This is a genomic window from Luteimonas abyssi (assembly GCF_001482195.1).
Classification (GTDB): Bacteria; Pseudomonadota; Gammaproteobacteria; order Xanthomonadales; family Xanthomonadaceae; genus Luteimonas; species Luteimonas abyssi.
In genome coordinates, this window is sequence record NZ_KQ759763.1 from 616,776 (window position 1) to 706,209 (window position 89,434).

78 protein-coding genes and 1 riboswitch (1 of these 79 running past the window's edge) are annotated in these 89,434 nt (G+C 69.3%); of the genes, 41 read left to right on the forward strand and 37 right to left on the reverse strand.

Going from position 1 to position 89,434, the window contains the following annotated elements; genetic code table 11:
- From RG19_RS02430 to RG19_RS02450, 5 genes are all read right to left on the reverse strand, one after another.
- Positions 1-353, reverse strand: partial view of a glycosyltransferase family 2 protein gene (locus RG19_RS02430; protein WP_058833874.1) — the start only. It extends 628 nt beyond the left edge of the window; 353 of the gene's 981 nt are visible here — the first part of the coding sequence; it begins with the start codon at positions 351-353; its stop codon lies beyond the left edge, outside the window.
- 105 nt (positions 354-458) lie between these two features.
- Positions 459-1,865: a mannose-1-phosphate guanylyltransferase/mannose-6-phosphate isomerase gene (locus tag RG19_RS02435; protein ID WP_058833875.1), complete on the reverse strand. Its 1,407-nt coding sequence runs from the start codon at positions 1,863-1,865 to the stop codon at positions 459-461.
- 17 nt (positions 1,866-1,882) lie between these two features.
- Positions 1,883-3,244, reverse strand: a complete 1,362-nt coding sequence (locus RG19_RS02440; RefSeq protein ID WP_058833876.1) for a phosphohexomutase domain-containing protein — start codon at positions 3,242-3,244, stop codon at positions 1,883-1,885.
- Positions 3,245-3,274: 30 nt separating this feature from the next.
- Positions 3,275-4,216 carry an electron transfer flavoprotein subunit alpha/FixB family protein gene (locus tag RG19_RS02445; RefSeq protein WP_058833877.1) on the reverse strand — a complete coding sequence of 314 codons (942 nt, stop codon included), beginning with the start codon at positions 4,214-4,216 and terminating at the stop codon, positions 3,275-3,277.
- A gap of 105 nt (positions 4,217-4,321) precedes the next feature.
- Entirely contained in the window at positions 4,322-5,068 is a 747-nt protein-coding gene (locus RG19_RS02450; protein WP_058833878.1) for an electron transfer flavoprotein subunit beta/FixA family protein, read from the reverse strand.
- Between the two features lie 185 nt (positions 5,069-5,253).
- Here RG19_RS02450 and rfbB point away from each other — a divergent pair, with 185 nt between their 5' ends.
- The 7 genes from rfbB to galE all read left to right on the forward strand — a co-directional run bounded on the left by rfbB (position 5,254) and on the right by galE (position 11,459).
- On the forward strand, positions 5,254-6,309 hold the full coding sequence (gene rfbB / locus RG19_RS02455; protein ID WP_058836367.1) for a dTDP-glucose 4,6-dehydratase: 1,056 nt from the start codon (positions 5,254-5,256) through the stop codon (positions 6,307-6,309).
- A gap of 34 nt (positions 6,310-6,343) precedes the next feature.
- Entirely contained in the window at positions 6,344-7,231 is an 888-nt protein-coding gene (gene rfbA, locus RG19_RS02460) for a glucose-1-phosphate thymidylyltransferase RfbA (RefSeq protein ID WP_058833879.1), read from the forward strand.
- Positions 7,228-7,785, forward strand: a complete 558-nt coding sequence (gene rfbC, locus RG19_RS02465; RefSeq protein WP_058833880.1) for a dTDP-4-dehydrorhamnose 3,5-epimerase — start codon at positions 7,228-7,230, stop codon at positions 7,783-7,785. Before rfbA ends, rfbC begins: the two co-directional genes overlap by 4 nt.
- Positions 7,782-8,687 (forward strand): dTDP-4-dehydrorhamnose reductase, encoded by a 906-nt coding sequence (rfbD, locus tag RG19_RS02470; protein WP_058833881.1) that lies wholly within the window; start codon positions 7,782-7,784, stop codon positions 8,685-8,687. The genes rfbC and rfbD overlap by 4 nt, the downstream gene beginning before the upstream one ends.
- Positions 8,688-8,797: 110 nt before the next feature.
- Complete coding sequence (locus tag RG19_RS02475; protein WP_058833882.1) at positions 8,798-9,535, forward strand: CoA transferase subunit A; 738 nt, start codon at positions 8,798-8,800, stop codon at positions 9,533-9,535.
- Between the two features lie 72 nt (positions 9,536-9,607).
- Entirely contained in the window at positions 9,608-10,243 is a 636-nt protein-coding gene (locus RG19_RS02480) for a CoA transferase subunit B (protein WP_058833883.1), read from the forward strand.
- A 241-nt stretch (positions 10,244-10,484) separates the two neighbouring features.
- Positions 10,485-11,459 (forward strand): UDP-glucose 4-epimerase GalE, encoded by a 975-nt coding sequence (galE, locus tag RG19_RS02485; protein WP_058833884.1) that lies wholly within the window; start codon positions 10,485-10,487, stop codon positions 11,457-11,459.
- On the opposite strand, the gene RG19_RS02490 is transcribed toward galE, so the two are convergent.
- Complete coding sequence (locus RG19_RS02490; protein ID WP_058833885.1) at positions 11,453-14,311, reverse strand: rhamnan synthesis F family protein; 2,859 nt, start codon at positions 14,309-14,311, stop codon at positions 11,453-11,455. The genes galE and RG19_RS02490 overlap by 7 nt on opposite strands.
- Before the next feature lie 5 nt (positions 14,312-14,316).
- Positions 14,317-15,948: an electron transfer flavoprotein-ubiquinone oxidoreductase gene (locus RG19_RS02495; protein WP_058833886.1), complete on the reverse strand. Its 1,632-nt coding sequence runs from the start codon at positions 15,946-15,948 to the stop codon at positions 14,317-14,319.
- A 93-nt stretch (positions 15,949-16,041) separates the two neighbouring features.
- On the opposite strand from RG19_RS02495, the gene RG19_RS02500 reads away from it, so the two are divergent.
- The gene (locus RG19_RS02500) at positions 16,042-16,629 is read left to right on the forward strand and encodes an alpha-ketoglutarate-dependent dioxygenase AlkB family protein (RefSeq protein ID WP_058833887.1); all 588 of its coding nucleotides are present in this window, start codon (positions 16,042-16,044) and stop codon (positions 16,627-16,629) included.
- A 326-nt stretch (positions 16,630-16,955) separates the two neighbouring features.
- Here the strand turns inward: RG19_RS02500 and RG19_RS02505 are convergent, their stop codons facing one another.
- The 4 genes from RG19_RS02505 to metF form a co-directional block, all read right to left on the reverse strand.
- Positions 16,956-17,873, reverse strand: coding sequence for a branched-chain amino acid transaminase (locus tag RG19_RS02505; protein ID WP_082672431.1), 918 nt, complete (start codon positions 17,871-17,873; stop codon positions 16,956-16,958).
- Positions 17,874-18,000: 127 nt separating this feature from the next.
- Positions 18,001-19,263 carry a M12 family metallo-peptidase gene (locus RG19_RS02510; RefSeq protein ID WP_058833888.1) on the reverse strand — a complete coding sequence of 421 codons (1,263 nt, stop codon included), beginning with the start codon at positions 19,261-19,263 and terminating at the stop codon, positions 18,001-18,003.
- A gap of 254 nt (positions 19,264-19,517) precedes the next feature.
- Positions 19,518-20,120, reverse strand: a complete 603-nt coding sequence (locus tag RG19_RS02515) for a hypothetical protein (RefSeq protein ID WP_058833889.1) — start codon at positions 20,118-20,120, stop codon at positions 19,518-19,520.
- Positions 20,121-20,170: 50 nt separating this feature from the next.
- Positions 20,171-20,995 carry a methylenetetrahydrofolate reductase [NAD(P)H] gene (metF, locus tag RG19_RS02520; RefSeq protein WP_058833890.1) on the reverse strand — a complete coding sequence of 275 codons (825 nt, stop codon included), beginning with the start codon at positions 20,993-20,995 and terminating at the stop codon, positions 20,171-20,173.
- Positions 20,996-21,161: 166 nt separating this feature from the next.
- On the opposite strand from metF, the gene RG19_RS02525 reads away from it, so the two are divergent.
- The 6 genes from RG19_RS02525 to mqo all read left to right on the forward strand — a co-directional run bounded on the left by RG19_RS02525 (position 21,162) and on the right by mqo (position 27,962).
- On the forward strand, positions 21,162-21,716 hold the full coding sequence (locus RG19_RS02525) for a DUF3228 family protein (protein WP_058833891.1): 555 nt from the start codon (positions 21,162-21,164) through the stop codon (positions 21,714-21,716).
- A 153-nt stretch (positions 21,717-21,869) separates the two neighbouring features.
- On the forward strand, positions 21,870-22,547 hold the full coding sequence (locus RG19_RS02530; protein WP_058833892.1) for a DUF3348 family protein: 678 nt from the start codon (positions 21,870-21,872) through the stop codon (positions 22,545-22,547).
- Positions 22,548-22,551: 4 nt separating this feature from the next.
- Positions 22,552-24,648 (forward strand): DUF802 domain-containing protein, encoded by a 2,097-nt coding sequence (locus tag RG19_RS02535; protein ID WP_058833893.1) that lies wholly within the window; start codon positions 22,552-22,554, stop codon positions 24,646-24,648.
- A complete protein-coding gene (locus RG19_RS02540) occupies positions 24,645-25,355 on the forward strand; it encodes an OmpA family protein (RefSeq protein WP_058833894.1) in 711 nt (236 codons plus the stop codon). The genes RG19_RS02535 and RG19_RS02540 overlap by 4 nt, the downstream gene beginning before the upstream one ends.
- Positions 25,345-26,064: a DUF2894 domain-containing protein gene (locus RG19_RS02545; RefSeq protein ID WP_058833895.1), complete on the forward strand. Its 720-nt coding sequence runs from the start codon at positions 25,345-25,347 to the stop codon at positions 26,062-26,064. Before RG19_RS02540 ends, RG19_RS02545 begins: the two co-directional genes overlap by 11 nt.
- A 200-nt stretch (positions 26,065-26,264) precedes the next feature.
- A complete protein-coding gene (gene mqo, locus RG19_RS02550) occupies positions 26,265-27,962 on the forward strand; it encodes a malate dehydrogenase (quinone) (protein WP_058833896.1) in 1,698 nt (565 codons plus the stop codon).
- A gap of 60 nt (positions 27,963-28,022) precedes the next feature.
- Here mqo and RG19_RS02555 read toward each other — a convergent pair whose 3' ends face one another.
- The 6 genes from RG19_RS02555 to RG19_RS02580 form a co-directional block, all read right to left on the reverse strand.
- Positions 28,023-28,919, reverse strand: a complete 897-nt coding sequence (locus RG19_RS02555; RefSeq protein WP_162267043.1) for an alpha/beta hydrolase — start codon at positions 28,917-28,919, stop codon at positions 28,023-28,025.
- A gap of 126 nt (positions 28,920-29,045) precedes the next feature.
- Positions 29,046-30,008: an N-acetylglucosamine kinase gene (locus RG19_RS02560; RefSeq protein WP_058833898.1), complete on the reverse strand. Its 963-nt coding sequence runs from the start codon at positions 30,006-30,008 to the stop codon at positions 29,046-29,048.
- Positions 30,005-31,165 carry an SIS domain-containing protein gene (locus RG19_RS02565; protein WP_058833899.1) on the reverse strand — a complete coding sequence of 387 codons (1,161 nt, stop codon included), beginning with the start codon at positions 31,163-31,165 and terminating at the stop codon, positions 30,005-30,007. The genes RG19_RS02560 and RG19_RS02565 overlap by 4 nt, the downstream gene beginning before the upstream one ends.
- Entirely contained in the window at positions 31,152-32,441 is a 1,290-nt protein-coding gene (locus tag RG19_RS02570) for a D-tagatose-bisphosphate aldolase, class II, non-catalytic subunit (RefSeq protein ID WP_058833900.1), read from the reverse strand. Before RG19_RS02570 ends, RG19_RS02565 begins: the two co-directional genes overlap by 14 nt.
- Positions 32,442-32,470: 29 nt before the next feature.
- Complete coding sequence (locus RG19_RS02575; RefSeq protein WP_058833901.1) at positions 32,471-33,391, reverse strand: EamA family transporter; 921 nt, start codon at positions 33,389-33,391, stop codon at positions 32,471-32,473.
- Positions 33,388-35,475: a glycoside hydrolase family 36 protein gene (locus RG19_RS02580; RefSeq protein WP_058833902.1), complete on the reverse strand. Its 2,088-nt coding sequence runs from the start codon at positions 35,473-35,475 to the stop codon at positions 33,388-33,390. Before RG19_RS02580 ends, RG19_RS02575 begins: the two co-directional genes overlap by 4 nt.
- Before the next feature lie 124 nt (positions 35,476-35,599).
- Between RG19_RS02580 and RG19_RS02585 the strand changes: the two genes are divergently transcribed.
- A complete protein-coding gene (locus RG19_RS02585) occupies positions 35,600-36,715 on the forward strand; it encodes an amidohydrolase family protein (protein ID WP_058833903.1) in 1,116 nt (371 codons plus the stop codon).
- Between the two features lie 11 nt (positions 36,716-36,726).
- Here the strand turns inward: RG19_RS02585 and RG19_RS02590 are convergent, their stop codons facing one another.
- Positions 36,727-37,506, reverse strand: coding sequence for a DeoR/GlpR family DNA-binding transcription regulator (locus tag RG19_RS02590; protein WP_058833904.1), 780 nt, complete (start codon positions 37,504-37,506; stop codon positions 36,727-36,729).
- A gap of 133 nt (positions 37,507-37,639) precedes the next feature.
- On the opposite strand from RG19_RS02590, the gene RG19_RS02595 reads away from it, so the two are divergent.
- Both RG19_RS02595 and RG19_RS02600 read left to right on the forward strand, forming a co-directional pair.
- A complete protein-coding gene (locus RG19_RS02595; RefSeq protein ID WP_238376575.1) occupies positions 37,640-40,495 on the forward strand; it encodes a TonB-dependent receptor in 2,856 nt (951 codons plus the stop codon).
- Positions 40,496-40,563: 68 nt separating this feature from the next.
- The gene (locus RG19_RS02600) at positions 40,564-41,871 is read left to right on the forward strand and encodes a hypothetical protein (protein WP_058833906.1); all 1,308 of its coding nucleotides are present in this window, start codon (positions 40,564-40,566) and stop codon (positions 41,869-41,871) included.
- A 183-nt stretch (positions 41,872-42,054) separates the two neighbouring features.
- On the opposite strand, the gene RG19_RS02605 is transcribed toward RG19_RS02600, so the two are convergent.
- The 3 genes from RG19_RS02605 to ahcY all read right to left on the reverse strand — a co-directional run bounded on the left by RG19_RS02605 (position 42,055) and on the right by ahcY (position 45,318).
- Positions 42,055-42,801: a hypothetical protein gene (locus RG19_RS02605; protein WP_162267044.1), complete on the reverse strand. Its 747-nt coding sequence runs from the start codon at positions 42,799-42,801 to the stop codon at positions 42,055-42,057.
- A 349-nt stretch (positions 42,802-43,150) separates the two neighbouring features.
- Positions 43,151-43,813, reverse strand: a complete 663-nt coding sequence (locus tag RG19_RS02610; protein WP_058833908.1) for a polymer-forming cytoskeletal protein — start codon at positions 43,811-43,813, stop codon at positions 43,151-43,153.
- A 56-nt stretch (positions 43,814-43,869) separates the two neighbouring features.
- Positions 43,870-45,318, reverse strand: coding sequence for an adenosylhomocysteinase (gene ahcY, locus RG19_RS02615; RefSeq protein ID WP_058833909.1), 1,449 nt, complete (start codon positions 45,316-45,318; stop codon positions 43,870-43,872).
- Positions 45,319-45,359: 41 nt separating this feature from the next.
- Positions 45,360-45,452, reverse strand: a riboswitch (S-adenosyl-L-homocysteine riboswitch).
- Positions 45,453-45,763: 311 nt separating this feature from the next.
- Between ahcY and RG19_RS02620 the strand changes: the two genes are divergently transcribed.
- On the forward strand, positions 45,764-48,280 hold the full coding sequence (locus tag RG19_RS02620) for an alpha/beta hydrolase family protein (RefSeq protein ID WP_425599717.1): 2,517 nt from the start codon (positions 45,764-45,766) through the stop codon (positions 48,278-48,280).
- Between the two features lie 208 nt (positions 48,281-48,488).
- Positions 48,489-50,177: a LysM peptidoglycan-binding domain-containing protein gene (locus RG19_RS02625; protein ID WP_058833911.1), complete on the forward strand. Its 1,689-nt coding sequence runs from the start codon at positions 48,489-48,491 to the stop codon at positions 50,175-50,177.
- A gap of 64 nt (positions 50,178-50,241) precedes the next feature.
- Here RG19_RS02625 and RG19_RS02630 read toward each other — a convergent pair whose 3' ends face one another.
- The 4 genes from RG19_RS02630 to metK form a co-directional block, all read right to left on the reverse strand.
- Positions 50,242-50,985 carry a proteasome-type protease gene (locus RG19_RS02630; RefSeq protein WP_058833912.1) on the reverse strand — a complete coding sequence of 248 codons (744 nt, stop codon included), beginning with the start codon at positions 50,983-50,985 and terminating at the stop codon, positions 50,242-50,244.
- A gap of 71 nt (positions 50,986-51,056) precedes the next feature.
- The gene (locus RG19_RS02635; protein ID WP_058833913.1) at positions 51,057-52,061 is read right to left on the reverse strand and encodes an alpha-E domain-containing protein; all 1,005 of its coding nucleotides are present in this window, start codon (positions 52,059-52,061) and stop codon (positions 51,057-51,059) included.
- On the reverse strand, positions 52,061-53,476 hold the full coding sequence (locus RG19_RS02640) for a circularly permuted type 2 ATP-grasp protein (RefSeq protein WP_058833914.1): 1,416 nt from the start codon (positions 53,474-53,476) through the stop codon (positions 52,061-52,063). Before RG19_RS02640 ends, RG19_RS02635 begins: the two co-directional genes overlap by 1 nt.
- Positions 53,477-53,716: 240 nt before the next feature.
- Positions 53,717-54,943: a methionine adenosyltransferase gene (gene metK / locus RG19_RS02645; RefSeq protein WP_058833915.1), complete on the reverse strand. Its 1,227-nt coding sequence runs from the start codon at positions 54,941-54,943 to the stop codon at positions 53,717-53,719.
- A gap of 404 nt (positions 54,944-55,347) precedes the next feature.
- Between metK and RG19_RS02655 the strand changes: the two genes are divergently transcribed.
- From RG19_RS02655 to RG19_RS02665, 3 genes are all read left to right on the forward strand, one after another.
- On the forward strand, positions 55,348-56,172 hold the full coding sequence (locus RG19_RS02655; protein WP_157515140.1) for a UDP-2,3-diacylglucosamine diphosphatase: 825 nt from the start codon (positions 55,348-55,350) through the stop codon (positions 56,170-56,172).
- 126 nt (positions 56,173-56,298) lie between these two features.
- The gene (locus RG19_RS02660; protein ID WP_058833918.1) at positions 56,299-57,072 is read left to right on the forward strand and encodes a UPF0149 family protein; all 774 of its coding nucleotides are present in this window, start codon (positions 56,299-56,301) and stop codon (positions 57,070-57,072) included.
- A gap of 112 nt (positions 57,073-57,184) precedes the next feature.
- The gene (locus RG19_RS02665; protein WP_058833919.1) at positions 57,185-58,234 is read left to right on the forward strand and encodes a metal-dependent hydrolase; all 1,050 of its coding nucleotides are present in this window, start codon (positions 57,185-57,187) and stop codon (positions 58,232-58,234) included.
- A 168-nt stretch (positions 58,235-58,402) separates the two neighbouring features.
- Here RG19_RS02665 and dusB read toward each other — a convergent pair whose 3' ends face one another.
- The 4 genes from dusB to RG19_RS02685 all read right to left on the reverse strand — a co-directional run bounded on the left by dusB (position 58,403) and on the right by RG19_RS02685 (position 62,614).
- Positions 58,403-59,416 carry a tRNA dihydrouridine synthase DusB gene (gene dusB / locus RG19_RS02670; protein ID WP_058833920.1) on the reverse strand — a complete coding sequence of 338 codons (1,014 nt, stop codon included), beginning with the start codon at positions 59,414-59,416 and terminating at the stop codon, positions 58,403-58,405.
- 71 nt (positions 59,417-59,487) lie between these two features.
- Positions 59,488-60,279: a DUF4893 domain-containing protein gene (locus tag RG19_RS02675; protein ID WP_058833921.1), complete on the reverse strand. Its 792-nt coding sequence runs from the start codon at positions 60,277-60,279 to the stop codon at positions 59,488-59,490.
- Between the two features lie 72 nt (positions 60,280-60,351).
- Entirely contained in the window at positions 60,352-61,311 is a 960-nt protein-coding gene (locus RG19_RS02680) for a ribokinase (protein WP_058833922.1), read from the reverse strand.
- A gap of 7 nt (positions 61,312-61,318) precedes the next feature.
- Positions 61,319-62,614: a NupC/NupG family nucleoside CNT transporter gene (locus RG19_RS02685; RefSeq protein ID WP_058833923.1), complete on the reverse strand. Its 1,296-nt coding sequence runs from the start codon at positions 62,612-62,614 to the stop codon at positions 61,319-61,321.
- Between the two features lie 174 nt (positions 62,615-62,788).
- Between RG19_RS02685 and RG19_RS02690 the strand changes: the two genes are divergently transcribed.
- From RG19_RS02690 to RG19_RS02710, 5 genes are all read left to right on the forward strand, one after another.
- Complete coding sequence (locus tag RG19_RS02690; protein ID WP_058833924.1) at positions 62,789-63,760, forward strand: aldo/keto reductase; 972 nt, start codon at positions 62,789-62,791, stop codon at positions 63,758-63,760.
- Positions 63,761-63,849: 89 nt separating this feature from the next.
- Positions 63,850-64,044, forward strand: a complete 195-nt coding sequence (locus tag RG19_RS02695; RefSeq protein WP_058833925.1) for a hemin uptake protein HemP — start codon at positions 63,850-63,852, stop codon at positions 64,042-64,044.
- A 208-nt stretch (positions 64,045-64,252) separates the two neighbouring features.
- Entirely contained in the window at positions 64,253-66,475 is a 2,223-nt protein-coding gene (locus RG19_RS02700; protein WP_082672779.1) for a TonB-dependent hemoglobin/transferrin/lactoferrin family receptor, read from the forward strand.
- Positions 66,476-66,495: 20 nt separating this feature from the next.
- Complete coding sequence (locus tag RG19_RS02705) at positions 66,496-67,092, forward strand: Hemin transport protein (protein WP_202905310.1); 597 nt, start codon at positions 66,496-66,498, stop codon at positions 67,090-67,092.
- Positions 67,089-68,084 carry a DUF6607 family protein gene (locus tag RG19_RS02710; RefSeq protein ID WP_058833926.1) on the forward strand — a complete coding sequence of 332 codons (996 nt, stop codon included), beginning with the start codon at positions 67,089-67,091 and terminating at the stop codon, positions 68,082-68,084. The genes RG19_RS02705 and RG19_RS02710 overlap by 4 nt, the downstream gene beginning before the upstream one ends.
- Before the next feature lie 211 nt (positions 68,085-68,295).
- On the opposite strand, the gene RG19_RS02715 is transcribed toward RG19_RS02710, so the two are convergent.
- From RG19_RS02715 to RG19_RS02725, 3 genes are read right to left on the reverse strand one after another with little or no spacing between them, the layout of a single operon-like run.
- Positions 68,296-69,342, reverse strand: coding sequence for a PDZ domain-containing protein (locus tag RG19_RS02715; protein WP_058833927.1), 1,047 nt, complete (start codon positions 69,340-69,342; stop codon positions 68,296-68,298).
- 24 nt (positions 69,343-69,366) lie between these two features.
- Positions 69,367-69,963, reverse strand: coding sequence for a hypothetical protein (locus tag RG19_RS02720; protein ID WP_058833928.1), 597 nt, complete (start codon positions 69,961-69,963; stop codon positions 69,367-69,369).
- Positions 69,960-70,583: an RNA polymerase sigma factor gene (locus tag RG19_RS02725; RefSeq protein ID WP_058836370.1), complete on the reverse strand. Its 624-nt coding sequence runs from the start codon at positions 70,581-70,583 to the stop codon at positions 69,960-69,962. Before RG19_RS02725 ends, RG19_RS02720 begins: the two co-directional genes overlap by 4 nt.
- 167 nt (positions 70,584-70,750) lie before the next feature.
- Here RG19_RS02725 and RG19_RS02730 point away from each other — a divergent pair, with 167 nt between their 5' ends.
- From RG19_RS02730 to RG19_RS17095, 5 genes are all read left to right on the forward strand, one after another.
- Positions 70,751-71,713, forward strand: coding sequence for an SPFH domain-containing protein (locus RG19_RS02730; protein WP_058833929.1), 963 nt, complete (start codon positions 70,751-70,753; stop codon positions 71,711-71,713).
- 3 nt (positions 71,714-71,716) lie between these two features.
- The gene (locus tag RG19_RS02735; RefSeq protein ID WP_058833930.1) at positions 71,717-72,154 is read left to right on the forward strand and encodes an NfeD family protein; all 438 of its coding nucleotides are present in this window, start codon (positions 71,717-71,719) and stop codon (positions 72,152-72,154) included.
- A 94-nt stretch (positions 72,155-72,248) separates the two neighbouring features.
- The gene (gcvT, locus tag RG19_RS02740) at positions 72,249-73,370 is read left to right on the forward strand and encodes a glycine cleavage system aminomethyltransferase GcvT (RefSeq protein ID WP_058833931.1); all 1,122 of its coding nucleotides are present in this window, start codon (positions 72,249-72,251) and stop codon (positions 73,368-73,370) included.
- A 106-nt stretch (positions 73,371-73,476) separates the two neighbouring features.
- Positions 73,477-73,869, forward strand: a complete 393-nt coding sequence (gene gcvH / locus RG19_RS02745; protein WP_058833932.1) for a glycine cleavage system protein GcvH — start codon at positions 73,477-73,479, stop codon at positions 73,867-73,869.
- A gap of 711 nt (positions 73,870-74,580) precedes the next feature.
- The gene (locus RG19_RS17095) at positions 74,581-75,240 is read left to right on the forward strand and encodes a hypothetical protein (protein ID WP_202905311.1); all 660 of its coding nucleotides are present in this window, start codon (positions 74,581-74,583) and stop codon (positions 75,238-75,240) included.
- Positions 75,241-75,516: 276 nt separating this feature from the next.
- On the opposite strand, the gene RG19_RS02755 is transcribed toward RG19_RS17095, so the two are convergent.
- Positions 75,517-76,899 (reverse strand): serine hydrolase, encoded by a 1,383-nt coding sequence (locus RG19_RS02755; RefSeq protein ID WP_058836371.1) that lies wholly within the window; start codon positions 76,897-76,899, stop codon positions 75,517-75,519.
- An 82-nt stretch (positions 76,900-76,981) separates the two neighbouring features.
- Between RG19_RS02755 and RG19_RS02760 the strand changes: the two genes are divergently transcribed.
- The gene (locus tag RG19_RS02760; RefSeq protein WP_058833933.1) at positions 76,982-77,587 is read left to right on the forward strand and encodes a LemA family protein; all 606 of its coding nucleotides are present in this window, start codon (positions 76,982-76,984) and stop codon (positions 77,585-77,587) included.
- Between the two features lie 87 nt (positions 77,588-77,674).
- Positions 77,675-79,573, forward strand: a complete 1,899-nt coding sequence (locus RG19_RS02765; RefSeq protein ID WP_058833934.1) for a M48 family metallopeptidase — start codon at positions 77,675-77,677, stop codon at positions 79,571-79,573.
- A gap of 90 nt (positions 79,574-79,663) precedes the next feature.
- On the opposite strand, the gene RG19_RS02770 is transcribed toward RG19_RS02765, so the two are convergent.
- Positions 79,664-80,917, reverse strand: a complete 1,254-nt coding sequence (locus RG19_RS02770; protein WP_058833935.1) for a 6-phosphofructokinase — start codon at positions 80,915-80,917, stop codon at positions 79,664-79,666.
- Between the two features lie 168 nt (positions 80,918-81,085).
- Here RG19_RS02770 and RG19_RS02775 point away from each other — a divergent pair, with 168 nt between their 5' ends.
- From RG19_RS02775 to RG19_RS02790, 4 genes are all read left to right on the forward strand, one after another.
- On the forward strand, positions 81,086-81,664 hold the full coding sequence (locus RG19_RS02775) for an adenylate kinase (RefSeq protein WP_058833936.1): 579 nt from the start codon (positions 81,086-81,088) through the stop codon (positions 81,662-81,664).
- Between the two features lie 10 nt (positions 81,665-81,674).
- The gene (locus tag RG19_RS02780; RefSeq protein ID WP_058833937.1) at positions 81,675-82,193 is read left to right on the forward strand and encodes a hypothetical protein; all 519 of its coding nucleotides are present in this window, start codon (positions 81,675-81,677) and stop codon (positions 82,191-82,193) included.
- A gap of 75 nt (positions 82,194-82,268) precedes the next feature.
- Complete coding sequence (mpl, locus tag RG19_RS02785) at positions 82,269-83,639, forward strand: UDP-N-acetylmuramate:L-alanyl-gamma-D-glutamyl-meso-diaminopimelate ligase (RefSeq protein WP_274377896.1); 1,371 nt, start codon at positions 82,269-82,271, stop codon at positions 83,637-83,639.
- Between the two features lie 46 nt (positions 83,640-83,685).
- Complete coding sequence (locus RG19_RS02790; RefSeq protein ID WP_058833938.1) at positions 83,686-84,276, forward strand: LON peptidase substrate-binding domain-containing protein; 591 nt, start codon at positions 83,686-83,688, stop codon at positions 84,274-84,276.
- A gap of 54 nt (positions 84,277-84,330) precedes the next feature.
- Here the strand turns inward: RG19_RS02790 and RG19_RS02795 are convergent, their stop codons facing one another.
- The gene (locus RG19_RS02795; protein WP_058833939.1) at positions 84,331-86,346 is read right to left on the reverse strand and encodes a bifunctional DedA family/phosphatase PAP2 family protein; all 2,016 of its coding nucleotides are present in this window, start codon (positions 86,344-86,346) and stop codon (positions 84,331-84,333) included.
- 131 nt (positions 86,347-86,477) lie between these two features.
- Between RG19_RS02795 and RG19_RS02800 the strand changes: the two genes are divergently transcribed.
- Positions 86,478-87,140, forward strand: coding sequence for a protein kinase family protein (locus tag RG19_RS02800; RefSeq protein ID WP_058833940.1), 663 nt, complete (start codon positions 86,478-86,480; stop codon positions 87,138-87,140).
- A gap of 16 nt (positions 87,141-87,156) precedes the next feature.
- Here the strand turns inward: RG19_RS02800 and RG19_RS02805 are convergent, their stop codons facing one another.
- Complete coding sequence (locus RG19_RS02805) at positions 87,157-87,888, reverse strand: hypothetical protein (RefSeq protein ID WP_058833941.1); 732 nt, start codon at positions 87,886-87,888, stop codon at positions 87,157-87,159.
- A gap of 87 nt (positions 87,889-87,975) precedes the next feature.
- Between RG19_RS02805 and RG19_RS02810 the strand changes: the two genes are divergently transcribed.
- Together RG19_RS02810 and RG19_RS02815 are read left to right on the forward strand one after the other, a co-directional pair.
- Positions 87,976-88,794 (forward strand): SDR family oxidoreductase, encoded by an 819-nt coding sequence (locus tag RG19_RS02810; protein ID WP_058833942.1) that lies wholly within the window; start codon positions 87,976-87,978, stop codon positions 88,792-88,794.
- Positions 88,791-89,228, forward strand: coding sequence for an HIT family protein (locus RG19_RS02815; RefSeq protein WP_058833943.1), 438 nt, complete (start codon positions 88,791-88,793; stop codon positions 89,226-89,228). The genes RG19_RS02810 and RG19_RS02815 overlap by 4 nt, the downstream gene beginning before the upstream one ends.
- Here RG19_RS02815 and RG19_RS18120 read toward each other — a convergent pair.
- The coding region (locus RG19_RS18120) for a PLP-dependent transferase (protein ID WP_238376576.1) at positions 89,222-89,434 on the reverse strand (213 nt) is incomplete at its 5' end. The two genes, RG19_RS02815 and RG19_RS18120, sit on opposite strands and share 7 nt — an antisense overlap.

Sequence of the window (89,434 nt, forward strand, 5' to 3'; positions counted from 1 at the left end):
GCACCGATCGTCATGTCGGCACGCCCCGCGAGAATCGGGGACGTCAGCAGGGGAATGTCGTCCGCCTCGTACTGGTTGTCGGCATCGGTGTTGACGACGACGTCGGCGCCCAGCTTGAGGCATGCGTCCAGCCCCGTCATGAAGGCGGCCGCTAGGCCCCGGTTGACCGGATGCCGCACGACATGGTGCACGCCGAGCTGCTTGGCCAGCTTCGCGGTGTCGTCGTCCGAGCCGTCGTCGATGACCAGCCATTCCACGCAGTCGAAGCCAGGCACGGACCGGGGCAGCGCGTTCACAGCGACGGCGAGCGTGCCTGACTCGTTGAAGCATGGGATTTGGATGATCAATTTCATGCGGTCGAAACTCTCGTCCTCTCTAGCGGGTCGGCGTGCGCCGAATGTCGTACCGGATGCGATTCGGGCGGATGGGCGCCTTCGCCGCCCGCGAATCCCGAAGCGTCAGCTGGTTCGTCCATAGGCGTCCTCGAACCGGACGATGTCGTCTTCTCCGAGATAGCTTCCCGACTGGACCTCGATCAGCTCCAGCGGCAGCTTGCCCGGGTTGCGCAACCGATGGGTCACGCCCAGCGGAATGTAGGTGCTCTGGTTCTCGGTGAGCAGGATCACCTCGTCGCTGCGGGTGACCTCGGCGGTGCCGCTGACCACGATCCAGTGCTCGGCGCGGTGGTGGTGCATCTGCAGGCTGAGCGTGGCGCCCGGCTTGACGGTGATGCGTTTGACCTGGAAGCGGGCGCCGTTGTCGATTGAGTCGTACGCGCCCCAGGGGCGGTAGACCTTGCGATGGGCGGCGGCCTCGCTGCGGCCGTCACGCTTGATCCGCGCCACCACGTCCTTGACCTCCTGCACGCGGTCGCGGTGCCCGACCATGACCGCGTCGTCGGTCTCCACGACCACCACGTTGTCCAGGCCGACCATGGCGATCAGCCGCGAACCGTAGGCGTACGTGTCCTTGCAGTCCACCGCGATCACGTCGCCGTGGTGCGCGTTGCCGGCGGCGTCCTTGTCCGAAACCTCCCACAGCGCCGACCAGGACCCCACGTCGCTCCAGCCCGCGTCCAGCGGCACCACGGCCGCGTCGCGGGTCTTCTCCATCACCGCGTAGTCGATGGAGTCGCTGGGCGAGGCAGCGAAGGCCTTGGCATCGAGACGGATGAAGTCGGCGTCGCGGGCGGCGCCTTCGAGCGCCTTCTCGCAGGCGGCGAGCATCGCGGGGTTCAGCGTGCGCAGCTCCTCGAGGTAGCGCGAGGCCTTGAACAGGAACATGCCGCTGTTCCAGTAGTAGTCGCCGGATGCGACGTAGCCCTGCGCCGTGGCGAGGTCGGGCTTCTCGACGAATTGCTCCACCGCGCGCACGCCTTCGCCGCCGGCCGCCTTGATGTAGCCGTAGCCCGTCTCGGGCGCGGCGGGGACGATGCCGAACGTCACCAGCTTGTCGGCCCCCGCCGCGGCGGCGGCCTCGTGAACGGCCGCGTGGAATGCCGCCTCGTCACGCACCACGTGGTCCGACGGCAGCACCAGCAGCAGCGCATCGTCGTGCAGGGCCTGCGCCTGCAGGGCGGCGATGGCGATGGCCGGCGCGGTGTTGCGCCCCACCGGTTCCAAGATCAGCGCCGCGGGGGTCGCGTCGCACTCGCGCAGCTGTTCGGCGGCCATGAAGCGGTGCTCGGCGTTGGCGACCACGATCGGCGCAGCGCCGGCGATCGGGGCGACTCGACGCCAGGTGGCCTGCAGCATGGTCTGCTCGCCGACCAGTGGCAGGAATTGCTTCGGGTAGGCCTCGCGCGAGAGCGGCCAGAGGCGCGTGCCGGAGCCGCCGGACAAGATGACGGGAAGAATGGGGAGCATGGGTGATGTCCGAGGGGTCAATGGGATGCGGGCTCTGCGCCGATGAGGGCTGCGAGGTCGTCGGTACGTTGTTTCAGCAGCGCAGTATCCGCCCGTGTTTCGACGTTGAGGCGAAGCAGGGGTTCGGTGTTGGAGCTGCGCAGGTTGAAGCGCCAGTCGCCGAAGTCGGCGCTGATGCCGTCTGTGCGGTCGATTGTCGGCGCGAGGTCGGCGTAGTGGGCCAGCACACGCTCAACAGTCGCCGAGGCATCGGCGACGCGATAGTTGATCTCGCCGCTGCACGGATACGCGCGCATGCGGTCGCCTACCAGTTCAGCCAGCGTCTGGCCGCTGCCCGACACCAGGCCGGCGATCAGCAGCCACGGGATCATGCCGGAATCACAGTAAGCGAAGTCGCGGAAGTAGTGGTGCGCGCTCATCTCGCCGCCGTAGATGGCATCTTCGGCGCGCATGCGTTCCTTGATGAAGGCGTGTCCGGTCTTGCTCATCACCGGCTGCCCGCCCGCAGCGCGCACCATGTCCACGGTGTTCCAAGTCAGGCGCGGGTCGTGGATGACACGGCCGCCGGGCTCGCGCTCGAGCAACGCGGTCGCGAGCAGGCCGACCAAGTAGTAGCCCTCGATGAAGTCGCCGTCGGCATCGAAGAAGAAGCAGCGGTCGAAGTCGCCGTCCCAGGCCACCCCGAAGTCGGCACCGTGTGCGCGCACTGCCTCGGCGGTGGCGGCGCGGTTCTCGGGGAGCAGCGGATTCGGAATGCCGTTGGGGAAGCGCCCGTCGGGTTCGTGCTGGATACGAATGAACTCGAACGGCAGGTGCGGCGCGAGTTGGTCGATCACCTGGCCTGCACCGCCGTTCCCGCTGTTGACCACGATTTTGAGCGGACGAAGCGCCCCAGCGTCAACATAAGACAGCAGATGGTGGATGTAGGCGGACTTGTCAGGCGCTTCGCTGCGGATGCCGCCGCCCACGGCCTTCGGTTCGTCAGCCGCCGCGGCGGCATCGCGGATCGCGAACAGGCCGCTGTCGCCGCTGATCGGGCGGGCACCTTCTCGGACAAGCTTCATCCCGTTGTAGTCCATCGGGTTGTGGCTGGCGGTGACCATTACGCCGCCGGCCGCATTCAGATGATCGGTCTGGAAGTAGACCTCCTCCGTGCCGCACAGCCCGATGTCGACGACGTCGCGGCCGGCGTGCAGGAAGCCCGCCTCGAGCGCTCGCTGCAGGCCCGGGCTGCTCAGGCGCACGTCGCGCCCCAGCACGACCGGCCCCGGGCCGAGTACGCCGGCCATGGCGATGCCGATCCTGCGCGCGAGGTCGGTATCGAGTTCATCCGGGACTCGGCCGCGGATGTCGTATGCCTTGAAACAGGAAAGCGTCATGAGAGTTCCGTGCCTGTGGTCGCCGGTCGGTCAGTCGAGTGCCGCCTCGAGTTCGGGCAGTACCTTGAACAAATCCCCGACCAAGCCGATGTCCGCGATCTCGAAGATCGCCGCATCGGCGTCCTTGTTGATCGCCACGATGGTGCCGGCGTCCTTGATGCCGGTCAGGTGCTGGATCGCGCCACTGATGCCGATCGCGACGTAGAGTTCCGGGGCGATGATCTTGCCGGTCTGACCGACCTGCAGCTCGTTGGGCACGTAGCCGGCATCCACCGCGGCGCGCGAGGCGCCGACCGCGGCGCCGAGCTTGTCGGCGAAGTCGAAGACGATCTTGAAGTTCTCCTCCGAGCCCACGCCGCGGCCGCCGGAGACCACGCGCTTGGCGCTCTGCAGGTCCGGGCGGTCGGTGCTGCCGGCGGCGAGGTCGACGAAGCGGGTGTGGGTGGGCAGCTCTGCGTCGACGGACACGGTCTCCCCCGTCGCCGAGCCGCCGCGTCCGGCTTCCTTCCAGGACGCACTGCGGATCGTCGCCACGACCGGCCGGTCGGCGGGTGCCTCGACGGTCACGATCGCGTTGCCGGCGTAGATCGGGCGCTTGAACACGTGGCTGCCCTCGACCGTCATCACGTCCGAGACCTGGGCGGTGCCGAGCAGGGCGGCGACCACGGGCATCAAGTCCTTGCCGAACGTGGTCGACGGGCCGAAGACGTGGCTGTAACCGTCGGCCAACCTGGCGACCTGCGGACCGAGCACTTGGGCGACGGCATGTGCGTTCGCGGCGTCGGCGACGGCCAGGACCTTGCGCACGCCGTCGATCTTCGCGGCCTCGGCGGCGACGCCGGCGGGGTCGGCGGCCAGCACGACGATGTCGATGGCATCGGCCCCCAGGGCCTGGGCGGCGGCCACGCACTTGGCCGTGGAGCCGTTGAGCCGGCCTTCGAGATGTTCGGCGACGATCAGGACGTTGGACATGAGGATTCTCCGTGTCGTTTCGGAAGGGTGGGTCGCGACGGCAGACGCGTCTCGCGCCCCCACCCCAGCCCTCTCCCAAGAGCGGGAGAGGGAGTTAAAAGCGGATCAGAGCAGGCCCTTGTCCCTCAGGGCGGCGACCAGTTCGGCGGCATCCTTGACCATCACGCCCTTGCTGCGCTTGGCCGGCGCGGCATGGTGGGTGGTCTTGAGGAAATCGCCGCTCTCCACGCCGAGTTCGGCGAACGGTATCGTCTCCAGCGGCTTGCTCTTGGCCTTCATGATGTCGGGCAACTTGATGAAGCGCGGCTCGTTCAGGCGCAGATCGGTGGTGACCACGGCCGGCAGGTCGACCTCGAGCGTCTCCAGTCCGGCGTCGACCTCGCGGGTCACGGTGGCCTTGCCGTCGTCGAGCACCAGCTTGCTGGCGAAGGTGGCCTGCGGTCGGCCCCACAGCGTGGCCAGCATCTGGCCGGTCTGGTTGGCGTCGTCGTCGATCGCCTGCTTGCCCAGGATCACCAGGTCCGGTTGCTCTTTCTCGATCAGCTTGAGCAGGGTGCGCGCGGCGGTCAGCGGCTGGATCGGCTGGTCGGAGACCACATGGATCGCCCGGTTGGCACCCATGGCCAGGCCGTTGCGCAGGTGGGCCTGGGCATCGGCGGGGGCGATCGTGGCGACCACGACCTCGGTGGCCTTGCCGCTGTCGCGCAGGCGCAGGGCCTCTTCCAAGGCGATGTCGTCGAACGGGTTCGGCGAGAGTTTCACGCCGTCGGTGACGACGCCGGAGCCGTCGGGCTTCACCTGAATGCGGACGTTGTAGTCCACCACGCGCTTGTAGGCGACGAGGATCTTCATCGGGCTTGGGTCCTTCTCGAACGGAGGAAGCGCTCTGCCGCGCGGCCGAGCGAGCAAACCTCGGATTCTACCGGTGCCGCCTGTTCGCCGCGAGTCGGACCCAGGGGCGCGGTGTGGTTCAGGTCCCGGGTATCCTGTGCGACCAGCCAATTGGGACCCGTTCGGGTCCGAGCAGGAGAATGCAAGTGCCGACCTGGCTCGTGACAGGAGGTGCCGGTTTCATCGGCGGAAATTTCGTGATCGAGGCCGTACGCCTCGGCGTACGGGTGATCAACCTTGATGCCCTGACCTACGCGGGCAACTTGCGGACGCTCACCCCGATCGACGAGGAGCCGGGGTACGTCTTCGTTCACGGTGACATCGGCGACCGCGCGCTCGTGGCCCGCCTGTTGACGGAGCACCGGCCCAACGCCGTGGTCAACTTCGCCGCGGAGAGTCACGTTGACCGTTCCATCGACGGCCCTGCGCCGTTCATCAGGACCAATGTGGTCGGCACGCTGGGCTTGCTTGAATCGACGCGTGATCATTGGAGGGCGCTTTCGGAAGAGGAGCGCGCCGCATTCCGGTTTCTGCACATTTCCACCGACGAGGTATACGGCTCGTTGGGCGAGATCGGCAAGTTTTCGGAGGCCACGCCCTATGCGCCGAATTCCCCGTACGCGGCCTCTAAGGCCGCCTCGGATCACCTGGTGCGCGCGTTCCACCACACCTACGGCCTGCCGACGCTGACGACGAACTGTTCCAACAACTACGGTCCTTACCATTTTCCGGAGAAGCTCATCCCGCTGGTCATCGCCAAGGCGTTGGCGGGCGAGCCGCTGCCGGTCTACGGGGACGGGCAACACGTGCGCGACTGGCTGTTCGTCACCGATCATTGCGAGGCGATCCGTACCGTGCTCGAGAAGGGCCGGGTCGGCGAGACCTACAACGTGGGTGGCGATTCAGAGCGGCGCAACTTGGAGGTCGTGGAGGCGATCTGCGATCTGCTCGATGCGCGACGCCCGCGCGATGACGGGCGATCTCATCGTAGCCAGATCACGTTCGTCGCAGACCGTCCCGGACATGATCGGCGCTACGCGATCGATGCCTCGAAGCTGCAGGGGGAGCTCGGTTGGCGTCCGCGGCATACCTTCGAACAGGGCATCGCCGAAACCGTCGACTGGTATCTCGACAACCAGGACTGGGTGCAACGCATCCTGGACGGGAGTTATCGGCTGGAACGTATCGGCACCGCGGCCTGAGCGCCGTTTTACTACCGAATCAGGCGAGACACCCATGACCCAGCGCAAGGGCATCATTCTTGCCGGCGGCTCCGGCACCCGGTTGTATCCGATTACCCAAGGCGTCAGCAAGCAGTTGCTGCCTGTCTACGACAAGCCGATGATCTACTACCCGCTCAGCGTGTTGATGCTGGCGGGCGTCCGCGAGGTGATGATCATCAACACGCCTCGCGAGCAGGCATTGTTTCGACATCTTCTCGGTGATGGCTCGCAGTGGGGCATGGACATCCGCTATGCCGTGCAGCCCAGCCCTGATGGCTTGGCCCAGGCGTACCTGATCGGCCGCGACTTCGTCGCCGGGAAGCCCAGCTGCCTCGTGCTGGGTGACAATATTTTCCATGGGCATGGCTTGACCGGAACACTCAAGCGCGCCGACGCCCGCGCTGACGGCGCCACGGTGTTCGGCTACTGGGTCAACGACCCCGAACGCTACGGGGTGGCCGAGTTCGATGCGGCGGGCAAGGTGGTCGATATCGCCGAGAAGCCGGAGCATCCACGCTCGAACTACGCGGTCACCGGCCTTTACTTCTACGACGGTCGTGCGGCCGACTACGCGGCGGAACTGAAGCCGTCGCCGCGCGGCGAACTGGAGATCACCGATCTTAATCGTCGCTACCTGGACGACGATGCGCTCTATCTCGAGCAGCTCGGTCGTGGGTATGCCTGGCTCGATACCGGAACCCACCAGTCATTGCACGAAGCGTCCAACTTCATCCAGACCATCCAGGACCGGCAGGGCCTTCAGGTGTGTTGTCCGGAAGAAATCGCCTGGGGGAACGGCTGGATCGATGCCGGGCAATTGGAAGCATTGGCGGCGCCGCTGGCCAAGAATGGTTACGGCAAGTATCTGCAGTCCCTCGTCCAGCGTGGAGTCGTGCGTTGAGGATCATCGAGACCAAGCTGCCCGGTTGCGTCGTCATCGAGCCGGCCGTGTTCGGCGACGCTCGCGGCTTCTTCTTCGAAGCCTGGAACGCCGAGCGCTTCGGTCAGCACGGCCTGCCGACGCGATTCGTCCAGAGCAATGTGTCCTCGTCGGCGAAGTGCGTGTTGCGTGGTCTGCATTACCAGTGGCCGCGGCCGCAGGGGAAGCTGGTGAGTGTGCTCGTGGGCGACGTGTTCGACGTGGCGGTGGACATCCGCCGCGGCTCCCCCACCTTCGGGCAATGGGAGGGCGTGATGCTGAGCGCGGAAAACAAGCGCCAGTTCTGGATTCCGGAAGGTTTCGCGCACGGCTTCGCGGTGCTGTCGGACACCGCGGTGTTCAGTTACCTGTGCACCGACGTGTACGTGAAGGAGGCCGACGCCGGCGTCCGCTGGGACGATCCCGCGGTCGGGGTCGAGTGGCCTGTCGACGCGCCGCTGCTGTCCGAGAAGGACACCGCGGCGCCGCTGCTGGCCGACATCGACGAAGCGCGCCTGCCGGTGTTCGCCGCATGACCGTGCTGGTCTTCGGTGCCAATGGGCAAGTCGGGCAGGAGTTGCTGCGTGCACTCGCGCCCGGCGACGGGGTCCGCGGCGTGACCCGCAGCGGCACGCTGGCGGATGGTAGCGCCTGCCTGCAGGCCGACTTCGGCGATTCCGGGGCTGTCGTCGATCTGCTGGAGCGGGTGCGGCCGCAGGTGGTGGTGAATGCGGCCGCGTACACCGCCGTCGACAGGGCCGAGCAAGAGGCCGATGCCGCCTTCGCCGCCAACGCGACCACGCCAGGCGCGATCGCGACGTGGTGCGCGGCGCAGCGAGTGCCGCTCGTTCATTACTCCACCGACTACGTCTTCGACGGCACCGGCACGCGCCCGTACCGGCCCGACGATGCGACCGCACCGCTCGGCGTCTACGGCGCCAGCAAGCTCGCCGGGGAGGCCGCGGTCCGCGCTGCCGGCGGCCGGCACCTGATCTTCCGCACCGCGTGGGTCTACGCGGCGCACGGCCAGAACTTCCTGCGTACGATGTTGCGGGTGGGGGCCGAGCGCGACGTGTTGCGGGTGGTGGCCGACCAGATCGGCACGCCCACGCCTGCGGCGTTGATCGCCGATGTCACCGCGCAGGTGTTGAGGCGCGATGATGTGCCGTCCGGCACCTGGCATCTGACCGCCGAGGGCGAGACGAGCTGGCACGGATTCGCCGAGGCGATCTTCGCCGGCGCGGTGGCGCGTGGGCTGCTGGCCCGGGCGCCACAGGTGGACGCGATCACGACGGCGGACTATCCGACACCGGCGCGCCGGCCCGCGTATTCGCGTCTGGATACGGACAGCCTGCAGCGGGATCTCAGGGTCGTGTTGCCGACCTGGCAGCAAGGGCTCGACCAGGTGCTCGACACGCTCGCGCCAGGCACGGGGTGACCTTCGCCGCGGGATCGTCGCGGCGGTCATGGTGGACTGGCCGATGGTCCAACGCATCCCCGGCACGCGGCCGGTAGAATCGGCATTTCCCATCCGCGTGAGTCCGCCCGATGAGCGAAGCGATTTCCACCGAGCGTCCGGCCGCGCGCGCCGGCAAGCTCTATCCCGACGCCGCCAGTGCGCTGGACGGCATCGTGGCCGATGACCAGACCCTCGCCGTCGGTGGGTTCGGTCTGTGCGGTATTCCCGAAGCCCTGATCGCGGCGTTGCGCGACGCCGGGGTCAAGGGCCTGACCGCGATCTCCAACAACGCCGGCGTGGACGGTTTCGGCCTGGGCCTGCTGCTGGAGACCCGGCAGATCCGCAAGATGATTTCGTCCTATGTGGGCGAGAACAAGGAGTTCGAGCGGCAGTTCCTGTCCGGTGAGCTCGAACTGGAATTCAATCCTCAAGGCACGCTGGCCGAGCGCCTGCGCGCGGGCGGCGCGGGCATCCCCGCATTCTTCACCGCCACGGGCTACGGAACCGTCGTGGCCGAGGGCAAGGAAACCCGGGAGTTCGACGGCAAGCACTACGTGCTGGAGACCGCGCTCACCGCGGACGTGGCCCTGGTCAAGGCCTGGAAGGCCGACAAGGCGGGCAACCTCGTGTTCCGCAAGACCGCACGCAACTTCAATCCGGCCTGCGCGATGGCGGGCAAGGTGTGCGTCGTTGAAGTCGAGGAGGTCGTCGAGATCGGTGCCATCGATCCCGATCACGTGCATCTGCCGGGCATCTACGTCGATCGCATCGTGCACAACCCGACGCCCGAGAAGCGCATCGAACAGCGGACCGTCCGCGCGGGCTGAGCCGCCGCGACGTCGACGCCCTTCCGCGCACCCTCAACCTGTGCGCATACCCCCGCTCCTGGAGAATCCGATATGGCCTGGACCCGCGACGAGATGGCGCAGCGCGCCGCCCGCGAACTCACCGATGGCGCCTACGTGAACCTCGGCATCGGCCTGCCGACCCTGGTCGCCAACCACATCCCCGAAGGCGTCGACGTCTGGTTGCAGTCCGAGAACGGCCTGCTCGGCATAGGTCCGTTCCCGACCGAGGACGAGGTGGACGCCGACCTGATCAACGCCGGCAAGCAGACCGTCACCGCACGCCAGGGTGCGAGCTATTTCGGCAGCCACGATTCCTTCGCGATGATCCGCGGCGGGCATATCGATCTCGCCATTCTCGGTGCGATGCAGGTCACCGCCGGCGGCGACCTCGCCAACTGGATGGTGCCCGGCAAGATGGTCAAGGGCATGGGCGGGGCGATGGATCTGGTGGCCGGGGTCAAGCGCGTGGTCGTGCTGATGGAGCACGTGGCGAAGGACGGTAGCCACAAGATCCTGCCCGAATGCACGCTGCCGTTGACCGGTGTCGCTGTGGTCGACCGGATCATCACCGATTTGGCGGTGTTCGACGTGACCGCCGACGGCCTGGTGCTGGTGGAGGCCGCCGAGGGCGTCGACATCGATACCCTGCGCGAGCGCACCGGCGTGCCGTTCGCTCAGGCGGCCTGACGCCTCACGCCTGACGCCCGTGTGCTGCGGTTTCGGCCGCACCGTCGCCGTGCGGAGGCCGCGCCCCGGCGATGCGTCCATGTAGTCGACGGGGTCATCCGGTGGCCGACTACGCGACGCTACGGGCGCGCCCATCCGCGTGCCGCGCGGGCCAGGAATCGCGCGAGTCGTATCCCCGCGCCCCGCGGCCATCCGTCCCCGTTGGCCTAGACTAGGCGCCTCTGGACAAGGAGCCGCGCGGATGAGGGTGCTGGTGTGTGGGGGCGCGGGTTACATCGGCTCGCATATGGTGCGGCGTCTGCGTGCCGCCGGCCATGTCGCGACGGTGTTCGACAATCTGTCCACCGGCCATCGCGCCGCGGTGGGCGACGCGCAGCTCGTGGTCGGCGACCTTCGCCGCCAGGCGGATCTCGAGGCGGTGTTGGCGGGCGACCGGTTCGACGCGGTCATGCATTTCTGCGCGCGCTCGCTCGTCGGCGAATCCGTGATGCAGCCGTACGACTACTACGACAACAATGTCGTCGGTACCCTCAACCTGCTGCAGGCGATGCGTACGGCCGGGGTGGACCGGCTCGTGTTTTCGTCCACCGCGGCGGTGTTCGGCCTGCCGCAGGCCGATCGCATCGACGAAACGCATCCGATCGCGCCGATCAATCCCTATGGGGCCAGCAAGGCGATGGCCGAGCGGATCCTCGCCGATGCTGCGGTTGCGTACGGCTTGCGATCGGTGGCGCTACGGTACTTCAACGCCGCGGGCGCGACGCCGTCCGGCGAGATCGGCGAATCGCACGACCCGGAGACGCATCTGATCCCTAATGTGCTCCGCGCCGCCCTCGGGCAGGGCGCCGGGTTGAAGGTGTTCGGTAACGACTATCCGACCCACGACGGCACCTGCATTCGCGACTACGTCCACGTGGACGATCTCGCATCGGCGCACCTGGCGGCGCTGGAGTACCTGCAGACGCAGCCGGGCGCGCACAGTTTCAACCTCGGCAACGGCAACGGTTTCAGTGTCCTCGAGGTGATCGAAGCGGCCGTGCGCGTGGCAGGACATTCGATTCCCTACACAATCGAGGAGCGGCGCTCCGGAGACCCGGACGTGCTCGTCGCGTCCAGTGAGCGGGCGCGCAGCGTGCTGGGCTGGCATCCAAGATCCGCCGACATCGAGGCCATCATCGCCAGTGCATGGCGATGGCACCGCTCCCCTCGCTACTGACCACCTTTCCAGGCGGCCGGGGGCGCTGTGCCCGCCAGAGCGGGGACCGCGCCCCGGCCGGTGTAGGTGTCGGCGATGCCGAGGGCCTGCAGCCACGGGGCGGACCACGAGCCGTCGCCGACGCAGGCCAGAGGCTTCTGAATCGCCGTCGCGTCGAAGACCAGCTCGTCGGCGAGGGGGCCGGCCGCAGAGCAGATGTCCTCGATGAAGCGGATCGCGCCGTCATGGACCTGCGTGATCAGCGACCACTGCGGAGCCGAGACATCGGCGTCCGCATAACGCGGGACAGGCTGGCCGTTCTCCGATCCGAATCCGGCGAATTGCGGGTCCGGTGCGGTCAGCAGGCTCTCCAGCAGCAGATCGTGGCGCAGAACCTGGGCGCTCTCCGCCCCGTCCGTGCGCCCGTCGTGGAAACGTGCCGTCATCCATCCCGCGTCCCCGTATGCAAGGGCACCGGCGTTCAACGCGAAGTAAGCGCCGTCCAGAGGGCGCCCCAGCATGCGGGCGAGGTGGCGCTGGATGGTGCCGGAATAGCCGATGTCGGCGAGCAGCACCGGATCGTCGCCGGCGAGCGACTGCCAGTACAGCCGATAGGCGGCGCGTGCCGATGCGGCGAGTTGCAGAACACGGTCGTGCGCCGGTTCGAGCATGTCGACGATGGCGTCGCCCATCTCAGGAAGGAAGACCTGGCGAGACAGCGTCGCGTGTTCGACGAGCGGGGTGATGGCAGCGGTGGCGGCGGAGCCCAGGCGCGCGCGCAGCAGCCCGTCGAGGGTGCCGTTGTACGTGCCCGAAAACAGCGAGCGCAGATCTTCGACGTGATGGGGGGCCGCCAGCCCCGCTGCCTGTCGGGATGCCAGGAAGTAATGGCCGGTGATCCGATCGGACCCGACCGCGTCCGACAGACGGTCGAATCCGCGCTTGAGCAGGTGGCCCTCCCGGCTCAGAAACAGGATCCGGCGTGCGCCGCGTGCCCGTGCGGTCCCCAGCAGCCAGACGAGGTAGTCCAGAACGAGAGGTCCGAGCATGCAGTAGCCCAGCGAATGCGGCGAAAGCACGACCCGGGGGGCGAGCTGGGACGGATCCCGATCCGCGAGATCCGCGAAATGATTGGCGACCAGGCCGAGCCACAGCGCGTTCTGCCAATCGGTCGGGTCGGTGACCGCACCTCGCAGCGCTCGCAGGCCGGGCACCACGTCCAGCATCGCCGCAGGGCGCAGGACATGCGCGGGCGTGAGCAGGCCGTGCCACTGCGGGACCTGGATGTCCGCCTGCTCGTTGTCGCCGATATGGAGCCAGTGTCCTGCGGGGACCCGTTCGACCTCCGGGACGGCAGCCCACGCGCTCCCCGTGTCCTTGCGCCAACCGGTTTCGCAGGAGACGTACCAGGCCGACGGCAGCCCGGCGACCGCAGGCGGCAGGATCCGTTTCAGGGTCGCGGTATCCAGGTACATGTCCGACAGCGCGACCAGACGCCGGCCGCGCGCGGCGAGCTGCACGGCCGCCAGCACGCCTTCGCGCGGGCGCAACCACTTGGCTTCGCTCGATTCCTCGAGTGCGCGGAGCGCGTCGATGGAGGGCGCGTTTCGAGGCAGGAGCTCCGCCATCGAGCGATAGATGGCCTGTAGGCACGGATCGTGCCCGTCGCCCGCGACGCGCGCCCTTTCCTCTGCCCGTTCGCGCAGCGAGACGAAATCGGCCAGGTCGAACGTCTTCTCCACGAGGCGCCCCAGGCAGGCGCGTGCAGCCTCGGGCGACAGAAACGGACGCACCACCAGCGTATCGAACACATCGCTGGAGATCAGTTGCGCATCCAGTGCGGCAATGGGCAGGCGATCGCGCAGTGGCAGGGCGAAGTACTCGGACCAGTTGCGGTCGCCTTCCGATGTCAGGGCCAGCGTGCCGTCTCTGGGGAGAATGCCGACGAGGTGTCCGCTCGCACGGGCCGAGGGGACCAGCAGGCGCTCGATCGCATGTTGCAGGGTGCCATCCACCTGCCCGCGCTCCTCGGGAAAATCGTCCGTCGCCAGCCGTAAGTCGAGCAGGGGGCGGATCGCGTCCACGCGTGCCCAGAACATCGATCCGGCCGGGAAGTCCAGATAGGCGCCGGCGTGAACGCCGATCCCGAGGCGCGCGCCCAGTGCCCGGGCGGCGTCGAGGTTGCTCAGCCAGGTGTGCGCCCACAGGGGGACACTTTCGTAGCTGTCCGGATAGACCAGGCCCAGGCGGGGCTCGGATACGAACATGCCGAGCTGCCAGGCGATACGTTCGCGGGTGCCCAGCAGTGCGTGGGTCAGGTATCGCCGCCAGGCATTTTGCGAACTCCCGGTGTACAGGGATTTTTTGGTATGCAGGTGGGCGACGATATCGAGCTGGATGATGTCGTCGCGAAACGTCGAGACGAACGGCGCGATGTCGCGTCCTCGGTTGGCGACCACCTCGATAAGCAGTCGCTCGATACCCGAGGTGGCGCCGAAGCGGGATTCAACCTCGGCGACCGTGTCCGGATCCGTCACCGAAACCAGCAGGGTGAACGGCACCGGCATCGCCGCGAGCAGATCCGCGAACTCATCGAGAAGGTCGGGATAAAACGCGTGCAGCATGACGCCGACCTTGAGCCGGACCTGCTCGAGCGGTGCCGGCGCGGCGAAACGATGGGCGACGACGAGGGGTGGAGGCGATGGAGGCGGGTGCGCCGCTTGACGCAGACGGGCCATGAAGCCGCGCACACCGATGGCCCCGGCCATCTGCAGGGCGCGGCGCGTCACCGCGTACGTTCCGGCCAGTCCTCCGCCGTGGCGTTCGATGGAACGCCCGATGCTGAGCACGAGGCGACGGAACAGCGGAATCACAGGCGTTACAGATTCTGGTAATTCGGCCCCGAGCCGCCTTCCGGCGTGACCCAGGTGATGATCTCGTACGGGTCCTTGATGTCGCAGGTCTTGCAGTGCACGCAGTTGGCGGCGTTGATCTGCAGGCGCTTGCCGTGCTCGGCCTGCGCATCCTCGACGATCTCGTAGACCGCGGCGGGGCAGAAGCGGGTGCAGGGGTTGTTGTACTCCTCGACGCAGCGGGTCACGCAGATCGAGGTGTCGTGCACGTGCAGGTGCACGGGCTGGTCTTCGTCGTGCTCGGTGGCGGCGAAGTAGACGCCGGCCAGGCGGTCGCGCGGCGGCAGGTCACGGGCGATGTAGTCGCGCTTGGGCTGCTCATGGCTGCCGACCTTGTCGAGCGCGGACCAGTCCGCCTTCACCTTCAGCGTCCACGGCGACAGGCCGGCGGTGGCGGTCTCCCAGGCGCCGTTGAGCAGGCCGAACCACAGGCCCTTCTTGAAACCGGGCTTGATGTTGCGCACCTTGCGCAGCTCGGCCATCGCATCGGAGGCGCGCAGCTTGGCGTCGAAGCCCGCCGGGGCCAGCGCGCCGGCGGCCAGATGTTCGGCGGCCAGCATGCCGCTGCGGATCGCCTGGTGGGTGCCCTTGATCTTGGGCACGTTGAGCAGGCCGGCGGTGTCGCCGATCAGCAGGGCGCCCGGCATCTCCACCTTCGGCAGCGACTGCCAGCCTCCGGTGACGATCGCGCGCGCACCGGCCGACAGGATGTTCCCGCCCTCCAGCAGCGGCTTGACCATCGGGTGGTGCTTCCACTGCTGGAAGGCCTCGTAGGGCGCGTAGTTCGGGTCATGGTAGTCGAGGCCGCTGACGTAGCCGATCGCGAGCTGATCGTTGTCCAGGTGGTAGATGAAGCTGCCGCCATAGGTGTGGTTGTCGGCCGGCCACCCGAGGGTGTGCACGATCTTGCCGGGCGTGACCCGGCCGGCCGGCACCTGCCACAGTTCCTTGATGCCGATCGAGTACGCCTGCGGGTCGCTGTCGGCGTCCAGATCGAAGCGCCGTACCAGACGCTTGGTCAGGTGCCCGCGCGCGCCTTCGGCCAGCACGGTGACCTTGGCGCGGATGTCGATGCCGGCGGTGTAGCCGGGCTTGTGGGTGCCGTCCTTGGCGACGCCCATGTCGCCGATGCGCACGCCGGTCACGGTGCCGTCTTCGGCGTGCAGGGTCTCGGCGGCGGCGAAGCCCGGGTAGATCTCCACGCCCAGCGCTTCGGCCTGCGGCGCGAGCCAGGCGCACATGGCCCCCAGGCTGACGATGTAGTTGCCGTGGTTGCGCATGCCCGGCGGCACGATCGGCGCCTTGCGACCGCCGTCCTTGCCGAGCAGCCAGAACTCGTCCTCGGTGGCCGGCACGCACACCGGCGGCGGGTTGTCGTGCCAGCCGGGCAGCAGAGCGTCGAGCGGACCGGGCTCGATCACCGCGCCGGACAGGATGTGCGCGCCGATGGTGCTCGATTTCTCGATCACGCAGACCGAGATGTCGGGATTGATCTGTTTCAGGCGGATCGCGAACGACAGACCCGCCGGGCCGGCGCCCACGGTGACGACGTCGTATTCCATCACGTCGCGTTCGACGGCGTCGGCTGGCTGGTTCATGCTGGCTCGGGCTCCGGTTGCAGAACGCAATTGTCGCGTTTCCGGCGTGAACGCGGCAAATTGAGAGTCGTTCCCGTCTTGTTGCCACACCCGATGCTGCGCTCGCTCGAACTTCCCGGTGCCGATCTGCGTTTCGACTCCGCCTGGCTGCCGCGGCCGGAGGCCGATGCCGTGTTCGAGGCCCTGCACGCGGGGCTGGCGTGGGAAACCCATCGCATCCACTTGTTCGGCCGCCAAGTCGACAGCCCGCGGCGCAGCGTATGGGTCGGCGATCCCGACGCGCACTACCGCTACTCGGGCGCCGGCTTCGCGCCCCGGCCGTGGACGCCGGTGCTGCGCGCGCTGGGCGACAGGCTGGAGACCGCCATCGGCACGCGCTTCAACAGCGTGCTGGCGAACCTGTATCGCGACGGGCGCGACGGCATGGGTTGGCACAGCGACGATGAGCCGGAACTGGGCACGCAGCCGGTGATCGCTTCGGTGAGTCTCGGCGCGCCGCGGCGGTTCGTGCTGAAGGCGCGGGTGGGCGATGAGCGGCTCGCACTCGAACTGCCGCCGGGGAGCCTGCTGGTGATGGGGGGCGACACGCAGCGTCACTATCGGCATGCGTTGCCCAAGACCGCGCGACCGGTGGGGCCGCGGATCAACCTGACGTACCGGTGGGTGGCGGGGCGTGGGTGAGAGGGCGTGCTGTTCGGAGAACCTTCCTGGCTGAAGACGCCCTCATCCGCCTCCTCGGGGCACCTTCTCCCGCAGGCGGAAGAAGGGGCTGGCGTCCTGTCGGGACATCTTCTCCGGCAGGAATCTGCCCGGGTAGAGAAAAAGATGCAGGGGGCAGCTTTGGAACCCCTTTCCCGCGTGCGGGAGAGGGGCAGGGGTGAGGGCGGTAGGGCGCGGCATCGTCTGAAGCGCTCGTGTCTTTCAAGACACCCTCATCCGCCTGTTCGGGCCTCTCTCCCGCAGAAAAGGAGGGAATCGCTGATGGCGTGCCTGAAGGAGGGCGCGCCCTAGAACCGGTCGAGCCAGCCGTAGGTGTCGGGCGTGGTGCCTTCGAACAGGCCGAAGAACGCCTGCTGGAGCTGGCGGGTCACCGGACCGACCTTGCCGGTGCCGACCGCGCGGCCGTCGACCGAGCGGATCGGGGTGATTTCCGCCGCAGTGCCGCACATGAACAACTCGTCGCACAGGTACAGATACTCGCGCGGCAGGTCCCGCTCCACCACGTGTAGGCCGGCGTCGCGGGCCAAGGTGATCAGGGTGTGGCGGGTGATGCCGTTGAGCAGCGCGGCGCTGACCGGCGGGGTGTGCAGCACGCCGTCGAACACCAGGAACAGGTTCTCGCCAGCGCCTTCCGACAGCAATCCGGTCGAGGCCAGCGCGATGCCCTCGCCGAAGCCGAGCCGCCGGGCTTCGCGCGCGACCAACTGGCCGGAGAGGTAGTTGCCGCCGGCCTTGGCGCCGGCCGGGATGGTGTTGGGTGCGAAACGCTGCCAGCTCGACACGCAGGCGTCGATACCGGTTTCCAGCACGCCCTCGCCCAGATAGGTGCCGAACGACCACGCGCCGATCGAGACGTCGATCGGGGTCTCGGCCGTCAGGCCGAAGCCGCCCAGGCCGCGGAAGGCCACCGGGCGGATGTAGGCCGCGTCGAGGTTGTTCCGGCGCAGGACCTCGCGGGTGGCGTCGTTGAGCTCGTCGAGCGTGTACGGGATCTCGAAGTCGTGGATCTTGGCCGAGGCGTACAGCCGGCGGTTGTGGTCGCTCAGGCGGAAGATCGCCGGGCCGTCGGGGGTGCGGTAGGCGCGGATGCCCTCGAACACCGAGGAGCCGTAATGGATGGCGTGCGCCATCACATGGGTGGTCGCTTCGGCCCAGGGCTTGATGGTGCCGTTGTGCCAGATCCATTCGGGGTATTGCATGCGCATATGTCCGTCGGCCGGGAAGGCGGCATTCTGCCATTCCCCGGCCGTGCGGACACGGTCGCGCAGCGGACCGCGGGGTCGGAGCGGGCTTCGCCGGATCCGACCACCGCGGCCGCCGTGACCGGGTGGCTCAGCGGAACCCGGCCACCGTGGCGCGTCGATTGTTGATGACGCGCGCGTTGTCGTGGGTGGCGGCGGTACCCATGGGCGCGCCGTTGTAGGTCCGACTGCGGTTGGACCAGTAGTTGACCCGGGTGCAGCCCGGGCTGCAGTTGTAGGCCATGATCGTGCGGAAGGCACTGCCGGGATGCCGGTAGCCGTGCCCGTAGGGATACGCGTTGTTGGTGGCGATCTCCGGGTTGTGGTGCGCGCCGAAGTTGTGGCCGATCTCGTGGGCGAAGGTGTAGTAGCCGGTCGCGCAGCCGTAATGCACCACGCTGAAGGCATAGGCGGCGCTCGCGTTGAGGTAGCCGATGCCGCACGACGCGCTGTTGTTGATCACCAGCACGCTGAGATCGGCGGCGGTGCTGTTGCGGGTGGCGTGCCAGCCGTCCATGAAGCCGTCGCTGGTGCCGCGGAAGTGGTCGAGGGCGGTACTGAAATTGGTGCCGGTGTAGGTGGTGGTGCCCACGTGCGCCAGTTGCAGGGTGACTTGCGCCCCGCTGTTGGCGAAGCCCTGGTTGCTCTCGGCGACGGCGAGGTTGGCGAAGCCGGTGATGTCGCCGATCGCGCTGGCCGCCGCGTTGGAGATGAGCACGCCGACGCGGACGACGGTGTTGTTCTTGTTCTCGGGGATTTCCAGATGGTCGAAGACCAGGGGCTGGATCGGCGTATGGCGATGGCCGGCGGGATGGTCGGGCGGCATCGACGCGGTGTCCATGCGGGTGAGCACATGGCCGCCGTCGGCCAGCGGCCGCAGTTGATAGATCTCGCCACCACTGCGGATGGTGCCGGTCAGGCGGTCGCCGTTGCGGACCACCAGCACCGACGCATCGGGATCTTCCAGCGCTTCCTTTTCGCCGAACCGCTGCAGGCGTGCGCGCGTGTCGTCGGCATTCAAGGTGCCGGACCACACGATGGTGCCGTCGGGGTTCGTGTAGGCGTACTGCTGTTCGGCCTGCACGCGCACGCCGGGTGCGATTTCCATGTCCAGATGTTGCACGGCCTCGTCCAGGAGGGTGGCCTCGACCGCCAGGGCGACGAGATCGCGGCTGGCGGGCTCGGCCTGGATCGCCTGGAGCACCCGGTCGTCGCTCGCGGCCACCGACGCCTTGGCCTGGGGCGCGATCGAAAACAGCGTGTCGGCACTTCCGGCCGCGGCGGCGGTGGAGGCGAACAGGGTCAGCATCGAGGCGGCCAGCAGGCGCCTGCGGAAAGTACGGCGGACGGTCATGGCAAAACTCCTTTTTCGGCGGTGTCCGCGTCGGCGGAAGATGCGACGCCTCGCCAGCCTAGAAGTTCTCTGGCACGCATCGGGCCGTCGGGGCGCCTCGGGTGCCGTGGGCTGCAAGGACTGCGAGCGGCATCCTTTCGGAGGTGTGACCACGATGGTGAAAGCCCGCCCGGCGCGCTGCGCTGCGGCACAGCCGGCCGCGTGCCGCGCCGTCGTGGGTCGGTCGTCCGGAGCTGGCGACGATGTTCGGCGGTCTACAGGCTGACCCACCAGCAGCCCATGTGCCGGCGCAGGTTCAGCACCGTGCTGCGGGGGGTGATGCGGTCGCCGACGGTCTGTTCCAGACGCAAGGCGGTCGGGGCGCTGCGGCGCGGCGCGGGCGCTGCGGCCGCGGGGGGCTGGGGAAAGGTCGATGCGGCGAAGCTGTTGCTGCGGGCGGTGGCAGCGACCGCCGCGGCCTCGGGCCGGACGGCGGCGATATCGACGAGCGGGCGTTGCACGATCGCATCCAGGCGATCCATCACGCCGTATCCGCCGCGATGCGACATCCCGGCGAAGTGATAGACGCCGGCCAGACGGTTGACGTCCCGGTTGTCGACCGCCGCGCTGATTTCGTGGACGAGGTCGCGCAGCGTGCGCGCGCAGCCGAGTGCGATCCGACGCTGGGCGCCGGCGCTCTCGCCCGGTACCGGGCGGGCAAGCGCCCCGATGTCGCCGCAGCGGCGATCGGTATAGATCGCGGAGCCATCCGGACCGATGCACCGGTTGATCTGCGTCTGTGCCGCTGCGGGCCCGGAGGCGGCCGGGCCGAGGCCGGCGAGGGCGAGCAGGACGGCGAGAGTGCACAGGCGGCGCATGGCGGAAGCGTACCCCGGCACGGACCGGGCCGCTGAATGCACGGCGACGCTCAGTCGAGCCGGGCGAGCACCGCTTGGCTGGGACGGGCGAGATTCAGCGCGTAGAAGTGCAGCGCGGGAGCGCCGCCGTCGATCAAGCGCCGACACAGCCGTGCGACCAGGTCCGCGGCGAACTCGCGGATCGCCCCGCTGTCGTCGCCGTAGCCCTGCATGCGCTTGACGACCCAGCGCGGGATTTCGGCGCCGCAGGCTTCGGAGAACCGTCGCAGCTGGGAGAAGTTGGAGATCGGCATGACGCCGGGGACGATCGGCACCTCGACGCCTGCCGCGCGCGCATCGTCGACGAACTGGAAGTACGCATCGGCGTTGTAGAAGTACTGGGTGATCGCGCTGTCGGCGCCGGCGTCGATCTTGGCCTTGAAGTGGCGCAGGTCGGTCAGCGCGTCGTCGGCCTGGGGATGGGTTTCCGGGTAACAGGCCACTTCGATGTGGAAGTGGCTGCCGGTTTCGGCACGGATGAAGGCCACCAGGTCGGCGGCGTAGCGGAGATCGCCCGGGCGGCCCATGCCCGAGGGCAGGTCGCCGCGCAGCGCCACCAGGCGGCGGCAGCCGATTCCGCGATACAGCGCCAGCAACTTGCGGATTTCCTCGCGCGTCCCACCCACGCACGACAGGTGTGGGGCCGCGTCGAACCCGTGGCGCTGATGCAGGCGGCGCACGGTCTCGGGCGTGTAGCTGAGCGTCGAGCCGCCGGCGCCGAACGTGCACGAAACGTATTCCGGCGCATGCACCTTCAGACGCTCGGCGGACCGGTCCAGTTGCGTGCGCTGCTCGTCGGTCTTGGGCGGGTAGAACTCGAAACTGAGCGGGATCATCGGATGGCGGATCGAGGATGGCCGAAGCAGTGTATCTCTTTATCGCGATGGATGTTTAGAGGTCGTAAGAGGCCATGGGTGTCGAGAGATCGCGGGGCGGCGCGAACTCGGTCCTGACGGTACCCTGCGCGCCGGCCCCTTCCCGATCGCGCCCCGATCCAGCCCGATGTCCATCGTCCTGACCGATTTCGCACGCACCCGCCTGTTCCCGTCCACGCCGCGCCCGAACACCATCCAGGACCTCACCGCCGAGGCCTTCGAGCGCTGGCTCAACGACGACGTGCCGGAGCGCGTGCTCGAAGGCTATGCGCCGTTCTGCCGCCTGCACGCGCACCGCAATGTCACGTCCACGCGCTGTCTCACCGCGCCGATCACCGAAGACAACCGCCACCTGCTGCGGTCGGCCTACGAAGCGCGCTCGCGCGAGGAGTTGCCGGTGCTGGTGCGCTGGTTCGAGGGCGTCGAGCCACCGGTCGCGCGGTATCTGCTGCCGATCCTCTACAGCCGGGAGCAGCTGGCCGTGGAGGGGGTGCCGATCGAGGCCGACTGGGGCGTGGTCGGCTGCCTGTACACGATGGCCCCGGAGGAAATCCCGATGGCGCCGATCACCATGCTGCGCAACGCGCTGGGCGTGGAGGAGGGTGGGTCGGGCGTGCCGCTGGACCGCGACGCCTACCGCCGGAGCGTGGCGTTCTGGGAGCGCAATGCGAACTGGCGCTGAGGTGCCGCCCGCGGACGCGTCGAAGCGCGTCGGAAGAGCCTCGAGGCGGGGCGGAAAGCGCTTCGTCGTCCGGTTTCGTCGCCCAGGGGGGGCGAGCGGACGCCGGCGGACCCGGATCGGCTGTAAAATGGTCGTTTTTTCGCCAGCCAGAAGATGCAACCTCTCCCACAGGCGCCGACGGGTGGCCCGACCTTCGTGCGCCTGCTGGCCCGCCTGGCCGATGCCGGTCCGGTTGCCGTCGGGCCACCCCTGGCGGAGCCGCTGAGCCGATGGATCGACTGGAATCGCGCGGTGGCGCTGTCGACCGCGCTGGATGGCCGCCCGCCGCCTCCCGATTCCGATGTCCCGTTGTTCGACGACGCGGAAGATGCGGCCTGTGCGGCCGCCCGCGACGCGCTGCGCCGTGCGGCCGTGGATGAGCGTGCCGCGCCGGTACCGGCGGACGCCCCCCCTGAGTTCCCGGTGTTCCGCAAGCGGTACGTGAAGCTGCAGCAGGCGATGCAGGCCACTACCGGCCGCCTGCGCGGGGAGTTGCGCGACCGCCTGCCCCGGGTCTCTCCGGACCTCGCTCGATTGGCCGAGGTGGACGCGGCGATGGAGCGGGTGCTCGGTCCACGCGAATACACGCTGCTGGCGAAGGTGCCCGACGTGCTCGAAATTCACTACGCGCGATTGCGCGACGCCGCCCCCGCGGCAACGGATCCGGCGCGGCCGGGTCCCTGGCTGGACGCCTTCCGCCGCGACATGCACGACGCGGCGCTGGCCGAACTCGATGTCCGTTTTCTCCCCATCGACGCCCTGCTCGCGGCGTTGCGGGCCGACCCAAGGTAACGCCATGCGCAAGTTGCTCCTCCCCCTGTTCGTGTTCTCCGCCGGCCTGGCGATCATCGGCTGGATCGCCGCCGGTTACGTCGGCACCCACCTGCTGGCGCTGACCGTCACCGCACTGATCGGTGCGCTGTATCTGGCGGGTGTGCGCGAACTGGTGCGCGACCGCCAGGTCACCGCGACCCTGGACGCCGCGGTGGACGCGTTGTCCGAGCCGCCACAGGCGTTGGAGGCCTGGCTCGAGCGGATGGATCCGGCGCTGCGCGCGCCGGTGCGGCTGCGTGTGGAGGGCGAGCGGGTTCCGTTGCCGGGGCCGGCGCTGACGCCGTATCTGGTCGGCCTGTTGGTGCTGCTGGGCATGCTGGGCACGCTGCTGGGCATGACGATCATGCTCCGGGGCACCGGTCTGGCGCTTGAAAGCGCCGTGGACCTGCAGGCCATGCGCGATTCCCTCGCTGCGCCCGTGCGTGGCCTGGGCGTGGCCTTCGGGACCTCGATCGCGGGCGTTGCGGCGTCCGCGGCGCTGGGCTGGCTGTCGGCATGGGTGCGCCGCGAGCGCGTGCGCGCTGTGCAGCGGCTCGACGCCGCCGCTGCGAGCCATCTGCGCGGTTTCTCCCGGGCGCAGCAGCGCGAAGCGGCATTCGCGTTGCTGCAGCGCCAGACCGAGCAGATGCCGGCGCTCGTCGAACGCCTCCAGGCCATGATGGATGGCCTGGAGCGCCAGCAGCGCGCCGCCAACGACGCATTGACGAGCCGGCAGGACGATTTCCATGCCCGCACCGAGGCCGTGTACGCACAGCTGGCGGGCGCGGTCGAGCGCTCGCTGCGCGAGAGCGTCGCCGAAAGCGCGCGCGCGGCCAGCGATGCGTTGCAGCCGACCGTGGAGGCCACGATGGCCGCGATCGCGCGCGAGACAGCGCAGTTGCATGCGGGCATCGGTCAGGCAGTGGACCGCCAGGTGGCCGGCGTGTCGGCGAGCCTGGAAGCCGCGGCCGCCCACGTGGATGCCGGCTGGCGCAGCGTTCACGACGATCAGCAGCAGACCCACGCGGCCCTGGTCCAGGCATTGCGCGAGGCGTTGAGCGAGGCCGGTGTCGGCTTCGGGCGACGCGCGGACGCCCTGATCGATGGTGTGTCCGCACATCTCCACGACGCGGGCGAGCGCCTCGCGACGGGTTGGCGCGAGGCACTGGCGCAGCAGGAGGCGGCTCATGCCGCACAGGCCGCGCGCCAGGCCGAGGCCATGGCCGAGGCGGCGACGGCGCTGGAGCGCCAGAACAGTGCTTCGCTGGCGGCGATCGAGCAGGTCCAGGCCCGGCAACAGGCGGCCCTGGCCGAACAGGACACCCAGCGGCTGTCGGCATGGACGACGGCGCTGACCGGAATGGGCGCGACCCTGCGCGACGACTGGACGCGTGCGGGTGCGGACATGGCGGCGCAGCACCAGGCGGTGTGCGACACGCTGGTCAGTACCGCGGAGGAGATCACCGCGCAGACGCGCACGCATGCCGGCGAGACGCTCGCCGAGATTTCGCGGCTGGTCGACGCCGCGTCGGAGGCGCCGCGCGTGGCCGCCGACGTCGTGGCCGAGTTGCGCGAGAAGCTGTCCGACAGCATGGTGCGCGACACCGCGATGGTCGAGGAGCGCAATCGCCTGCTGGCGACGCTGGAAACCCTGCTCGGCGCCGTGACCCATGCGTCCACCGAGCAGCGCGCGGCGGTCGATGCGCTGGTCGAGACATCCGCCGGCCTGCTCGAGCGCGTCGGCAGCGGCTTCGCGGCACGCGTGGACGCCGAGGCCGGGCGCCTCGACGCCGCCGCCGAGCGGGTGGCGATCGGCGCGGCCGATGTCGCCAGCCTCGGCGAGGCGTTCGCGGCGGCCGTGCGGACGTTCGGCGAGACCGGCCTGCAGCTGTCCACGCGGTTGGAAGGCGTCGAGTCCGCGCTGGAGAAATCCATCGCCCGCAGCGACGAACAGCTGGCCTACTACGTCGCGCAGGCACGTGAGGTGGTCGATCTCAGCCTGCTGGCGCAGAAGCAGATCGTCGACGACCTGCAGCGCCTGGGCGCACGCGACGCCGCCGCCGGAGCCACCCCGGCATGAGCGTGGAATTCGAGGGCGAGGCGGGCGATACCTCGCCCGTCTGGGCCGCATTCGGCGATCTGATGTCGGTGCTGCTGGGCGCCTTCGTGCTGATCCTGGTCGGCGTGATCGGCGTGCAGTTGCAGCTGGAAACGCGGCTGCAGGAAGAGGTGCGCCAGCGTGCCGCCGAAGCGCAGCGCCTGCAGACACTGGAGCAGGCGTTGGCCGCGCCGTTGGCGTCCGGGCGGATCACCCTGGTCGACGGGCGGATCGGCATCAGCGGCAATGTGTTGTTCGCGCTGAATTCGGATCGCCTGCAGCCGGAGGGCGAGGATCTGCTGGCGAGCCTGGCGGGCCCACTGGCGGACTATCTGCAGTCGCGCGACGAGATCCTGATGGTCAGCGGGTTCACCGACGACCGTCCCATCCACGGCGGCAACCGGCGTTTCGCCGACAACTGGGAGCTGTCCGCGCAGCGCGCGCTGACCGTGACCCGCGCGCTGGTAGCCGCCGGGGTGCCGCGCGCGTCGGTGTTCGCAGCGGCGTTCGGCGCCGAGCAGCCGGTGAGCTCCAACGCCGACGAGGCCGGGCGTGCGCGCAACCGCCGGGTGGAGATGGCACCGGTGCCGCGGCAGGCGGCTGCGGTACCCGGGGCCGGCCACGGACCTGAAGCCGATCGCGCACCCGGAGCGGGCGGGTCGCAAGCGCAGGCGCCCGATGCGCGCTGACCCCGGCGATGCGTCGCCGCTCGCGGATGCGACGGACATGACGTCGGAGATCGACGCCATGGGCGATGCGGACAGGGACGCGCTGCTCGCGCGTTGGCTGGCGCAGGGCGGTTCGTGCCGGGACCCCGTGCGCGTCCACTACATCGCGGCGCTGCGGCGTCGTGCCGCGCAGGCGCAGGGCCCGCTTCGGGACGCGCTCGACGCGCGGGTCGTCGCCTTGCTGCGCACCTGCGCGCAGGAACTGGCGCAGCCCGACATGCCGAGGCGGGCGTCGTCGGCCGGCCGCGATCGCGCCGTCGATCCGCCGCATCCGCTCGCATCGGTGGTCGACGCGCTGGCGCAGCATGCCCGGATGCGTGCGGGCGCGGCGCAGGATGCCGGGCCGATGTCGTCGTTTCCGACGGCGCTGCCCGCGCTGGAGCCCGCGCGCAGGCAATGGGCGGACGTGCGCAGCCACAGCCGGCTGCAGGCGGCGATGGCGCCCCCCCCGGAGGATGCGGGACCGCTCAACTCCACCCACCTGGTGCATCGGGCGTTCGCGACGATGCGCGCCGCGGCACCGGGCTATCTGCTGCACTTCCTGGATTACGTCGATGCCCTGTCGGGCCTGGAGCGGCTGCCGGGGCTGGGCGACGGTTCGACCGACGCCGGCCGCGTGGCCGAAGGGCGCAAGCGCGGCCGCGCCGCGCCACGCAAACGCCGCGGCTGAAGCGACGGTCGTCCGCCGGGTGCCCCGCGCGGCGGACGCGTGCCGAGGGGAACGGCTTCATGCGCAACGACCCTGCCTGCACGGCGCCTGCACCCGATGGATCTATACTCGGAACAGCCCTCCGGCCCCCGGCCGGACCGCCAGACCTTCCGGGTCAAGCCCGTCGCCGACCCTTCCCTCCCCCAAGGATTGCGGACGTCATGAAGAGATTGCTCAAGGCCCTGGTTGGCCTGCTCGTGCTGTTGGCGATTGTCGGCGGCGTGTTCCTGTACTGGCCGCTGTTCCAGCGTTCGCCGCCGCCTGCCGACAACGACCAGCCCGTCGACGCGGTGCTGATCGGCGCCGGCGTGATGAGCGTGACGCTCGCCACGTACCTGCAGGAGCTGGAGCCCGACTGGCGCATCGAGCTCTACGAGCGCCTCGACGGTGTCGCCCTGGAAAGCTCCGACGGCTGGAACAACGCCGGCACCGGCCACTCCGGCTTCGCCGAACTCAACTACACCCCCGAACGCGACGACGGCAGCATCGAGACCGCCCGCGCGGTGGACATCGCCGAACAGTTCGAGGTCGCGCGCCAGTTCTGGGCCCACCAGGTCGAGCAGGGGCGGCTCGGTACGCCCTCCGACTTCATCAACGCCACCCCGCACATGAGCTTCGTGTGGGGCGACGACAACATCGACTACCTGCGCCGGCGCCACGCCGCGCTGTCGACCAACCCGTTGTTCCACGGCATGGAGTACTCCGAGGACCCGGCGCAGATCGCGGCGTGGGCGCCGTTGATGATGGAGGGGCGCGACCCGGCCCAGCGCATCGCCGCGACCTGGATGCCGCTGGGTACCGACGTCAACTTCGGCGTGATCACCCGCCAGCTCACCGAGGGTCTGCAACGCAGTCCGAACTTCGCGCTGCACCTGCAACACGAGGTGCGCCAGCTCGAACGCAACGACGACGGCACCTGGACCGTCGGTGTGCACGACCTGGCGACCGACAGCACGCGCTCGGTCAGGACGCGCTTCGTGTTCGTCGGGGCCGGCGGCGCGGCGCTGACGCTGCTGCAGCACTCGGGCATTCCCGAAGCGAAGGGCTACGGCGGTTTCCCGGTCGGCGGCCAGTTCCTGGCGACCGACAATCCCGCGATCACCGCCCGGCACGAGGTCAAGGCCTACGGCAAGGCGGAGGACGGATCGCCGCCGATGTCGGTACCGCACCTGGACGCGCGCATGCTCGACGGCAAGCCGGTGCTGCTGTTCGGCCCGTTCGCGCTGCAGAGCACGCGTTTCCTCAAGCACGGGTCGTGGTTCGACCTGTTCTCGTCGGTCAACAACCACAACGTGCTCGGCATGCTGCGCGTCGGTGCGGAGAACCGCGACCTGGTGGGCTATCTGATCGAGCAGGCGCGCCTGTCCGACGCGGATCGGCAGGCCGAGCTCGCCAAATACTATCCGGACGCCGATCCCGCCGACTGGCGTCTGGTGACCGCCGGCCAGCGCGTGCAGATCATCAAGCGGGATCCGGAGCGGGGCGCGGTGCTGGAGTTCGGGACCGAAATCGTCAGCGATGCCGACGGCAGCATCGCCGCCCTGCTGGGCGCTTCGCCGGGCGCCTCCACGTCGCCCAAGATCATGCTCGACGTGCTGCAGCGCGCCTGGCCCGAGCGCATGCAGGGCGCTTGGCGCGAACGTATTCTCGACATCGTGCCGTCGTACGGACAGTCGCTGAATCCTGACGTGGCATTGACCAATCGCATCCGCGGCATGACCAGCCGCGCGCTGCAACTGCCGCATCTGGAGGTGCCGGGCGCGCCGGTCGGTGACGGTCAGCCCGATGCCGCCAACGACGATGCGGCGCCCGATGCCGCGGCGACGCGCGAACTCGATCGCCGGATGCAGGCGCTCTGATCCGGGCGGTGGGCGCGTCGGCGCCTGCCGACCACGCGGGGCCCGTCGGCCCCGCGCGATTCACTCGGCAGCCGCGGTGGCGGCCTGCGCGATGTCCTCGCGAAACAGCCAGCGCATCGCGCGCCCGTAGGCTTCACCGATGCTGGCCGCGTGTGTGCCGTCCGGAAGGACATCGAGTTGCAGGGCCCACGGGCGATCCGGGTGGGCGTGCCAGTGCGCGTACCACGCCTGCGCGCCCACCACACGGAATCCCGCGTCGCGTGCGCCGCTCGCCAGCACCACGCGGGGCTCTTCCGTGGCCGGCGGTCGCGGCGTGGCCGGTGGGAGGAACAGCGCTTCGCGATCGCGGCTGAGGGCCGGGTTGCTCGCGATCCGCCCCCAGAACAGGTCAGGCGCCTGCAGCGCCGACCAGAGCACGAAGTAGCCCGAGCGCGATTGGCCCAACAGGACCCGCCGGGTCGTCTCGATGCGATAGCGGGCCTCGGTGGCCGGGAGCAGCTCCTCGCGCAGGAAGTCCAGGAACGCCGGGGCGCCGCCTTCGTCCGCCGGCGTGTCGGCGCCCGGCGCCGAGAAATCGACGTGACGCTTGTTCACCGCTGGATCGAAGCTGCCGTACGCGATGCCCACGACAATGGCGTCCGGCAGACGGACGTCGTAGTGCAGGAACAGGTGCGTGGGCGCCAGCAACGGAAACAGGCTGTCGCCGTCGAGGACGTAGACGACCGGCCAACGTCGGTCCGGCTGGGCCTCGTAGGCTTCGGGCAGCCTGACATGGATGTGATACGTGCGGTCGGTGTACCGCGACGGCTGCTCGAAGTGATCGCCGGCCAGGGCCGGCAGATGCGCCGTCGGATGTGGCGATGCCGGTGCCGGCTGCGCGATCGATACCATCGACAGCATGACGAGCGCGCTCCAGGCGACCGGGATGCTGCGGGCGGAACGAGACGTGCGTGCCATCGGAAGATCCTTCTCGCGCGGGGTCGCCGCATGGTGCGGTACCCGTCCGCCTCGCGCCAGCATGGTCGGCGACTGCTGCAGCGAAGTGTGGCGTGACGGTGGACGCGGCGTGGCGTGCCCGGTGTCCTATGGATCGGGTGCCGACACAGGCAGCGGATCACCGGCCAGTTTCATCGCATACAACGCGGCACCGTAGTGCGGCTCGAAGCGGGGCGGCTGCAGGACGAACACGGGTCCGTGCGTGCGCAGCGCGTCCGAGAGGGGCGCGAGCAGCAGGTCGCCGGCGCTGAAGGCGCCGCCGGAGTAGGACACGGGAATCGTCTCGTCGTCCTCGAAATGCAGGGCCTGCCGCACCGCCTGCACGATCAGCGCGAGTTCCTCGCCTGCGCGCCGGTAGATCCCGGCCGCGACCGTATCGCCCTCGCGTGCGGCCTGGGCCACCAGCAGCGACAGCCGTGCGACCTGGTCTCGGGCGAGGGCGTCGGGGCCGTGGATGCGCGCGCAGAGGTCGAGCTCTTGCGCCAGTCCGAGGTGCGCTGCGAACGCGTCCAGCAAGGGACTGCGCGGCAGGCGCCCGTCGCTCATCCGGGAGCAGGCGTTCAGGCCCTGCACCGCGATCCAGTACGCCGACCCCTCGTCGGACAGCACTTCGCCCCAGCCGCCGGCGCGGGCGGCCGCGCCCTGCCGCTGGCCGTAGCCGATCGAGCCGGTCCCGGCGACGATGTTGACGCCGTCGGCGCAGGCCAGCGAGCCGGCCCAGCCGCAGATCATGTCGTTGCCGCAGGTGTAGCGGTCGTGGCCGAGGAGCGCCTGCGGGATCGCGTCGAGCTGGGGCGTGACCGCGCTGTCTTCGCCGTGGGCCGGCAGGCCCACGAACGCGTGCCCGATGGCGCCGGCGTCGGCACCGGCCAGCGCCAGCACCTCGCCGATGCCGTCGGCGAGGATCGCGCGCACGCCGTCGAGACCGACCTGCGGGTGGTAGGTGGTGCCGCGCCGGACCTCGGCCAGCACCCGGCCGGCCGCATCGATCAGCACGAAGCGGGTCTTGGTGCCGCCGCCGTCGACGCCGAGGTAGCAGGTCGCGCTCATGCGTCCAGCGGATGCAGGCGCACGCCCTGCACCACGCGGTTGACCGTGCCCTGGCGGTTCGGGTTGTCGGGGGTGAGGCCTGCGGCGCGCGAGGCGTGGAAGGCGAACAACTGCGCCACGATGACGTAGGGCCAAAGCAGGTCGACGTCCGGCGCGTGCGCCATGTCGGGCACCAGGATGGCGTCGCGATCGCCGTCGGCGACCGGGCGGGTGGCGACGGCCACCACGCGCGCGGCGACGCCGTCGTTGCGCAGTTCCTCGAGCAGGTCGAGATCGTAGCGGCGTGTGGTCGGGTCGTTGGAGACGAACACGAACACCAGCGTCCGTGGATTGAGGAAGGTCTTCGGGCCGTGCCGGAAGCCCATCGGGGATTCGAATGCCGTCGCGACGCCGCCGTTGGTCAGTTCGCCGAGCTTGAGCGACGCCTCGCGCGACAGGCCCTTGAACAGGCCGCTGCCGAGATAGACCACGCGTTCGAAGCCGTGCAGCGCCAGCGCCTGGGTCGGCGCGCCCGCATCCTCCAGCACCCGCGCGGCCGCTTCGACGATCGCCCCGACCCGGTCGTCCAGCACGTGCGGGGCACTCAGCGCCGCCAGGGTGGCGTACATCATGCAGCTGAAGCTGGAGGTCATCGCGAAGCTGACGTCGTGGGTCTCCTCTGGCAGCAGCAGGGTCATGGTCTCGCGCACCGCGACCTTGCCCAGGGCGCCGTCGGCATTGCAGGTCACGATCAGGTGGCGCACGTCGCCGACCAGGGTCTCGGCGAGTTCGACGGCCGCCACGCTCTCGGGGCTGTTGCCTGAGCGGCCGAACGAGACCAGCAGCAGGGGCTGGGCCGGATCCAGGTAGAGCCGGGGGGCGCTGACCAGGTCGGTGGTGGCCACGGCATCGACGCGGGCGGCCAACTGGCGGTCGAGCAACGGCGCCAGGCACTCGCCGATGTAGGACGAGGTGCCGGCACCGGTGAGGATCACCCGCGCGGCCGGGTCGCCGGTCACCGGGCCGACGAAGGAGGCGAGCCGGTCGGCGAGGTCGGCCACCAGCGCGTGGGTCCGCGCGATCATCGCCGGCTGCTGTTCGATCTCGCGTGCCGTCCACAGGGCGCCGCCGGCGTCCAGGTCCGGCTCCGGAATGCCGAGGGTTTCAACGGGTTTCATGGGGGAGGCATGCATGGCGATAGTCGTCGAGGGTGGTCGCGATGTGGGCCATCACGAGGGCGAGGGGGTCGAGCGGCGCGCGGTCGTCGCGCAGCGCCCGCAGGGCGTGCGGCAGGTATTGCCCGATCAGGGGCATCGGGGGTGGGTCGGTCCGGAGGTTGTCGATCAGGCGCTGGCAGGCGTCGTCGATGGCCGGGTCCGGCCAGTAGTAGCGGATGCGGTCGCTGAGGCTGTACTGCAGGTCGATCGTCAGCGCCTCGCCGTCGCCGTGGTAGTAGCGTTGCCAGTGATCGGGGCGTTCGCGCATCCGCGCCAGGGCGACGCGACGCAGGTCCGCGCGGTCGTCGGGCGCGATCCATTCGCGTTCGATGGCGTCGAGCGCCCAGAGCGCCTCGCGCAGCGCGAAGGTCAGACCGGGGCCGACCTTCAGGATCGCGAAATGATCGCGCACCAGCGCGGCCAGCGCGTCGGGCGTCTGGTAGTCGGTGGAATGGGCCTCGAACACCATCGACGGAACGCCTTCGATCGCGGCGCTGAGCGCGCGCGCGGCCTCGGGTGCGTAATCGATCACCTGGTGATGGTCGAACTCCACGCCGGGCTGCACCACCGACGCGATCACCCGCGCCCACGCGGCCTGCAGGCCCGCATCGTCGAAGGCGCGCCGGTGGGCATCGATCGTCGCCAGCGCGGCCTCGGCCGTGGTCGGAGCCAGCCCGGCGATGTCCTCGGTCGCGCCCCCGGGGACCGGCACCTCGGTGCCGATCACGTAGACCGGGGGCTCGCCGCCGGCCTGCGCGTGGGCGGCCTCCGCCGCCTGGCACAGGCGCACCGCACGCTCGACGATGACCGGCTCGGGCAACGGCACCGGGTCGCCCGCGCACGCCATCGAGCAGTCCAGATGGATCTTGCGGAAGCCTGCGGCGACGTAGGCCGCCACCATCGTCTCGGCCTTGTCCATCGCCGCGGCCGCGTCCAGCGCGGTCCACGGGTTCGGGCCCAGGTGATCGCCGCCGAGCGCGATGCGCGCCGGATCGACGCCCACGCGTGCGGCGATGCCGTGCACGAACGCGACGAAGTCCTCCGGCGTCATGCCGGTGTACCCGCCATCCTGGTTGACTTGGTTGCAGGTCGCCTCGATCAGCACCAGCGGCTGATCGTGTCGTTGCGCGTGGCGCAGCGTGGCTTCCAGCACCCAGGGGTGCGCGCAGCAGATGGAGGTGATCCCGGTGGCGTCGCCGCGCGTGTGGCGCGCGACCAGGTCGAGCAGGGCGTGCATGGGCGATATCCGTGAAGTGGACGCGTCGGTCAGGGGGCCGCCGGCGGCGGTGCGCGTTCGGGTTCGCGCGCCAGCAGCACCGAGGCGATCAGGGCGAGTACCAGGCCGACCGCCTTCAGCGGGCCCGGAAGCACCCCGGCCAGCAGCAAGGCCAGCGCCGCGGTGATCAGCGGGCCGCCGGCATTGGTCAGCGGCGCGACCACGATCGCCTTGCCGTAGCGGAAGGCGTAGACCAGGCACAGCGCGCCAATCGCGTTGAGCACCTGGATCGCGGCGGTCAGCCACGGTCCGCGCAGGCCGGTGTCGATCGGCTGGGTCCAGTCGGTCATGTGCCAGGCCACGGGCACCAGCAGCAGGGCGCCGACCGCCATGTAGAAGAAGATGCTCTCCGCGCGGACGTCGGCATTGGCCCGCTTCATGAAGTACGCCTGCACCCCCCACGCCGCCATGATCAGCAGCGACAGCACGAACCAGCCCACGCCGTCGGCGTCGCCGTCGCCCAGCGACAGGTCCAGCAGCGGCAGGGCGAGCAGGGCGAGCACCACGCCCACCGCGCCGACACGGGTGGTGCGTTCGCCCAGCAGCGAGAACGACAGCGCGATGGTGATGACCGGCGACAGCGAGATGATCGGGAAGATGAAGTACGCCGGGCCGTCCACGAGCGCGTGGAACAGCAGCATCTGGCCCCCGGCGCCGAGCAGGCCGATCGCCATGCCGTAGCCGATCGCCCGCGGCGTGCGGTCCACGACCCAGCCATTGCGCCACAGCACGAACACGGCCGGCGGGATCATCGTCAGCGCCCACACGCAGTAGACCAGCGTCTCCGGGAACGCCGGGCCCGCGGTGAGCCCGGACAGCGCCCCCCACACGCCCCACAGCACCACCGTGGACAGGGCGAACCAGAGCCACGTCCGGTCGTGGGACGGGGCCGTCGTCGCGACCGCGCTCATGCCGCGTCTCCCTCGGGGACCGCTTGCAGCAGCAGGAAGGTGTCGAAGGCGGCCGGCAGCGTGTCGTTGTGCGCGTCGACCGTGCCGAGCTCGGCACCGGCGAACAGGTCGCGCACGCGATACCGGCCACCGCCGAGGCCGCGCAACTGCAGCGGGCCGTCCCAGCGCTCGGCGTAGAAGGCGTAGTAGAGCGCGCCGTCCTTGCCGATCACATGGGTCTCGGGCGCGTCGAAGCCGATGTCGTACAGCGTGCCCAGATAGTCGCCCTGGGGCAGCATGTGCTCGCGGTACAGGTCGATCCACTTGCGCCACAGCGCCTCGCGTTCGGGATTGAGCACCAGGCCGCCCGGCGGCATGTCGAGCTTGGGGTCGGGGATGTCGTGGGGCCAGGTGAACTTGGTCGAGACCACCGCGCCGATGCCCACACTGGAGGCGAAATCCGCGCCGCCGTCGGCCAGCTCGACGTGATCGCCGGCGTAGCTGCCGCGCTTGCCGATCAGCGCCTTGATGGTCTTGCCCTTGTGCCGGACCTGCCACGACGACAGCGGATCCGACGACGGATACTGGTCGGTGGCCGGCATGTTGTGGAACGCGAACGCCGTGCCGCAGGGGCACAGTTCGACCACGGCATCGGGGTTGGCCTCGTGCGCGGCGTCGTAGATCGCCTGCCAGAACGTGGCGACCCCCTCGCACGATTCCATCGGATCGGCGTGGTTGTGCGCCGGGTTGTGGCAGGGCGCCACCGCATTGAGGTGCTGGCCGTCGAGCTTGAGACCCTCGAAGCCCCAGTCGCCGATGATCTTCTTGACCAGGGCGACGTAGAAGTCGACGGTCTTGTGGTAGGCCGGGCATTGGGTGAAAGCGTTCCACCAGGTCACGTGCTGGCTGCCGCCGTACTCGTCGAGCAGCAGCATGTCGGTGTGGCGATAGAGCACTTCACTGCCCGGATCGGCCGCCAGCGGCGCCAGCCACAGGCGAGCGCGCAGACCCTGCGCCTTGATCGCCTGCACGAAGGCGCGCATGTCGTCCTCGCCACGCGGGAACTTGCGCGTATCGATCTGCCAGTCGCCTTCGTTGGTCTGCCAGCCGTCGTCGAGCACCACCCATTCGAAGCCCAGTTCCTTGACCTTCGGCAGCGTGCCGAGCACCTGCTCGGTGGTGAAATCGCGCTCGTAGCCCCAGGCGCACCAGATCGGCGCGAACGCCGAGGCCGGCACTTCCGGCGCGGCGATGCCCTCGTCGGCCATCCAGGCGCTGTAGTGCAGCAACGCGGCGAAATAGTCGCCGGTGTGCACGCTGACGAAGCTGCGGTCGCTGGCGAGGCTGTCGCCGGGGGCCAGGGTGGTCGCACGCAGGCCTTCGACGGCGAGGCGAGCGCCCGCCGCGGTGCGCTCGACAGGCAGGTCCAGCAGGCGCGGCTTGGGCTCCACGTGGCCGACCGCCAGGCCCACGTCGCGGCGCCAGATGTTGGCGACCGGCGTGCCGCCGCCGTAGTCGGAGGAATCCATCGCCAGGGTGTTGCGTTGGGAGAAGCCGTCCACGACCGGTTGCACCCAGTCGCGGCGGTCGGTGTGGGTGGCGCCGGAGAAGCTCCAGAAGCCGTCGCCCGCGTCTTCCATCTCGTGGGCCGCGTTGCGCCAGCCGGCGACCTCGATTGGGGCGCCGCCGTCGTTGCGATAACGCGTCTGCACCACGGCCAGGCCGGGATGGCGCTCGTGGAAGGTCACCGTCACCGTCTTCTCGATGCCGTCGCGCGACCGGCCGCGCACCGTGTGACGTCGCCCGGGCCCGTGGCGACGATCGCGCACGCGCTCGTCGCGCGCGTCCAGGAAGGCGAAGCTGTCGATCGCCGAGCCGTCGGCCAGCAGCAACGCCTCGCTGGCGTCGAAGCCGGTGATCGCCTTGCCGCCGGCCGAGACCCGGGTGCGCAGCGACGGATCGAACTCGATGGACAGCACCTCGTCGCCGGCCACGGTACGGGTGGGCGTGCCACGGTCGCTGGCCTGCGCCAGGGGCAGGACGGCCGCATAGGCGGCGCTGGCGGACAGCAGCTTCAGAACGGCGCGGCGATCGATCGGCGGCATCGGCGGGTGCACTCCCTTGACAGTCGGTGTGGTTCGAGTCTGCCCCTGAAACAATGCTTGCGCAACAATTTTGTTTCGTTATGTGTTAGAAAAGTTTCGGTCTGATCGTTTGTGTGAGGTCTTCATGCGGTGTTTCCCGATACTGTCGACGGTGCTGGTCTGCGGTGCGCTGGTCGCATGCGCGGACGACACGCCCTCCCGCGGCGACGTCTCCACCGGCGATGCCGCGACGTACGCACTCGACGATTTCCGTTCGGTGCGCAAGTTCGACGCGCACGTGCACGCCAACGCGGACTCCGCGGCATTTCTCGAACAGGCCCGCGCGGACGGCTTCGAGCTGCTGTCGATAAACGTCGATTACCCGGCGTTCCCGCCGGTCGCCGAGCAGCACGCGATCGCGCTGGCGCAGGCGGCCGCCGAGCCGGCCCGCTTCCACTGGGCGGCCACGTTCCCGATGACGGGGTTCGGCGGGGCCAACTGGACATCGGCGACCGGCGACGCGCTCGCCGCCGACATCGCGCGCGGCGCGCGCGCGGTGAAGATCTGGAAGAACGTCGGGATGGCCGAGCGGGATGCCGACGGCGCGTTGATCATGCTCGATCACGCGGGGCTGGCGCCGGTGATCCAGCGCATCCAGGCGCTGGGCGTGCCGCTGATCGGCCACCAGGGCGAGCCGCACAACTGCTGGCTGCCGCTGGAACAGATGACCACCGACAACGATCGCGAGTACTTCGCCAACCACCCCGAATACCACATGTACCTGCACCCCGAGCAGCCGGACTACGAGACGCACATGGCGGTGCGCGACCGTGTGCTCGAGGCGCATCCCGGACTGCGGTTCGTCGGGGCGCACATGGCCAGCCTGGAGTGGGACGTCGACCGGCTGGCCGCCTTCCTCGACCGGTTCCCCGAGGCGACGGTGGACCTGGCCGCGCGCATGGCCCAGGTGCAGCACCAGGCGGTGCGCGACCCGGCGCGGGTGCGCGCGTTCTTCATCGCCTACCAGGACCGGCTGCTGTACGGCACCGACCTGACCCAGGATCCGGACGGCGATCCGGAGGCGTTCCGGCAGGCGGCGCATGCGGTGTGGCGCTCGGACTGGATGTTCCTGGCCACCGGCGACGTCCAGCGCATCGACACGATCGGCGCGGACGTGGCCGGTCTGGCGCTGCCGCGCGAGACGATCGACAGGATCTACTACGCCAACGCCCGCCGGGTGTTCCTGCCCGACGGGGGCTGAGGGCGGCGGGCTCAGGCCAGCAGCAGCTCGAAGCCGATCTGGTGGCTGGCCTCGCGGATCTCGGCGGGCGCGCCGGTGTCGGTGATGAGGACGTCCAGTTCCGACACCGGAAGGATGCGGTGCAGGCAGATCCTGCCGAACTTCGAGCTGTCGGTGATCGCCACCACCTTGCGCGCCGCGCCGACCATCTTGCGGTTGAGCAGCGCCTCCGGTTCGTAATGGGTGGTGATGCCGCGCTCGAGGTCGAACCCGTCCACCCCGAGGAACACCACGTCCACGTGCAGCGCATCCAGCGCATCGACGGTCAGGCCGCCGTAGAAGGCCATGTTCTTGCGCCGCAACTCGCCGCCGAGCATGACGATGCTGATCTGGCTCTTGCGGGTGAGCGCGGTCAGGACACCGAAATCGTTGGTGACCACGGTCACCTCGATGTCGGGCAGCGCCTCGGCGAGCTGGATCGCGGTGGTGCCGGAGTCGATGGCGATGGTGTCGCCGGGGGTGACGAGTGCGGCCGCGCGCCTGCCGATCCGGCGCTTCTCGTCCAGGTGCACGGTGCGCTTGGTTTCGTACGCGGGCTCGGCCGCGGGGGCGCCGACCGCGCTGCTGTCGATGGCGCCGCCGTAGGTCAGGGTGATGACGCCGCGCTCGGCGAGGTAGCGCAGGTCCTTGCGCACGGTCTGCACGCTCACGCCGAACCGCTCGGCCAGCGGATTGACCTGCACGCTGCCCTGCTGGCGGACGAGTTCGCTGATCAACAGGCGGCGCTGGCTGGTGTCGCGGGTGACGGTCATGGGCGCTCCGGGCGGGAGCACGAGTATATCGTGATTTCGTTAAATTTCGTTGTTGATGCTAAACGAAACATAAGTTAGGCTCGATTTCGTTCTCTAGGTAGCCCCCACAGCCACCCGTCATGAGGAAGCCTTTGTGAAGACCGTCCGTCCCCGCCGCACCCCGCTGTCCTGTTGCATCGTACTGGCGCTGATGGCGCCCGCGGCCGCGTTCGCCCAGCAGACGGGCAGCGAGGCGGCCGGCACGCGCGCCGACGACATCGAATCGCTCGACACCGTGGTCGTGACCGGCGTACGCGGCAGTCTCGCACGCGCGGTCGAACTCAAGCGCGACGCCGCCACCGTGCAGGACTCGATCAGCGCCCTGGAGCTGGGGCGGTTCCCCGACGACAACGTCGCCGACTCGTTGAGCCACATCACCGGCGTGTCGATCACCCGCACCGCCGGCGGCGAAGGGCAGTCGGTCAGCGTGCGCGGTCTGGGCCCGGAGTACACGCTCACGACCTTCAACGGGCGCATCCTGGCCACCGACGGCGCCGGCCGCGACTTCGCCTACGACGTACTGCCGGCCGACGTGATCAGCGGGGCGGACGTGATCAAGGGCTCGCAGGCGTCGCTGACCGAAGGCGCGATCGGCGGCCTGGTGAACCTGCGTTCGGCCAGCCCGTTCGACAACGCCGGCCAGCACGGCATCGTGCGCATCGAGGGCGACCGCAACGTGATGTCGGAGGAGAACGGGCGCAAGTTCTCCGCCGCCTACAGCAACACCTTCGCCGACGACACGCTCGGCGTGCTGCTGGGCGTGGTGGTGGGCAAGCGCCGCGACCGCACCGACATCGCCGGCAACGACGGCGGCTGGAGCCGGAATGCCGATCCCAACGACGAAAGCTGGCTGTGGGGCAACACCTGGGGCGGCCACATCGATCCCAACGGCAACGGAGTGCTGGACGAGGACGAGTACGGCCTGATCGGCCCCGGCCAGTTCCGCGTGGGCTCGATCATCGAGGAGAAGAAGCGTCGCGCGCTGTCGGGCAAGCTCGAGTGGCGGCCCAACGACCGCTTTCGCCTGACCGTGGACGGCCTCACCACGCGACTGGACTCGCCGCAGATCGGCTACCAGCAGTCGTACTACCCGTTGTTCGCGCCTGGCCGATGGTCCGACATGCGGATCGAGAACGGCATCGTCACCGGGTTCACCATGAACAATCCGGACCCGGAGATGCGGCTCAATCCGGAACTGCTCAACATGACCGAGCACCGGGTGGTCGATACCGATCTCTACGGCGTCAACGCGCAGTGGCAGGTCAACGACAACTTCACCCTGACCGGCGACGTCTACCGCTCCACGTCCAAGCGCTTCTCCGGCGGACAGGACTCCTACGTGGTGCTGCGCATGAACCAGCCCAACACCGCGCGCATCGAGCTGGGCGGCGACCGCGTGCCGAACGTCTGGGTCGATCTCGACGACGGGCGTTCGCTGCAGGATGGCTTCGCCGGCAACTTCGGCGCATCGGATTTCAACACCCACTACATGGAACTGCGCGGCGACGACATCGTCGACGAGATCACCGGCGGCACGCTCGACGGCAGCCTGTTCGTCGGCCGCTCGGTGTTCGATCGACTCAACTTCGGCGTCGGCATCACCGACCGCAAGAAGACCCGCGACCTGGTCAACAACACCCTGACCGGAGGCGCCGACTACTACTCCGGCGCCAACGCCATCAACGTCGGCGCCCTGGGGGCGGGGGTGATCTCGCAATCGTTCGCGCTGCCGAACTTCATGAGCCGCATGAACGCCGTCTTCCCGCGTTCGTTCGTCGCCTTCGACGTCCCCAACTACTTGGAATACCTGGCCGGCTACGACGGCAACCTGCGCGCCGACGGCACGCCCTACGACTTCTCGCAGGCCGCGGCGACGTTCAATCCGCTGGAGAGCTACCGGGTCTCCGAGAAAACGCACGCGTTCTACGTGCAGGCCGACTTCAGCGGCGAGCGCTGGCGCGGCGACATCGGTATGCGCGTGGTCCAGACCGACACCACCGCCCACGCCTGGGACGCGCAGATCCTGCGCATCATCGAGAACGGGGCGTTCAATTACACCGCGGTCTACGACACGCCGACCGCGATCGAGCAGGAGGGCGACTACACCTTCTACCTCCCGTCGGCCAACTTCACCTGGCACTTCACCGACGACCTGCAGCTGCGCGCCGGTGCGGCCAAGACCATGGCGCGGCCGCCGGTGGACAACCTCGCGCCGACCAACACCACCGCCAGCGTGGCCTGGGGCGAGTTCACCCAGATCTACGGCGGCAACGTGGACCTGCAGCCCTACAGCGCGAAGCAGGGCGACCTGTCGCTGGAGTGGTACTTCGCGGACAAGTCGATCTTCAACGTCGCGGTGTTCTACAAGCGCATCGAGAACCAGATCACCACCAGCTGGGAGCCGGGGCAAGACATCGGCGTGGGGCCGATCATCGGCGCCGACGGCGCACCGGTCACCGACGGGCCGACGCTGTTCAACGTGATGCGACCGATCAACGGCGACTATGCGAAGGTGCGAGGCGTCGAGACCGGCCTGCAGCATTTCTGGGACAACGGCTTCGGGTTCCGCGCGCAGTACACGCGCAACTGGGCGCGCAGCTGGGTGGGCGACCTGGAGCGTCCCCTGGAGGGCATCGCTCCATCGGTGTACTCGCTCGGGTTGATGTACGAGCGCGGGCCGTGGTCGCTGGGCGTCACCGCCGACCGCACCAACGGCTTCGTCACCGCCATCAACGTGCTCGGCGAGGGCTACAACGAGGAGGCCGATCCGATCACCTGGCTCACCGCGCACGCCTCCTACGAATTCAACGACCGTTTCAGCGTCACCCTGCAGGGCAGCAATCTGCTCGACGAGGAAAACACCTACAGCATCAACGGCAATCCGTTGTTGTCGCAGGGGTACTACCGCTATGGCCGCGCGCTCAAGCTCGGGCTGAGCTACCGGTTCTGAGATCGGGCGTGGCGGCACGGGGGCGCCACGTCCGCGATTCCCTTTTCGTGGACGCAAGGAGCAGACGTATGGACAGGCAGACGTTCTTTCTGGGTGGTGCGATCGCGGTGGCGCTCGCCGTGGGCATGGGCGCGGCGCAGGCCGGCGGCGCGCGGCAGGCGGCCTACGTGCCGGTGCCGTTGCAGGCCACGATCGACCGGGTGCAACCGATGACCGGCATCGTGCTGTGGAACGACAACGTCTCCGCGCTCAATGCGCTGGGCGACGACGTGCAACTGGAGTTCGCCTACTTCAAGTACAGCGACGTGGTGCAGAGCCCGGGGACCTACGACTGGTCGGCGGTGGAGGCCCGCCTGGCATCGGCGGCCGCGCGCGGGCACCCGATGATCCTGCGGTTCCACGACACCTATCCCGGGCACACCCAGGTCTCGATTCCCGCCTACGTCGACGCCGCGTCCGACCACACGGCCTCGTACGTGCAGGTGGAGGGGCAGACCACGTTCGTGCCCGACTGGCGTTCGGCCACGCTGCGCGCCTTCATCCTCGAGTTCTACACCCGCTTCGCCGAGCGCTACGACCTCGATCCGCGGATCGCCTTCCTCCAGACCGGCTTCGGCTCGTATGCCGAGTACCACCTGTGGGCCGGGCCGCTGACGCTCGGCCACACGTTCCCGTCCAAGGCGTTCCAGCAGCAGTTCCTGGAGCATCTGGACGATGCGTTCGTCGAGACGTCGTGGTCGGTGTCCATCGACGCGGCCAGCAGCACCTACTCGCCGTTCTCGGCGGTGCCGTCGTTGCGGCAGCAGCGCTTCGGGGTGTTCGACGACTCGTTCATGCACGAGAACCACTCGGCCACCAACCAGGAGTACAACCGCGCCTCGTGGCTGTTCTTCGGCGACCAGCGCTACCTCACCTCGCCGGCGGGCGGGGAGCTCAATTACTACAGCGACTACGACCAGGCCAATGTCCTGAACCTCCCGAACGGCGCATGGGGCCGCAGTTTCGAGTCCTTCGTCGAGCAGTACCGCATCAGCTACATGATCGGCAACGACCAGCCGCTGTTCCAGCCGCTTGCGCGCATCCGCCAGGCGGCCATGGCGACCGGCTATGCGTTCCGCATCACCGCATTGTCGAGCAACGGCGAATGCGTTGAACTGGCGGTGCGCAACGAGGGCGTCGCACCGATCTACTACGACGCATGGCCGGCGGTGGACGGACAGCGGATCGGACCGTCGCTCAAGGGACTGGCGCCGGGTGCCGAGCAGGCCGGGGCGGGGTGCATCGGGCCGCATACCGGCACGGCTCTCCAGGTCGGCATCGAGAGCGATCGGCTGGTGCCGGGGCAGCAGATCCAGTTCAACGCGTCGCTGCCGTAAGGGTTCTGGTTCTGACGCCGAGGCGGCCGTGCGGCGCCGCCTCGGCGTTCCGGCTCTTCGCAGGCCGCATCCCGCGAACGATGTCAGGCGGGTTTCATCCGTCGATGGACGTGTCCAGACGTCGGCCCCGGCGTGAGCCGGTGCCCCGATCGCGGCATTGTCGAGGGACCGCCGGACGCGCGCTCACGGCATGGGATGCCACGCCCCCTGGTCCTGCCGGTATCCGGTGATCCATGCATACGGCAAGGCGGTCAGGAACGCGACTTCCTTCAATTGCGCCGGGCTGTAGATCGCGACGACGTCGGCCGTCTCGACCGCGTCGAGCGCGACGTTCGCCGCGAGCGTATCGGTGAGCAGGAACGCCCGGACCGACTGCTGCGTGAGATCGGCGTCGATCGCGATCGTTCTCGGAGGCGTATCGATCCCGCTCATGGTGCCACCGCGTGTCGGGCCCCACTCGTAGAGGGGCGTCGGGCATTGGATACGGTAGACGTAGCCGCCACCCATGCCGCCGCCGCCGGGCGTGGTCTCGGTGGAAATGTGGATCGAACTCGCTTCGCGTTCCTTTTTGATCTGCTGGTACAGCGGCCCGAGACCGCAGCGCCCCGGATTCTGAAGCAGGTAGTCGACGATCTGCGAGGTTCGCCTGCCGGTGATGCCGGCGATGTCGCGGGTGGCGTCGATCGTGGCGTGGACGAGCACGGCGCGGACGGCGTCCGTGTCCAACTGCAATCTGGCGGTGAAGCCGCCGGCGTCGCGGATGTGCTGCGGCTCGCGGTTTTCTCCGCGGTAGAGCGTGATCGGCATCCCTGTGCTCCTTGGCAATGGCCCGCGCATTCGGCATGGGCTCACCGTCAGGCTGGAAGGTCGGCGGCGCGCGCCATATCGGTCGATCGCTGAGATCACGCGTCGGCCATGCCGATGCAGCATGGATACGGATCACCGTGCCGGCGCGGTGGAGCCCGGGCCGTCGGCATGGATGGTTGCGGCTGCGACCGCTGCGACCGCTGCGTCGCAGGGATCGCCGCATGGTGCGATGCCCGCCCGCGTCGCGCCAGCACGGCAGGCGACACCGCAGGCGCCGCGAGACGGCGACGCCGTCGATGTGGTGCCGCGGCCCTACGGACCGGGTGCCCGTGCAGGTCGCGGTGCGCCGGGCAGTGCGCCGTGCAGGATGTGCAGGTCGCCATCGAGAGCGACCGCCTCGTCCGCGGACAGGCGATCCGGTTCAACGCGTCGTGGCCCTGACGCGGGGCAGGGTGCGCAATGGACGCGCGGCTCAGGCGCGCAGTAGGTCGCCGCCGGCCGCGAGATGGCGCAAGGCGGCCGACTCGTCGAGCATCACCAGGTCGTCGATGTCCTCCTGCTCGCGATCCTCGGGATCCATGTCGTCCCACTCTTCGCGGTCGAGCACCTCATCGACCAGCCGGTCGGCCATGGAGGCCGGCACGGCCGGCTTGAGCGGTGTGTCGCCGACCATCACATATGCCGAGCAATGCGTGGCCTGGAAACCCTCGGCCGACGCCAACGACAGCCAGGCGCCACGGCCCGACAGCAGCGTGTCGGTGCGCAGCGTGCCGCCGACATGGGTGCTGCTGTTGCCGAGCTCGGCGACCACGGCATGGGTCGCGACCAGGTCGCCGGTGACCAGCAGATGCTGGTCGTGGCCGGTGATCGCGTGCCGGCAGCGCACGTCGCCCAGGACGATCAGCGCGCCCTGGTCGTGGCGACCGGTGGTCACGACGAGGTTGCCCTCGACATCCAGATCGCCGTCGATCAGCACGAACGGTGCATCGGGACGCCAGGCGGTCGCGGCGGTGTGCCGCTGGGCCGGCAGGATCTGCCAGTCGTCGCCAATCTCGAGCAGCCGGGCGGCGAGGTCGGCGATGGCGCCGGTGTGCCGGGCTTGCAGCCGGGCGAGCGCCTCTGAGTGTGTGGGCACGCAAGAACTCCTGTCCATGTAAAAAAAGCGCGGCCCGGAGGCCGCGCCGCGGGGCATCAGTAGCGGTAGTGCTCGGGCTTGTACGGGCCCGACACCGGCACGCCGATGTAGTCGGCCTGTTCCTGGGTGAGCGTGGTCAGCTTCACCCCGATCTTCTCCAGGTGCAGGCGCGCCACTTCCTCGTCCAGGTGCTTGGGCAGCAGATAGACCTTCTTCTCATAGTCGCCCTTGTGCGCCCACAGCTCGATCTGGGCGAGCGTCTGGTTGGCGAACGAGTTCGACATCACGAAGCTCGGGTGGCCGGTGGCGCAGCCCAGGTTCACCAGGCGGCCGTCGGCGAGCAGGAAGATCGCGTTGCCGTTGCCGAAGACGTACTTGTCGACCTGCGGCTTGATGTTGACCTTCTCCACGCCCGACAGCGCGTTGAGCGCATCGACCTGGATTTCGTTGTCGAAGTGGCCGATGTTGCACACGATGGCCTGGTCCTTCATCGCCTGCATGTGCTCGACGCGGATGATGTCCTTGTTGCCGGTGGTGGTGACGTAGATGTCGCCGCGGCCCAGTGTGTCCTCGATCGTGGTGACCTCGTAGCCTTCCATCGCCGCCTGCAGGGCGCAGATCGGGTCGATCTCGGTGACCACCACGCGCGCGCCGTAGGCACGCAGCGAATCCGCGCAGCCCTTGCCGACGTCGCCATAGCCGCACACCACCGCCACCTTGCCGGCCAGCATCACGTCCATCGCGCGCTTGAGGCCGTCGGCCAGCGACTCGCGGCAGCCGTAGAGGTTGTCGAACTTCGACTTGGTGACCGAGTCGTTGACGTTGATCGCCGGCACCAGCAGCTTGCCGTCCTGGGCCAGCTGGTAGAGGCGATGCACGCCGGTGGTGGTCTCCTCGGACACGCCCTTCCACTCGGCGACGGTGCGGGTCCAGAAATCGGGACGCTCGCCGCGCACGCGCTTGAGCAGCGCCTTGATCACCGACTCCTCGTGGCTGCCCGCCGGCGCGTTCACCCAGCTCTCGTCGCCCTGCTCGAGCTCGAAGCCCTTGTGGATCAGCAGGGTCACATCGCCGCCGTCGTCGACGACCAACTCCGGGCCGATGAAGCCGCCGTTGCCGTCGGGGAAGCTCAGGGCGTCCAGGGTGCAGTCCCAGTACTCCTCCAGCGTCTCGCCCTTCCAGGCGAACACCGGCGTGCCGGTGGCGGCGATCGCCGCGGCGGCGTGGTCCTGGGTGGAGAAGATGTTGCACGAGGCCCAGCGCACGTCGGCGCCGATGTCCTTGAGGGTTTCGATCAGCACCGCGGTCTGGATGGTCATGTGCAGCGAGCCGGTCACGCGCACGCCCTTGAGCGGCGCTTCGGTGGCGTGCTTGCGGCGGATGGACATCAGGCCCGGCATCTCGTGCTCGGCGATGTCGATTTCCTTGCGGCCCCAGTCGGCCAGGGAAAGATCGGCGACCTTGTAGTCGCCGTCCTGGGAGAAGGTCTTGAGCTGTGCGTTCATGGTGGCTCCGTAGTGGCGACGCGCGCAGCGGTGCGCGGATCGCGTTACGGGCGCCGTTGGTGCGAGAGAACCGCGCCGAGCCTGGCCGCGGCCGGGGCAGGCCCGGTCCGGCGGTCGCAGCGCCCCTCGGCGGGGCAAGCGCTCATTTTAGCGGGCAACGCGCCGGGTTGCCTGCCGTGCGTGGCGCCTGTTCATGCGCCGGTGCCGGCACCTTGTGGAGCGACGCCTCGCAGGTGTCGACGTGGTCCGGGTGACGGGCCGTTTCCGGCGTGAGGGTGCGGGCCACCGAGCGGATGCATCCCGATGACGCCGGGCGCAGCGAAAGGTGGCCCCCGCCGGTACAGGGGGCGCAAGTCCGATCGGTTCGTCCCGGGCGCCGGCCCGGTGGATGCCCTGCTGGGTATGCTGGTGGCTTCGCCTGCTCCAGGGATCCTGTTCGATGACGATGCGTCTACGCCGCCACGCCGGCTTGTTGCTCCTGTTCGCGTTCTGGGCCGCGCCGGCCTGTGTGCTCGCCAGCCAGACCTCCGCCGTCGAGGCGTCGGCTGCCCACGAGGACGCCACGGACGCCGGTTACCGCCACCCGCCGGCCGCGTTGCAGGCGCTGGTCGATGCGCCGACGGCCCCGCGGCTGTCGTTGTCGCCGCAGCGCGACCTGATCGCTTACATGCGCACGCCGGCGCTGCCCGGCATCGAGGTGGTCGCGCAGCCCGAGTTGAAGCTCGGCGGCATCCGCATCCACCCCCGCACTTATGCCTCCAGCAGCTTCGCCTTCGTCGACGACCTGTGGCTGCAGACCGTGGCCGACGGCGAGGAACAGCGGATCGTCGGGCTTCCACAGCCGCTGGCCATCGCTGCGATGGCGTGGTCGCCCGACCAGCGGCACATCGCTTTCACCCAGGTCGACGCGGCGGCCGGCCGGGTCGAATTGTGGCTGGTCGATGTGACGGCGGGACGGGCGCGGCGGCTGATCGAGCAACCGCTCAACACCGTCGTCGGCAGCGGCGTGCAATGGTTGCCCGACAGCCAGGGTCTGCTGGTGCAGTTGCGGCCGGAGGGTCAGGGCGAGCCGCCGGCCGATGCCGGGATTCCCAGCGGGCCGAACATCCAGGAGACCGCCGGCGGCGGTGGGGTCCAGAGCCTGCGCACCTTCCAGGACCTGCTGCGCAATCCTCAGGACGCGCGCGTGTTCGCGCACTTCCTGACCACCCAGGTGGCCCGGGTCGGGCTGGACGGGCGGATCGCGCCGATCGGGACGCCGGACCTGCACGTCGGTCTGGCCGTCTCGCCGGACGGTCGCCATATCCTGCGCCAGCGCATCCAGCATCCGTTTTCCTACCAGGTGCCGTACTCGCGGTTTCCACGCCGGATCGACGTGATCGACCTGCAGGGCGCGGTGGTGCACACCGTGGCGACACTGCCGCTGATCGAAGGTCTGCCGACCGGTCGCGATGCGGTGCCCACCGGCGTGCGCCGGATCGACTGGCGCAGCGACGCACCGGCGACGCTGGTCTGGGCCGAGGCCCAGGACGGCGGCGATCCGGCGGTGGACGCCGAGGTGCGCGATCGCGTGTTCGCACACGCGGCGCCGTTCCAGGACCCGCCGGAGACCCTTGCCGATCTGTCGATGCGCTACGCCGGCATTCGCTGGGGCGACGATGCGCTGGCACTGCTGACCGAGTTCTGGTGGCGCGACCGCCAGCTGCGCGAATGGCGCTTGGCGCCCGGCGTGGCCGCAACCGCGCCCGTGCTGCTGCGCGAGGGCTCGTACGAAGACCGCTACGCCGACCCGGGTGATCCGGTCACCGTGGCCGATGCGCGCGGGTTCCGACGCCTCCTGATCGCCGCCGACGGCGAGAGCATTTACCGCATCGGCGAGGGCGCGTCCCCGGAGGGCGACCGTCCGTTTCTGGACCGTCAGCACCTGGCAAGCGGCGAGACACAGCGCCTGTTCCATTCGCAGGCACCGTACTACGAACTTCCGCAGGCGCTGCTCGATCCCGAGGCCCGGCAGGTGCTGACCACGCGGGAGTCGCCGACCGAGCCGCCGAATTTCTTCGCGCGGACGCTCGGGGATGCGGGCGATACGCCACGCGCGTTGACTGCATTTCCGCATCCCACGCCGCAACTGCGCGACGTGAGCAAGGAGCAGATCCGCTATCGCCGCGACGACGGTGTCGAGTTGACCGCCACGCTGTATCTGCCGGCCGGTCACGATCCGCAGCGCGACGGGCCGCTGCCGCTGCTGATGTGGGCCTACCCGCAGGAGTTCCGTTCGGCGGAGGTCGCCAGCCAGGTCACCGATTCGCCTCATCGGTTCAACCGCATCAGCTACTGGGGGCCACTGGCCTACCTGGCGGCCGGTTACGCCGTACTCGACGACCCGGCGATGCCGATCGTGGGCGAGGGCGATGCCGAGCCCAACGACACCTACGTGCAGCAGCTCGTCGGCAGCGCCCAGGCGGCGGTGGACGAGGTGGTGCGGCGTGGCGTGGCCGATCGCGACCGGATCGCCGTCGGCGGGCACTCCTATGGTGCCTTCATGACCGCCAACCTGCTCGCGCATTCGCGCCTGTTCCGTGCCGGCATCGCGCGCAGCGGCGCTTACAACCGTTCGCTGACGCCGTTCGGCTTCCAGGCCGAGGAGCGCAACTACTGGCAGGCCCGCGACACGTATCTGGAGATGTCGCCGTTCAACTATGCCGATCGCATCCGCGATCCGATCCTGCTCATCCACGGCGAAGAGGACAACAACTCCGGCACGTTCCCGATGCAGAGCGAGCGTCTGTACGCGGCGGTGATGGGCCTGGGGGGCGCTGCGCGGCTGGTGATGCTGCCACGCGAGTCGCACGGGTACCGGGCGCGCGAATCGATCCTGCATATGCTCTACGAGACCCATGCCTGGCTGGAGACGCACGTACGCGATGCGCCGCCGCGCGCGGAGGAAGACACGACGCGTTGATCGTGTGCTGCGGAGGCCGCGCCGTGGGGGCACGGCCTCCGCAGCGGCGTGCCCCGCGGACATCCATCGGGTGTGTCGCACGTCGGGCGGTCTCCGCCGGACTTCACCCTGAGATGAATGACGAAGGCGGCCCTAGGGACGACCCCAGATGCAGGGGGGCACCGTCCGATGGACACTCGGCATCCGAGCGTCCGGATGGAGTTTCACCATGGTGCATGCGGTTCACGACGGGGGCGGTTACGTCCCCACCCCGAGAAACGAAGCGCAGGAACACACGTTCCGCAGCGGTGACACCCTGACCAGTCTCGCCGATCGATACGGCGTCACCCCGCAGGCGATCCGCGAGGCGAATCCCGCGATCTTCCAGGACAACTCCGCGATCCGGCGCATGAACGCCCAAGAGACCGGCAGCGTGATCTACACCGGCGAGGCGGTGAACATTCCGCCGGCGCCGATGAGCGTGACCGACGATCCGATCGATGTCGGCAATCCGGGACACGGTGGTCTGGATCGCGAGGTCAACGTCGACATCAAGGGCGACGCCGGTGGCGGCGGTATTTCCTGGAATCCCGATGGCGGCAGCGTGACCCTGAGCGCCAAGCAGGCCGCGAGCATCGAAGGGGGCCAGCCGGGGCGTCCGGGCTACAAGGTGGAGGCCGGCCGGGAAGGCGCGGTGACCCTCTCGGGCAACACCAGCGACGGCAACACGACATTTTCGGCCGAGGCACGGGTCACCGACTCGGTGTCGGCCGAGGGACGCGGCCGACCCGGTACGGTGGAAGGCGAGTACAGCGTCGGGGCGGGGTTCACCGCGTCCTACCAGGTCACGCTGCCTGGCGAGAACCGCGACGTCAGCGAGGCGGTCGGCGTCAATCCCTTCGATCCCACCACGATTCCGGTCGGCGGCAGCGTGACGCTGGACAGCAGTGCGTTCACCGAAACGGCCATGGCGGGGTCGTTCCGCTACATCGGGACGGAGACCGACATCGAGCAGTCCGCGGGCGTCAGCTACACCGTCGAGCGCGTCGACGAAGACACGGTGTCCGTCGTGGCCGGTCCCACCGAAGCCATCGAGGCCTTCAACGGCGTCGGCGTGCGCGCAGGCGACCTGTCGGTGATGCTCGGCCGCCAGGACAACCTCTCCGGCGCGAACTTCTCCACCGCCCAGTTCGACATCTCGACACCGGACGGTCAGGCCGCGTACGAGCACTTCAACGCGACCGGGCAGGTGGCCCACGAGACGCCGGGGGTCTCCAACGTGGCGACGGTGTCGCGCGTCGATTACGCCTCGCAGACGCAGCTGCGCGGCGAGCTGGGGCCGATCAGCGGTTCACTCGGCGGGCCGGAGAACACCGGCAGCCTCGTGCAGACCACGTTCCCGGACGGCTCCTACGCGCTCAACACCCAGCTGCAGTATTCGGGCAACGTGCCGCTGGAGGTCGTCCAGCGCTTCGATGCATCGGGTACCGAGGTGCTGTCGGAGCGTAGCTACGCGTTCGAGATCGACACCGCCCACGACAACGACAGCGTGGCGCAATCGCATGCCGATCTGCTGAACTGGTCGCTGACAGGCGGTGGCAGCGGCACGCCGGTGTCGGCCGGCGACAAGGTGACGCTGACCTTCAGCGAGGATCAGATGAGCGCGCTGCGCCAGCAGACCCGAGATACCGTGGACGGGATGGAGATGGGCGGCAACGACCTGCGCTTGCTGGTCGGCGGCGAACATGGCGCCCCCGTCAACGACAATATGGAGTTCGCCATCGCCATGGCCCGCAACATCGGCGGCACCGACTACGGCTTCGTGGAACGACTGTTCAACATTTCCTCGGGTGCCGACGGCGATATCGCCAATCGCGATTACGAACGCATCATGGCGCAGGTCGAATCCACATCCTGATGTCGCTGCATCGCCCGGCTCGCGCGCGGGCCGCCTTCGGGAGGCCCATGCGCGGCCACCCGGTTCACCCGTCGGTCGACAGCCAGACGGGCGCCGGCAATTCGCGGATGCCCTCGCGCAGGATGTCGTTCCACTGCGCGCGGATGCGCTCGAAATCGGGATCGCTCTCGTCGATGCGGCGCTGCGCGTCCACGCGCAGGCTGTCGCGCCGGTAGACCAGCAGGTCGATCGGCAGGCCGACCGACAGGTTGGATCGGATGGTGGAATCGAACGACACCAGCACGCACTTGGTGGCTTCGGTCAGCGAGGTGCCGCGTCCGATCACGCGGTCCAGAATGGGTTTGCCGAACTTGGTTTCGCCGGTCTGGAAGAACGGCGTGTCGTCGGAGTTCTCGATGAAGTTGCCTTCGGAGTACACCAGGAACAGCCGCGGTGCCTCGCCTGCGATCTGCCCGCCGAGCAGGAAGCTCGCGGACGGATCGACATGGCTGGCCTTGAGATAGGCCTCGTCGCGCGCGCGCACCTCGCGCATGGCGTCGCCCAGCAGGGTGGCGACTTCGAACATCGAGCGCGCATTGCGCAGGTTGAGCTGGTCCGGCGCGTGGCGGGCGCGTTGCTCCAGCAGGTTCAACGCGTTCTGGCTGACCGACAGGTTGCCCGCGGAGAGGGTCACGATCACCCGGTCGCCGTCCTCGACGATCACCCGCATCTTGCCGAACCGGCCGATATCGTCGACGCCGGCGTTGGTACGGGAGTCGGCGGCGAAGATCAGGCCGGCGTCCAGGTTGAGGGCAACGCAATACGTCATCGGCGTGGTGCACGGAGTGTCGACGACGTGTGAAGATACCGGGGCCGGCCAGCCCCGGAAAGAGTTGACCTTCAGCCCATCCTCTGCCATTGCAGCTGCGGCGGGGGTTCGCCATCGCGCCACAGCGTGGGCACCATGAATTGCGCGTGGATCGCGTTGCCGAGCGCGCCCAGCCGGCCCATGGTGTCCTGCAGGTAGGGCTCCAGGCCGTCGGCGACCAGTTCGTCGATGCGGGCATAGCGCGAACGCGCCCACAGCGCGCCGGCCAGGCGCTCGACCTCCAGCGCCTCGCCGCCCGACAGCCGGCGCAGCACGCGGTGCAGGGTGTCCAGGCAGGTCAGCAGCGAGCGCGGGTTCTCCCCCCGCAGCAGCATCAGTTCGGCGACGCCGACCGGTGTCACCGACTCGCGATACAGCCGCCGGTACATTTCGAATGCCGAGAGCGACTGCAGCAGGGCGCTCCACTGGAAATACTCCACCGCATCCCGGGCTTCGCCGCTGGCGGCGAGGTCGTCCTCGCTGCCGATCACGTCGAGCAGGCGTACGGTCCAGTCCGCGCGCTCGATGAACGCGCCCAGGGTCAGGAAGTGATAGCCCTCGCCGCGTCCCAGGGTACCCAGGGTGACGCCGCGGAACGACGCCGAGCGGCTCTTGACCCACTCCACCACGTTGCTGATGCCGTCGGCACGCAGCGCGGGCCAGGCACGGGTGCGGAAGTCCAGCCAGGACGTGTTGAGATCCTCGTACATCTCCGAGGTGATCGCCACGCGTTGCGCACGCGCGTTCTCGCGCGCGTCGCGGAAACAACTGTAGATCGACGACGGGTTGTCGGGCGACAGCAGCATGTGCCGCAGCACGTTGTCGGCGCTGATGTTGCCGTGCAGCTCCGGGAACTGCTCGGCCAGTCCGAGTGCATCGAGCGCGCGTCGCCACGGCGCGGCCTCGGCCTTGCCGCGATCCAGCCGCTCGGGAAGCATGGAGATGCGCAGGGTCACGTCGATCAGGCGCGCGGTGTTCTCCGCACGCTCGATGCTGCGCGACACCCAGTAAAGATCGTTGGCGGTGCGACAGAGCATCAGCCCTCCAGAACCCAGGTGTCCTTGGTGCCGCCACCCTGCGAAGAATTCACCACCAGCGAACCTTCGCGCAACGCGACCCGGGTCAACCCGCCCGGGATCACGTGGATGCGCTCGCCGCTGAGGATGTACGGGCGCAGATCGATGTGCCGCGGCGCCAGTCCGCTTTCGACGAACGTCGGGCAGGTGGACAGCGACAGCGTCGGCTGCGCGATGTAGTTGCCGGGGTCGGCGAGGATCCGTTCGCGGAAGGCGGCGAGCTCGGCCTTGCTGGCCGCCGGCCCGACCAGCATGCCGTAGCCGCCGGCGCCGTGGACTTCCTTGACCACCAGCTCGGGCAGGTGCTCGAGGGTGTACTTCAGGTCGTCCTTGTCGCGCAGCATGCGCGTGGGCACGTTGTGCAGGATCGGCTCCTCGCTGAGGTAGAAGCGGATCATCTCCGGTACGTACGGATACACCGACTTGTCGTCGCCGACCCCGGCGCCGGGCGCGTTGGCCAGGGTCACGTTGCCTGCGCGGTAGGCAGCGAACAGGCCCGGTACGCCGAGCATCGAGTCCGGCCGGAAGACGGTCGGATCGAGATAGTCGTCATTGATCCGGCGATAGATCACGTGCACCCGCTGCGGGCCGCGCGTGGTGCCCATGTAGACCATGTCGTCGCGGACGAACAGGTCGGCACCTTCCACCAGCTCCACGCCCATCTGCTGGGCGAGGAAGGCATGCTCGAAATACGCCGAGTTGGCGGCGCCGGGCGTCAGGACGGCCACGGTGGGATTGTCGATATTGGCGGGTGCGGCCTGGCGCAGGATCTCCAGCAGCGCGTCCGGATAGCGCTCCACCGGCGCGATCTGCTGGGTGGCGAAGAGTTCGGGCACCAGGCGCGCCATCATCCGGCGGTTCTCGAGCATGTACGACACGCCCGACGGCACCCGCAGATTGTCCTCGAGCACGTAGTACTCGCCGTCGCCGGCGCGGACCAGGTCGATCCCCGAGATGTGCGAGTAAATGCCGCGCGCGACGTCCAGGCCCTGCATCTCGCGCCGGAACTCGCTGTTGTCGAGCACAAGCTCGGCCGGGATCCGGCGCTCGCGCAGGATCCGCTGTTCGCCGTATACATCGCCAAGGAACAGGTTGAGCGCGTGCACGCGCTGGCGCAGGCCGGCCTCGAGCATGCGCCATTCCGCCGCGGGCAGGATGCGCGGAACCAGATCGAAAGGGATCAACCGTTCGTTGCCGGCTTCTTCGCCGTAGACCGTGAAGGTGATGCCGACCCGATGGAAAGAGACCTCGGCCTCGCGGCGCTTGTGCGCCAGCTGGTCGGGTGGGGTGTTGCGCAGCCATTCGTCGAGGACGCTGTAATGGGCACGGACGCCGCCGTCGGCATCGTGCATCTCATCGTAGTGGACTGCCGCCATCGCGCACCCTGGGGTCGGTTCGGGGACATCAATAGCATGCCGCCGCGGGCAATGCTCGTGAAGGCGGCACAGGCGGATGCGTGACTGCACGATACCGGGCATGGCCCCCGCGTCCGCTGTCTCGCCCGTGCGTGCTCGAGGTGAGCGCTTCGCACATCGTCGAGGCGCCTTCGGTGACCGGAAACGGAACAGGGCCGCTCGCGCGGCCCTGTCCGGTGTGCTCGTCGGCGTGCGCCGCGATTACAGCTTCGCGGCCTTGCGCAGCGCCTCGGCGCGATCGGTCTTCTCCCAGGAGAACGCGGTGGCCGACACGGTCTTGCCGTCGTTGTCGACGTAGCTGAACTCCTTCGGCTTGCGGCCGAAGTGGCCGTAGGCGGCAGTCGCCTGGTACATCGGGTGGATCAGGTCGAGCATCTTCAGGATGCCGTACGGGCGCAGGTCGAAGTGGCCGCGGATCAGCTTCTCGATCTGCGCATCCGGGATCCTGCCGGTGCCGAAGGTGGTGACCGAGATCGAGGTCGGCTCGGCCACGCCGATCGCGTAGCTCACCTGCACCTCGCACTTGTCGGCCAGGCCGGCGGCGACCACGTTCTTGGCCACGTAGCGCGCGGCGTAGGCGGCCGAGCGGTCGACCTTGGACGGGTCCTTGCCGGAGAACGCGCCGCCGCCGTGGCGGGCCATGCCGCCGTAGGTGTCGACGATGATCTTGCGCCCGGTCAGGCCGCAATCGCCGACGGGGCCGCCGATGACGAAGATGCCGGTCGGGTTGATGTGCACCTTGTTCTTGGGCAGCGATTCCAGCCACTTCTTCGGCAGCACCGGCTTGAGCACGTGCTCGCGCACGGCTTCGATCAGGTCCTTCTGCTTGATGCCCGGATCGTGCTGGGTGGACAGCACCACGGCATCGATGCCGGCGACCTGATTGTTCTCGTCGTAGCGCAGCGTGACCTGGCTCTTCGCATCCGGACGCAGCCACTTCAGCTTGCCGTTCTTGCGCACCTTGGCCTGCTGCTCGACCAGCCGGTGGCTGTAGTAGATCGGCGCGGGCATGTACTCGGGCGCCTCGTTGCAGGCGTAGCCGAACATCAGGCCCTGGTCGCCGGCACCCTGTTCCTCGGGCTTCTTGGCCTTCTTCCTGGTGCCGTCGACGCCGGCGGCGATGTCGGGCGACTGCTTGCCGATCAGGTTGAGCACGCCGCAGGTGTGGCCGTCGAAGCCGACGTCCGAGTTGGTGTAGCCGATCCCGTTGATGACCTTGCGGGTCAGGTCCTCGATGTCCACCCACGCGGTGGTGGTCACCTCGCCGGCGACGATGGCCACACCGGTCTTGACCAGCGTTTCGCAGGCGACGCGGGCACGCTTGTCCTGGGCGAGGATGGCGTCCAGCACGGCGTCGGAAATCTGGTCGGCGACCTTGTCCGGATGGCCTTCGGACACCGATTCGGAGGTGAACAGATAGCTCGACATCGACGATATCCCTGTATTCGGATGAAAAGATGGGTGCGCATGATACACGCCGCGCCTGCATCGAACATGCTGCCGGGGTCGGCGTTGCCGTCAGGTTAAGCCAGGCGGGCACTGTCATGCGGGCGACATCGGGCCGCCATGCCCGCGTCGCATCGCGAGCGCAGGCTGCCGGCCAACTCCGGCCGCACCGAGCCCATGCGCCAGCTCGAAAACCGATTGCGGCAGCGTCACGCCCACTGGTTCGGCGGACGGCGCGCCCACCCCGTCGGGACGCCGGGCAGCGCGCATGTCCCCGCCGTCGGTGTGGCCCCGGACGTCCGTGTCCCGATCGATCACCCGATCGCCGTCGGCCTGCAGCGGCTGCGGTCGCGCAAGCGTTGTCCACCCCCCGCCGGAGCCACCGCATGACGATGCCGCCAGCCCGCCACCGGACCGTCTTCGTGTCCGATGCCCACCTCGGATCCCGTCACTGCCATGCCGCGGAACTCGCGCGTTTCCTCGCCACGCTGGATTGCGAGCGGCTCTATCTGGTCGGCGACATCGTCGACCTGTGGTGGTTGGCGCGACGGCGCGCATGCTGGGGGCAGCCGCACAGCGAGGTGGTCGAGGCCCTGCACGCGCTGCACGCGGCGGGCACCGAGATCATCTACATCCCGGGTAACCACGACCGCAGCCTGCGCCGTCTGTGCGGCCTGCTGCTGCCGGCCGCGCAGGTGCGCAGGCGCGCGATCCACACCACCGCCGACGGCCGCCGCCTGCTGGTGGTGCACGGCGACGAGTACGACGCCATCACCCACTTCGGCGGCCTGCAGGAGCGCTTCGGCGACTGGCTCTACGCGCGCATCCTCACCGGCAACCAGTGGCTCAATCGGGCGCGGCGCCGGGCGGGGCTGCGTTACTGGTCGCTGTCGGAGTTCCTCAAGCGTCGCAGCGGCGCCGCCGAGCGCTACATCGAGCGGTTCGTGCAGGCCGGGCTGGACGACGCGCGCCGACGCGGCCTGGACGGGATCGTCTGCGGGCACATCCATCGGCCCGGCCTGAGTCTTCGCGACGGTCTGGTCTATGCCAACGACGGCGACTGGGTGGAAAACCTCACCGCGCTGGCCGAAGCGCACGACGGCCGTCTGAGGTTGCTCGCGCATACCGGCGAGGTGCTGGCCGAGTTGCCCGCCCGGCAGGGCGTGCGCGCGCCAGCGCCTGCACCCGTGCACTGGCCTCGAGCGGCGTGAGCCACGGATCGCGGCGACGTCCGAAGGGGGCGGATGTCTGCCTCGAGGCCGACGTGAATTTGCCGAGGAAGCGGGGGGCTGGCGGCGCGTTGCTACACTGTGGCGCCCCGGCTGGAACCCATCGCCATGATCCCTTCCTCGGCCACGTCGGGCGCCCTTTCCGACCGCGAGATCGAGGCCCTCGAACTCCTGCTGGACCGGCGCGTCGAGGTCGGCGGCATGCCGCTGGAAGCCCTGGACGGTTTCTTCAGCGCGTTGAGGGTCGGGCCCGGACGCCCGGCCTCGCCCGATGAGTATCTTCCGCTGGTCCTGGGCGAGGACGGACCCGGTTGGGCCGACGAGGAGGACGAGAAGACGGCCTGCACGCTGATCGCGGGGTTCTGGCACCACATCGGTTGGCGTCTCGCGCAACCGCTGCCCGACGAGGGCGCCGATCCAGAGGGGGGCGATTCCGAAGGAGATGATCCGGACGACCTCCTGCCGTTGCTGGTCATGCCCGACGAGGATGCCGCCGACGCGGAGACGTTTCCGGTCGGTGCCATGTGGGCAGCGGGATTCCTGCAGGGCGTGGGCCTGCGCGCGGAGGCGTGGGAGCGTTGGCTCGAAGACGACGAGGCGCTCGCGGACGACCTGTCCGACCTGCAGCGGATGACGGTGTTCGACGACGAGACCGCGGCGAGCATGGGGGTGGATGCCGAGGCGCGGATGACGCTCGACGAGCGCTTGGCCCTGCTGGCGTCGGTGCCGGCGCTGCTGGCGGATCTCGACATGCAGCGGCGTGAGGAAGCGCTGGCACCGGGCGAGCCGATTCGTCGCCTGCCGATGCCCGGGCGCAACGATCCGTGCCCGTGCGGCAGCGGTTCGAAATGGAAGCGTTGCTGCGGTTCGTCCGTGCATTGAGATCGCGGTGCACAGGGCGGCATCGTTGTGCCTGGAAGGCTCGCCGGCGAAAGCGCTAGGCGTAAGCCTGGGGTAAGCGACGCTGTCGTCGGGTCGCTGCTAGCATTTCGGCATGGATTCCCTGACCCAGATTCTGCTCGGCGCGTCCGTCGCCGCGGCCGTGGTACCCGCACGGCATCGACGGGCGGCGATGGGCGCCGGCGCCGTGCTCGGCACGTTGCCCGACCTCGACTCCTTCCCGCTGATGCTGCTCACCGACGACCCGATCGCGTTGATGACGCTGCATCGTGGCCTGACCCATTCGCTGTTCGTGCTGCCGTTGGTGGCGTGGGCGATCTGGGCCTGGTTCCGACGCCGCGGCGGTCGGGTGGCCGATGCGCCGCGTGCCTGGTTCTGGGCGATCCAGCTGGCGCTGGTGACGCACCCACTGCTGGACGCGTTCACCGTGTACGGCACCCAGTTGTTGTGGCCGCTGACGCCGCCGCCGGTGATGTGGTCGAGTCTGTTCATCATCGACCCTGGCTATACCGTGTGGTTGCTGCTCGGCGTGCTGGTCGCGCTCTGGGTGGGTCCGAAGCCGCTCGGACGGCACGCCCTGGTGGTGGGGCTGGCATTGAGCAGCGCCTACATCGGCTGGTCGTTGCTGGCGAAGACGCTGGTCGACCGCGAGGCGACCCGCGCACTGACTGCCATGGGCTATGCGGATGCGCCGCGGTTTTCGGTGCCGATGCCGCTCAACACATTGTTGTGGCGGGTGGTGGCGATGACCCCGGACGGGTATTTGATCGGCGATCGTTCGGTCGTCGCCGATCGCGGTCCGATGCGCTTCCAGCAGCATCGCTCCGATGTGCCGGCGCTGTCGGCCGCGTCCGATCTGCCCGCGGTGCAACGGCTGCAGTGGTTCAACCGCGGCTTCATGCGCGCGCAGGTCGTGGACGGTGAGCTGGTGCTGAGCGATCTTCGCATGGGCCTGGAACCCGACTACAGCTTCAACTTCGTCGTTGGCCGTGAGGACGGTACAGGCTGGCAGGCGGTGTCGCCGAGGCAATTGCCGATGGCCCGGCCCCGCAGCGAAGAGCTGTCGCAGATGTGGACCCGGATCTGGCACGAACCGGAGGTGGAGACGCCCGGTCCGGAGGTCGACGCGCACGCTGCACCCTGATGCGTCGCGGTGGGCGGGATCGCCGGCCTTCCATGCTGCCGGGGATCCGGGGCGTGCAGCGCGATCAGGCCCTCGCGCCTCGCAGGGGCGTCGAAGGATGCGGCGACGTTCGCGAGCGGAGCGCGGGCACGGCGAGGCGGTGTCCGGCCGCGGCGCGGACGTGGCGGTCTAGGCCGCCGAAGGCAGGGCCGGTCGCGCACCCGCGATCAAGGCGTCGAAGTAATCGCGGGTGATCGCGATCTGCGCCTGCGCGGTGTCGGCGCGGTTGACCACCGCGCGGAACGCCGCGCGCTGGTCCTCGGAATGCTCCGGACGATCCTTCGCGTACCAGCCCAGGTGCTTGCGGGCGATGCGCACCCCGGCCGGTTCGCCGTAAAACGCGTGCAGTGCTTCGAGGTGGCCGACCAGCACGTCGCGGACCTCGACCAGCGACGGCGGCGGCAGCCGCTCGCCGGTGGCGAGGAAGTGCGCGATTTCGCGGAAGATCCAGGGCCGGCCCTGCGCCGCGCGGCCGACCATGATCGCGTCGGCGCCGGTGTGGCGGAGTACGGCGGCGGCCTTCTCGGGCGAATCGATGTCGCCGTTGGCGAGCACCGGAATCGACAGGTCCGCCTTGATCGCGGCGATGGTGTCGTACTCGGCCTGGCCGCTGTAGTGCTGATCGCGGGTGCGGCCGTGCACCGCGAGCGCTGCGATACCGGCGTCCTGGGCGATGCGTGCGATCTCCGGCGCATTGCGGTGATCGGCATCCCAGCCGGTGCGGATCTTCAGGGTCACCGGCACGTCCACGGCCGCCACCACCGCCGCGACGATCCGCCCGACCAGCGCCTCGTCGCGCATCAGTGCCGAGCCGGCCCAGGCGTTGCAGACCTTCTTCGCCGGACAGCCCATGTTGATGTCGACGATCTGCGCGCCATGGTCGACGTTGTGGCGGGCCGCCTCGGCCATCACCTCAGGCTCGGTCCCGGCGATCTGCACCGAGATCGGGTCCGGCTCGCCGTCGTGATCCATCCGGTGCACCGACTTGCGGGTATGCCAGAACCGCGGGTCGCTGGTGGTCATTTCGGACACGGCCAGGCCCGCACCGAGCCGCTTGCACAGCTGCCGGAACGGCTTGTCGGTGACCCCCGCCATCGGGGCGAGGACCACGCGCGGGTCGATGCGATACGGGCCGATCTGCATGGCGGCATTGTACGGGCGGGAGACGGCGCGTCCGCGTACGCCGGATCTGTAGATCGGGGCGCGGTCGGGCGTCAGCGCCGCTGCCGGCGCAGGTGATAGAGCTCGAAACTGCCCGGGCCCGGGTCGAGCAGCATCAGCAGCTCGTCGTCGCCGATCCGCACCAGCCGCCCGATGCTGTCGTCGTCGCTCGGTCCAGCCCCGCCGGCCGCACGGCTGTACGTGCGCGGCGGGTCGTCGTTGACCGAGCGGGCGCCGAGAAACGCGTAGGCGGACCCGTCGATGGGCAGCAGCCGACCGGTGCGGCGTTGCGAGCCGGCGGTCTTGGCGAAGCGGTAGCCGTCGCCGTCGGTTTCGATGCGCGCGCGGAACCACGGATACGCATGTGCGAAATTCGGGAGGAACTGGAGCGACCGGACCTGCCAGTCGCCATCGATGCGGCCGGCCGGCTGCGGTGCGCTGGCGCGAGCGAGCAGGGCGCCGGCCTGCTCGACGGCCTCGCCATCGCCCGGAATGCGTTCGAGCAGGGTCGGCATCCGCTCGATCGTCTCGGCGTGCGCCGGCCACGCCGAGGCCCGCCATGCGGAGGCCGCGTCGACGTCGTCCGGTTCGGGATCAACGGGCGGCGGCGACAACGCCAGCGGGTCGCGCGCCGCCGGCAGTCCGGCCGCTGCATCCAGGTCGGTGGTTTCGGTTGCGCCGTCGGGCGCGGACGCGGCGGGCCCGGGGCCGATGTCGTCGGCGACCGCGGTGGCGGGCGGCGGGGTGCCGGCCGCACCATCGGTGTCGGCTTCGTCCTGCGGCGAGCAGGCGGTGAGGATCAGGGCGATCGGCAGCGCGATCACATGGGCGGGCAGGCGGGGCATCGTCGACGGTTCCTGAGCGGCCAGGCGGCCGACGCTGCGCTGCCGGCACTGAGTCGCGGGTGAACCGCGCCCTTAGCCGGTCGGGGTGTCGACGCGCATCGCGGGCATCGCGATCGCCGCGCCTTCGCGCTCGGTCGAGACGGCGGCGTAACGACCGGCGAACCGGATCCCGTCGGCGAAGGCGGCGCGCGGCTGCAGCGCCAGCGCCGCGGCCAGCGCGCCGTTGAAAGCATCGCCGGCACCGGTGGTGTCGACGACCTGCGCCGGCGTCGCGGCGATGCGGTAACAGGCGTCGGCATCCCGGAAACGGGCGGGTTCGGCATGGGAGACGAAGCAACCGGCGGCACCCAGGGTGATCACCACGCTGCCGTGTGGCAGCAGGGCGCGGCACAGCGCGTGCAGCCGCGCATCGTCCTGATCGGCCACGCGTCCGGCATCGAGGGTCTGCCCGCCGTGGGCAGCCAGCAGGCCGGCGAACTCGGTTTCGTTGGGTGTGATCAGGTCGCAGGCTGCGAGCAGATCGGCGTCGACGGTCGCATTGGCCGGCGCGGGATTGAGGATCGCCAGACCATCGCCGTGCCGGGCCGTGGCGAGCGCCGCGTGGATGGCGTCGCGCGGCGATTCCAGCTGTGCCAGCACAACGGCCGCGGTCCGTAGCGCAGCGGCCTGGGCGCGGACGTGGCCCGCATCGAGCGCACCATTCGCACCGGGGCCGATGACGATCGAGTTGTGGCCGGCATCGTCGATGTAGATGCCGGCGGTCCCGGTCGGCGCATCGCTCGGCTGCGCCTGCAGCTCGATGCCGTCGTCTGCGGCGAGGCGGCGCGCCAGCGCGCCGCCGGCATCGTCACCCAGCGCACAGACGAAGCGCACCTCGGCCCCGGCACGCCGCGCGGCCACGGCCTGGTTGAAGCCTTTGCCGCCGGGGCCGCTGGTGTAGGCGCCGCCCAGCGTCTCGCCGGGTCGCGGCAGGCGCGTGGCCCGCCAGACGTGGTCGACATTGAACGATCCGACGACGACGACGTGCGACATGCCGGTCTCAGGCGAAGTGGGTCAGCACGCCGGCGATGGTCGCGGTCATCATCGTGGCGATGGTGCCGCCGAGCACCGCGCGCAGGCCGAAGCGGGCCAGGTCCTGGCGGCGGTCGGGGGCGAGCCCGCCGATGCCGCCGATCTGGATCGCGATCGAGCTGAAATTGGCGAAGCCGCACAGCGCGTAGGTGGCGATCAGGCGGCCCTGCTCGGTCAGCTCGATGCCCTCGACGCGACCGTTGACGATGTCGGCCAGCTGCAGGTACGCGACGAACTCGTTGATGACGACCTTCTGACCGATCAGCGAGCCGACCACGCCGGCGTCCTGCCACGGCACCCCGATCACCCAGGCGATCGGCGCCAGCACGAAGCCGAAGATGGTCGCCAGGTTCAGCGGCGCGCCGATCATCTCTTCCAGGCCGGTGACTTCGCCCACCCAGGTCAGCGGCGCGTTGATCATTGCGATCAGCGCGATGAAAGCCAGCAGCATCGCACCGATGTTCAGCGCCAGGCGCAGGCCGTCGCCGGCACCGGCCGCGGCGGCGTCGATGATGTTGCTGGTGGTCTTCTCGACCTCCATTTTCACCGTGCCGCGGGTCAGCGGCTCGCCGGTCTCGGGGGTCAGGATCTTGGCGATCACCAGCGTCGCCGGCGCGGCCATGATCGAGGCGGCCAGCAGGTGCTTGGCGTAGAAGGCCTGCTCCTCGGGATCGCCGCCGCCGAGCATGCCCACGTAGGCGGCCAGGACGCCGCCGGCGATGTGGGCCATGCCGCCGATCATCATCGTGATCAGTTCGGATTCGGTCATCCGCGAGATGTAGGGGCGTACCGTCAGCGGCGCCTCGGTCTGGCCGATGAAGACGCTGGCGCAGACGCTGGTGGTCTCGGCGCCGGACACCCGCATCACCTTGGTGATCGCCAGCGCCATGATGCGCACCACGAACTGCATCACCTGCAGGTGGTACAGCACGCCCATCAGCGCGGCGAAGAAGATGATCGTCGGCAGCACCTGGAAGGCGAAGATGAACCCGTAGGTTTCGGTGTTCATCAGGTCGCCGAAGATGAAACGCGAGCCGTCGTTGACGAAGCCGAGGATCCGCACGAAGCCGTGGCCGAGGAAGTCGAACACCTCGCGTCCGCCCGGGACCAGCAGCACCACCGCCGCGAACGCGATCTGCAGGGACAGCCCGGTGACGACCAGGCGCCAGTCGACCCGGCGCTTGTTGTTCGAGAACAGCCAGACGATGCCGACGAGCACCGCCAAACCGAACAGGCCGAACCCGACCCGTGCCAGACCTTCCATCGCGTGCCCCTGGGCGCTTGCAGACCGCGCAGGGTAGGGGAGGCCGGGGGCGGGGGCAATATCACGCATTCTTCACATTCGTGCCGACTGCGCATTCAGGGATGCGCCGGACCTCCCCGCGCACCTGTGCGACGCCGCTAGACTGGCCGCCTGTCGATGTCTGGAAGCCACACCATGCAGTACCGCCGCCTCGGCCAGTCCGGCCTGCAGCTGTCCGCCTTGTCGTTCGGGGCCTGGGCGACGTTCGGCAAGCGCATCGGCCGTGGCGAGGCGCGGGAGCTGGTCGCCGCCGCCTGGGACCACGGGATCAACTTCTTCGACAACGCCGAGGTCTACGCGCAAGGCGAAGCCGAACGGATCATGGGCGACGTGATCGCCGACCTGCGCTTGCCGCGCGACGGGTTCTGCGTGTCGAGCAAGGTCTATTTCGGGTCCGCGGACGCACCGCGGCCCACCCAGCGCGGGTTGTCGCGCAAGCACGTGCACGATGCCTGCCATGCCGCGCTGGCACGGCTGCGGGTGGAGTGCCTCGATCTGTTCTTCTGCCACCGGCCCGATCCGGACACGCCCGTGGCCGAGACCGTGTGGGCGATGGACGCCCTGATCCGGCAGGGCAAGGTGCTGTACTGGGGCACCTCCGAATGGCCGGCCGCGCTGGTGATGGAAGCCGCGGACATCGCCCGTCGGCATCACCTGCACCCGCCCACCATGGAGCAGCCGGAGTACAGCCTGCTGCACCGGCGCCGGGTGGAGCTGGAATACGCACCGTTGTACGGCGAACTCGGCCTGGGCACCACGGTCTGGTCGCCGCTGGCCTCGGGCCTGCTGACCGGCAAGTACCGCGACGGGGTGGCCGTCGACAGCCGCCTGGGGCATCCCGACTACGCCCATCTCCGCGGCCAGGTGCTGGAGGCGGGCGATCGTCAGGCGCGTGCGCGCGCGTTCGTGGAGATCGCGGACGAACTGGGCGTCGCGCCCGCGCCGTTGGCGATCGCCTGGTGCCTGCGCAATCCGCATGTCTCCACCGTGCTCACCGGCGCCAGCCGGGTGTCGCAGTTGCTGGAGAACGTGCAGGCGCCGGCTTTGCTGGAGCGCTTCGACAAGACCGTGTGGCGGCGGATCGAGGCGGCGACGCAGGAGCGCTGACGATCGGCAGCAAAAACTTTGCGGATGACACTTGACTGGCAAATGAGAATCATTACTATCGTGTTCTCTCTCGCCGTTGGAGATCACCGATGTTCGTTGCACGCACGCATGAAGCCGCCCCGGCCGAATCGGCCAGCGTCAGCCACCTGACCCCGGTCCCGTGGGAGGTGGTCCTCGACAGCAGGCGCCTGCTGAACGGTCAGCGCGAGATCCGGATCCGCCATGGAAACGAGGTCTATCGGCTCCGCCACACCCGTAACGACAAGTTGATCCTGACCAAGTAATCCCCCGTGTCGTTCCAGCGCCTTCGATGCGCCGCCTTGCGGTGCATCGGGTCTGCGGTGGAGCGCACGTGCCGCGTCCGCAGGGCGCGGTGATGTCCGCCGGGCCCGCACGCGATGCGGCCCCGGCCACCGTCTCTCTCCTGGGCCCGCCCGCCTCGGTCGTATGACCCGTCGCCAGCTCGCCGCCCGCTACAACGTGCGAGCCTTCATGCGTCCTCATGCCCTGTCACTGGCCGTCGGCCTGTCCCTGTTCGCCTGTACGCTTCCCGTGCTCGCCGCCTCCGATGGCGGCGCCGATGCGCGATCGCTCGACCGTGTGGTGGTCACCGCCACACGGACCGAACGCGCCCTGCTCGACGTGCCGCACACCGTCGACGCGATCGACCGCGCGCGCATGGACGCGTTGCTGGTGCGCGACCTGCGCGACCTGTTCCGCTACGAACCCGGCATCACCGTCACCAGCGGCTTCGGCCGCTTCGGCATCGGCGATATCCGCGTGCGCGGGCTGGGTGGCAACCGGGTCCGGATCCTGACCGACGGCATCCCGGTCTCGGATGCGTTCTCGATCGGCAGCTTTTCCGACGCCAACCGCAACTTCGTCGACCCCGACACGCTCAAGCGCGTCGAAGTGGTGCGTGGCCCGAGCAGCTCGCTCTACGGCTCGGACGCGCTGGGTGGCGTGGGGTCCTTCGTCACCAAGGATCCGGAGGATTACCTGCAGCCGGGGCGCGACGTCCATGTCGGCAGCCGCATCGGCTACGCCAGCGACTGGGACGGGGTGAACCTCGGCGCCACCGGCGCGTGGGGCGGCGAACGCTGGTCCGGCCTGATCAATGTCGGCCATCGCGACGGCCACGAGACCGACAACCAGGGGCGTGTCGGCGGCGAGGGCGCCGCCCGCACCCGGCCCAATCCCCAGGACCGCGATACCAGCAGCGTGTTGTCGAAACTCGTGTTCGAGCCCGATGCGCGGCAGCGGTTCAAGTTGACGGTCGAAGGGCATGAGGACCGCGCGCTGACCGATATGCTCACCTCGCGCCGCTTCCAGTCGATGACGCGCGCCGTCAACCGGCAGGTGCTGGCCGACGACCGCCAGACCCGCACCCGGGTCAGCTTCGCCCACGTCTTCGATGCGCTCGATGCCGGCTTCGCCGATGCGCTGGACTGGCAGGTGTACCGTCAGGACAGCGAGACCACGCAGGACACGATGGAAGAGCGCGTCACCGCCGCCGGCCTGCCCGAGCGCCGCGCGCGCCGCTTCAACTTCGATCAGCGCGCCCACGGCGCGCAGGCGCACCTGCGCAAGGCGTTCGCCACCGGTGGGGTCGGGCACACCCTGGCCTACGGCATCGAACTGGTCCGCGCCGACACCCGCCAGAAGCGCGACGGCCAGGTGACCAATCTGCTCACCGGCGCGAGCAGCAACGCGATGTTGCCGGATGTCTTCCCGGTGCGCGATTTCCCGGTCAGTCGCACCGATACCGCCTCGTTGTATCTGCAGGACGAGATGGTGTTCGCCGACGGCACGTTCCGGCTGGTGCCGGCAGTGCGCGTGGACCGGTACGAGCTCAAGCCCGAGCTCGACCCGATCTTCGCCGAAGACAATCCCGGCGTGCAGGTGTCGACGCTCAGCAAGACCGAAGTGTCGCCGAAGCTCGGCGCGGTGTGGAGGTTCCAGCCGGACTGGTCGTTGTTCGCCAGCTATGCGCACGGCTTCCGGGCACCGCCTTACAACGACGTCAACATCGGGTTCACCAACGCGATGTTCGGCTACACCGCGATCGCCAATCCCGATCTGCGGCCGGAAACGAGTCGCGGCGTGGAAATGGGGATCCGGCACGTCGGCAGCGTCCTCGAGACCTCGTTGACGGCGTACCACAACCGGTACGACGACTTCATCGAGTCGATGCGGTTCATCGGGCTCAACGCCGACGGATTGATGGTCTATCAATCGCAGAACATCGCCGAGGCGCGCATCTACGGCGTGGAGATGCAGGCCGACCTCGACCTCGGTGGCTTGTCCGATGCCTGGACGGGCTGGCGCATCCGGGGCGCGACCGCCTGGTCGCGCGGCGACGACCGCACCGCCGATGTCCCCCTGGATTCGGTGGACCCGCTCACCGCCACCCTCGGGGTGGCGTACGGCAACGACGCCTGGGGCGCGGAACTGATCGGTCGCGCCGTGCGCGGCAAGTCGCGCGCGTCGGCGGACACGCTCTACCTGACGCCGGGTCATGCGGTGATCGATCTTTATGCGCACTGGCGCGTCACCCCCAACCTGCGCATCGATGCGGGTGTGCGCAACCTGGCCGATCGCACCTATTGGGCGGCAGGCGACCTGCCGAGTGCCGTGCTGGCGACCAGTGGCACGCTGGATCGCTACACCGCGCCCGGGCGCAACGTCGCCGTCAACCTGGCGGTGGACTTCTAGCGATGCGCCCCGCGCCGTCCATGCAGGCCATGCCCGGGGCCGCATCCGCGTCGGCATTGCCGAGCGCGGCCGAACTGTCCGCGCTCGGGTCGGTGTTGTGCCTGTATCCGTCGCGGTACGCCGAGCTCGACGGCTGGCGCCAGGCCGTCCGCGCCAGCACCTGCAGCGTGCCGTGGGCCGACGGCGCCTATGAAAGCCTGCGCTTCCACGACGTCGACGGACGCTGTTGCTGGCGCCTTTGTCTGCTGCCTGATTCCGATTTCCTGGCCTGGGAGGCATTGGCCCGGCGATTGCCGGGCATGGTGCGGGAACCGGCCGGTGTGGCGGAGCGGTTGTGGCGGCGCCTCGCCGAGGGCGTTTCGGGTGCGGCGTGGCGCGGCAGCATCCTGCGGTTCGCCCTCGACGACAGGGGCGGCCCGGCCCGGCTGGCGGCCTGCCTGAGCACGCCCTCGCTGCTCGGCGCCGATCTGGCGCGCCGCATCGCCCATGCCGAAGGCATCGTGGACGGCGCGCGTTTCGACGATTGCTGCTGCGCGCGCGCCGCGCAGGCGATGCCTTCGCGCCAGGCACCGTCCTGGCATCCCCTTCGCTTCGACAAGAGCCACCCCGCCCCATGATCTCCATCCGTACGCTGTCCGCCCGCACGCTTCCGCTTGCCTGCCTGCTGCTGTGTCTACCCGCCGTCGTGCACGCCGACGACCGCACGGCGCCGTCGGTGCATGGGCCGGACCCGGCGCGCGATCGCGCCTCGATCCTCGCCATGCAGGGCGAGTACGACGTCGGGTTCGAGTTCCACGAGACCGTGGTCTACGCGCCGGGCTACGCACGCGTCGAGCCGAAGCGCAGTGGCGCCAGCGAGATCGTGATCGTGATCGAGGACACCCCGGAGAAGATCGTCCTGCAGCACATCCTGGTACACGCGCCGACCGGCCACGTGACCAAGCACTGGCGGCAGGACTGGACCTACGAGGCCACGTACCGTTTCGAGTTCGATGCCGACCAGACCTGGGGCGTGCATGCGATTCCGGCCGAGGTCACCCGCGGCGCCTGGACCCAGTGCGTGTACGAGGTCAGCGATGCGCCCCGCTACTGCGGCACCGGTCGCTGGACCTACGAGGGCGATGCGGCCAGCTGGACTTCGGACAGCGGCTGGCGGCCGCTGCCCCGGCGCGAGTACACCACCCGCGAGGACTACAACGCGCTGGCGGTGACCAACCGCCACACTGTCGTGCCCGGTGGCTGGACGCACGAACAGGACAACCTCAAGACGGTACGTGCGACCGACGGCAGCCTCGAACGACGGCTGGTGCGCGAGTTCGGCTTCAACGATTACCGCAGGCACGAGGGTGTCGATTTCACCCCCGCGCTCGAATACTGGGCCGCCACGTCCACCTACTGGGCGCGCGTGAGGTCGCGCTGGGCGGCATACCTGTCGCAGGCGCCCGGCATGCGCCTGAAGACCGCGGTGGACGGGATGGCGATGATCGTGCCGCTGTTCGAGCAGGCGCAGCGGATACAGGACGGCGGAGCGGTGGGCGACGCCGAGATCGACGGGTTGTTCACGCAGTACGTCGAGCCGGCACCCGTCGGCGTGGCCGCCGACCGCTGAGTGCGACCGCATTGCTGACACGCCTGCATTCGGGGGCTCTTTCCGAGTTTGGGCACGGTGCGCCCGCCGACACGGGCGGGCCCGCCAGATCGATCCGCCACGTCGCGATCTGACGATGTCGCGGCGGGCGATGGCCCGTCGCCGTGGTGCGGGCTCGTGAAACGCACGGAGACCGCCGCCGGGCTCTCCTGTGGCGGGAGAGCCCGTCGAGTCAGCGTGCGACAGATGCCGGCGTGCGGGGCGGCGAGGGCGCAGGTGCTGCGGGTCGCGCCGGTGACACCGTGGGTGATGCCGGGGCGGCCGGCGGAGCCGGCGGCGTGGGAGGGGTGAGCACCCGCATCGTCGGCAGTGCCGGGACCGCGATCCTCGCCGTCGCCGGACGACGGTCGCGCAGGTAGGCGATCTCGACCCGGGCGTTCTCCGGACGCCCGCGCAGCTGGCGCATCACATCGCGCGGAGTGCTCACGGCGGTGCCGTCGATCTGCTGGATCACGTCGCCGGCGCGCAGGCCTTCGACGTTGCCGGTGGACAGCACCAGCACACCGCGGTCGGTGCCGAAGTAGCGCCCGAGATCGGCGTCCACACTGGCGAGATTGAGTCCGTTCCAGCGCATCGCCGCCATCAGCACCGGGGAAGCGCAGGCATCGCCGGTACAGTCCGCGCCGAGTCCGGCCGCGTCCAGCGCGCGTCGGACATCGGCGGCGATGCCGGCGCTGTCCACACGCACCAGTGCATCGAAATCGACGTTGTCCAGCTGGCTGCGCACCTGGTCGAGCGTGCCGGCGAGCATCGCCATCGACGATCCGGTTTCCGGTGTGACCGACAGGGTGGCGGTACGGCCGTCGCGTGCGTAGTGCAGCGGCACCGGCGTTCCGGCATCGAGGTCGCGCAGCAACGCGCGTGCGTTGCGCAGCCGGAGGTCGCCGCGGCTGCCGAGGATCCGGCTGCCGCCGATGGCGAGCAGGCGATCGCCGCTGCGCAACCCGGCGGTCTCCGCCGGGCTGCCCGGGGTCACCGCGGCGATCCGGACCCCGGCCTCCGGGTCGGTGGCGAGCACCACGCCCAGGACCGGACGGGCCGAGGTCAGTTCGGCCATGCCCGCGGTGCCGAGTTCGGCCATGCGCGTCGCGGCACGCTGAAGGTCGGCGCGTGCGCGTTCGAATTCAGGGGTCTCGGGCGATCGTGCGCCGGCAGCGCCGGATCCAAGGGCCGCGAGCGCGGCCAGGACGAGCGCGGCGGGCGGGAAGGTTCGGAACATGATGCGGTCTCCTCGAAGGGGGTATCAGTCGACCCGGACCAGCGCCGCGTCGAAGCGGCTGCCCTGGGCGGCGAGCCAACTGCGCTCGGTTTCCAGGCGGGCGAGGGTGTGGAGGGTGTGCACGCGCGCTTCCCAGAGCGTCTGCTCGGCCTGCGGCGTCAGCGAGGGCGCGCGCAGGTCGGCGTCGATTCCGGCCAGGCGCAGCTCGAGTTCGCCGGTCATCAGCGCGCTGCTGCCGCTGGCGACGCGATCGTCGCTGACCAGCGGCAGCAGCGCTTCGAGGCGTGCGGATTCGTCGCGCAGCGCGTCCAGCCGCCGGTCCGTGGACGGGCCGGCGGCCGGTGCGCCGGCGATGGAGGCGCCGGTGGTGGACGGCGTGGACGTGGCGTCCGGCGCGTCGTCGGCCAGCCAGTGCATCGGCAACGCGACGGCCAGCAGCAGCGATGCCGCCAGACCCGCCCACAGCGGCCATCGCGTGCGACGTGAGACGGGCGCAGTGTCGGCAAGGCGCGCCTGCAGGGCATCCCAGCCGCCCGGAGGCGGTGCCTCGTGCGGCAGCTGCGCGAAGGCGTCGTGCCAGGTCGCGGGGCGCGTGGTGTCGGTCGGGCGGAGCTCGCTCATGGGGCGGTACCGGTGGTTCGTGTGGGGGCGGTTCGGGGCGACTCGAGCAATTCGCGCAGGCGGCGGGTGCCGCGGGCGACCTGCGATTTGGAGAAGCTGGGCGTGCGCGCCATCAGCGCGCCGATCTCGTCGTGGGTGAAGCCTTCGGCGTGATAGAGCCAGAGCACGCTGCGGGTGATTTCGGGCAGCTCGGCCATCGCGCGCTGCAGCGCGGCGGCATCCGCCGCTGCCGACGGTGGCGGCACGTCGCCGGCGATCGCGTGGTCGTCGATGTCCGATTCGGCCTCCAGGCGCCGTCCCCGGCGGAGCCGCATCAGCGCCTCATTGACCGCGATCTGCCGCAGCCAGCCCCAGAACGGGCTGTCGCCGCGGAAATCGCCGATGCGACCGATGACCTTGAGCATGGTGTCCTGGAGGACGTCGGCAGCGACCTCGCGGTCGTGGCAGATCCGCAGCGCCAGATTGAACACGGGGCGTTCGAACCAGCGGTACAGCTGTTCCAGGGCGCGGCCTTCGCCGGCCCGGGCGCGCCGCAGCAGGGCCGCCGGCACGTCGATGGCGAAGCTCGAGGTGGCGGTCGCCACCGCCGCCGCGGCGGGCGGGGGGGCGGTCGGAGGCACGGCGGTGGGCGTTGTCGTGGTCATTCGGAAGGCAAGGATGCGCCAGGGCGCGGAACCGTCGCAGCCCTGCACGGACCCGACGGCGTGGTCACATCGCCTGCCTATACTGGGTCTTCGGGGACATCGTTTTCGGAAACATCCGCGACGCAACTCAGGAGAGAGCACCGATGGGCGCGACAGGCATTCTGACGGGAGTCCTGCTGCTGGCCGGGATCGTCATCCTTTTCAAGACCGTGCGCATGGTGCCGCAGGGTTACGAATGGACGGTCGAGCGGTTCGGCAAGTACACCCACACCCTGGATCCGGGGCTGCACTTCCTGGTCCCGGTGGTCTACGGCGTGGGGCGCAAGGTCAACATGATGGAGCAGGTGCTCGACGTGCCCAGCCAGGACGTCATCACCAAGGACAACGCGGTGGTGCGGGTGGACGGGGTGGTGTTCTTCCAGGTGCTCGATGCGGCCAAGGCCGCGTACGAGGTCGCCAACCTGGAGATCGCGATGATCGCCCTGGTGCAGACCAACATCCGTACCGTGATCGGCTCGATGGACCTGGACGAGTCGCTGAGCCAGCGCGAGACCATCAACGCGCAGCTGCTCAACGTGGTCGACCACGCCACCAACCCCTGGGGGGTGAAGGTCACCCGGATCGAGATCCGCGACATCGCGCCGCCGCGCGACCTGGTCGATTCGATGGCCCGGCAGATGAAGGCCGAGCGCGACCGGCGTGCGGTGATCCTGGAGGCCGAGGGCCACCGGCAGTCCGAGATCCTGCGCGCCGAGGGCGAGAAGCAGGCCGCGATCCTGGAGGCCGAGGGCGAGAAGGAAGCCGCGTTCCGCGAGGCCGAGGCGCGCGAGCGTCTGGCCGAGGCCGAAGCCCGGGCGACGCAGATGGTGTCGGAGGCGATCGCCCAGGGCAATGTGCAGGCGATCAATTACTTCATCGCCCAGAAGTACGTCGAGGCGTTCGAGAAGCTCGCCACGGCGCCGAACCAGAAGTTCGTGCTGATGCCGATGGAGGCCAGCGGCATGATCGGCTCGATCGCGGGTGTCGCGGAACTGGCCCGCGAGGCGTTGAGCAGCCAGCAGAACGCCCAGCGCGACCGCGCCGGGACCCGCACCGGAGGAGGTTGAGCCATGCGCTGGGAGGTCGTGGTGTGGGCGGCCGTGGCCCTGTTGCTGTTCGCCGCCGAAGCGTTGGCGCCCGGCGCCTTCATGCTGTGGATGGGCTTCGCCGCCGCCGCGGTGTTCGTCGGGGTGCTGGTGTTTCCCGACGTCGGCGTGCTCTGGCAGGCCATCGCATTCGTGGTGCTGAGCTTCGTTTCGATCCAGATCTACCGCACCTGGTTCCGGCCGCGCGCGCGGACCAGCGACCACCCCACGCTCAACCGGCGTGCCGCCCAGCACATCGGACGGGTGGTGCCGGTGGAACGGGCGATCGTGGCCGGCGAAGGGCGGGTCAAGATCGGCGATGCGTTCTGGAACGTTGCCGGACCCGATGCGCCGGTCGGCACCCCGGTGCGGGTGATCGCCGTGGACGGCATGACCCTGCAGGTGGAGCCGGCGGAGGATTGATCCGACGCCGGTGCGGGGATCGTCGCCGCGCCGCACATGGTCGCCGGCGCCGGCGGTCTGGGATAATCGCGCCTTTCGCATCCGAGGCGCCGCCATGACCCGCAAGACGATCCTCAACGACACCCACCGGGCCCAGGGGGCGCGGATGGTGGACTTCGGTGGCTGGGACATGCCGCTCAACTACGGTTCGCAGATCGAGGAGCACCATCAGGTGCGCCGCGACGCCGGTATGTTCGACGTCAGCCACATGACGGTGGTCGATCTGCGCGGCGAACGCGTGCGGCCCTTCCTGCGCACGCTGGTGGCGAATTCGGTCGACAAGCTGAAGAAGCCCGGCAAGGCGTTCTACACCTGCATGCTCGACGAGAACGGCGGCGTCATCGACGACCTCATCGTCTACTTCATGGAAGACCGCTGGTTCCGCCTGGTCGTCAATGCCGCCACCCGCGACAAGGATCTCGCCTGGATCGTGCGCCAGGCCGAGCCGTTCGCGGTCGAGGTCGAGGAGCGCCCCGAGCTGGCGATGATCGCGGTGCAGGGACCGAACGCGCGCGAGCGGGTGGTGGCACTCGTGGATGCCGAAGACCGCGACCGTGTCGCGGGTCTCGCGCGCTTCTCCGCCGCCCAGGCGCGCGGTGCGGATGGCGCGGCGCTGTTCGTGGCGCGTACCGGCTACACCGGCGAGGACGGCTTCGAAGTGGTGTTGCCGGCGTCCGATGCGGTCGCGTTCTGGACCGCGCTGGCCGCGGCGGGCGTGCATCCGGCCGGGCTCGGCGCGCGCGACACGTTGAGACTCGAAGCGGGCATGGCGCTGTACGGACAGGACATGGACGAAACGGTCACGCCCTACGAGGCTGCGCTCGGGTGGACGGTCGCGCTCGACGCCGATCGCGCGTTCATCGGTCGCGAGCGGCTGGAGCGCCAGCAGGCCGCGGGCGATGCGCGTCAGCTGATCGGCCTGGTGATGGACGACAAGGGCGTGTTGCGGCACGGTCAGAAGGTGACCACGCCGCACGGCGAAGGCGAGATCCTGTCGGGCACGTTCTCACCCACGCTGGGCAAGTCGATCGCCTTCGCCCGGGTGCCGGCCGGCGAGCTCGCGCCCGGTGGCGATGCCGGCGTGCAGGTCGATATCCGCGGCAAGGCGGTGCCGGTGCGGGTGGTGAAGTTCCCCTTCGTGCGCGAAGGGCAGCCGCAGCCGGGCGTGCTGGCCTGAGCGGGCGCGGCGCCCCGGTGCGCGTGCCTGCGCGCGCCGTTACACTAGCGCCGCGCCACGCGCGCCCTGTCCACGCCCTACCAGCCGATCTGCAACGGAGCCCAAGATGAGCGAGATTCCCGGCGACCTGAAGTTCATGAAGTCCCACGAGTGGGCGCGCGTCGAAGATGGCGGCAAGGTCACCGTCGGGATCTCCGATCACGCGCAGGGCCTGCTGGGCGACCTGGTGTACGTCGACCTGCCCACGGTGGGCGACAGCGTCCAGGCCGGCCACGGCGTGGCCGTGGTGGAATCGGTCAAGGCCGCGTCGGACGTCTACGCGCCGGTGTCGGGGACCATCGTCGCGGTCAACAGCGACCTCGCCGACAAGCCGGAGACCATCAACGAGGACGCCTACGGCGACGGTTGGATCTTCGTCGTCGAGATGGACGATGCCGACCAGCTCGGCGAACTCCTCGGCCCCGACGACTACGCGACGCAGCTTGAAGACGCCGACTGACGTACCGACGATCGCGATGTCGTCGCGATCCAGACAACTGCTTCGATCGACGCGCCGCCTTCGGGCGGCGCGTTGCGTTCGGGGTCCGGCCGCCCGCATCGAGACGTCGTCGCAGGCGCGAAACCGCAGTCGGGAGTTCGCGCAAATTCGCGCAAAGCGCACGTTGCGGCGCGCCATGCGGACAGGCCGGCTGACTTTTTTCGAACCGCCGGAAATCGCGCGCCGGATGCATCCGTGCATCGCCCGAGCGAATTCGGTTTTCGATCGATGCGCGATGCGCGCTTCTTCAAGCGAAAGAAAAGCGCTTGAAAACAGCTGTGGTTTCGCGTGCGCGTATTTCCCGTCGTGCTGACGCGGCGCACGATGCGGCCTCATCGGCACCGGCTGCGGAACATCGATGTCGAGATGGCGTGTGGATGCCGCGCGCGTATCGCGATGCGGGGTGTTGACAGTGGAAAAAACGGTGATTAGGTTTCGCCGAAACAACGCCGCCGCAGGGACGAGTGATCAAACCCGGGACGACATCGAACGCGACAACGCAACCTTCCGCCCCGAACGACCAGAAGGTGGAATCAGTGTCCGTCTCCCCTGCAAAAACATCTTGCCCTTTCGAACTCGCCCGCGCCGGTCAGGCTCGGGCGAATGCGTTCGGGCGCGTCGCACGCCGGTCCCGCTTCGGGACGCGCGGATTCCCGGTCGGGGACTGCACGGTTGGCGGCGCAGGAATCCGTCCCGACGCGCGGTGCGCGTCGACGGTTGGTCGCGGGTCCGATCCCCGCGGCGTTCGCGAACTGGGCCAGCAACACCTGTAGTTCCATAGACGAGGAGAGCCATCCCATGGCCACGAAGAAAGCTACGAAAAAACGTCCCGTGAAGAAGGCGGTCAAAAAGATCGCCAAGAAGGTTGCGAAGGCGAAGAAGGCGGTCCGCAAGGTCGCCAAGAAGGTCGCGAAGAAGGTGACCCGCAAGACCGCCGCCAAGAAGGCGACGAAGAAGACCGCGAAGAAGACGGCCAAGCGGCCTGCGGCGAAGAAGGCGGCCAAGAAGACCGCCCGCAAGTCGGCAGCGAAGAAGACCGCCAAGAAGGCGACGAAGAAGGTCGCGAAGAAGTCCACCGCGAAGAAGGCGGTCAAGAAGACCGCGAAGAAGGCCGCCAAGAAGTCGCCGGCCCGCAAGACGGCCAAGAAGGCGACCGCCAAGAAGGCCACCCGGAAGGTCGCGAAGAAGACCGCCAAGCGTCCGGCCAAGAAGACCGCGAAGAAGGCGACCAAGAAGGCAGCTCCGCGCAAGACCGCGAGGAAGACCACCAAGCGTGCGACCAAGAAGTCCGCTCCTGTGGCGATTCCGGCAGCTCCCACGCCGTTGATGTAAGTCGCTTCTGCTCGCTATCTGAAGAAACCCTCTCCGCAGCCCAGTCGGAGGGGGTTCTTTTTTTGTGCCTGCCGGGGCTCGTCACGGGCGTGCGGGCGATGCTCACGCTCCGCTCGGAAGCGCACTTCGCCCCCTGCGGGCACGTTGGCCGGAGCCGTTTCGTCGGCCGGCACGAGTGGACGGGCGTCGCGAAAGAAAAACGCCGGCGCAGTGGCCGGCGTCGAACGTATCGGATGTGCGACGCGCCGGCACCGAGGCCGGCGCGAGGCGGTGACCTCAGTCCGGGCGCGCCATCGCGTTCGACGAGGCCGGGCCGGAAGGCGCGCTGTCGTCGTCGCTGGCGAACATCGACTCGTCGATATCGACGTTCAGCCATTGCTGGCCGCGCATGCCCATCGCGCGATCGAGGATGGTCGGCAGCAGCGCCGTCGGCAGGCTGCTTTCGCTGTTCCACAGCACCACCAGGCCGAGATCGTGTTCGGGCACGACCGCCATCACGCCGCGATAGCCCTGGACCGCGCCGCCGTGGAAGACGACGCGGTGGCCGGCGTAGTCGAACACCCGCCAGCCCAGGCCGTACCCGGCGGCGTTGATGCGCTGCCTGCGCCAGGAGCCGGCGCCGCCGCGGATCTCGCCCGGGGTGCCCACGATCGGCGAGTGCAGGGTCGCCAGCAACGGGGCGGGCAGCACGTCCGGGCGATGGCCGGTATGGGCGATCAGCCACTGCGCCATGTCGCTGATGCTGGCATTGACGCCGGCGGCCGGAGCGACCCGGTAGTAGGTCGGCTTCGGCATCAACGAGGTCCAGCCACTGCGACCGGCGCGCACATGCGGCTTGGCCCAGCGCGGGCTGCTCTGGATGCCTTCCAGGCCGTAGCTGGCGTCGTTCATGCCCAGTGGCTTGAACAGCCGGCGCGAGACGGCCTCGTTGAAGAACTGGCCGGAGGTGGCGAACACCACGTCGCCGACCAGGCTGAAGGCGACGTTCTGGTAGCCGTAGCAGTCACCTGGTGCGCAGCTCATCGGTGCCGACGAGAGGTTCTGCACCAGGCTGAGGTAGTCCGCGCCGCGCTCGATGTCGCGGTCGTAGGTGTGGCGCGGCAGGCCGACCCGATGGCTGAGCACATCGGCCACGGTGATGCGCTGCGCGGCCTCGGGCTGGGACATGCGCAGGCCGGGCATGTAATCCACGACCTTGCTGTCCCAGCGCATGGTGCCTTCGGAGACCAGCACGCCGGCGATCGTGCCGGCGAACGACTTGGACAGGGAGGCCAGGCGGAAGACGGTATGCGAATCGACCGGCTCGGCGGCGCGGACATCGGTGATGCCGTAGCCGCGCGCGCTGAGCACGCGACCGTTGTGCACGATCGCCATCGCCAGGCCGGGGATGCGCTGGTCGGCGACCAGTGCCTGTGCCATCGCCTCGAACTGGCGCACATCGAAGCCGGGGGCCAGCGGAGTGGCACTGGGCGGCGGGGGTGCGGGATCCGGGCGACCGTCGGTCGGCCTGGGGAACTGGGCCATCCCTTCGCTGCCCGGTCGCGGCGCGACATCATGGCTGCGGTCGAGGACCTGGGCGGCCGACCCGAGCGCCAGTGGCATCAGCATGCCGACCAGCCCGAGCTGCCAGGCCCATCCGGTGCGTCGCTTGCTTTTCATCGGGTCCGCCCCCTGCGTATGCTTGCCCTGCGGGCCGATCATAACGCCTGAATTTCGTTTTGCATGAATAAGGGGAGCTTTGATGGGTAGCGCGTTGATCCTGCTCGTAATTCTTCTGGGCGCCGCCGCCGTGCTCGTGTTCTGGGGCGTCGGCATCTACAACGGCCTGGTCACGGCCCGGAATGCATTCAAGAACGCCTTTGCACAGATCGATGTGCAGCTGCAGCGTCGATTCGACCTCATCCCCAATCTGGTGGAGACCGCGAAGGGCTACATGGCCCACGAGCGGCAGACGCTGGACGCGGTGGTGGCCGCCCGCGGCGCGGCGGTGAGCGGCCTGCAGGCGGCCAAGGCGAACCCGGGCGATCCGGCCGCGATGGCCGAGCTCGCGCAGACCCAGGGCGCGCTCAACGGAGCGCTGGGCCGGCTGCTGGCGGTGGTCGAGGCCTATCCCGATCTCAAGGCCAGCCAGAACATGATGCAGCTCACCGAGGAGCTGACCAGCACCGAGAACCGTGTCGCCTTCGCGCGGCAGGCCTACAACGATTCGGTGATGGCCTACAACAACAGGCGCGAGGTGTTCCCGTCCAACATCGTCGCCGGCATGTTCAAGTTCGAGCCGGCTGCGCTGCTCGACATCCCCGAGGACCGGGCCGAAGTGCGCGAAGCGCCCAAGGTGCAGTTCTGAGGTGCGGGTGCGGTTGAGGGGGCTGCTCTCGCGCTGGGGTCGGCACGATCGTGTCGACCGGCGCGATGCGCGCCGGGACGGACGCCGATGAATTTCTTCGAGCGCCAGGCGCAGGCGCGTCGCAACACCACGCGGCTGGTGGTGCTGTTCGCGCTGGCGGTGATCAGCATCGTGGTGCTGGTCAATCTCGGCGTGGTGTTTCTGCTCGGGCCGCAGGTCGATGTGCTGATCGGCGCCAGCGTGATCACGCTGGCCGTCATCGGCCTCGGTTCGCTGTACCGCATCGCCAGCCTGGGTGCCGGTGGCGAGCGTGTCGCCACCCAACTGGGCGGTGTGGCGGTGCCGGAAGACACCACCGACCCGCAACTGCGCCGCCTGCGCAACGTGGTGGAGGAGATGGCCATCGCCTCGGGCGTGCCGATGCCGGCGTTGTTCGTGCTCGAGCACGAGGCGGGCATCAACGCGTTCGCGGCCGGCTACTCGCCGTCCGATGCGGCGGTCGCGGTGACCCGAGGTGCGCTGGAGCGGCTCAATCGCGACGAATTGCAGGGCGTGGTCGCACACGAGTTCAGCCATGTGCTCAACGGCGACATGCGGCTCAATATCCGGCTGATGGGCATCCTGTTCGGGATTCTGATGATCGGCCTGATCGGTCGCCGGATCATGCTGCATGCAGGCGCCGCCCGCGGCCGGGACGGTGCGTTCGTGCTCCTGCTGGCGGCCGCGTTCGCGGCGATCGGCTACGCGGGCGTGTTCTTCGGGCGCATGATCAAGGCCGGCGTGAGCCGTTCGCGCGAGGTGCTCGCCGATGCCTCGGCGGTGCAGTTCACCCGTCAGACGCAGGGGCTGGCCGGTGCGCTGAAGAAGATCGCAGGCGTGTCCGCCGGATCGCAGCTGCAGGAGCGGGCGGATGCCGAGGAGATCAGCCACATGCTGTTCGGCGATGGCGTCGGCCTGCGCGGGCTGTTCGCCACGCATCCGCCGGTGCTCGCGCGGATCCAGGCGCTGGAGCCGGGCTTCACCGACGCCCAGTTGTCCGCGCTGAGTAAACGCTGGTTGCAGGCGCCGCCGAGCGGGCTGGAGGAGGACCTGCAACTGGGCCTGGTCGACCGCAGCGATGTGCCGTTGCCCGCGCATCGGGCCGAGATCGCGGTGACACCCGACCGGGTGGCGGCGCACGTCGCCACGCCGGAGGACGGCGACTGGGTCTGCGCCAGCCGCATCGTGCAGGACATCCCGGAGCCGCTGCGGCAGGCCGCCCGCCGACGCGATGCGGTGATGCCGCTGCTACTGGGTCTGCTGCTGGATGCCGATGCCGACATCCGCGGCCACCAGCTCGACGAGATCGCCACCCGGCTGGGGCCGACGTTGGCGGAGGCCACGCGTCAGCTGCGCGAGGAGGGCCTCGCACAGCTGCATCCGATGCATCGCCTGCCGTTGGCGCAGCTCGCGTTCCCGGTGCTGCGGCTGCGCCCGCGCCCGGAGCTGGGTGCCTTCGTCGATGCGGTGCATGCGGTGACCCACACCGACGGCACCCTGTCGCTGTTCGAGTACTGCCTGGGCCAGCTGCTGCAGGTGCAGGTGATGGAGTCCCTGGACCCGGCACGCCATGCGCGCTTCGGTCGCCAGCGTGCCGGCAACGTCAAACAGGAATTCGCGACGTTGCTGGCGGTGGTGGCCCAGGCCGGCCACGTCGGCGACGCCGAGGGCGCGCGTCGCGCGTACCTGGCCGGCATGCATCGCGTGCTGCCGCGCGACCATGTGCCCTATACGCCGCCCGCCGCGGGCGTGCAGGCGCTGGATACGGTGTGGGATCCGCTCGACCGGCTCGACCCGCTCGCCAAGCAGGTGCTGGTCGAAGCCATCACCGATGCGATCCTGCACGATGGCCGGATCTCGGTGGCCGAGTCCGAGCTGCTGCGCACGATCTGCGGCGTGCTGCATTGCCCGCTGCCGCCGGCACTGGAGCAGCGCCCGGCAGCTTGATCGCCTGCCGGGCGACGACCGCGAGGACGGGCGTCGCGCCGTATCGCGGCGCCGTTCGGCGGCACCGCTTGCAGCGCCGCGCCGACGTCCTCAGCCGGTCCAGGCCGGCAGTTTCTTCTTCACCGCGACGTGCTTGAGCGAGACGTAGGCGGGCAGGCCGGCGCGGTAGGGCGGATAGGCTTCGCCCTTGATCAGCGGCTCCAGATACCGGCGCGCGGCGGCGGTGATGCCGTAGCCGTCGCGGCGCAGGAAGCCGGCCGGCATCTTCTTCTCGTGGTTGGCCACCTTCTCCAGCGGGGCCGCCTCGATCTTCCAGCGGTACGGGCTGTCGGATGTCCGCCGGATCACCGGCATGGTGGCGTTGTGACCGGCCAGCGCGAACTTCACCGCCGCCCGGCCGACCGCGATGGCCTGGTCGACGTCGGTCTTGGACGCGATGTGGCGGGCCGAGCGCTGCAGGTAGTCGGGCAGGGTCCAGTGCACCTTGAGGCCGAGTTCGTCCTTGACCCGACCGGCCAGATACGAGGCCACGCCACCGAGCTGCGCGTGGCCGAACGCATCGGTGCCGCCGCCCGCATCGGCGACGAAGCGGCCGCCGGCATCGCGGATGCCCTCGCTGGCGACCACCACGCAGTAGCCCACGCGATCGACCACCTTGCGCACGCGGGCGAGGAAATCGGCCTCGTCGTAGGCGCGCTCCGGGAACAGGATCAGATGCGGTGCATCGTCGGTCCCCTCGCCGGCGAGACCGGCGGCCGCGGCCAGCCAGCCGGCATGGCGGCCCATCGCCTCGTAGACGAACACGCGCGTGGAGGTGTCGGCCATCGCCGCCACGTCCAGCGCGGCCTCGCGCACCGACACCGCGGTGTACTTGGCGGCCGAGCCGAAGCCCGGGCAGCAGTCGGTGACCGCGAGGTCGTTGTCGATGGTCTTCGGCACGCCGATGCAGGTCAGCGGATAGTCGAACTCGGCCGCCAGCTGCGACACCTTGAGCGCGGTGTCGGCGGAGTCGTTGCCGCCGTTGTAGAGGAACCAGCGCACGTCGTGGGCGCGCAACACGTCGAGCAGGCGCTCGTACTTGCTGCGGTCGACATCGAGCGACTTCAGCTTGTAGCGGCAGGAGCCGAACGCACCGCCGGGCGTGTGGGCGAGGCCGCGGATGCTGGCGGCGGTTTCGCGGCCGGTATCGACGAGCTCCTCGCGCAGCGCGCCGAGGATGCCGTTGCGGGCGGCGAGCACCTTGATCCTGCGCGTGCGGGCCTCGGCGATCACACCCGAGGCGGTGGCGTTGATGACGGCGGTGACGCCGCCCGACTGGGCATACAACAGAGTTCCGGATGGCATGGCGATCTCGACGGTGGGCGGAGGGGGCTCCGGCCGCGCGGTTCGTGGAAACCCGACCGGATACGGTAAAGTGACGCCTGTTCATCGCGCCGGCCCGCAGTGTAGCGCGCCGGAATCGCGGGCCGGAGGCCGGCCCACCTTCCCCCGCTCGGTAATGTGGAGTCTTCGATGCGACTGGTTCTTTTGGGAGCGCCCGGCTCGGGCAAAGGCACGCAGGCGGCACGGTTGAAGTCCTATCTGGAAGTGCCGCACATCTCCACCGGCGATCTGTTGCGCGCCGAAGTCGCAGCCGGTTCGCCGCTCGGCCTGCAGGCGAAGGAAGTCATGGCCCGGGGCGATCTGGTGTCCGACGAGATCCTGCTGGGCATGCTGAAGGACCGTTTCTCGCGCGACGACACCCGCGACGGCTTCATTCTCGACGGCTACCCGCGCAATCTGGCGCAGGCCGCCGCGCTCGGCGAACTGCTCACCAGCCTCGGCCAGCAGTTCGACGCCGCCGTCCAGCTCGACGTGGACAACGAACTGCTGATCGAGCGTCTCGCCGGTCGTGCGCAGGCCGAAGGCCGCGCCGACGACAATCCGGATTCGGTGCGCAAGCGCCTGAAGGTCTACGACGACCAGACCGCGCCGGTCATCGAGTTCTACCGCCAGCAGGACCAGCTGACCGTCGTCGACGGCGTCGGCACGCTGGACGAGGTGTTCGACCGCATCCTGGCGGCGATCAAGGTCTCGCGCACGCCCGGCTGAGGCGCCTGCGTTGGACGCTGCGGTGCGCGCGTGGCGCTGGTTGCGCGGGCGCGCGCCGCTGGGCGCCTTGCCGGACAGGCCGGTGCCCACCGTGTTGGCCTGGGGAACGGCCGGGCTCGCGGCCCTGTTGATCGAGGCGGTCTCGCCGTTGGCGCTGGATCCCGGTCGTGCGCTGGGACCGCTGCTGATCGAACTCGGCCTGGTCGCCGCCGTGCTGTCCGTGGCGAAGCGCCGACGTGTTCGTGTGCCGCTCGTGCAGGCCCTGCAGGCGACCGCATGGCTGGCCGTCGCGCGCACGCTGATCCTGGCGCCGGTGCTGCTGGTGATCGCCGCTGCGCAGGCGGCGTCGGCGACGGTGCTGGGCGTGTTCCTGCTGGTCGCTCTGGTCACCGTGGCGGCGATGGCCTGGTTGATACGTCGCTATCTGCAGCTGTGGCGCGAGGCGTTGCAGGTGGGCGCACGTACCGCCGCCGGCATCCTGCTCGCCCTGGCGGTGGCATTGCTGCTGATCGAGGCGGCCTGGGCCTGATCTGGGCGCGCCGCTGCCCACGTCCCGCCGCGGTCGGCTAGAGTGCGCGCAGTTCACAGCGAAAAGCGCACCGACTTGAAACTCCATATCCTGGGCATCGTCGGCACCTTCATGGGCGGGGTGGCCGCGCTGGCGCGCGAATCCGGCATCGAGGTCGAAGGCAGCGACCAGGCCGTGTACCCGCCGATGTCGATCCAGCTCGAGCAATTGGGCATCGCGTTGCGCCAGGGGTACCGGGCCGAACACATCGGTGACGACGTCGACACCGTGGTCGTGGGCAATGCGCTGTCGCGCGGCAATCCGGCCGTGGAGGCGGTGCTGGATGCGGGTCGACGCTACACCTCGGGCGCGCAGTGGCTGGCCGAGACGGTGCTGCCCGGGCGCACCACGCTCGCGGTTGCCGGCACCCACGGCAAGACCACCACCACCACGATCGTCGCGCGACTGTTGCAGGCGGCCGGCCGTGATGCCGGATTTCTCATCGGCGGCGTCGCCGAGGATTTCGGGACATCGGCGCGACTGGGCAGCGACCCGCTGTTCGTGGTCGAGGCCGACGAGTACGACACCGCCTTCTTCGACAAGCGCAGCAAGTTCGTGCATTACCGGCCGCAGGTGGCGGTGTTGAACAACCTGGAATACGACCACGCCGACATCTTTCCCGACCTCGCCTCGATCCAGCGGCAGTTCCACCATCTGGTGAGGACGGTGCCGGGAAGCGGGACACTGGTGGTCAACGGCGAGGATGCGCATCTGGCCGAAGTGCTGGCGCTGGGGTGCTGGACGCCGGTGGAGCGTTTCGGCATCGATGGCGATTTCGACTGGACCGCGCGCCTGCAGGCCGCCGACGGCAGCGCGTTCGATGTCGTGCGCCAGGGCGAGCGCGTCGGGACCGTGCGCTGGTCGTTGCTGGGCCGGCACAACGTGATGAACGCGCTGGCCGCCTGTGCAGCCTGCGCGGCGGTGGGCGTCGACGTGGCCGCCGCGCTGCCGGCGCTCTCGACATTCCGCAGCGTGAAGCGGCGTATGGAACGGGTCGACGAAGTCGCGGGCACCGTGGTGTACGACGATTTCGCGCATCATCCCACCGCCATCGCGGCCACGCTGGCCGGGTTGCGCGCCAGCGTCGGCGATGCCCGCATCGTGGTGGCGCTGGAGCCGCGCAGCAATTCGATGCGGTTGGGGGCACACGCCGATGCACTGGCGCCGGCGCTCGACGCCGCCGACGCAGTGGTGTTCCTGCACCGGCCGGCGCTGGAGTGGGATGCCGGCAAGGTCGTTTCCGCCGTGCGCGGCAAGGCCTGGGCGGTGCCCGATGCCGATGCCCTGCTGGCGACACTGGTCGAACTGGTCGAGCCCGGCGACCATGTGGTGTTCATGTCCAATGGCGGTTTCGACGACGCCCCGAGTCGGTTCGCCGCAGCCCTGCACGGGCGGACGCGGGCCTGATGGCGTGCGTCCGGCGGGTTCGGCAGGTTCGGCGGGAGAGGGCGGCATGAACGCTCGTGCCGTCCCGGACGTTCTGCCGCTGTTCCCGCTCTCGACCGTGCTGGTGCCCGGCGCCGCGCGGATGCTGCGCATCTTCGAGCCGCGCTATCTCGATCTCGTGCGCGATTGCGGCCGGACCGGCGGCGGCTTCGGTGTCTGCCTGATCCTCGAGGGGGCGGAGGTCGGTGCGCCGGCGATTCCCGCCGCGGTCGGGACCGCGGCCACGATCGAGGACTTCGATTGCGGCGCCGATGGCGTGCTGGTGCTGCGTGTGCGCGGCGGCCAGCGGTTCCGCGTGCGGCGTACCCGAGTGCGCGACAACGGTCTGGTAGTCGGCGAGATCGAATGGCTCGACGAGGCACGGCCGGCCGCGGTGTTGCCGGAGCACGCGGTGCTGGGCGACATGCTGCGTCGCATGCTCGACCGGGCGGTGGGTGCCGACATCGCCCGGGTCCCGGAGGCCCGTTTCGAGGATGCCGGCTGGGTGGGCTGGCGTCTGGCCGAACTGCTGCCGCTGCGCGAAACCGACCGTCAGGCGCTGCTGCAGGTCGAAGATCCGCACGCACGCCTGCAACGCCTGCTCGAACACGTGGCCTGAGCTTCGCCGCCCTGCGTCATCGCCACGGGTGGGTGGTGACGGTGGGCGCCGCCGTTACGGCGCGGCTGGCGCGTCCTTCGCGGCATGGGTGCGCACGCGCAGGACCGATACGCCGGACTGCGGGTGCACCGCTTCCGCAGTCTCGAACCCGTCCACGAGCTCCCCGCGCAGCGCGCGCCACGCATCGTGCGCATCGGTGCGTGGCTGCCAGAGGTTGAACAGACCGAACAGCGGCTCGGTGTACTCGAGCGTCTGCACCGTACCCACCCACAGCGGCTGGCCGTCGCCGAGCAGGGCCGGCGCGTGCCACAAGCGCAGCACCTGGGCTTCGCGCTCGGCCAGGGGGCGGCGCATCAGCAGTACTTCGGCCTCGGTATCGAGGGTGGCGGGCAGAATGGGTTGGTCGGCGGGCGCCGTATCGTCGTCGAGCAGGCCGAGCGTGGTGATCCAGTCCGCCTGCGGCTGGCTGACCCAGCCCTGCGCTTCGAGGTGCGCCTGCAGCGGCGCCAGCGGGCCGGCAACCTGCAGGTCGAGCGGCCAGCGCAGATCCGCACTGCGCTCGTTGCGGCGCGACGGCAGCGATTTCCAGGCGTCGTCCCACCACGCAGCCTCGTCGATCACGCGTTCCGCCGCGGGCGGGCGGAACTCGTCCAGCAGCGGATCCACCGCACGCGGGGCATGCCAGATCGCCGCGATGGCGAAAGTGATGTAGAAGATCAGCGCCAGCGGTCGCATCCAGAACGACCGCGCGACATGGCGCCGGTAGGCGATACCCAGCACCAGCAGCCAGACGATGCCCAGCAGCATGCCGCCGACCACATCGCTCAACCAGTGCGCGCCGAGGTAGATGCGGGCGAATCCGAGCAGTACCGCGATGACTCCGGCCACCAGATAGGGCCAGATCCGGTTACGACCGGGCAGCTCCCGGGCGATCAGGATCGCGAAGAAGCCGAAGGTGATCGTGGTCATCGTCACCGACATCGACGGAAAGCCGAAGCCGCTCAGGCCAGTGGGCGGGCGCGGCACGTCGATCACCGCTTCCAGTCCCGCGGTGAGGACGAGGCCGAAGGCCAGTGCGGCCAGCCAGTGCGCCGCGGCGATGAAGCGCCTGCGCCAGACCAGCCACAGCAGGGCCAGGCCGGCGGCCGGCACCAGCACCGCGGCGTCGCCGATCGAGGCGAGCCCCGCCATCAGCCGGTCGGCGAGCGGATTGCGCAGCGCGTTCATCGTCTGGTACAGGCTGAGGTCGAGGGCCAGCGGCTCGCCGCGCATCAGCACCATCGTCAGCAGTGCGAACCAGGCCCAGCCGATGGCCAGCAGACACACGGCGAGGATCGCCAGCGACGGGGATTCCGGACGGTTGGGGTCGATCAATGCGCCCGTGTAGCGGCCCAGGCGCGGATGCGCGCGCGACCAGGCCAGCGCACGTGCCAGCAGGCTGTTGGCATGCGAATCGAACCAGCGGTAGGTATAGACGACCAGTGCCCAGGCCGCGGCGAGGACCAGCACCAGCGCGCCGAGCACGATCGCCAGGCGGTCGGCGACGGCGGCCACGGCGTCGTACGATGCGCCGAACAGCCAGCCGGGTGCGAGGAAGATCACCGCCCACGACACGCACGCGACCAGACTGATCGGCAGGTAACGGCGCAACGGCATCTTCGCGATGCCGGCGATGGCCGGCACGAACGGACGTACCGCGCCGACGTAGCGCGCCACCAGGATGCTCTTGATCTCGTTGCGGCGGAACAGCACTTCGCCGCGGTCGAGCAGCTGCGGATAGCGGTGGAACGGCCAGATCTGGCGCAGCTCCCCTCCCCAGCGCCGGCCCACCCAGTAGCTCAGCGCATCGCCGGCCATCGCCCCGAGCGCCGTGCAGGCCACGGCATAGGGGCCGGAAATCTCACCCAGGCCGATCAGCACACCGATCCCGAACAGCAACGGCAGTGCCGGAACGATCGCGCCGAGGATGATCACCGAATCCGCGAACGCGATCAGAAAGATCACGAGACCGGCCGCGACGGGATGTTCCCCGATCCAGCTGACGGTGTTGTCGAAAAGGTTGGAAAGCATCGCGCAATTATGACAGCGAAGATGATGGTTCCCGTGTCGGTCGTCCTGCGTGGTCGGCTGGCGGACAGGCGCCGACCGGCGCCGTCACGGAGCCGAGCGCCCCGGGCGAGGACGCCACGTACAATCGGCGGATGACTCGATCCGACGCGACAGAACGCCGTGCGCTCAAGGCCGACAGTTTCGGCCGGATTTCATTGATGGAGGATGCGCAGGGTCTCTTCGTGCGACGGGATCTGGCGCACGTGCCGCTGTGGCTGCGGGCACCGGCGTGGTGGCTGGCGCGGCGCGAGGCCCGCGCGCTGCAGGCGATCCGCGGCATGCGCGATACGCCGCAGTTGCTGGACTGGACCGGTCGTCGCCTCGACCGCAGCTTCATGGCCGGCGATGCGATGTACCAGCGCCCGCCACGCGGCGATCTGGCCTACTTCCACCAGGCCCGCCGCCTGCTGCAGGAGCTGCATCGGCGCGGCGTGGCCCATAACGATCTCGCCAAGGAGGCCAACTGGCTGGTGCTGGAAGACGGTCGTCCGGCGCTGATCGATTTCCAGCTCGCCACCCGAGGCGATCCGCGCGCACCGTGGATGCGGTTGCTGTGTCGCGAGGATCTGCGGCATCTGTTGAAGCACAAACGGATGTACTGCCGGGAATCGCTGACGCCGGTGGAAAAGCGTTTGCTCAAGCGCCGCTCGTGGCTGCGCGACCTGTGGTTCCGCACCGGCAAGCCGGTCTACCGGTTCGTGACCCGGCGGATCCTGAAATGGGAAGACAACGAAGGCCAGGGGCCGAAACCCTGAGTCCCGCCGGCCGGCGCTACTCGGCGGCCGACACCTGCTCGATGCCCAGCACCTGTTGTCCGGAGAAGTGGCGCGAGCTGTCGAAATCGTAGGCCATCCGGAGCTGTCCGAGCGTCTCGCAGGCATGGCAGTCGCGCATCGGGGTGGCGTAGACGAAACGGATGCCGCCGTCGCCCTGCGGTTCGGTGGCGAGCAGCTCGGCAGGCGGGAACGGCCCGGCGTCCGGATGCGCTTCGGTGAACCGCTGAATCGACGGCGTCGACAGGGCCGAATCGGGCAGGGTGCCGGCGTCGACATCGACGGGCTCGCCGTCGCGATCGACCAGCCAGGTGCCGGTGTTGGTGTTCGCACGGAACGGGTAGGTGACCGTCGCGATGCCCACGCGCTCACGCTCTTCCCAATCGCTCACGTAGCCGATGTCGCCCCCGCCGCCGATACGCTCCGCGGTCGCCACGGCCGCGCCGGACGCCCCCGAGGTGCGCATGGTGTCCTGCAGACAGGCCTGGACCGGCGCGTCGTCGGCGCCGCGACAGGCCTCGATGTCGCCGTTCCAGACCGAGTCGGGGCCGACCCGGACCGGACCCAACGCGGCGGCGGGCGTCGGCGGGACGACCTCGTCGGCGGGCAAGGCGGCTCCGGTGGCGGCATCGCCGGCCGGGGTGTCGACATCGGGTTCGCTCGGCGGTGCGGGCTGGCAGGCGGTCAGCAGTACGGCGGCCAGGCCGCAGGCGACGAGAGGGGCTCGCATGGGATGATGTCCTCCTGACCGGGCCCAGTGCCCGGACGCGGGGACAGGCTAGTCGAGCCCCGGCCCACCCGACGTGAGGACAGCGCGATGACATCGCTTGCCGGCAAGACCCTTTTCATCACCGGTGCTTCGCGCGGGATCGGGCTGGCCATCGCCGAGCGTGCCGCGCGCGACGGGGCCAATGTCGCCATCGCCGCCAAGTCCGATGTGCCCAACCCGAAACTGCCCGGCACCATCCATAGCGCGGCCCAGGCGGTGAACGCGGCCGGCGGTCGCGGACTGGCGTTGAAATGCGACATCCGCGAGGAGGATCAGGTGCGCGCCGCGGTCGCGGCCACGGTGGATGCGTTCGGCGGCATCGACATCCTGATCAACAACGCCAGTGCGATCTGGCTGCGCGGCGCGCTCGATACGCCGATGAAGCGGTTCGACCTGATGCAGGAAGTCAACGCGCGCGGTACGTTCGTGTGTGCGCAGGCCTGCCTGCCGTACCTGCTCGCCGCGCCGAACCCGCACATCCTCACGCTCGCGCCGCCGCCGTCGCTGGACCCGAAATGGTGGGGGCCGCACACCGGCTACACCCTGGCCAAGATGGGCATGAGCTTCGTGACCCTGGGACTGGCCGCCGAGTTCGGTCCCCAGGGCGTGGCGGTGAATGCCCTGTGGCCTCGTACGTTGATCGCGACCGATGCGCTCAACATGATCCCGGGCGTGTCCACCGCCAATGGCCGCTCCCCCGCGATCATGGCCGACGCCGCGCATGTCGTGCTGACCCGCCCGGCGGAAGGCTTCGCGGGCGAGTTCCTGATCGACGACGAGGTGCTGGCCGAGGCCGGCGTCGACGACCTGTCCGGCTACGCGGTCGATCCGTCGCAGCCGCTGCTGCCGGACCTCTTCCTCGATTGAAGCCCGTCGCCTGCATCTTCTGCGACATCGTCGCCGGGCGCGCGCCGGCCGCCTGGGTCGCGCGCTCGGGCGTCGCGGTCGCCCTGGTCGATCCGCGCCGTGCGCAGGCCGGCCATGTGCTGGTCATTCCGACGCGACATGTCGAGCGGTTCCATGAACTCGACGATGCGAGCGCCGGGGGGATGATGTCACTGGCGGTGCGCGTCGCCGCTGCGCTGCAGGTGACGTTCGACCCGGAGGGCCTGAGTCTCTGGCAGTCCAACGGCGCGGCCGCCGGACAGGAGGTGCCTCACGTGCACCTGCACCTCATGCCGCGGACGCGGGGCGACGGCCTGCTGCAGGTCTATCCCGGCACGGTACCGCCGCCAGATGCGGGGCTCGCCGAGCGGGAACGGGTCGCGGCGCGCCTGCGCGCGGCCCTGGGGGATCACTGAACCAGCGCCTGCGCCAGGTCGTCGATCAGGTCCGGTGCATGCTCCAACCCGACCGACAGCCGCAACAGGCCGGCGGGGGTGTCCGTGGCCGGCCCTTCGATGGAGGCGCGATGCTCGACCAGCGATTCGGTCGAGCCCAGGGACGTCGCGTTGGTGAACAGCCTCAGGCGCGCGGCGCGGGCGAGGGGGGGGGGGGGCCCGCCGGC

Coding starts and splice junctions, on each gene's coding strand:
- galE (WP_058833884.1), top strand. CDS start 10,485: ATGAGGGTGCTGGTGTGTGGGGGCGCGGGTTACATCGGCTCGCATATG.
- RG19_RS02675 (WP_058833921.1), bottom strand. CDS start 60,279: ATGCCCCGCCTGCCCGCCCATGTGATCGCGCTGCCGATCGCCCTGATC.
- mqo (WP_058833896.1), top strand. CDS start 26,265: ATGAAGAGATTGCTCAAGGCCCTGGTTGGCCTGCTCGTGCTGTTGGCG.
- RG19_RS02630 (WP_058833912.1), bottom strand. CDS start 50,985: ATGACGTATTGCGTTGCCCTCAACCTGGACGCCGGCCTGATCTTCGCC.
- RG19_RS02525 (WP_058833891.1), top strand. CDS start 21,162: ATGTCCATCGTCCTGACCGATTTCGCACGCACCCGCCTGTTCCCGTCC.
- RG19_RS02765 (WP_058833934.1), top strand. CDS start 77,675: ATGAATTTCTTCGAGCGCCAGGCGCAGGCGCGTCGCAACACCACGCGG.
- RG19_RS02685 (WP_058833923.1), bottom strand. CDS start 62,614: ATGGAAGGTCTGGCACGGGTCGGGTTCGGCCTGTTCGGTTTGGCGGTG.
- RG19_RS02535 (WP_058833893.1), top strand. CDS start 22,552: ATGCGCAAGTTGCTCCTCCCCCTGTTCGTGTTCTCCGCCGGCCTGGCG.
- RG19_RS02505 (WP_082672431.1), bottom strand. CDS start 17,873: ATGCGCATGCAATACCCCGAATGGATCTGGCACAACGGCACCATCAAG.
- RG19_RS02500 (WP_058833887.1), top strand. CDS start 16,042: ATGCTGCGCTCGCTCGAACTTCCCGGTGCCGATCTGCGTTTCGACTCC.
- RG19_RS02560 (WP_058833898.1), bottom strand. CDS start 30,008: ATGAGCGCGACCTGCTACCTCGGCGTCGACGGCGGCGGCACCAAGACC.
- RG19_RS02700 (WP_082672779.1), top strand. CDS start 64,253: ATGCGTCCTCATGCCCTGTCACTGGCCGTCGGCCTGTCCCTGTTCGCC.
- RG19_RS02760 (WP_058833933.1), top strand. CDS start 76,982: ATGGGTAGCGCGTTGATCCTGCTCGTAATTCTTCTGGGCGCCGCCGCC.
- RG19_RS02690 (WP_058833924.1), top strand. CDS start 62,789: ATGCAGTACCGCCGCCTCGGCCAGTCCGGCCTGCAGCTGTCCGCCTTG.
- RG19_RS02575 (WP_058833901.1), bottom strand. CDS start 33,391: ATGAGCGCGGTCGCGACGACGGCCCCGTCCCACGACCGGACGTGGCTC.
- RG19_RS02665 (WP_058833919.1), top strand. CDS start 57,185: ATGGATTCCCTGACCCAGATTCTGCTCGGCGCGTCCGTCGCCGCGGCC.
- RG19_RS02715 (WP_058833927.1), bottom strand. CDS start 69,342: ATGTTCCGAACCTTCCCGCCCGCCGCGCTCGTCCTGGCCGCGCTCGCG.
- RG19_RS02655 (WP_157515140.1), top strand. CDS start 55,348: ATGACGATGCCGCCAGCCCGCCACCGGACCGTCTTCGTGTCCGATGCC.
- RG19_RS02450 (WP_058833878.1), bottom strand. CDS start 5,068: ATGAAGATCCTCGTCGCCTACAAGCGCGTGGTGGACTACAACGTCCGC.
- RG19_RS02510 (WP_058833888.1), bottom strand. CDS start 19,263: ATGACCGTCCGCCGTACTTTCCGCAGGCGCCTGCTGGCCGCCTCGATG.
- RG19_RS02600 (WP_058833906.1), top strand. CDS start 40,564: ATGGACAGGCAGACGTTCTTTCTGGGTGGTGCGATCGCGGTGGCGCTC.
- RG19_RS02540 (WP_058833894.1), top strand. CDS start 24,645: ATGAGCGTGGAATTCGAGGGCGAGGCGGGCGATACCTCGCCCGTCTGG.
- RG19_RS02555 (WP_162267043.1), bottom strand. CDS start 28,919: ATGGCACGCACGTCTCGTTCCGCCCGCAGCATCCCGGTCGCCTGGAGC.
- RG19_RS02515 (WP_058833889.1), bottom strand. CDS start 20,120: ATGCGCCGCCTGTGCACTCTCGCCGTCCTGCTCGCCCTCGCCGGCCTC.
- RG19_RS02640 (WP_058833914.1), bottom strand. CDS start 53,476: ATGGCGGCAGTCCACTACGATGAGATGCACGATGCCGACGGCGGCGTC.
- RG19_RS02790 (WP_058833938.1), top strand. CDS start 83,686: ATGAACGCTCGTGCCGTCCCGGACGTTCTGCCGCTGTTCCCGCTCTCG.
- RG19_RS02435 (WP_058833875.1), bottom strand. CDS start 1,865: ATGCTCCCCATTCTTCCCGTCATCTTGTCCGGCGGCTCCGGCACGCGC.
- RG19_RS02775 (WP_058833936.1), top strand. CDS start 81,086: ATGCGACTGGTTCTTTTGGGAGCGCCCGGCTCGGGCAAAGGCACGCAG.
- RG19_RS02440 (WP_058833876.1), bottom strand. CDS start 3,244: ATGACGCTTTCCTGTTTCAAGGCATACGACATCCGCGGCCGAGTCCCG.
- RG19_RS02755 (WP_058836371.1), bottom strand. CDS start 76,899: ATGAAAAGCAAGCGACGCACCGGATGGGCCTGGCAGCTCGGGCTGGTC.
- RG19_RS02565 (WP_058833899.1), bottom strand. CDS start 31,165: ATGAAACCCGTTGAAACCCTCGGCATTCCGGAGCCGGACCTGGACGCC.
- RG19_RS02625 (WP_058833911.1), top strand. CDS start 48,489: ATGGTGCATGCGGTTCACGACGGGGGCGGTTACGTCCCCACCCCGAGA.
- RG19_RS02710 (WP_058833926.1), top strand. CDS start 67,089: ATGATCTCCATCCGTACGCTGTCCGCCCGCACGCTTCCGCTTGCCTGC.
- rfbA (WP_058833879.1), top strand. CDS start 6,344: ATGACCCAGCGCAAGGGCATCATTCTTGCCGGCGGCTCCGGCACCCGG.
- RG19_RS02530 (WP_058833892.1), top strand. CDS start 21,870: ATGCAACCTCTCCCACAGGCGCCGACGGGTGGCCCGACCTTCGTGCGC.
- gcvT (WP_058833931.1), top strand. CDS start 72,249: ATGACCCGCAAGACGATCCTCAACGACACCCACCGGGCCCAGGGGGCG.
- ahcY (WP_058833909.1), bottom strand. CDS start 45,318: ATGAACGCACAGCTCAAGACCTTCTCCCAGGACGGCGACTACAAGGTC.
- RG19_RS02720 (WP_058833928.1), bottom strand. CDS start 69,963: ATGAGCGAGCTCCGCCCGACCGACACCACGCGCCCCGCGACCTGGCAC.
- gcvH (WP_058833932.1), top strand. CDS start 73,477: ATGAGCGAGATTCCCGGCGACCTGAAGTTCATGAAGTCCCACGAGTGG.
- RG19_RS02495 (WP_058833886.1), bottom strand. CDS start 15,948: ATGAACCAGCCAGCCGACGCCGTCGAACGCGACGTGATGGAATACGAC.
- RG19_RS02585 (WP_058833903.1), top strand. CDS start 35,600: ATGCGGTGTTTCCCGATACTGTCGACGGTGCTGGTCTGCGGTGCGCTG.
- dusB (WP_058833920.1), bottom strand. CDS start 59,416: ATGCAGATCGGCCCGTATCGCATCGACCCGCGCGTGGTCCTCGCCCCG.
- RG19_RS02735 (WP_058833930.1), top strand. CDS start 71,717: ATGCGCTGGGAGGTCGTGGTGTGGGCGGCCGTGGCCCTGTTGCTGTTC.
- RG19_RS02545 (WP_058833895.1), top strand. CDS start 25,345: ATGCGCGCTGACCCCGGCGATGCGTCGCCGCTCGCGGATGCGACGGAC.
- RG19_RS02580 (WP_058833902.1), bottom strand. CDS start 35,475: ATGCCGCCGATCGATCGCCGCGCCGTTCTGAAGCTGCTGTCCGCCAGC.
- RG19_RS02805 (WP_058833941.1), bottom strand. CDS start 87,888: ATGCGAGCCCCTCTCGTCGCCTGCGGCCTGGCCGCCGTACTGCTGACC.
- metK (WP_058833915.1), bottom strand. CDS start 54,943: ATGTCGAGCTATCTGTTCACCTCCGAATCGGTGTCCGAAGGCCATCCG.
- RG19_RS02480 (WP_058833883.1), top strand. CDS start 9,608: ATGGCCTGGACCCGCGACGAGATGGCGCAGCGCGCCGCCCGCGAACTC.
- RG19_RS02635 (WP_058833913.1), bottom strand. CDS start 52,061: ATGCTCTGTCGCACCGCCAACGATCTTTACTGGGTGTCGCGCAGCATC.
- RG19_RS02590 (WP_058833904.1), bottom strand. CDS start 37,506: ATGACCGTCACCCGCGACACCAGCCAGCGCCGCCTGTTGATCAGCGAA.
- RG19_RS02605 (WP_162267044.1), bottom strand. CDS start 42,801: ATGCTGCATCGGCATGGCCGACGCGTGATCTCAGCGATCGACCGATAT.
- rfbD (WP_058833881.1), top strand. CDS start 7,782: ATGACCGTGCTGGTCTTCGGTGCCAATGGGCAAGTCGGGCAGGAGTTG.
- RG19_RS02795 (WP_058833939.1), bottom strand. CDS start 86,346: ATGCTTTCCAACCTTTTCGACAACACCGTCAGCTGGATCGGGGAACAT.
- RG19_RS02770 (WP_058833935.1), bottom strand. CDS start 80,917: ATGCCATCCGGAACTCTGTTGTATGCCCAGTCGGGCGGCGTCACCGCC.
- RG19_RS02620 (WP_425599717.1), top strand. CDS start 45,764: ATGCGTCTACGCCGCCACGCCGGCTTGTTGCTCCTGTTCGCGTTCTGG.
- RG19_RS02705 (WP_202905310.1), top strand. CDS start 66,496: ATGCAGGCCATGCCCGGGGCCGCATCCGCGTCGGCATTGCCGAGCGCG.
- RG19_RS02810 (WP_058833942.1), top strand. CDS start 87,976: ATGACATCGCTTGCCGGCAAGACCCTTTTCATCACCGGTGCTTCGCGC.
- RG19_RS02730 (WP_058833929.1), top strand. CDS start 70,751: ATGGGCGCGACAGGCATTCTGACGGGAGTCCTGCTGCTGGCCGGGATC.
- RG19_RS02475 (WP_058833882.1), top strand. CDS start 8,798: ATGAGCGAAGCGATTTCCACCGAGCGTCCGGCCGCGCGCGCCGGCAAG.
- RG19_RS02660 (WP_058833918.1), top strand. CDS start 56,299: ATGATCCCTTCCTCGGCCACGTCGGGCGCCCTTTCCGACCGCGAGATC.
- RG19_RS02570 (WP_058833900.1), bottom strand. CDS start 32,441: ATGCACGCCCTGCTCGACCTGGTCGCGCGCCACACGCGCGGCGACGCC.
- RG19_RS02800 (WP_058833940.1), top strand. CDS start 86,478: ATGACTCGATCCGACGCGACAGAACGCCGTGCGCTCAAGGCCGACAGT.
- metF (WP_058833890.1), bottom strand. CDS start 20,995: ATGATCCCGCTCAGTTTCGAGTTCTACCCGCCCAAGACCGACGAGCAG.
- RG19_RS02695 (WP_058833925.1), top strand. CDS start 63,850: ATGTTCGTTGCACGCACGCATGAAGCCGCCCCGGCCGAATCGGCCAGC.
- RG19_RS02445 (WP_058833877.1), bottom strand. CDS start 4,216: ATGTCCAACGTCCTGATCGTCGCCGAACATCTCGAAGGCCGGCTCAAC.
- RG19_RS02680 (WP_058833922.1), bottom strand. CDS start 61,311: ATGTCGCACGTCGTCGTCGTCGGATCGTTCAATGTCGACCACGTCTGG.